Annotated in this window: 131 protein-coding genes, 3 riboswitches and 1 other annotated feature (2 of these 135 running past the window's edge); of the genes, 96 read left to right on the top strand and 35 right to left on the bottom strand. The window is 36.7% G+C overall.

From position 1 onward, the window contains the following. Positions 1-872, bottom strand: the 5' portion of a protein-coding gene (locus tag SJW71_RS23020) for a CynX/NimT family MFS transporter (protein ID WP_322605655.1). Its footprint begins 337 nt before the window's first position; the window shows 872 of its 1,209 coding nt (coding positions 1-872); its start codon is at positions 870-872; its stop codon lies beyond the left edge, outside the window. 177 nt (positions 873-1,049) lie between these two features. Next, positions 1,050-1,226, top strand: a riboswitch (Lysine riboswitch). An 82-nt stretch (positions 1,227-1,308) separates the two neighbouring features. Here SJW71_RS23020 and SJW71_RS23015 point away from each other — a divergent pair. The 5 genes from SJW71_RS23015 to SJW71_RS22995 all read left to right on the top strand — a co-directional run bounded on the left by SJW71_RS23015 (position 1,309) and on the right by SJW71_RS22995 (position 6,309). Continuing rightward, on the top strand, positions 1,309-2,772 hold the full coding sequence (locus tag SJW71_RS23015) for an amino acid permease (RefSeq protein WP_274795277.1): 1,464 nt from the start codon (positions 1,309-1,311) through the stop codon (positions 2,770-2,772). A gap of 163 nt (positions 2,773-2,935) precedes the next feature. After that, positions 2,936-3,628: a response regulator transcription factor gene (locus SJW71_RS23010; protein WP_274795278.1), complete on the top strand. Its 693-nt coding sequence runs from the start codon at positions 2,936-2,938 to the stop codon at positions 3,626-3,628. A 3-nt stretch (positions 3,629-3,631) separates the two neighbouring features. Next, positions 3,632-4,567, top strand: a complete 936-nt coding sequence (locus tag SJW71_RS23005) for a sensor histidine kinase (RefSeq protein ID WP_322605654.1) — start codon at positions 3,632-3,634, stop codon at positions 4,565-4,567. 136 nt (positions 4,568-4,703) lie between these two features. Further along, positions 4,704-5,627, top strand: a complete 924-nt coding sequence (locus SJW71_RS23000) for an ABC transporter ATP-binding protein (protein WP_274795280.1) — start codon at positions 4,704-4,706, stop codon at positions 5,625-5,627. After that, a complete protein-coding gene (locus SJW71_RS22995; RefSeq protein WP_322605653.1) occupies positions 5,620-6,309 on the top strand; it encodes an ABC transporter permease in 690 nt (229 codons plus the stop codon). Before SJW71_RS23000 ends, SJW71_RS22995 begins: the two co-directional genes overlap by 8 nt. A 50-nt stretch (positions 6,310-6,359) precedes the next feature. Here the strand turns inward: SJW71_RS22995 and SJW71_RS22990 are convergent, their stop codons facing one another. Continuing rightward, positions 6,360-7,625, bottom strand: a complete 1,266-nt coding sequence (locus SJW71_RS22990) for an Nramp family divalent metal transporter (RefSeq protein ID WP_274795282.1) — start codon at positions 7,623-7,625, stop codon at positions 6,360-6,362. Positions 7,626-7,837: 212 nt separating this feature from the next. On the opposite strand from SJW71_RS22990, the gene SJW71_RS22985 reads away from it, so the two are divergent. From SJW71_RS22985 to SJW71_RS22955, 7 genes are all read left to right on the top strand, one after another. Next, positions 7,838-8,533, top strand: a complete 696-nt coding sequence (locus SJW71_RS22985) for a response regulator transcription factor (RefSeq protein ID WP_322605651.1) — start codon at positions 7,838-7,840, stop codon at positions 8,531-8,533. After that, positions 8,523-9,818, top strand: a complete 1,296-nt coding sequence (locus tag SJW71_RS22980; protein ID WP_322605650.1) for a sensor histidine kinase — start codon at positions 8,523-8,525, stop codon at positions 9,816-9,818. Before SJW71_RS22985 ends, SJW71_RS22980 begins: the two co-directional genes overlap by 11 nt. Continuing rightward, complete coding sequence (locus SJW71_RS22975; RefSeq protein WP_322605649.1) at positions 9,815-10,486, top strand: PepSY domain-containing protein; 672 nt, start codon at positions 9,815-9,817, stop codon at positions 10,484-10,486. The genes SJW71_RS22980 and SJW71_RS22975 overlap by 4 nt, the downstream gene beginning before the upstream one ends. A 90-nt stretch (positions 10,487-10,576) precedes the next feature. After that, positions 10,577-11,098: a PepSY domain-containing protein gene (locus SJW71_RS22970; protein WP_322605648.1), complete on the top strand. Its 522-nt coding sequence runs from the start codon at positions 10,577-10,579 to the stop codon at positions 11,096-11,098. A gap of 198 nt (positions 11,099-11,296) precedes the next feature. After that, a riboswitch (cyclic di-AMP (ydaO/yuaA leader) is annotated at positions 11,297-11,445 on the top strand. 119 nt (positions 11,446-11,564) lie between these two features. Then, the gene (locus tag SJW71_RS22965; RefSeq protein WP_274795288.1) at positions 11,565-13,388 is read left to right on the top strand and encodes an APC family permease; all 1,824 of its coding nucleotides are present in this window, start codon (positions 11,565-11,567) and stop codon (positions 13,386-13,388) included. 163 nt (positions 13,389-13,551) lie between these two features. Next, a riboswitch (purine riboswitch) is annotated at positions 13,552-13,653 on the top strand. A gap of 134 nt (positions 13,654-13,787) precedes the next feature. Then, positions 13,788-14,372, top strand: coding sequence for a xanthine phosphoribosyltransferase (locus SJW71_RS22960; RefSeq protein WP_274795289.1), 585 nt, complete (start codon positions 13,788-13,790; stop codon positions 14,370-14,372). Then, positions 14,372-15,670: a nucleobase:cation symporter-2 family protein gene (locus tag SJW71_RS22955; protein ID WP_274795290.1), complete on the top strand. Its 1,299-nt coding sequence runs from the start codon at positions 14,372-14,374 to the stop codon at positions 15,668-15,670. Before SJW71_RS22960 ends, SJW71_RS22955 begins: the two co-directional genes overlap by 1 nt. A gap of 124 nt (positions 15,671-15,794) precedes the next feature. Here the strand turns inward: SJW71_RS22955 and SJW71_RS22950 are convergent, their stop codons facing one another. Next, complete coding sequence (locus tag SJW71_RS22950) at positions 15,795-16,175, bottom strand: hypothetical protein (RefSeq protein ID WP_322605647.1); 381 nt, start codon at positions 16,173-16,175, stop codon at positions 15,795-15,797. 206 nt (positions 16,176-16,381) lie between these two features. Between SJW71_RS22950 and SJW71_RS22945 the strand changes: the two genes are divergently transcribed. After that, positions 16,382-16,903 (top strand): DUF2179 domain-containing protein, encoded by a 522-nt coding sequence (locus tag SJW71_RS22945; RefSeq protein WP_274795304.1) that lies wholly within the window; start codon positions 16,382-16,384, stop codon positions 16,901-16,903. 21 nt (positions 16,904-16,924) lie between these two features. Here SJW71_RS22945 and SJW71_RS22940 read toward each other — a convergent pair whose 3' ends face one another. Further along, positions 16,925-18,235 (bottom strand): DUF2252 family protein, encoded by a 1,311-nt coding sequence (locus SJW71_RS22940; RefSeq protein ID WP_431811609.1) that lies wholly within the window; start codon positions 18,233-18,235, stop codon positions 16,925-16,927. Positions 18,236-18,417: 182 nt separating this feature from the next. Here SJW71_RS22940 and SJW71_RS22935 point away from each other — a divergent pair, with 182 nt between their 5' ends. Further along, complete coding sequence (locus SJW71_RS22935; RefSeq protein WP_322605645.1) at positions 18,418-18,987, top strand: YitT family protein; 570 nt, start codon at positions 18,418-18,420, stop codon at positions 18,985-18,987. Positions 18,988-19,014: 27 nt separating this feature from the next. Here SJW71_RS22935 and SJW71_RS22930 read toward each other — a convergent pair whose 3' ends face one another. The 4 genes from SJW71_RS22930 to SJW71_RS22915 all read right to left on the bottom strand — a co-directional run bounded on the left by SJW71_RS22930 (position 19,015) and on the right by SJW71_RS22915 (position 22,930). Further along, the gene (locus SJW71_RS22930) at positions 19,015-19,911 is read right to left on the bottom strand and encodes a DMT family transporter (RefSeq protein ID WP_274795309.1); all 897 of its coding nucleotides are present in this window, start codon (positions 19,909-19,911) and stop codon (positions 19,015-19,017) included. 104 nt (positions 19,912-20,015) lie between these two features. Further along, positions 20,016-21,176: a PucR family transcriptional regulator gene (locus SJW71_RS22925; protein WP_322605644.1), complete on the bottom strand. Its 1,161-nt coding sequence runs from the start codon at positions 21,174-21,176 to the stop codon at positions 20,016-20,018. A 160-nt stretch (positions 21,177-21,336) separates the two neighbouring features. Continuing rightward, positions 21,337-22,755, bottom strand: a complete 1,419-nt coding sequence (locus SJW71_RS22920; RefSeq protein WP_312507483.1) for an amidase — start codon at positions 22,753-22,755, stop codon at positions 21,337-21,339. Next, the gene (locus SJW71_RS22915) at positions 22,745-22,930 is read right to left on the bottom strand and encodes a hypothetical protein (protein ID WP_274795312.1); all 186 of its coding nucleotides are present in this window, start codon (positions 22,928-22,930) and stop codon (positions 22,745-22,747) included. The genes SJW71_RS22920 and SJW71_RS22915 overlap by 11 nt, the downstream gene beginning before the upstream one ends. Before the next feature lie 294 nt (positions 22,931-23,224). Here SJW71_RS22915 and SJW71_RS22910 point away from each other — a divergent pair, with 294 nt between their 5' ends. From SJW71_RS22910 to SJW71_RS22895, 4 genes are all read left to right on the top strand, one after another. Further along, positions 23,225-24,106, top strand: coding sequence for an EAL domain-containing protein (locus SJW71_RS22910; protein WP_274795313.1), 882 nt, complete (start codon positions 23,225-23,227; stop codon positions 24,104-24,106). Further along, positions 24,084-25,034 (top strand): GGDEF domain-containing protein, encoded by a 951-nt coding sequence (locus SJW71_RS22905; protein WP_312507481.1) that lies wholly within the window; start codon positions 24,084-24,086, stop codon positions 25,032-25,034. The genes SJW71_RS22910 and SJW71_RS22905 overlap by 23 nt, the downstream gene beginning before the upstream one ends. A 114-nt stretch (positions 25,035-25,148) precedes the next feature. After that, positions 25,149-25,595 (top strand): hypothetical protein, encoded by a 447-nt coding sequence (locus SJW71_RS22900; protein WP_322605643.1) that lies wholly within the window; start codon positions 25,149-25,151, stop codon positions 25,593-25,595. A 328-nt stretch (positions 25,596-25,923) separates the two neighbouring features. Next, positions 25,924-27,318: an L-cystine transporter gene (locus SJW71_RS22895; RefSeq protein WP_274795316.1), complete on the top strand. Its 1,395-nt coding sequence runs from the start codon at positions 25,924-25,926 to the stop codon at positions 27,316-27,318. A gap of 49 nt (positions 27,319-27,367) precedes the next feature. Here the strand turns inward: SJW71_RS22895 and SJW71_RS22890 are convergent, their stop codons facing one another. From SJW71_RS22890 to SJW71_RS22880, 3 genes are all read right to left on the bottom strand, one after another. After that, positions 27,368-27,682 (bottom strand): hypothetical protein, encoded by a 315-nt coding sequence (locus SJW71_RS22890; RefSeq protein ID WP_274795317.1) that lies wholly within the window; start codon positions 27,680-27,682, stop codon positions 27,368-27,370. A 109-nt stretch (positions 27,683-27,791) separates the two neighbouring features. Continuing rightward, complete coding sequence (locus SJW71_RS22885) at positions 27,792-28,331, bottom strand: DUF1273 domain-containing protein (RefSeq protein WP_396631783.1); 540 nt, start codon at positions 28,329-28,331, stop codon at positions 27,792-27,794. 216 nt (positions 28,332-28,547) lie between these two features. Continuing rightward, complete coding sequence (locus tag SJW71_RS22880) at positions 28,548-29,693, bottom strand: DUF418 domain-containing protein (protein WP_312507478.1); 1,146 nt, start codon at positions 29,691-29,693, stop codon at positions 28,548-28,550. 103 nt (positions 29,694-29,796) lie between these two features. Here SJW71_RS22880 and SJW71_RS22875 point away from each other — a divergent pair, with 103 nt between their 5' ends. Both SJW71_RS22875 and SJW71_RS22870 read left to right on the top strand, forming a co-directional pair. After that, on the top strand, positions 29,797-30,498 hold the full coding sequence (locus SJW71_RS22875) for a response regulator transcription factor (RefSeq protein WP_312507477.1): 702 nt from the start codon (positions 29,797-29,799) through the stop codon (positions 30,496-30,498). Next, on the top strand, positions 30,495-32,144 hold the full coding sequence (locus SJW71_RS22870) for a sensor histidine kinase (RefSeq protein WP_274795322.1): 1,650 nt from the start codon (positions 30,495-30,497) through the stop codon (positions 32,142-32,144). The genes SJW71_RS22875 and SJW71_RS22870 overlap by 4 nt, the downstream gene beginning before the upstream one ends. A gap of 102 nt (positions 32,145-32,246) precedes the next feature. Here SJW71_RS22870 and SJW71_RS22865 read toward each other — a convergent pair whose 3' ends face one another. Next, on the bottom strand, positions 32,247-33,158 hold the full coding sequence (locus SJW71_RS22865; RefSeq protein WP_274795323.1) for a TetR/AcrR family transcriptional regulator: 912 nt from the start codon (positions 33,156-33,158) through the stop codon (positions 32,247-32,249). Positions 33,159-33,315: 157 nt separating this feature from the next. Between SJW71_RS22865 and SJW71_RS22860 the strand changes: the two genes are divergently transcribed. From SJW71_RS22860 to SJW71_RS22825, 8 genes are all read left to right on the top strand, one after another. Beyond that, positions 33,316-34,830, top strand: coding sequence for a DHA2 family efflux MFS transporter permease subunit (locus SJW71_RS22860; RefSeq protein ID WP_274795324.1), 1,515 nt, complete (start codon positions 33,316-33,318; stop codon positions 34,828-34,830). 162 nt (positions 34,831-34,992) lie between these two features. Then, positions 34,993-36,012 carry a serine hydrolase domain-containing protein gene (locus SJW71_RS22855; RefSeq protein WP_274795325.1) on the top strand — a complete coding sequence of 340 codons (1,020 nt, stop codon included), beginning with the start codon at positions 34,993-34,995 and terminating at the stop codon, positions 36,010-36,012. Continuing rightward, positions 36,009-37,319 (top strand): ABC transporter substrate-binding protein, encoded by a 1,311-nt coding sequence (locus SJW71_RS22850; protein ID WP_404809708.1) that lies wholly within the window; start codon positions 36,009-36,011, stop codon positions 37,317-37,319. The genes SJW71_RS22855 and SJW71_RS22850 overlap by 4 nt, the downstream gene beginning before the upstream one ends. Before the next feature lie 88 nt (positions 37,320-37,407). Next, entirely contained in the window at positions 37,408-38,352 is a 945-nt protein-coding gene (locus SJW71_RS22845; RefSeq protein ID WP_274795327.1) for a carbohydrate ABC transporter permease, read from the top strand. Between the two features lie 10 nt (positions 38,353-38,362). Beyond that, complete coding sequence (locus SJW71_RS22840; RefSeq protein WP_274795328.1) at positions 38,363-39,190, top strand: carbohydrate ABC transporter permease; 828 nt, start codon at positions 38,363-38,365, stop codon at positions 39,188-39,190. Next, complete coding sequence (locus tag SJW71_RS22835) at positions 39,177-40,223, top strand: N-acetylglucosamine kinase (RefSeq protein WP_274795329.1); 1,047 nt, start codon at positions 39,177-39,179, stop codon at positions 40,221-40,223. The genes SJW71_RS22840 and SJW71_RS22835 overlap by 14 nt, the downstream gene beginning before the upstream one ends. Next, entirely contained in the window at positions 40,195-41,100 is a 906-nt protein-coding gene (gene murQ, locus SJW71_RS22830) for an N-acetylmuramic acid 6-phosphate etherase (protein WP_274795330.1), read from the top strand. The genes SJW71_RS22835 and murQ overlap by 29 nt, the downstream gene beginning before the upstream one ends. A 51-nt stretch (positions 41,101-41,151) precedes the next feature. Continuing rightward, entirely contained in the window at positions 41,152-42,033 is an 882-nt protein-coding gene (locus SJW71_RS22825; RefSeq protein ID WP_274795331.1) for a MurR/RpiR family transcriptional regulator, read from the top strand. Between the two features lie 51 nt (positions 42,034-42,084). On the opposite strand, the gene SJW71_RS22820 is transcribed toward SJW71_RS22825, so the two are convergent. From SJW71_RS22820 to SJW71_RS22810, 3 genes are all read right to left on the bottom strand, one after another. Beyond that, positions 42,085-43,167, bottom strand: a complete 1,083-nt coding sequence (locus SJW71_RS22820) for an ABC transporter ATP-binding protein (protein ID WP_274795332.1) — start codon at positions 43,165-43,167, stop codon at positions 42,085-42,087. A 106-nt stretch (positions 43,168-43,273) separates the two neighbouring features. Continuing rightward, the gene (locus tag SJW71_RS22815; protein ID WP_322605641.1) at positions 43,274-44,134 is read right to left on the bottom strand and encodes a PucR family transcriptional regulator; all 861 of its coding nucleotides are present in this window, start codon (positions 44,132-44,134) and stop codon (positions 43,274-43,276) included. Between the two features lie 147 nt (positions 44,135-44,281). Then, the gene (locus SJW71_RS22810; protein WP_274795334.1) at positions 44,282-46,468 is read right to left on the bottom strand and encodes an MMPL family transporter; all 2,187 of its coding nucleotides are present in this window, start codon (positions 46,466-46,468) and stop codon (positions 44,282-44,284) included. A gap of 125 nt (positions 46,469-46,593) precedes the next feature. Between SJW71_RS22810 and SJW71_RS22805 the strand changes: the two genes are divergently transcribed. From SJW71_RS22805 to SJW71_RS22790, 4 genes are all read left to right on the top strand, one after another. Then, positions 46,594-47,211, top strand: coding sequence for a TetR/AcrR family transcriptional regulator (locus SJW71_RS22805; RefSeq protein WP_274795335.1), 618 nt, complete (start codon positions 46,594-46,596; stop codon positions 47,209-47,211). A 419-nt stretch (positions 47,212-47,630) separates the two neighbouring features. Then, a complete protein-coding gene (locus SJW71_RS22800) occupies positions 47,631-48,059 on the top strand; it encodes a DUF1641 domain-containing protein (protein ID WP_274795336.1) in 429 nt (142 codons plus the stop codon). A gap of 45 nt (positions 48,060-48,104) precedes the next feature. Then, the gene (locus SJW71_RS22795; protein ID WP_274795337.1) at positions 48,105-49,289 is read left to right on the top strand and encodes an NAD(P)/FAD-dependent oxidoreductase; all 1,185 of its coding nucleotides are present in this window, start codon (positions 48,105-48,107) and stop codon (positions 49,287-49,289) included. 137 nt (positions 49,290-49,426) lie between these two features. Continuing rightward, positions 49,427-50,377 carry a methyl-accepting chemotaxis protein gene (locus SJW71_RS22790; protein WP_274795338.1) on the top strand — a complete coding sequence of 317 codons (951 nt, stop codon included), beginning with the start codon at positions 49,427-49,429 and terminating at the stop codon, positions 50,375-50,377. Between the two features lie 100 nt (positions 50,378-50,477). Here the strand turns inward: SJW71_RS22790 and SJW71_RS22785 are convergent, their stop codons facing one another. After that, positions 50,478-51,974: an alanine/glycine:cation symporter family protein gene (locus SJW71_RS22785; RefSeq protein WP_274795339.1), complete on the bottom strand. Its 1,497-nt coding sequence runs from the start codon at positions 51,972-51,974 to the stop codon at positions 50,478-50,480. Positions 51,975-52,062: 88 nt separating this feature from the next. Next, a complete protein-coding gene (locus tag SJW71_RS22780; protein ID WP_431811608.1) occupies positions 52,063-53,667 on the bottom strand; it encodes a M20/M25/M40 family metallo-hydrolase in 1,605 nt (534 codons plus the stop codon). Between the two features lie 431 nt (positions 53,668-54,098). Here SJW71_RS22780 and SJW71_RS22775 point away from each other — a divergent pair, with 431 nt between their 5' ends. Further along, entirely contained in the window at positions 54,099-54,827 is a 729-nt protein-coding gene (locus SJW71_RS22775; RefSeq protein ID WP_274795341.1) for an IclR family transcriptional regulator, read from the top strand. Positions 54,828-54,927: 100 nt separating this feature from the next. On the opposite strand, the gene SJW71_RS22770 is transcribed toward SJW71_RS22775, so the two are convergent. Further along, complete coding sequence (locus SJW71_RS22770) at positions 54,928-56,169, bottom strand: MFS transporter (protein ID WP_274795343.1); 1,242 nt, start codon at positions 56,167-56,169, stop codon at positions 54,928-54,930. 65 nt (positions 56,170-56,234) lie between these two features. Further along, positions 56,235-56,498 (bottom strand) — a binding site (T-box leader). 52 nt (positions 56,499-56,550) lie between these two features. Beyond that, positions 56,551-57,174 (bottom strand): hypothetical protein, encoded by a 624-nt coding sequence (locus tag SJW71_RS22765; RefSeq protein WP_431811607.1) that lies wholly within the window; start codon positions 57,172-57,174, stop codon positions 56,551-56,553. Positions 57,175-57,237: 63 nt separating this feature from the next. On the opposite strand from SJW71_RS22765, the gene SJW71_RS22760 reads away from it, so the two are divergent. Further along, a complete protein-coding gene (locus SJW71_RS22760) occupies positions 57,238-58,224 on the top strand; it encodes a quinone oxidoreductase family protein (protein ID WP_431811606.1) in 987 nt (328 codons plus the stop codon). A 149-nt stretch (positions 58,225-58,373) separates the two neighbouring features. Here the strand turns inward: SJW71_RS22760 and SJW71_RS22755 are convergent, their stop codons facing one another. Both SJW71_RS22755 and SJW71_RS22750 read right to left on the bottom strand, forming a co-directional pair. Then, entirely contained in the window at positions 58,374-59,180 is an 807-nt protein-coding gene (locus SJW71_RS22755) for an EcsC family protein (RefSeq protein ID WP_431811605.1), read from the bottom strand. Positions 59,181-59,445: 265 nt separating this feature from the next. Beyond that, positions 59,446-60,816, bottom strand: a complete 1,371-nt coding sequence (locus SJW71_RS22750) for a PLP-dependent aminotransferase family protein (RefSeq protein ID WP_274795347.1) — start codon at positions 60,814-60,816, stop codon at positions 59,446-59,448. 97 nt (positions 60,817-60,913) lie between these two features. Here SJW71_RS22750 and SJW71_RS22745 point away from each other — a divergent pair, with 97 nt between their 5' ends. Beyond that, on the top strand, positions 60,914-61,498 hold the full coding sequence (locus tag SJW71_RS22745) for a GNAT family N-acetyltransferase (protein WP_312507658.1): 585 nt from the start codon (positions 60,914-60,916) through the stop codon (positions 61,496-61,498). Between the two features lie 113 nt (positions 61,499-61,611). After that, positions 61,612-62,787, top strand: a complete 1,176-nt coding sequence (ldmS, locus tag SJW71_RS22740; RefSeq protein WP_274795349.1) for an L-aspartate--L-methionine ligase LdmS — start codon at positions 61,612-61,614, stop codon at positions 62,785-62,787. Here the strand turns inward: ldmS and SJW71_RS22735 are convergent. The 5 genes from SJW71_RS22735 to SJW71_RS22715 all read right to left on the bottom strand — a co-directional run bounded on the left by SJW71_RS22735 (position 62,784) and on the right by SJW71_RS22715 (position 68,271). Further along, positions 62,784-63,491, bottom strand: coding sequence for an ABC transporter permease (locus SJW71_RS22735; protein ID WP_274795350.1), 708 nt, complete (start codon positions 63,489-63,491; stop codon positions 62,784-62,786). The genes ldmS and SJW71_RS22735 overlap by 4 nt on opposite strands. Beyond that, entirely contained in the window at positions 63,488-64,336 is an 849-nt protein-coding gene (locus tag SJW71_RS22730) for an ATP-binding cassette domain-containing protein (protein WP_431811604.1), read from the bottom strand. Before SJW71_RS22730 ends, SJW71_RS22735 begins: the two co-directional genes overlap by 4 nt. 145 nt (positions 64,337-64,481) lie before the next feature. Beyond that, a complete protein-coding gene (locus SJW71_RS22725; RefSeq protein ID WP_322606480.1) occupies positions 64,482-65,438 on the bottom strand; it encodes a response regulator transcription factor in 957 nt (318 codons plus the stop codon). A gap of 11 nt (positions 65,439-65,449) precedes the next feature. Continuing rightward, positions 65,450-66,028 carry a dienelactone hydrolase family protein gene (locus tag SJW71_RS22720; protein ID WP_322606481.1) on the bottom strand — a complete coding sequence of 193 codons (579 nt, stop codon included), beginning with the start codon at positions 66,026-66,028 and terminating at the stop codon, positions 65,450-65,452. A gap of 128 nt (positions 66,029-66,156) precedes the next feature. Then, a complete protein-coding gene (locus SJW71_RS22715) occupies positions 66,157-68,271 on the bottom strand; it encodes a choice-of-anchor I family protein (RefSeq protein ID WP_431811603.1) in 2,115 nt (704 codons plus the stop codon). 269 nt (positions 68,272-68,540) lie between these two features. On the opposite strand from SJW71_RS22715, the gene SJW71_RS22710 reads away from it, so the two are divergent. The 3 genes from SJW71_RS22710 (at position 68,541) to SJW71_RS22700 (ending at position 72,072) form a co-directional block, all read left to right on the top strand. Beyond that, positions 68,541-69,590 carry an NAD(P)/FAD-dependent oxidoreductase gene (locus tag SJW71_RS22710; protein WP_431811602.1) on the top strand — a complete coding sequence of 350 codons (1,050 nt, stop codon included), beginning with the start codon at positions 68,541-68,543 and terminating at the stop codon, positions 69,588-69,590. Positions 69,591-69,760: 170 nt separating this feature from the next. Beyond that, positions 69,761-71,275, top strand: coding sequence for a DEAD/DEAH box helicase (locus SJW71_RS22705; protein ID WP_274795361.1), 1,515 nt, complete (start codon positions 69,761-69,763; stop codon positions 71,273-71,275). A gap of 17 nt (positions 71,276-71,292) precedes the next feature. After that, positions 71,293-72,072 (top strand): YqhG family protein, encoded by a 780-nt coding sequence (locus SJW71_RS22700; RefSeq protein ID WP_274795362.1) that lies wholly within the window; start codon positions 71,293-71,295, stop codon positions 72,070-72,072. 37 nt (positions 72,073-72,109) lie between these two features. Here SJW71_RS22700 and SJW71_RS22695 read toward each other — a convergent pair whose 3' ends face one another. Continuing rightward, positions 72,110-72,430 carry an ArsR/SmtB family transcription factor gene (locus SJW71_RS22695; protein ID WP_274795363.1) on the bottom strand — a complete coding sequence of 107 codons (321 nt, stop codon included), beginning with the start codon at positions 72,428-72,430 and terminating at the stop codon, positions 72,110-72,112. Continuing rightward, positions 72,430-72,852: an SRPBCC family protein gene (locus SJW71_RS22690; protein WP_274795364.1), complete on the bottom strand. Its 423-nt coding sequence runs from the start codon at positions 72,850-72,852 to the stop codon at positions 72,430-72,432. The genes SJW71_RS22695 and SJW71_RS22690 overlap by 1 nt, the downstream gene beginning before the upstream one ends. 158 nt (positions 72,853-73,010) lie before the next feature. Between SJW71_RS22690 and SJW71_RS22685 the strand changes: the two genes are divergently transcribed. After that, positions 73,011-73,649 (top strand): LysE family translocator, encoded by a 639-nt coding sequence (locus SJW71_RS22685; RefSeq protein ID WP_312507655.1) that lies wholly within the window; start codon positions 73,011-73,013, stop codon positions 73,647-73,649. 33 nt (positions 73,650-73,682) lie between these two features. Here the strand turns inward: SJW71_RS22685 and SJW71_RS22680 are convergent, their stop codons facing one another. Further along, positions 73,683-74,996, bottom strand: a complete 1,314-nt coding sequence (locus SJW71_RS22680) for a short-chain fatty acid transporter (RefSeq protein ID WP_407132629.1) — start codon at positions 74,994-74,996, stop codon at positions 73,683-73,685. A gap of 306 nt (positions 74,997-75,302) precedes the next feature. Between SJW71_RS22680 and SJW71_RS22675 the strand changes: the two genes are divergently transcribed. From SJW71_RS22675 to SJW71_RS22655, 5 genes are all read left to right on the top strand, one after another. Next, a complete protein-coding gene (locus SJW71_RS22675) occupies positions 75,303-76,187 on the top strand; it encodes a LysR family transcriptional regulator (protein ID WP_274795367.1) in 885 nt (294 codons plus the stop codon). Positions 76,188-76,294: 107 nt separating this feature from the next. Continuing rightward, complete coding sequence (locus SJW71_RS22670; RefSeq protein WP_312507653.1) at positions 76,295-77,002, top strand: CoA transferase subunit A; 708 nt, start codon at positions 76,295-76,297, stop codon at positions 77,000-77,002. Then, complete coding sequence (locus SJW71_RS22665; protein ID WP_274795369.1) at positions 77,002-77,637, top strand: 3-oxoacid CoA-transferase subunit B; 636 nt, start codon at positions 77,002-77,004, stop codon at positions 77,635-77,637. Before SJW71_RS22670 ends, SJW71_RS22665 begins: the two co-directional genes overlap by 1 nt. A gap of 73 nt (positions 77,638-77,710) precedes the next feature. Continuing rightward, positions 77,711-78,124, top strand: coding sequence for a VOC family protein (locus SJW71_RS22660; protein WP_322606486.1), 414 nt, complete (start codon positions 77,711-77,713; stop codon positions 78,122-78,124). A gap of 243 nt (positions 78,125-78,367) precedes the next feature. Beyond that, positions 78,368-79,725 (top strand): IS3 family transposase gene (locus SJW71_RS22655; RefSeq protein WP_274793488.1). Its coding sequence is split into 2 segments (ribosomal slippage): positions 78,368-78,821 and positions 78,821-79,725, totalling 1,359 coding nucleotides; the frame shifts between segments, so codons are not numbered across the junction. A gap of 65 nt (positions 79,726-79,790) precedes the next feature. Here SJW71_RS22655 and SJW71_RS22650 read toward each other — a convergent pair. From SJW71_RS22650 to SJW71_RS22635, 4 genes are all read right to left on the bottom strand, one after another. Beyond that, positions 79,791-80,252, bottom strand: a complete 462-nt coding sequence (locus SJW71_RS22650; protein WP_274795371.1) for a hypothetical protein — start codon at positions 80,250-80,252, stop codon at positions 79,791-79,793. 694 nt (positions 80,253-80,946) lie between these two features. Beyond that, entirely contained in the window at positions 80,947-82,137 is a 1,191-nt protein-coding gene (locus SJW71_RS22645; RefSeq protein ID WP_341385424.1) for a tyrosine-type recombinase/integrase, read from the bottom strand. A 76-nt stretch (positions 82,138-82,213) separates the two neighbouring features. After that, complete coding sequence (locus SJW71_RS22640; protein ID WP_322611461.1) at positions 82,214-82,624, bottom strand: ImmA/IrrE family metallo-endopeptidase; 411 nt, start codon at positions 82,622-82,624, stop codon at positions 82,214-82,216. Between the two features lie 19 nt (positions 82,625-82,643). Next, positions 82,644-83,066, bottom strand: coding sequence for a helix-turn-helix domain-containing protein (locus tag SJW71_RS22635; RefSeq protein WP_322611462.1), 423 nt, complete (start codon positions 83,064-83,066; stop codon positions 82,644-82,646). 353 nt (positions 83,067-83,419) lie between these two features. Between SJW71_RS22635 and SJW71_RS22630 the strand changes: the two genes are divergently transcribed. Then, positions 83,420-83,575 carry a hypothetical protein gene (locus tag SJW71_RS22630; protein ID WP_181574630.1) on the top strand — a complete coding sequence of 52 codons (156 nt, stop codon included), beginning with the start codon at positions 83,420-83,422 and terminating at the stop codon, positions 83,573-83,575. Here the strand turns inward: SJW71_RS22630 and SJW71_RS22625 are convergent. Further along, complete coding sequence (locus SJW71_RS22625) at positions 83,564-83,788, bottom strand: hypothetical protein (RefSeq protein ID WP_112117128.1); 225 nt, start codon at positions 83,786-83,788, stop codon at positions 83,564-83,566. The genes SJW71_RS22630 and SJW71_RS22625 overlap by 12 nt on opposite strands. A gap of 60 nt (positions 83,789-83,848) precedes the next feature. On the opposite strand from SJW71_RS22625, the gene SJW71_RS22620 reads away from it, so the two are divergent. The 50 genes from SJW71_RS22620 to SJW71_RS22375 all read left to right on the top strand — a co-directional run bounded on the left by SJW71_RS22620 (position 83,849) and on the right by SJW71_RS22375 (position 114,095). Beyond that, on the top strand, positions 83,849-84,565 hold the full coding sequence (locus tag SJW71_RS22620; protein WP_112117129.1) for an ORF6C domain-containing protein: 717 nt from the start codon (positions 83,849-83,851) through the stop codon (positions 84,563-84,565). Between the two features lie 16 nt (positions 84,566-84,581). After that, positions 84,582-84,773 (top strand): helix-turn-helix transcriptional regulator, encoded by a 192-nt coding sequence (locus SJW71_RS22615; RefSeq protein ID WP_112117130.1) that lies wholly within the window; start codon positions 84,582-84,584, stop codon positions 84,771-84,773. Between the two features lie 10 nt (positions 84,774-84,783). After that, positions 84,784-84,969, top strand: coding sequence for a helix-turn-helix domain-containing protein (locus SJW71_RS22610; protein WP_112117131.1), 186 nt, complete (start codon positions 84,784-84,786; stop codon positions 84,967-84,969). Next, positions 84,966-85,241, top strand: a complete 276-nt coding sequence (locus SJW71_RS22605) for a hypothetical protein (protein WP_112117132.1) — start codon at positions 84,966-84,968, stop codon at positions 85,239-85,241. Before SJW71_RS22610 ends, SJW71_RS22605 begins: the two co-directional genes overlap by 4 nt. A gap of 14 nt (positions 85,242-85,255) precedes the next feature. Further along, complete coding sequence (locus tag SJW71_RS22600) at positions 85,256-85,480, top strand: hypothetical protein (RefSeq protein WP_146750719.1); 225 nt, start codon at positions 85,256-85,258, stop codon at positions 85,478-85,480. Continuing rightward, positions 85,481-85,639 (top strand): hypothetical protein, encoded by a 159-nt coding sequence (locus tag SJW71_RS22595; protein WP_341385425.1) that lies wholly within the window; start codon positions 85,481-85,483, stop codon positions 85,637-85,639. It begins immediately after the preceding gene. After that, positions 85,636-85,896, top strand: coding sequence for a hypothetical protein (locus SJW71_RS22590; protein ID WP_431811601.1), 261 nt, complete (start codon positions 85,636-85,638; stop codon positions 85,894-85,896). The genes SJW71_RS22595 and SJW71_RS22590 overlap by 4 nt, the downstream gene beginning before the upstream one ends. Positions 85,897-85,908: 12 nt before the next feature. After that, complete coding sequence (locus SJW71_RS22585) at positions 85,909-86,103, top strand: IDEAL domain-containing protein (RefSeq protein WP_431811600.1); 195 nt, start codon at positions 85,909-85,911, stop codon at positions 86,101-86,103. 16 nt (positions 86,104-86,119) lie between these two features. Beyond that, entirely contained in the window at positions 86,120-86,470 is a 351-nt protein-coding gene (locus SJW71_RS22580; RefSeq protein WP_431811599.1) for a hypothetical protein, read from the top strand. Further along, positions 86,470-86,727: an AbrB/MazE/SpoVT family DNA-binding domain-containing protein gene (locus tag SJW71_RS22575; protein ID WP_431811598.1), complete on the top strand. Its 258-nt coding sequence runs from the start codon at positions 86,470-86,472 to the stop codon at positions 86,725-86,727. The genes SJW71_RS22580 and SJW71_RS22575 overlap by 1 nt, the downstream gene beginning before the upstream one ends. 143 nt (positions 86,728-86,870) lie before the next feature. After that, positions 86,871-87,386, top strand: coding sequence for a hypothetical protein (locus SJW71_RS22570; protein WP_431811597.1), 516 nt, complete (start codon positions 86,871-86,873; stop codon positions 87,384-87,386). 49 nt (positions 87,387-87,435) lie between these two features. Beyond that, positions 87,436-88,944, top strand: a complete 1,509-nt coding sequence (locus tag SJW71_RS22565; RefSeq protein WP_431811596.1) for an AAA family ATPase — start codon at positions 87,436-87,438, stop codon at positions 88,942-88,944. Then, positions 88,941-89,138, top strand: a complete 198-nt coding sequence (locus SJW71_RS22560) for a hypothetical protein (protein ID WP_431811595.1) — start codon at positions 88,941-88,943, stop codon at positions 89,136-89,138. Before SJW71_RS22565 ends, SJW71_RS22560 begins: the two co-directional genes overlap by 4 nt. Next, positions 89,138-90,019, top strand: coding sequence for a RecT family recombinase (locus SJW71_RS22555; protein ID WP_431811594.1), 882 nt, complete (start codon positions 89,138-89,140; stop codon positions 90,017-90,019). Before SJW71_RS22560 ends, SJW71_RS22555 begins: the two co-directional genes overlap by 1 nt. Before the next feature lie 145 nt (positions 90,020-90,164). Further along, positions 90,165-90,908, top strand: coding sequence for an MBL fold metallo-hydrolase (locus SJW71_RS22550; protein WP_431811593.1), 744 nt, complete (start codon positions 90,165-90,167; stop codon positions 90,906-90,908). Continuing rightward, positions 90,908-91,132 carry a hypothetical protein gene (locus SJW71_RS22545; protein WP_431811592.1) on the top strand — a complete coding sequence of 75 codons (225 nt, stop codon included), beginning with the start codon at positions 90,908-90,910 and terminating at the stop codon, positions 91,130-91,132. The genes SJW71_RS22550 and SJW71_RS22545 overlap by 1 nt, the downstream gene beginning before the upstream one ends. Positions 91,133-91,147: 15 nt before the next feature. Then, on the top strand, positions 91,148-91,924 hold the full coding sequence (locus SJW71_RS22540; protein ID WP_431811591.1) for a replication protein: 777 nt from the start codon (positions 91,148-91,150) through the stop codon (positions 91,922-91,924). Then, positions 91,893-93,185, top strand: coding sequence for a replicative DNA helicase (locus SJW71_RS22535; protein WP_431811590.1), 1,293 nt, complete (start codon positions 91,893-91,895; stop codon positions 93,183-93,185). The genes SJW71_RS22540 and SJW71_RS22535 overlap by 32 nt, the downstream gene beginning before the upstream one ends. 17 nt (positions 93,186-93,202) lie before the next feature. Further along, positions 93,203-93,397 (top strand): hypothetical protein, encoded by a 195-nt coding sequence (locus tag SJW71_RS22530; RefSeq protein WP_431811589.1) that lies wholly within the window; start codon positions 93,203-93,205, stop codon positions 93,395-93,397. A gap of 21 nt (positions 93,398-93,418) precedes the next feature. After that, on the top strand, positions 93,419-93,997 hold the full coding sequence (locus tag SJW71_RS22525; RefSeq protein ID WP_431811588.1) for a hypothetical protein: 579 nt from the start codon (positions 93,419-93,421) through the stop codon (positions 93,995-93,997). Continuing rightward, positions 93,990-94,433 carry a hypothetical protein gene (locus SJW71_RS22520; protein ID WP_431811587.1) on the top strand — a complete coding sequence of 148 codons (444 nt, stop codon included), beginning with the start codon at positions 93,990-93,992 and terminating at the stop codon, positions 94,431-94,433. Before SJW71_RS22525 ends, SJW71_RS22520 begins: the two co-directional genes overlap by 8 nt. A gap of 57 nt (positions 94,434-94,490) precedes the next feature. Next, positions 94,491-94,931 (top strand): ArpU family phage packaging/lysis transcriptional regulator, encoded by a 441-nt coding sequence (locus tag SJW71_RS22515; protein WP_431811586.1) that lies wholly within the window; start codon positions 94,491-94,493, stop codon positions 94,929-94,931. A 379-nt stretch (positions 94,932-95,310) separates the two neighbouring features. Continuing rightward, positions 95,311-95,643: a hypothetical protein gene (locus tag SJW71_RS22510; RefSeq protein WP_431811585.1), complete on the top strand. Its 333-nt coding sequence runs from the start codon at positions 95,311-95,313 to the stop codon at positions 95,641-95,643. Continuing rightward, positions 95,640-95,987, top strand: coding sequence for an HNH endonuclease (locus tag SJW71_RS22505; protein WP_328004266.1), 348 nt, complete (start codon positions 95,640-95,642; stop codon positions 95,985-95,987). Before SJW71_RS22510 ends, SJW71_RS22505 begins: the two co-directional genes overlap by 4 nt. 121 nt (positions 95,988-96,108) lie before the next feature. Continuing rightward, complete coding sequence (locus SJW71_RS22500; protein WP_431811584.1) at positions 96,109-96,639, top strand: phage terminase small subunit-related protein; 531 nt, start codon at positions 96,109-96,111, stop codon at positions 96,637-96,639. Continuing rightward, the gene (locus SJW71_RS22495; RefSeq protein WP_431811583.1) at positions 96,636-98,354 is read left to right on the top strand and encodes a terminase large subunit; all 1,719 of its coding nucleotides are present in this window, start codon (positions 96,636-96,638) and stop codon (positions 98,352-98,354) included. Before SJW71_RS22500 ends, SJW71_RS22495 begins: the two co-directional genes overlap by 4 nt. Before the next feature lie 14 nt (positions 98,355-98,368). Continuing rightward, on the top strand, positions 98,369-99,583 hold the full coding sequence (locus tag SJW71_RS22490; protein WP_431811582.1) for a phage portal protein: 1,215 nt from the start codon (positions 98,369-98,371) through the stop codon (positions 99,581-99,583). After that, positions 99,549-100,136, top strand: coding sequence for an HK97 family phage prohead protease (locus SJW71_RS22485; protein WP_112117153.1), 588 nt, complete (start codon positions 99,549-99,551; stop codon positions 100,134-100,136). The genes SJW71_RS22490 and SJW71_RS22485 overlap by 35 nt, the downstream gene beginning before the upstream one ends. Further along, entirely contained in the window at positions 100,129-101,466 is a 1,338-nt protein-coding gene (locus SJW71_RS22480) for a phage major capsid protein (RefSeq protein WP_431811581.1), read from the top strand. Before SJW71_RS22485 ends, SJW71_RS22480 begins: the two co-directional genes overlap by 8 nt. 4 nt (positions 101,467-101,470) lie before the next feature. Then, positions 101,471-101,731: a head-tail connector protein gene (locus SJW71_RS22475; protein ID WP_431811580.1), complete on the top strand. Its 261-nt coding sequence runs from the start codon at positions 101,471-101,473 to the stop codon at positions 101,729-101,731. Then, the gene (locus SJW71_RS22470; protein WP_431811579.1) at positions 101,703-102,047 is read left to right on the top strand and encodes a phage head closure protein; all 345 of its coding nucleotides are present in this window, start codon (positions 101,703-101,705) and stop codon (positions 102,045-102,047) included. Before SJW71_RS22475 ends, SJW71_RS22470 begins: the two co-directional genes overlap by 29 nt. Next, complete coding sequence (locus SJW71_RS22465; RefSeq protein WP_431811578.1) at positions 102,044-102,472, top strand: HK97 gp10 family phage protein; 429 nt, start codon at positions 102,044-102,046, stop codon at positions 102,470-102,472. Before SJW71_RS22470 ends, SJW71_RS22465 begins: the two co-directional genes overlap by 4 nt. Continuing rightward, a complete protein-coding gene (locus SJW71_RS22460) occupies positions 102,469-102,960 on the top strand; it encodes a phage tail terminator family protein (RefSeq protein WP_431811577.1) in 492 nt (163 codons plus the stop codon). Before SJW71_RS22465 ends, SJW71_RS22460 begins: the two co-directional genes overlap by 4 nt. 3 nt (positions 102,961-102,963) lie before the next feature. Further along, positions 102,964-104,022 (top strand): phage tail sheath subtilisin-like domain-containing protein, encoded by a 1,059-nt coding sequence (locus SJW71_RS22455; protein WP_431811576.1) that lies wholly within the window; start codon positions 102,964-102,966, stop codon positions 104,020-104,022. 15 nt (positions 104,023-104,037) lie between these two features. Next, a complete protein-coding gene (locus SJW71_RS22450; protein WP_431811575.1) occupies positions 104,038-104,475 on the top strand; it encodes a phage tail tube protein in 438 nt (145 codons plus the stop codon). Positions 104,476-104,499: 24 nt separating this feature from the next. Continuing rightward, positions 104,500-104,892 (top strand): phage tail assembly chaperone, encoded by a 393-nt coding sequence (locus tag SJW71_RS22445; protein WP_431811574.1) that lies wholly within the window; start codon positions 104,500-104,502, stop codon positions 104,890-104,892. Positions 104,893-105,090: 198 nt separating this feature from the next. Further along, positions 105,091-107,124: a phage tail tape measure protein gene (locus tag SJW71_RS22440; protein ID WP_431811573.1), complete on the top strand. Its 2,034-nt coding sequence runs from the start codon at positions 105,091-105,093 to the stop codon at positions 107,122-107,124. A 12-nt stretch (positions 107,125-107,136) separates the two neighbouring features. Continuing rightward, positions 107,137-107,559 (top strand): hypothetical protein, encoded by a 423-nt coding sequence (locus tag SJW71_RS22435; protein ID WP_431811572.1) that lies wholly within the window; start codon positions 107,137-107,139, stop codon positions 107,557-107,559. Next, a complete protein-coding gene (locus tag SJW71_RS22430) occupies positions 107,556-108,536 on the top strand; it encodes an XkdQ/YqbQ family protein (protein ID WP_431811571.1) in 981 nt (326 codons plus the stop codon). Before SJW71_RS22435 ends, SJW71_RS22430 begins: the two co-directional genes overlap by 4 nt. After that, positions 108,537-108,896 (top strand): DUF2577 domain-containing protein, encoded by a 360-nt coding sequence (locus SJW71_RS22425; RefSeq protein ID WP_431811570.1) that lies wholly within the window; start codon positions 108,537-108,539, stop codon positions 108,894-108,896. Next, positions 108,896-109,342 (top strand): DUF2634 domain-containing protein, encoded by a 447-nt coding sequence (locus SJW71_RS22420; RefSeq protein WP_431811569.1) that lies wholly within the window; start codon positions 108,896-108,898, stop codon positions 109,340-109,342. The genes SJW71_RS22425 and SJW71_RS22420 overlap by 1 nt, the downstream gene beginning before the upstream one ends. Then, positions 109,343-110,383: a baseplate J/gp47 family protein gene (locus tag SJW71_RS22415; protein ID WP_431811568.1), complete on the top strand. Its 1,041-nt coding sequence runs from the start codon at positions 109,343-109,345 to the stop codon at positions 110,381-110,383. It abuts the gene before it with no gap. Further along, positions 110,380-110,727 (top strand): phage tail fiber protein, encoded by a 348-nt coding sequence (locus SJW71_RS22410; protein WP_431811567.1) that lies wholly within the window; start codon positions 110,380-110,382, stop codon positions 110,725-110,727. Before SJW71_RS22415 ends, SJW71_RS22410 begins: the two co-directional genes overlap by 4 nt. A gap of 10 nt (positions 110,728-110,737) precedes the next feature. Beyond that, positions 110,738-111,553, top strand: a complete 816-nt coding sequence (locus SJW71_RS22405) for a putative phage tail protein (RefSeq protein ID WP_431811566.1) — start codon at positions 110,738-110,740, stop codon at positions 111,551-111,553. Further along, positions 111,553-111,864: a hypothetical protein gene (locus tag SJW71_RS22400; RefSeq protein ID WP_431811565.1), complete on the top strand. Its 312-nt coding sequence runs from the start codon at positions 111,553-111,555 to the stop codon at positions 111,862-111,864. Before SJW71_RS22405 ends, SJW71_RS22400 begins: the two co-directional genes overlap by 1 nt. Next, the gene (locus SJW71_RS22395; protein ID WP_431811564.1) at positions 111,864-112,637 is read left to right on the top strand and encodes a hypothetical protein; all 774 of its coding nucleotides are present in this window, start codon (positions 111,864-111,866) and stop codon (positions 112,635-112,637) included. The genes SJW71_RS22400 and SJW71_RS22395 overlap by 1 nt, the downstream gene beginning before the upstream one ends. 4 nt (positions 112,638-112,641) lie before the next feature. Then, on the top strand, positions 112,642-112,929 hold the full coding sequence (locus tag SJW71_RS22390; protein WP_431811563.1) for a hypothetical protein: 288 nt from the start codon (positions 112,642-112,644) through the stop codon (positions 112,927-112,929). After that, complete coding sequence (locus SJW71_RS22385; RefSeq protein WP_258860205.1) at positions 112,929-113,090, top strand: hypothetical protein; 162 nt, start codon at positions 112,929-112,931, stop codon at positions 113,088-113,090. The genes SJW71_RS22390 and SJW71_RS22385 overlap by 1 nt, the downstream gene beginning before the upstream one ends. 69 nt (positions 113,091-113,159) lie before the next feature. Next, positions 113,160-113,387, top strand: a complete 228-nt coding sequence (locus tag SJW71_RS22380) for a BhlA/UviB family holin-like peptide (RefSeq protein ID WP_431812227.1) — start codon at positions 113,160-113,162, stop codon at positions 113,385-113,387. A gap of 6 nt (positions 113,388-113,393) precedes the next feature. Beyond that, positions 113,394-114,095 (top strand): peptidoglycan recognition protein family protein, encoded by a 702-nt coding sequence (locus tag SJW71_RS22375; RefSeq protein WP_431811562.1) that lies wholly within the window; start codon positions 113,394-113,396, stop codon positions 114,093-114,095. 57 nt (positions 114,096-114,152) lie between these two features. Here the strand turns inward: SJW71_RS22375 and SJW71_RS22370 are convergent, their stop codons facing one another. Next, positions 114,153-114,593, bottom strand: partial view of a Ger(x)C family spore germination protein gene (locus tag SJW71_RS22370; protein WP_341385464.1) — the end only. The gene runs 723 nt beyond the window's last position; only the last 441 of its 1,164 coding nucleotides appear in the window; its start codon lies off the right edge, out of view — the gene reads right to left on this strand; it ends in the stop codon at positions 114,153-114,155.

The following is a 114,593-nucleotide window of genomic DNA, read 5'->3' as shown; positions in this document are numbered from 1 at the left end:
AACATCAGTACAAGAGGTCGCTGTGAAGTCATTTTACTAGCAATAATAGGCACAGCTAATGCCATTGGAACTTGAGAGAATTGCATGATAGAAAACATCCAGCCAGCCTTGTCAGGAGCTAATCCTTGGGCAATATAGATTTCAGGAATCCAAGCAGCAGTCGTGTAGAATAATAAAGACTGTAAACCCATTGCGCCTGTGACGGCCCACGTAACAGGTGATTTCCATAGTGGTGGACCTGACTTTTTAGATGAGGTAGTTGGTTCAGGTTTATTTGATTTTAATTGAGGTATCCAAATTAAAATCGTAACGACAACAAGTACAAGAGCAATGGCCAAAGCCCCTTGCCAGCCTAATGATGAATTAGCTATTGGATAGCTAATACCTGCGCCAAGGCCAGCAGTTAAATTCATGGACATGGTGAAGAAGGCCATCAGTAAGCCTACATGGTATGGAAATTTCAATTTTAGTAATCCTGGAATTAGTACATTTCCGAAAGATATTGCTACGCCAATTAGCATAGTACCAAATATAAGTAATCCTGTTGTTCCAAGTGAGCGTAGAACTATCCCTAAGGCCAATAGAATAGTGGATAAAAATAAAGTAAGCTCAAGCCCTAGTTTGCGTGCTACGATAGGTGCAAAAGGCGATATGATGGCAAAAGCAAGCAATGGAATAGTTGTTAGAAAGCCTGCTAATACATTAGAGATACCAAGATCATCACGGATAAAGGATATGATTGGACCAACAACAGTTAATGGCATTCGTAATGTAGAGGCAATAAAAATAACCCCAAAGACTAAAAGTAATGTTGTTCCTTTCCAGCTAATTTTTTTACTTGGATAACTAGCGGAATGATCATTTGTAGTCAAAATAACTCCCCCCTGTTATTAACCATTCTAATTGAACTACTATAACACTTTATCACACTATTAAAAATAGTAGAAGATTCATAAAATACAGAACATTTTCCGTGTTGTTGAAATGTCTATGGTCTTATGTTAGTATAATAATCATCATAAATTTAATAATTATATGCCTCATGTTTGTATTGAGGTAGAGGTCGCGATATTTATAAGTATGCTAATTGAAATGACAAGCATTGATGAGATTAGCTGAAAGGAAATATTGCCGAAGTGTGAGGGGACTTGAAAACCTCATGCTGGGGCTGTCTCCGAAAGGAACAGAACTGTCACGTTTGTACAACGTGTTGAGCTATCATTTAGGAAAAACTGAGGATTAACTTAGCCATCACATTGTTCATGTGATGGCATTTTTTTGCCTCATAAATAGGAAGGAAGCTATATCGTGAGTGAAATAAAAGTAAATCAGCTCGGTCATAACGAACCAAAGCTGAAAAAAGAATTAAAAAGCCGTCATATTACAATGATTTCTTTAGGCGGTACAATTGGTACGGGGCTATTTTTAGCTAGTGGTGGTGCCATTGCACAAGCAGGGCCAGGAGGCGCATTGCTTGCCTATGCCTTAATTGGTGTTATGGTGTACTTCCTAATGACGAGCTTAGGAGAGATGGCTGCTTATATGCCATCATCAGGTTCATTTAGTACGTATGCAACAAAATTCGTAGATCCAGCACTAGGCTTCGCTTTAGGTTGGAACTATTGGTATAACTGGGCAATTACGATTGCAGCAGAAATTGCAGCAGTGTCTTTAATAATGAAATATTGGTTCCCAGATAGCTCATCAGCACTTTGGACAGTATTATTTATTGCTGTTGTGCTAACGTTTAATTTACTTTCTGTAAAGAGCTATGGTGAAAGTGAATATTGGTTTGCTATGATTAAAGTAGCAACGGTCATTGTTTTTATTATTATTAGTTTATTAATGATTTTTGGTATTTTAGGTGGTCAGGCACCTGTAGGCTTCACAAATTTCTTTATTAGTGATGGGCCATTCCATGGGGGCTTCCTTGCTACCTTTGGTATTTTCCTGGCTGCAGGGTTTTCATTCCAAGGAACAGAGCTTCTAGGTATAACAGCTGGTGAAACTGATGATCCAGGTAAAAATATTCCGAAAGCTGTAAAATCCGTATTCTGGCGTATTCTTTTATTCTATATTTTAGCAATTGGTGCAATAGGAATGCTGATTCCTTTCACAGATGAGCGCTTATTATCAGAAGATATTGCAGTATCACCATTTACATTAGTGTTTGATCGCTTAGGTATCGCCTTTGCTGCGTCGTTAATGAACGCTATTATTTTAACGGCTATGCTATCAGCAGGTAACTCAGGGCTTTATGCATCATCTCGTATGTTATGGCAATTAGCGGTGGATGGTCATGCGCCTAAAATCTTTACAAAGCTTAGTCGCCGTGGTATTCCAATTTACGCGCTACTAGCAACATTAGCTGTAGGCTGTTTAGCATTTTTAGCGTCATTTTTCGGTGACGGTGTGGTGTATATCTGGCTATTAAATGCCTCTGGAATGTCTGGCTTTATTGCATGGCTAGGCATTGCATTTAGTCATTATCGTTTCCGTCGTGCATTCGACGCACAGGGCTTAGATCCAAAGCTATTACCTTATAAAGCAAAATTGTATCCATTCGGACCACTATTCGCCTTTACAGTTTGTATGATTGTGGTCATTGGACAAAATTACACAGCCTTTACAGGAGACAAAATCGATTGGTACGGTATTCTAGTTTCTTATATTGGAATTCCATTTTTCTTACTATTATGGTTAGGCTATAAAATTAAACATAAAACAAAAATGCTTCCACTTAATGAGTGTGATTTAAAAGTGGAGGATTAAATAGAAAAGCTGTTCTGTATACCGTTGTATGACGGTTGATAGGACGGCTTTTTTATATTTGGGCGTTAAATTTATTTCTTAATCTATATCATATATATGGTAATATACTATAGATGTGGAAAGTCATACTAATGGCTTTTTAGTTAGGAAGAGGTGCATGAAAATGCAAAAACATATTTTACTAGTTGAAGATGATGAGGCTATTCGTGAAATGGTAGAAAACTTTTTACTATTGGAAGGCTTCGGTGTTACAACTGCAAAGAATGGAGAAGAGGCATTACAGTATTGTTTAAACCATTCATTTGATTTAGTTATCTTAGATATTATGATTCCTAAACTTAATGGATTAGAAGTACTAAAAATAATTCGAGAACAAGCAGCGCTTCCTATCATCATTATGTCAGCAAAGGATAGTGATGTAGATAAAGCTTTAGGGTTAGGCTTAGGTGCAGATGATTATATTGCTAAACCATTTTCTATGCTAGAGTTTTCTGCTCGCGTAAAAGCCGTTATTAGACGAGCAACCAAATATTCTAGTCAAGTGGATAACAAACAAGATGTAGTAGTGATCGATAATTTAACGATAAATATGATTAACTTTTCTGTAGATAAAGATGGACAAGAAGTGAAACTAACATCTAAGGAATTTGCCATTTTAAAATTGCTTGTAACAAATCGCCAGCGAGTTTTTACTAAGGAGCAAATTTATCAGACAATATGGAAAGATACTTACTACGGTGATGAAAATATTATTAATGTACATATAAGAAGACTTCGCGAAAAAATTGAAGATGATCCGTCTAATCCTCATTATATAAAAACGCTGTGGGGAATTGGCTATAAGTTTGAGGGATAAAATATGACGTTATGTCTATTATTAATTATTTTGTTGCTGGCGGGTATTATTCTTTATCAAAGAAAAGTAAAAAAAGAACAAGATGATACAATCCAATACATGCATGAAAAAATACAAGCAATTGTTAATAAACCAACTAATGAAAAGGTTTTAGTTGCTACGACAAATCCAGAAATTCAGCAATTACTGATTACAATAAATGCCTTATTGGATGACAAGCAAAAGGTTCTTGCTACACATCGAAAAATGGAAGATTCAATGAAAAAGATGTTGGCAAATATTTCACATGATCTTAAAACACCTTTAACAGTTGTATTAGGCTATATTGAAATACTTCAGCTTCAAAGTTCAATTAGTGAGGAAGAGCGACAGCGATTACTCACTGGTGTTCATGCTAAAACATTAGAAGTATTAAAAATCATTCATACATTTTTTGATCTGGCAAAATTAGAGGCAGGAGATGCAAATTATCCAATCACGAAAATCAATGTTTGTGAAGTATGCCGAAAAAATATTTTATCCTTTTACGATATGGTCACATCGGTGGGATTAAATATCAATATTTCAATCCCCGAACTTCCTATGTATGCCCTTGGTAATGAAGAAGCGTTAGATAGAGTTCTAAACAATCTATTATCAAATGCTATAGCTTATGGAGCGGATGGCAATGTGATTGGCTTAACCGTAAGAAATGATGAGACAAACATTTATATTGATGTGTGGGATCAAGGCAAGGGCATTGATGAATATCATATAGATACTGTTTTTGAAAGAATGTATACACTAGAAGACTCTCGAAATAAATCCTTCCAGGGAAGCGGCCTAGGTCTAACCATTACAAAGCGTCTTGTGGAAATAATGGATGGTTCCATCCAGCTATCAAGTATTCCTTATAAAAAGACCATTTTTACAATTGCTTTAAAACGAATGATGTATTGAATTCACACTGCCTGTAGAGCTTTCAATGCTTTACAGGCTTTTATTTTGCTCTTAAGAAATTTGTAAGAATCAAGTAATTAATTAGAGAGGTTCATTTTTTATAATGAAACTAGCCACAATTGAGGGAGAGATTTACATGACATACATTGTAAAAACAAATCAGCTTACGAAAGTGTACGATGGTAAAGAAGTGGTATCCACTGTCAATATGAACGTCAAAAAGGGAGAGATTTATGGATTTTTAGGTCCAAATGGTGCAGGTAAAACCACTGTCATGAAGATGCTAACAAATCTGACGAAGCCAACAAGCGGGGATGTAGAAATATTTGGCGAAAAGCTGACGGATCGATCCTATGAAGTACTAAAAAGAATGGGAACGATTATTGAGTATCCTATTTTCTATGAAAAATTGACGGCTAAGGAGACCTTAGAACTGCATTGCGAATATATGGGGTATTACGATAAAAAAGAAATTGCTCATGTTCTAAATTTAGTAAAATTATCAAATACAGAAGAGAAACGTGTAAAAGACTTTTCTCTAGGGATGAAACAGAGACTAGGCATTGCACGTGCCATTATAACAAAGCCAGAACTTCTTATTTTAGATGAACCAATTAATGGATTAGATCCTGTAGGGATTAAAGAGTTGAGAGAGCTCTTCAAAATGCTCTGTAAGGAGTATGGTATTACGATTATCATCTCCAGCCATATATTAGGGGAAATTGAACAATTGGCTGATACAATAGGTGTCATTAAGGATGGTAGGCTACTCACGGAAGTTACAATGGAAACAATTAATCGTAATCAAGCAGATTATATTGAAGTCATTGTCAATGATGGCAAGAAGGCAGCTTTTATTTTAGAAAGTGTATTGAAGATTGCTAATTTTAAGCTGATGGACGACAACTCTATTCGAGTTTATGATTCGACAGTATCCCAAAAGAGCCTAACAAAAACATTAATTGAACATGACATCGAAATCGAAGAGATAAGCAAAAAAACAAGCTCACTAGAGGATTATTTCCTAAAATTAATCAATGGAGGAGTTGTCCATGCTTAATTTAATGCGTTTAGAAATGAAAAAGTATCATTTAGGCTCATATGTTAAAGGTGCTATTATTGCTAATTTTATTATTCTTGGATTTCTATTTTTGGTAGTAGGTATTTCCAAAGTGGAGGGGGACCAAGACCTTGAAAATTATCAGGTTGCTTTAAGTGTCATTGAATCAATGATTAGAGTCGTCTTTAGTATTTTTGCTTCTACGTTAATAGCTAAGTTGATTATCGGAGAATATAAATTTAAGACCATCACCTTAGCTTTTATGTATCCTATAAGTAGAAAGAAATTAATCGTCGCGAAGCTTGCCATTGTAATGCTTTTTACGTTTAGTACGATCATCATTTCAAATGCTTTTATTACAACGACTTTCTGTGTTATTAGTGATAAATTTGATTTGATTCCAAATGGACTATCAAGCTCATTAATCTTACAACACATTCCTTCCGTATTGATGAATGCGATTGCTGCCTCGGGTATAGCTTTAATCCCATTGTATTTCGGAATGAGAAAATACTCCATACCAGCAACTATTATTTCATCGATTATAATAGTATCTCTGACTTCGTCTAATACAGGTAACTTTACGTTAAACGATATTATTTTTATTCCTATTACTTTAGCAATTGTAGGTCTAGGCATTGCCTATTTAGCCATTAGAAATATTGAAAAGGTGGATGTTTAATCAAAAAAATACCAGGTACTCATTCTATCTACAGAGTACCTGGCTTTTTATTATCCAAATATTGTTTCCCACAGTAAGTAAATATTCAGCGTAACAACAATGACTACGACAAACCAACCCAAAATTGTTGTAATACGGTGATTAACTAGGCTACCCATGATGTCTCGTTTACTTGTAAACATAACAAGAGGGATAAGTGCAAAGGCAATACCAAATGATAAAACAACCTGACTAAGAACTAGAGCATAGGTTGCATTCACACCAGATGCAATGATTGCAAGTGGAGGTACCATGGTAATTGCTCTACGTAAATAAAGAGGTATTTTTCTTTGAATAAAGCCTTGCATGACTACATCACCGGCTAAAGTCCCTACAGAGGAGCTAGCAAGCCCTGCAATAAGTAAACCAAGACCAAAAGAAATGGCAGCCAATGGGCCAAGAGCCTCTTTTAAGCCGTTATAGGCAACATCTAAATCTTCAACTACAACGCCTTGTGTATGGAATACTGCTGCGGCGATAATAAGCATGCTCATATTAATAGCTCCAGCAATAATCATAGCGATGATAATATCAATAAATTCAAAACGGAAAATGCGTCTTTTTTCTTCTTCATTACGACCAATAATACGGCTTTGAGTTAATGAAGAATGTAAGTAAATAGCATGAGGCATGACGGTTGCACCTAAAATACCTGTTGCTAATAATAGTGAATCTACACCTTCAAAGTGTGGTGTGAACATGCCAATCGCCACATCGCCCCATGCTGGCTGCGCTAAAAATGTTTGGAAGGCAAATGCTAATACGACAATTAAAACCATACCAGAAATCCCCGCTTCAAAGGCTCTGAATCCTCGTCTTTGGAGTTCTAAAATAGCAAATGAGCCAACCGCTGTAATCAATGCTGCTGGTAGCATTGGAATATTAAATAACAAATAAAGCCCTAAGGCTGCACCGATAAATTCAGCAAGGTCTGTGGCAATGATAACTAACTCTGCCTGAATCCAAAGGAATATAGAGGTTTTTTTAGAAAAATGCTCGCGTGCCACTTCAGGTAGGTTTTTTCCTGTCGCGATTCCAAGCTTTGCAGATAAGGATTGAATTAAAACAGCCATTAAATTGGAAAAGGCAATTACCCAAAGTAGCAAGTAGCCATATTGTGAGCCTGCTGTTATATTTGTGGCAAAATTGCCAGGGTCGATATAAGCTACGGCTGCAATGAAAGCGGGCCCTAAAAACGGTAAAAAGCGTCGCCAACCTTTTATATCTCCGTCTAAAACAGCCTCGGCTGGCGATTTTGTGACTCGTTTATAAACCATATTGTTCCCTCGTTTCAAAAAGTATCATCAACGAAATAAAGTTTCCTATAGGAAAATAAGATATTAGTATTCTAACGCTAGGAATAAAAAATGTGAAGTGGTTTGCATTATCTTTTGTTTAATAAGTATGGACAATTCTCATCATTTTCTAATTAGACTTTCACCGCTTGCATCGTTTACGATGAAAAGAAAAGGTGAAGGATGGATTCGACATGACCAATCGAATTTTAATTATAGAAGATGAAGAAAAAATTGCGCGAGTGCTACAGTTAGAGCTTCAATTTGAAGGCTATGAAGCAGTAATGGCTCATACAGGAACAGACGGTTTACTTCAATATCGTGAGCAGCAATGGGATTTAATCCTACTGGATGTCATGCTACCTGAGATGAGTGGTATTGACGTACTAAAGCGAATTCGTGCAACAGAAACCCAAACACCTATTATTATGCTGACTGCCAAAAGTGAGGTGGAGGATAAAGTAAAGGGGCTAGATTTAGGCGCCAATGATTATGTGACAAAACCGTTTGAAATTGAGGAGCTGCTTGCGCGTATTCGCAATGCTTTACGTTTTTCACAAAAGGCTAGTCCAAAGCAAGCTGCTCTCACATTTGGACATTTATCTATAAACGAGCAAACAAGAGAAGTTGTATATTTTGATAAGGAGATTCAACTGACACCCCGAGAATATGATTTGTTGTTCTATTTACTGAAGCATCCAAAACAGGTACTGACTAGAGAGCAAATTCTAGAGGCTGTATGGGGCTATGATTATTATGGAGATACAAATATTGTAGATGTTTATATTCGTTATGTCCGACAAAAGCTTGAAGCTGCTAATGCAAAGCCCATTATTCAAACGGTTCGTGGAGTTGGGTATGTGCTAAAGGAACATAGCTATGAGACTTAAAACAAAAATTCATTTACTAACAACGATGCTCATGCTTGTCATTTTAGTGGCAACTACTAGTGGCATTTATTTTTTGTATGAGAAATTTGCCTATGATACGGAATACAATCAGCTCCAGTCACGGGCAAATGATTTAAGCTCTACACTGAGTCAGTTAAAAGCACAAACCAACCTCCAGCAAGTATTAAGGGCATATATGCCAACGGACGGTGCTGTCTATATTTATGATGGAGAGCGTTTGAAAACAAAGGTTCAGGCTACACTTGAAATGCCAGAGGTCCCTTCCATTACCTACACGATGCCTACCATTTGGATAGACGGAACAGTTGTAGACATAACATTACAGCAATCCATGGAAGAGGTAGAGCAGACATTAGACTTACTAAAGGTGATCTTAGTCGTTGTATCTATTATGGCAACGCTCCCCATTTTCTTAGCAAGCTTAGTACTTGGGCGCTTAATTTTATTACCACTAGAGCGTTTAAACATTACTATGCGTAAAAGTGCAGCGACAGGGAAATATGAAAAAATAGATATTCCTGAAAAGGGTGGAGACGAGTTAACAAACATTAATCGTACCTTTAATATGATGATGGAGAAGCTTGAACAGCATTATCAAAAGCAACAAGAGTTTGTTTCAAATGCTTCCCATGAGCTAAAAACGCCGATTACCGTTATTGAAAGCTATGCAAAATTACTCCTTCGAAGAGGCTTTGATAATCGTGAAGTTGCGCAAGAATCATTACAAGCGATCGCTAATGAATCGACTCGCATGCATGAGATGGTACTACAATTGCTAGAACTAGCTAAAAATAATGAGCATCTGGCTATTCATTTGGAACAGCTAGAGCTTGAACCATTCTTGCAGAAAGTTGCCTCACAAATGCAGCAGGCCTATCATCGAACATTTATAGTCGATGCGAAGCTTCCAAGATTTATTTATAGTGATGAAAAAATCTTGAAGCAACTACTTTTTATTTTGCTCGATAATGCTAGAAAGTATAGTGAGGATGAGGTGCGTATTCTTACAGCAGAAACAACCAATCATGCCTGCATTACCATCCAAGATTTTGGTATAGGTATTCCAGAGGAGCACTTACCTCATTTGTTTGAGCGTTTTTATCGGGTAACAGAGGATCGAAATCGTAAGACAGGTGGCTCTGGATTAGGGCTTGCGATAGCCCATGAGCTTGCAGAACAACTGGGCATAACCATTGATGTGAAAAGTACACTTGGAGAAGGAACAAGCTTTACCCTATGTATACCAAAGGAGGAGGAGCAATGAAAAAATGGGTTCTGATAATAATTGTTATTCTCCTTCTTTGTAGTGGAACGCTGTGGTTTATTCAGTATCGCTATTTTCATGTTGAACCACTTAGCAAGTCAGAGGCTATAAACCATATTGAAGCCATCTATAAAGCCCATGTTACGCAGGTGAAGAAACAAGGAGACATCTATGAAATGTTTTTTACACGTGACAATGTCAAGTATATAGCTATGCTAGATGCTAAAACACAACAGGTAACTGATTTAACAATAAAAGAAGGACAAACGAAGTTATTGTTAACTGAAAAGCAAATAAGACAAATGGTAAAACAGAAATATGGTGATGTTGAAAGTATCAAGTTAACAGATACCACTTATACGGTACGTGTTGAGAAAGAAAACCAACAAAAAGATTTAACTGTCAATGCCTACTCGGGTGAAATAGTATCGGTGGAAAATGTTGAGCCGCATAAACCACCTGTAGAAGAACCTATAATTACTGAACAACAGGCTATTCAAATAGCGCTAGGACAATTGACGGGGGAAGTGGACTCAGTTGATTTTGAAGAAACGGCAGAAGGTGGTTATTATTTAGTTGAAATTGAAACACAGGATGACGAAGCCACTTTTCAAATCCATGCTGTTTCAGGGGAAGTTCTGTCCATTACATGGGATGATGATCAATAATTCATTCTCATGAAATTCTAATGTTTCTCTTATAGTTCTATCATCTTTGCTTGGTAAGCTAAGAATAGATAAAACAAAGGAGAGATAGATATGAAAAAAATGATTATGATTCCAGCATTAGTAGTTACACTTGGGGTTGGTGCAGCGATTGGCTCGACAACATTATTATCTGGAGATGCTCAAGAAAAAAAGGTGTTAACAATGCAAGAGATTGAGAAGAAGGCCCTTGCAGTAGTTGATGGTACAGTAGCGGATATCGAGTTTGACAAAAATCAGTATCGTTCTATTTATGAAGTAGAGGTCTATACTGATACAGAAGAATATGATTTAAAATTTGATGCTTATACTGGGAAATTACTCAAGCAGAAAAAAGAACGTCGAGATAACGATGATATGGACGACAATAAACTAGCAACTACAGTAACTACTAACATTACTAAAGAGCAGGCTATCGAAACAGCCTTAAAGAAAGCAAAAGGTACTGTAACAAAAATTAAGCTCGATGATGGCATCTATGAAATTGAATTGAAAGATGGTCAATATGAATATGAAGTAGATGTGGATTCTATGACGGGGAATATTGTTGATTTTGAACAGGATTATAATGACTAATATAGAGAGCTACTGTAAAAGTAGAGCATACTTTTACAGTAGCCTTTTGCTGTTCTGAGAGTATTTGCTTGGCATTCGTAGGTAAATTCCAAACGATTTCGGAAAAAAGTCTATGTTTTTCTCTCATAAAAGTGAAAAATTTTCTTCTTTACTTTTTTAATTGACAGGCGTAATATGACATCATTATAAAAGTTTCAAATTTCTAAATCGCTGAAGCAACTAAACGCGGGGGACCCATTTTTGACGGATAGCATCAGCCATCCTTGGGGTGAATCTCTTAATTTGAAGAGTAGGGCTACTCAGGCCCGAATCCGACAGCTAACCTCGTAAGCGTTAAGAGCAGAAAAGTTGGAGCTTGGCAGACGGATGAGCGTCTACAAGTCTTATTTAGTGATGACTTGTAGGCGTTTTTTGATCTTATTTAGAAAGGCGAAACACACTCTATAAAACTAGAAGGTGTTTAACAATGAAATCCTCATTCAAACGTTATGTAATCGGTAAACCATTAAGATCCGATGCGTTAGGGGAACAAAAGCTTAGTAAAACAAAGGCATTAGCCATATTATCATCAGATGCCTTGTCTTCAGTAGCCTATGGACCAGAACAAATTTTAATTGTCCTGATGACAGTGGGTACACTTGCCCTTTGGTACTCTCTACCAATTGCTGCTGGAGTCGTTATCTTGCTTGTGGCACTAATTCTCTCCTATCGTCAAGTTATTTTCGCCTATCCACATGGGGGAGGGGCCTATGTAGTATCACGGGAGAATTTAGGGGTAAATGCAGGTCTTGTGGCTGGAGGGTCCTTACTTGTTGATTATATTTTAACAGTAGCGGTAAGTGTATCAGCAGGTACAGATGCCATTACTTCGGCATTTCCAAGCCTCCACCCCTACAATGTACCCATTGCTATATTCTTTGTGGTTTTTTTAACAATCTTAAACTTACGTGGTGTAACAGAATCTGCTTCTATTTTGGCATACCCAGTCTATCTGTTTGTAGGTGTTATGCTCTTGTTAATTGGAATGGGGCTCTATCATGTCGCAACTGGTCAGGTGCCAGCAGAGCTACATCCAAAGGTCGGTACACCGGTTGCAGGAATTAGTTTATTTATTTTATTAAAGGCATTTGCATCAGGGAGCTCAGCTTTAACAGGGGTAGAGGCTATTTCAAATGCCATCCCTAATTTTAAAAATCCTGCTCCTAATAACGCAGCTAAAACGCTTTTAGCAATGGGTGCTATTTTAGCCGTTTTATTTATAGGCATTGTTAGTTTGGCTTATTTTTATGGGATTGCGCCAACAGCGGAAGCTACAGTTGTTTCTCAACTTGCAGAAGCGAGCGTAGGTAGAAATCTATTTTATTACATTGTCCAGGGTACAACGGCAATGATTTTAGTTCTTGCTGCAAATACAGGTTACTCAGCATTTCCTTTGTTAGCAGTAAATTTATCAAAGGATGGCTTTATCCCAAGAATATTCCAAATTCGTGGAGACCGTCTTGGTTATTCAAATGGCATCCTGATGCTAGGTGCAGCGGCTATTGTCTTAATCATTTTATTTGATGGAGCAACTGAGCATTTAATTCCACTATATGCTGTAGGGGTATTTATTCCGTTTACATTAGCGCAAACAGGAATGATGCGAAAATGGTGGCGTGATAAACCTAAAGGATGGATTGCAAAATTTACGATCAACACAATTGGTGCTGCTATTTCTTTCATCGTAGCGATGATGTTTTTTGTAACAAAAATGCCTCAAGTATGGCCAGTGTTTATCTTTTTACCAATTATTATTTTTCTATTCCATCGGATTAAGCTCCATTATCAGGCCGTTGGAGAACAATTAAGATTAAATCATGAGGAACTAGCTGCTATTGAGGGGAATGTTTTTATTGTACCAGTAGCAGGTATAACGAAAGTTGTTGAAAATTCCCTTCATTATGCGAAATCATTACATGTTGAGAAGGTAATTGCATTTTACGTAGCCTTCGACCAAGCGGATGCAAAGGCTTTTGAAGAGAAATGGAAGGCCTGGCAACCAGATGTACGACTAGTAACTTATTATTCACCATATCGCAGTATCACACAGCCATTGATTAAATTTATTGATAAGGTAGAACATCAATGTACGAAGACAGGTCATAAAGTAACAGTTGTCATCCCACAATTTTTACCGAAAAAAGGGTGGCACCATATGCTACACAATCAATCTAGCTTATTAATTCGTACGACACTGTTATTTCACAGAAATGTCGTCATTATGACAGTACCTTTCCATTTATCAAAATAATGCTAGCAAGCTAGAAAATAGTCTGTTATAATCAGTACGTTGATTGAAAACACGAACGTTTACAATTGAAAAGTTGCAGAATACCATTAAATTCCGAAAAATTAAACTTTTTTCAATATGAGATATAAGCTCTTACCGAATAAAGTGATAAATTGGTTATTCTGATAGTTTCATACAATCCACTCATATAATAGCGAGAATAGGGCTCGCAAGTTTCTACCGATTTACCGTAAATAAATCGACTATGGGTAGCAATGCTTTTAGAGAACTTCAATTTAATGATGTTTTCTATTCGTTTCGACGTTTTTACGCTGAATGCCTTGCTCCACTCGTAGCTGAATGGAAACAAGACATCCAGCGTTTTTTTATTATTATTAACGAAAGAAGGATATGAAAGAAATGAAGTTATTACACGACAAAATTATGCAAGAAGGTAAGGTTTTATCTTCATCAGTATTAAAGGTAGATTCATTTTTAAATCATCAAATTGATCCGATGTTAATGAAGGAAATTGGTCACGAATTCGCAAATCGTTTCTCTGATCAAGTTATTACTAAGATTTTAACAATTGAATCTTCAGGCATTGCGCCATCTGTCATGCTAGGCTTAGAAATTGGTGCACCTGTAGTATTTGCTCGTAAACGTAAATCTTTAACACTTTCAGATAACCTTTACTCATCAAAGGTACATTCATTCACAAAGAATGAAACAAATGATATCTCTGTATCACGTAATTTCTTAAATGAAGATGACAATATTTTAATCATTGACGATTTCTTAGCAAATGGTGAAGCTGTCAAAGGCTTACTTGATATTGCTGCACAAGCTGGTGCGAATGTTGTGGGTGTGGGCATCGTTATTGAAAAGGGCTTCCAAGATGGAGGGAAATTATTGCGTGAACAAGGTGTTCGCGTTGAGTCATTAGCGATTGTAGACTCTCTTGAAGATGGCAAAGTAACATTTGCTGCGGAGGCTCGCGCGTAATGAATACCTTTAAATCAACGACGCTAGCGATTCAACATTTACTTGCGATGTATGCTGGAGCCATCTTAGTGCCACTAATTATTGGTGGGGCAATTGGCTTTGATTCAACACAAATGACGTATTTAGTGGCGATTGATATTATGATGTGCGGGATCGCAACACTTTTACAGGTTTATTCAGGTAAATTTATCGGTATTGGCTTACCAGTAGTACTAGGCTGTACATTCACAGCAGTAAGTCCAATTATTGCTATCGGTACAAACCCGGAGCAAGGTATCACAGATATTTATGGTTCTATTATTGCATCTGGTGTAATTGTGATGATTATTGCTGGCTTCTTCGGTAAGCTTGTGAAATTCTTCCCACCAGTAGTTACGGGATCGGTAGTTTCTATTATTGGTATTTCCTTATTACCTGTGGCTTTAAACAATATGGCTGGTGGACAAGGTGCTGAGGATTTTGCCTCTGCTTCTAATGTTGCTTTAGCGTTCATTACATTAGTCATTATTTTAATTGTTTATCGTTTTTCTACAGGGTTTGTCCGTGCAATCTCGATTCTTATTGGATTAGTAGTCGGTACTATTTTAGGTGCATTCATGGGTAAAGTAGATTTTACGCCAGTAGCAGATGCTGATGTATTCCATATGGTTCAGCCTTTCTATTTTGGAATGCCAACTTTTGATGTGACTGCAATTATTACCATGACACTCGTAGCAATGGTATCTTTAGTAGAGTCATCTGGTGTCTATTTTGCACTAAGTGATATTTGTAATAAAAAATTAGATTCAAAGGATTTAGCTCGTGGCTATCGTTCTGAAGGTCTTGCTTCAGTAATCGGCGGGATTTTCAATGCTTTTCCATATACAACATTCTCACAAAACGTGGGGCTAACTCGTATGTCAGGTGTAAAAGATCGTAAAGTTATTTACATCACAGGTGGCTTACTTGTAGCACTTGGCTTCCTACCAAAAATCGCAGCGTTAACAACGATTATTCCAACATCTGTACTAGGTGCGGCGATGCTTGCGATGTTCGGTATGGTGATTACACAAGGTATGGGCATGCTTGTACCTGTAATGAATGAATCAGCAGAAAACGCGATGATTGCTGCGATATCAGTAAGCTTAGGTGTTGGTGTATCTGTAGTTCCTGGCATTTTTGATGCACTACCAACAAGCGTTTCAATTCTTACATCTAATGGTATTGTCTGTGGTTCTGTCACAGCAATTATCCTTAATATTTTATTCAACATGATTGGGCCTAAGCATAAGGAAGACCCAATGCATGGGGAAATATAGGCAAAACTAAACAACATTCATCTAAATACCTCACTTATTTTGATGAAAAGGCAGTTGTCACCTACTTTTATCTATTGATATAGATTTAAGGAGGTGACATTTTAGTATGTAAAAAAACTATTGTTCATTTTTTAAATGGTAGTCGCGGCTGTTCGTCTTGATAGCTAGAATAAGTCCAACCGCTATTCTCCATCTCTGAACATTGCTTATCTTTACAATAAAAAATATATGTCTGTTTATCTGTACGAACATTTACTTCAAAATAATAAGGGAATACGCCGCCTTTATTCTTATCGATACTTGTATCAATAGCGATAACTTTCTCTTGCGAAGCTATTTCTTTATATTTTTCACTTGCCACTGTTTTTTGAACCATTTCGCTTAATATAACACGTTCCTCAGCATTAGCTTCATACCATTGATCAAGCAAAAACCATTTTCCCAATATATATAAATTTGTGCTTAAGCTAATGATAAGAAAAATAATTATCATTTTCTTCTTCAATATTTTACATCCTCCTTCTTTAAATATTCTTGAATAATACCATATCACACATTAAGTGTAAAATTACACTTATACCTCATAAATTTTTATACAGTTGTTTAAAATGTTTAACATTGCTGCTTGAAGGGAATTTAAAATTAATAGAATGTAACTTTCTATTTCAACATACACTTATATATAATTACTCTCAGAAAGGTCTAGAATAAATGCAAAGTATCGTGTTAATTTTAATCCTTCAACTAGTTTATGTACCTTTTTTAACATTACGTACAATATTTTTAGTAAAGAATATTACTTTCCTTGCTGCGATATTTGGTATGTTGGAGATGTTAGTGTATGTATTTGGCCTTTCGCTCGTTTTTAGTGGAAAACAAAGTATGTTAGCTATGGGCGTTTATGCGGTTGGATTTGGATTAGGAATATTTTTAGGGGCCAAAATTGAACGTAAGCTAGCAATAGGCTATGTCTATACGACCATCAATACGCAAAATAAGAATGAGGAGCTTGTGAGATTTCTTCGTAATGAAGGGTTTGCGGTTACGATTTATATTGGGGAAGGGCGAGATAGTAATCGCTATAAATATGAAATATTAACGAAGAGGAATCGTGAGGGTGAACTCTTTCAAATAGTAGAACAGTTTGAGCCTAATGCATTTATTATCTCGTACGAACCAAAGTCATTTAAAGGTGGGTTTTTGCTTGCTCGTATGAAGGCCAAGCACAAATAAATGTGAATAGAGGGACCTCTGCTAATAGCCGAGGTCCTTTTTAAAATTGAATTTTGTTTCAACAAAGCTTTTAAATATGTCAAAGTCTGTGTAGACCATTTCCTTGTAGCTCATGGCTTGTAAAATTGTCTGCTCAATAAATATAGTACGATCTTTACCGATAGCCTTTAAAATCTCTTCCTCGCTGTGATAGGTAAAAACATGAGAATAATCGATATCAGCGCGAGCATGTATTTTGGCAGCTATTTTTCCCATAAGTGATGTTGTTGTAAAATAATCCTCTAAATCCTTATAGTTTTTAGGCTTAATCTTCTTTTTATAAGGAGAGCGTTCTCGAATATAAAATTCTTGGTTATTCATCGTGATATAGGCTAAATGAGGGTCCTCTAAATGATGCATAGCTTTTTGTGTACCCACAACACGTGCTCCTTGGTGCTCATAATGATCCCAAAATTGCTCTTGATAGGGGAGGAAATAGGCAGGAATCGCTGTACGTACTTCTTTCATTTCTAGCACTAAATCATTTTCTTCAGATGTAATTTTTTTATCTTCCACTAAAATATAGTAACGTTTTAGACCGATAGAAGCTGTGCCAGAGCCATGCTTATAAGCAATATCCTTAATTTTATAAGTTGGAAGTGCGTTTGCTATGGCACTGTATTCCTCTGAAGAGACTGGTTGAATTTCATCATTCCATAAAAAAGCTCGTTGGCCATCTTCACTCTTATATGAAATATCCTCTAAAAAAAGAGAGTGTGGACGTTTTTCAAGCTTTTTCAAAAGTTTTTTAGCAGGTCCTTTAGTATTATCCTTTGTAAACATCAGTGTTAGTGGATCATCTTTTTTGCGCTGAAACCGTTTTAGTTGATCGATATAGCTATTGAGAAAATATTGAATAGCCGTTTCTTGGGTTGCCTTATGTAAGTCTTGTTCTTCTAAATAGAGTGCAATACTGACGCTCATTCGAATAATATCGTATAAATAAGAGCCGACATAGCCCTCATCGAAATCATTGACATCAAAGACAATGGTGCCTGCTTCATTTTGAAAGGCCCCAAAGTTGTCCATATGCATATCACCTTGAATCCAAGTTGGCCTACTGTTAGGAGTATGGAAGATAGAGGTAGTCTTTGCCATATCAAAGTAAAATAGATAGGCACTTCCACGGAAAAAGCGGAATGGACTTTCTAGCATTTTGCGATATTTTTCTAGGCGCTGTGCCTCTGTTAATCTTATTCGCTGCACATCAAATTCCTCAAAGATTGTTTCTAATTGCCCTTTTCTTAAATGTATTCTAGTATGTTTAACCTGTTCTAATAAAGCATGCTCCATAAGGAACCCCCTTTTTTAAAAATCAAATTTTACTTGTATTTACGGGAAATAATAGAATAAGTTTCGAAGAAATTTAGCAAATATACTCGATAAAAATGATCATTCATCTAAGGTTATTTCATAACATGTTCGATTACCTATTTTCATACTATAAGACATGCGTAATTACGGAGGGGGGTTGTATGTATTTCTTTACAAAAAGTCTTGTCATTATAATAGGAAGTATTTCTTTGTCGTTAGGAATTAATTTATTTTTAACGCCTTATGAAATATTAGATGGAGGAGTAGTTGGATTTGCGCTAATTTTACATTATTTATATAAGCTAAAAATCGGTTTAATGATTATTGTCATTAGTATTCCCATTTTTATTATCGCTTGGTTTAAATATAGAGCCTATTTTTTCAATAGTATACATGGCTTAATAATGTCTTCCTTCATTATTGATTTATTAAAGCCTGCCCGTAATCTTGTTCAAATTGATGCGCTTTACAGTGCGATTCTTGGAGGCATTCTTGTAGGGTTTGGAATTGGTCTGATGTTGCGATTTCAGACAAGCACTGGAGGGACAGACTTAATCGCTCAATTTATCTGTGATAAAACAGGTATTAATGTGGGGATATTAATATTTTTTATCGATTCCATCGTTATTGTTATAGGCGGCTTCCTATTATCCACTTCAACCTTTCTATTATCCATTATTACCGTTTTAGTAGTAGGTATTACAACAAGCATCATTACTAGTCGAGCTTAAAAAAATAGTTCCAGTTTTAAACTGAAACTATTTTGGCGTTTGATTTTCTAGTGTTTTCATAAGCTTCTTTTTAGGATGTGCTGGTTTGACTTCGGCAATTAGTATAGCCAATAAAATGAGCACTGCGCCTACGACCATACGGCTTGTTAAAATTTCATGCAAGAAGATGACGGATAGTACCATACCGAAGAAAGATTCAGTCGATAGGATAATCGCAGCTTTAGTGGCCGTTGTGTATTGATTGGCCACATTTTGGAATAGATAAGCAATCGTCGTAGAAAAAATTCCTAGATAAATAAGAGAATAGATTGCTTCTTTTTCAAATGATGTTGGGATTTCGCCTTGGCTAATGACGACTAGAACACCTATAAGGGAGGCCGTGAGAAACTGAATAATAGTAAGAGCAATGGCATCTTCCTTTTGAACAAAAAGGTTTGTACAAAAAATGTCAAATGCAAAAGCAACGGCACAAGCTAAAGAAAGTGCATCACCCACATTCATTGTCAATGAGCCCTGTAATGATAAAAAGCCAATTCCAACGATTGCCATTATCGAACCAATGATTTCATAGCCATCAATGCGGCGCTTATAAACCGCATAGGCAATTAAAGGAACAATAATAACATTTACGGCAGTTAAAAAGGCATTTTTAGAAGGTGTTGTATACTGAAGTCCGACTGTTTGAAGGGCGAATGCTATATATAGAATGGTCCCTAATAAAGCTCCTTTCCAAATAACCGATTTTGAAGCTTTTTTTAATCGAGAGCCAAATAGAACGGTTAATATAATCGAAGCTAATAAAAATCTACCAGCCATTACTTGATAAGCTGTTAAATATTCTAAGGCAATGGCTGTAATAACAAATCCACTGCCCCACACGATTGCAGTAATCAATAGCATGCCATCTGCTATGTAAGTTTTCATATGTTTCTTCCTCCTGACTTCAATAGAATAGCATAAGAGTGAAGAAAAGGTTTTGATTTTATTTCTAAATATTCAGGCGTTTTTTTGTACTTATTCCAAAGTAATTATTCGACAGTCAATTTACTATGTAATAAGTACAATTTAACGGCTGCAGCTAGGTGTTCATAAAAAACATAATCATTATCTTCTAGTGCTACTAATTGACGTATTTTAGCCATACGATAGCGAATTGTATTGGGGTGACAGAACTGTGCCACTGCGACTTCCTTAATATTTCCTTTCTTAATGATATAGGTTTTGGCAGTTTCCATTAAATCTGAATCAGCCTTATCATCAAGTAATGGGGCTAAAAAGGAATTTACGTAGTCCATTGCAAATGTTCGATCTTTACGATACAACTCAATTAATAAGCGTTCAGATGCGAGATTGTTATAATGACAGCTAGGTAGTCTATCAATTTCAGCTAAAATACTGGCAAAGAAAGCTTCGCGTAAGGCGCTGGGTAATCCTGTTTCGGTATCGTAGCTACTACTATAGCCAAAGGTGATTGTATCAGTTGGTATGGCGTATAGAGCTAACCATTCATCTAAAACTTTTTCAAATTGAAACTGCTGAGATGCATGTGTCATGATAATGAAAAGGCTTTGTTTATAGGAACAAATTAGACCCGATTTTAATAATGGTTCTAATGAAAAAATAGATTGCATCGAGCTATGATGGAGTGGGTCACTTGTACGCAAATTTGCTGCAAATACATATTTTTCAAAGGGCTTATTAAGTTGCTGTAAAATGGATTTGATTTGCTCTTGCGTAACATCTTCTTCCATTAATCTTCGTAAAATAGTTTCTAAAAAGAATGAGTAATCCTGTGTCTTGGCATAGGCCATCGTTTCTAAAATAATTTTTTCAAAAAATTCATCTCCACCGAATCTAAGTATAGGGAAATTTTGCTCTTCAGCGTAAGTCAAAACTTCTTCAGGCAAGTCCTTGAAAATGACAGGCTTATAAGCTAAGGCACTCGCCCCTAGCTCAATCAAATTTTTGACAGCATTTACTAAATACTCTGGTTTTTGTTTTGCAAACAATAAACTACTTAAAACAACACTATGGGGCGTGAAAATCGTATCTCGAACATGGGGTATGTCCGGTGAAAATTCAAAGTCTAAAATTTCCACATTTTGAACAGCTTTATGCAAACCGTTGTGCCCAGCTACAACGGTGAAATCCTTAGTAATCGGTAATTGTAAAAAATTCTCTACATTCATGAGTACATCATTGCCTTTCCTATAGTAAGCTTCTAGCTTCTATTATAGAATTACTTGTTTATAAAAAACCATTAGTATTCACACTTGCTTGTATCCACCAAAAAAATCTGCTCATTCAGGGTATCCCGTGAAGTGAGCAGATTTTTTTCAAAACTATCTTTTAAATATTAATAAAAATATTCGGCTTTCTATTTCGTAATGGGTTAGTTTGTTCAACTGCATATCCTACATTTAATATACGTCCTTCTTTAAAGGCAGGCCCTATAATTTGTAAGCCAATTGGTAAGTTCCCTTTGAAGCCGCAAGGAACGGAAAGTGCAGGTAATCCTGTTAAGTTGCTAGGGCCAGTAAAGCGAATAATATTATCAATTAAATCCACTTTTTGACCATTCAACTCTGCGAAATCATCGCCAATCGTACTTGCCACAACTGGTAGGGTAGGGGTAATGAGTACATCTACCTCATTAAAAATTTCAGTAAACTCTTGCTTAATTTGACGTCGTACCTGTTGAGCTTGTAGGTAATCAACTGCAGAAGGTAATTCACCAAGCTCAAATAGTAGACGTATATCATCCCCAAAATCTTGTGGTCGCTTTTGTAAATCTGAATGGTGTATAGCTGCTGCCTCTGAAAGGGACGTAACAAGCTCCGCCCATTCTGCATATTGTAAAGAAGGAATTCGGACCACTTCTACTTTTGCACCTTGATCCACTAAGCTTTGAATGCTTGCTCGTACAGCTTTTTCCACTTCAGCATCCACATTTTTAAAGAAGTATTCTTCATTAATTCCAATCACTAAATCCTTAATATCTCCAGATAATTGCTGCACATAGTCGTCCGTTGGGACATCAATGCAAGTAGGGTCTCGATGGTCAAAGCCAGCAATGACTTCAAGCAAGCCTGCTGCATCCTTTACGGTCTTTGTCATTGGACCAATATGATCTAAGCTCCATGCTAAAGGATAACAGCCATATTTACTTACACGACCGTGTGTAGGTTTTAACCCAACTATGCCACAAGCAGAAGAAGGAATTCGAATGGAGCCTGCTGTATCCGTCCCTAGTGAAGCTACGCTTGCCCCAGCCGCAACAGCTGCTCCAGAGCCTCCGCTTGAACCACCAGGAATTTTATCTAAATCCCATGGGTTGCGAACAGGTCCGTAATGAGGGTTGTTATTGGTAATGCCCCATGCGTATTCATGCATGCTTAATTTTCCGGTGAATATAACGCCAGCGTCTCGAAGCTTTTCAACAACTGTTGCATCATAATGAGAAACGAAGTCCTTATGAATTTTTGAGGACATCGTTGTTATTTTATCTTTAAAATACAAGTTATCCTTTAAGGCCATAGGAATTCCATGATACATACCTTTATAGTGGCCTTGGAGAATCTCCTGTTCAATTTCTTTTGCCTTTGCTAATGCTTCTTCCCGATAAAATGCCATATAGGAATTAATTTTCGGCTGACTTTCCTCAGCAAAGTCTAAAATAGCTTTTGTTAATTCCACGGGGGAGAGCGTCTTCGATGCAAGTAAAGGTGCCAGCTCTTCAACGGATTTTAAATGTAAATCAGTTGTCAATATGATCACCTCCAGGAATATTACGTACAGCGATATCTGCATCATCAATCGCAATACCTTCTAAATTGCTACGAAGTGACTGCATACCTTCCCAGCGTGTTTTTAATAGTTCAAGGTGTTCAGATTTCGGTGTAATTCCTTTGTTCTCCAATAATTGTTGAATAGACAAGCTCATTAACAGGATCCTCCCTTGAATAATTTTTTATCTAAATAGGTTTCCCTATAAAGATCGATCAGGTAAAAGCACAAAAAAATATAATAGGTAATATAAACCTATTATTACAATCATACACTAATAATGGTTTATATCAATAAATCATTTGTAATATATTGAATATTATGAAAAATGTATTATGAGAAAATATCTCAAAGTATAGTACGGGGGCTTACACTTTTTACATACCATTCACAGTCTGTTTACAATAAAAGGGTACAATGAACCATAATAACCAATTGAAGAGGTGCAAGAATGGAGTCTACAATGGGACAAAGTATAAAAACAAGGAGTATATTTTCCTTTTTAAAATATTTATATGGGCAACATCAAAGAAATTCATTATATATGAAACGTTTAAAAGCGTTGAAACATATTATTCAGCATAATGATTTACATACATATTTCCAACCTATTGTAGATTTACAGTCAAAGCAAACGATGGGATTTGAAGCATTAAATCGCCCAGTTCCATCAGTATTATTTAATAGTGTGGATCAGTTCTATGAGTTTGTTGGGCAAACAGATTGTGTTTTTTTATTTGAGTGTTTTTGTAGGAATCTTTCCTTACAGCGTTTCAAGGAGCGTATGCATAAAGATGTGAAGGATACGAACTTCTTAGTATTTCTTAATATACATCCGAATGTGTTAGTAGATAAAAAATATCACAGTGGAGAAACGCTACAATTACTTAAGGAGCTGGGCATTAAACCTCAGCAGGTAGTATTTGAATTAACAGAGCGCAGTGCTGTAATAGATTTTGAGGAATTCGAACGGGTGTTGTCACATTATCGATCACAAGGTTATCGCATTGCAGTAGACGATGTAGGCTCAGGTTATAATAGCTTGAAAACTCTTATTTATTTAAAGCCAGAATTTATTAAACTTGATCGTTCGTTAATTCAATTTATCGATCAAAATAGCGAGCAGCAACAGCTCGTTACCTTATTGATGAAATATGCTGAACAGGTGAAAACAAAAATTATCGCTGAGGGGATTGAACGACAAGAAGAGCTTGATTATCTGCATCGTATAGGCATTCATTATGCACAAGGTTATGCGATAGGAAAGCCATCAAAGGAAATACATTTGGGAAAAATAAGGGTGGGTGACCATGAAGATAGGGGAAGTCATTGAAAAGGTTCCGTGTATTGATGAATTTGTGAAAAATAACGAAGTAGATGTACTTTTTATGAGTAATCCTTCATTGCGAAGCATTGTAGTAGTTCGTGATGAAAAACCAATTGGACATATTACACGTACACATTTCTATCAAAAAATTGGTACTCGCTATGGCTATCATTTATTTATGGGACGCCAAAATCAACTTATCATGAAAGAAAACCCTTTAATTGTAGATCGTAATACACCAATTACTGAAGTGAGTACACTAGCTATGTCTAGACCTCCTGAAGATTTATATGATGATGTCGTTGTCACAAAAAATAACTTATATGATGGTTTAGTTAGTATTCGAGAGTTACTATTAAAGCTTGTTGATACACAAGTAGCCATTGCAAGCTTCTTAAATCCTTTAAGTAGCCTTCCCGGGAATAAATTAATTGATGAAAAGCTAGAGGAAGCATTACAGCTATCACAATATAGCTTAATCTATTTTGATTTAGATCATTTTAAATCCTATAATGACACATATGGTTTTAATAAAGGTGATAAAATTTTAATGTATTTAACAGATATACTAAAAAGACATATCTGTGGGATGGAAGATTTTTTAGGGCATATCGGTGGCGACGATTTTGTTGCCATTCTACCTCATTATGAAGTAGAAAAGATTTGTCAAAAGATTATAGATGACTTTGATGCCAATATTGTAAGTTTTTATGATATTGAGGATTTAGTATGTATTCAAGTGGCCAATAGAGCAGGTGAACTAGAACCTTTAACATGTACGACCTTATCTATCGCCGTTATTACAAACGAATATCAGTATTTTAATTCCGTTGAACAATTGTCCAATGCGGTCACACATATCAAAAAGCAGTGTAAAAAAATCGCAGGAAGCTGTTACCTCATTAATAAACAACAAACCTACTTCGTCCATTAACTTAGTGCATTTCGCTAGGTTTATTGCTGGAGCTTTACTATGAATTTTTAAAAGCTTAGATGTAAAATATATGAATTTTTGAATAAAGTTTCTATATAAAAGGGGGGTTTTTAGATGGACTTAAGAAGACTGCATATTTGGCAGCCTATTACTTGCTTGGAGAGGGCTCAAGTCGTTAATGCTTCATTAAATTATACAGATTTAGGGTTATCCTTAACATTAATAGATCGAAACAATACGGAAGTTGATATTATTTATGATAAGATTTCCCCAATTCAAGATTACGTTTGGTCATTCCGCTACACTGGAGAAATCCCTCGATCTGATTTAGTGCCCTTAGTCGATGAAGCATTGCAACAAGAAAATGCTATAAATTTTTCAGCAGAATGGTTTTATAAAATGAGCCATTCAGATTATATAGCATGGTTTGACCAACTTCCCTGGATTGGGAGCAAAGAAATTCCTCACGTTGAACATCATATTTATTGTTTTAATGATGGTGTTTTTGACATAATTAGCGACTATGAACCGAGATTTGTCATTAGAAATGAAGCGATATAAGTAAACCTATAATGCTGCCTCTAGACTGTTAGTTTTTATAACAATCTAGGGGCCATTTATCATTTGTCACCAAATGTAGTACCAGTGACTAAACTATCTATACAATCGCCTGCACATATGCTGATGATCTTGGTTTGTTAAATGTCTTTTATAATAAAGCGTCAGGAGCAAAAGGATGATTGTGATTCATTTTTTGAGGGTATAATCATAGGCAAAGAACCATTTCCTTTAGGAATTTATTAATCTTAATAAAACATACTTGAATTATAGGGATTATGGGTATATAATTCGATTACATTAATAATAAAACATCTTAGGAGGCATTCCATTGTCGAATTTACAAATCATTCTTAACGTAGCAGTGTTGCTTGTGTTCGTTGGAATTTTATTTATTATGAATAAAAAACACGTCAAATTTTCAAATCGTGTTTTTGCAGGCTTAGGTTTAGGGATTGTACTTGGCCTTGGACTTCATTTTATCTATGGTATAGATTCTGAAGTACTAGCCAAAACAACTTCTTGGTACAATATTATAGGTACTGGGTATGTTAAACTGCTACAAATGGTTGCAATGCCTTTAGTATTCATCTCCATTTTAATTGCCTTTACAAAAATGAAAATTGGCAAAAACTTTGGGAAAATGGCAGCTCTTATTTTAGCCATTTTAATTGGTACAACAGCCGTTTCGGCAGCAGTAGGTATTCTTTCTGCAACGGTATTTGATTTAGATGCAACACATATTTTACAAGGTGAAGCAGAAACAGCTCGAGGACAATATCTTGAGGAAAAAACAACTGGCTTAGCAGCACCGGATTTACCAACTCAAATTGTTGAGCTATTCCCAGCAAATCCCTTCCTTGATTTAACTGGAGCTCGTTCAACATCAACAATTGCTGTAGTAATTTTCTCAGCATTCCTTGGTTTTGCTTACTTACGTGTGGCACGTAAAGATGAAGGGACAGCAGCTACAATTAAAAAAGGCTTAGATGCTATTTATGCACTAGTAATGGGTGTTGTAACAATCATTTTACGTTTAACACCATATGGAATTTTAGCTATTATGGCTCGTACGGTTGCAACATCAGATTTCGGTGCCATTTATAATTTAGGTAAGTTTGTGATTGCTTCTTATGCGGCGCTAATAATTGTTTTCTTAGTACATTTATTAATCCTAACATTAAGTGGATTAAACCCAGTTACGTACGTGAAAAAATCAGCGGAAACATTGTTATTTGCCTTTACATCACGTTCAAGTGCTGGTACTTTACCAATGAACATTAAAACGCAAACAGGCCGTCTTGGGGTATCTGAAGGTATCGCAAACTTCTCAGGTTCATTTGGTTTATCAATCGGCCAAAATGGCTGTGCTGGAGTATACCCTGCTATGTTAGCGATTATGATCGCACCTACAGTAGGTATTAATCCTCTTGATCCTGTGTTCATTATTACAGTCATCGCAGTAGTAGCCGTTAGCTCCTTTGGTGTAGCAGGTGTTGGTGGTGGTGCAACATTTGCAGCGATCCTTGTACTTTCAGCTCTTGACTTACCAGTTGCACTTGCAGGTGTATTAATCTCTGTTGAGCCTTTAATCGATATGGGACGTACAGCTTTAAATGTAAGTGGTTCAATGACTGCTGGTGTTACAACAGCACGTATTACAAAAGAGCTTGATACAGAAATGTATAATAATAAAGAATTAGGTGCGCAAGTAGCAGACCTATAACATAAAAAAAAAGCCCCTTTAAAAGAAAAATTTTAAAGGGGCTTATGTTTTATATTATTTTTACATAAAAATCTTTACCATTAATTATCTCAGCTATCTCAATATTATAATGTTGTTTATAGTATTCATAAATATTGTAGGCTAAACCGGAGTGTCCATTTAAATAGGTTCCCTTTTTAATCTCTTTACGCGGATTATGGAAATCGAAATATAAGCGTGAATCATTGCTCATCGTATTTAAAATAGCTGAAAATTCCTGTTCCTCAATATGAATTCCACGTGTATACCGACATTCTCTACGATACGTATCGTGAGTGACATTAACAGGAGAAGCTTCAAGAACCATTTCAATATGTTTATTCAAATGATACAGCTCCTTTCAATTTATTGGTAGCATTCATGAAAATAGTAGGCTACAAAAAGGAATAACTAATTATAGTATATAATTGTCAGAAAATTATAGCAATATTTTTCTACCAGTCTTGCTGTTGTATTTCTTCAGCTATCACCTGTAAATCATAGGCGTTTATTGTTAAAAGAGAATAGTCATGAGATTCCATATATTTTTCTGCAAGACGTTTAATGTACTTTGGAGAACCTTCATTTTCTTCATCGTAAATTAATAAAAGACCGTCAGTATTTTGAATAATAAATTTATCCTTCTCAATAAATTGCCAAGGTGCTTCGTACGGTTTTTTGGTCACGCTTGTAACAAAATCGGCTTGGGCAATTAATGCTTGATACTTTTCCTTTTTAGGGTCTTGCCAATTCTTCTCCTGCTCTAAAAAGGGCGTTATAACGGCATATTTTAAATTTGGATATTCCTTTTTTAGCATTAAAACAACTTCAGCACTCCAAGATTCGACGCCCTGCTGTCCACTAATAATAACCCATTCCAGTCCTTCATCCAGTAGTGTACGTAAACGAGCTTCTAGAGCCTTTTTTATAATGACAATGCCAGGGTGTTTATCATTAAAAATACCAAGTTCATGTGGCTTATAGCCAGTAATCATCATACGCTGTAACAACAAAATGCCCCCTAAGCTGTATAGTTGTAGTACTTACTAGTATACAGTAGGGGGCAAATGAAAATGAAATCTAATGTGTAATTTATTTGAATGCAAATAGTGTTAAAATTACTGCTACAGTCGCACAAATACCCAAAAACCACCATGAGTCTGTAAAGTCTTCTTTAGAGTCACTATTCATAAAAATAATTCCTTTCTATTTTAGTCTTGTTTTACCTGCCCAGACCAAGACCAATTTGTCCATATCCGTAAAATTGTTTCAAATGGACCACGTTTAAATTTCTTTAAATAGGCTAGGCTGAAAACACATTGCAAGCTATACACAACGATTCCAAATAGGATACCGCCAAAAACGCCTAGTTTGCCGTATAATCCAAGGCCATAGCCATAAAAAACAGTTGTACAAATAATGGTTTGTAGTAAATAATTGGTTAATGACAGTTTGCCTACGCTCTCGAATGCAGGAGCAAGCAGTTGAACAGGGCGTGTTTTATAAATCAATGCTGCAAGGCAGACATAGCCAATCGCTAATAATTGCGAGCCACCCATTAATAAAATGGAAGAAAAAGCATTTTCTATAAAACTAACACTTTTACATACAAGTCCAATAGGAACGAGGAGAGCACCTAGTTTATACCATTTCATTTCCTTATCCATCTCCACAAAGGCTTGCTTCTTAGCAAGTGCCATGCCGAAAAGGAATAGTGGTGCGTAGAACATTGGTGTAAAAATTAATAAAATAAAGATGAACGCCGGATCTTCCATTCCTGGTGGTTCTACATTTGCACGGAAATCAAAAATCTCTAAATAGTTTCCATTAGCGTAGATAGCATCTGCTTGTTCAATGTAAGTATCTAGCTCCTTTTGTTCCTTTTTAGATACTTCCATAGAGCCGTATGTTAACGCTGTTGTTAGTACTAAAAGGATACCAGCCCATATTAATAGAGTTTTTGGCTTACGATTAATAAAAGGAATCAAGAATAAAGTCATACAGCCATAAGAAAACAGAATATCGCCTTCCCATAAGAAGATGGAATGAAGTAAGCCAAGAGAAATTAAGCCTGTTGCACGGCGTAAAATAGACCAGCGGCTTTTATTCTTTTTTCTGCGGATGGATTCAATTAATTTAATAAGCGAGAAGCCAAATAAAATGGTGAAAATGGGCATAAACGAGCCTTCAATTACAATTTTCACAAAATATAAAGCTCCGTTATCTAAGGTAGAAAGATTTTTTAATTCATCTTTGCCATACATCCCAAACTGGAAAATCAGCAAATTTGCCATTAAGATGCCAAATAAACTAAATCCACGCATTGTATCAATGAAGGTAACACGATTAGTTGTCATTGCGTTTTATCTCCTTAATTGGTTATCTTATACATATAATAGTTGAGGAAGCTTATGGTGAAATAATGACTACCTTAAAGTAATCTTAAAAGTAGGTGGAAAAATGCAGGAAGCATCAATTTTAGTGTTAGAGGACGAACGTGCAATTGCCGAAATGATTGAAATTATTTTAAGAAAAGAAGGAATTGCCAATATAACATTATGCAACACGATAGAAGAGGCAAAAAACGAGATTAATACTAAACCATTTGATTTCTATCTATTAGATATCATGCTACCAGATGGTAGTGGGTTGGATATCGCACATATCATTCGAGAGAAAAGTGATGCCCCTATTTTTTATTTAACAGCAAAAAGCAGTGACGCCGATAAGCTCCGAGGTTTTATGAATGGTGCAGATGATTATATTACAAAACCATTTAACCCATTAGAACTTGTGGCAAGAGTGAAGGTACAGCTAGTACGTTATATGAAGAAAAAGAATGTTCAAGAAAATCACATTTTTACTTGTAGCCGTTTTACATTCGATATTGACGCAGCAGAGATTCAGGTAGATGGCGTAAAGGAAATGATTAGTGGCCGCTTATTTCATTTATTAAAATATTTATGTGATAATGCAGGGCAAGTGTTATCAAAGGAACAAATATACGAGAGTGTGTGGGGAGATTGCTTGTTTGATGATAATACAGTAATGGTACATATACGCAAACTACGTGAAAAAATCGAAAAAAATCCTGGAAAGCCAACATGCATTATAACGGTCCGAGGCATTGGTTATAAACTTGTTGGGGATGTTTCTTCATGAAGCCTGCTGGAAAATTAACACTCCGTTTTGTTTCATATTTCATCATATTTTATCTCTTAATTATTTCAGGCTTTATTATGAGCTTGGTATTTTTCGCCATCTTTATTAATGATCGTGTTGGTGACAATATTCATGTTATGAGCTCCTTTGAAATTGAAGATGATGCTGTTGTTGAAAAAGGACAAACGGTTAAAATAGCGGATTACTTAGTGAAGCGAGCAGAGGAAAACGTAGGACAGCTATACTTATTTGATCAATCCATGACCATTGTTGATTACACAGGAGATAGTTGTGAATTATGTGGAAAGTCCGATAGCGAAATATTAGCATTGAAGCAACCGGGTATGCATACATGGGAACTCCCGAATTACTACTTATTATTTATTCCGACTTCGCCTGTTCAACCTTTGTTTGAAGAGGCCTTCGAAAATTGGGTTTCAACAGGGGACATTTCTGCCGTAACCTTGCAACGTTTAAAAGAAAATAAGGCGAGTGTTGAAATCTATGACGAACAATGGAATCGGACGGATGTCATAGGAAAGCGTTATGATAAGCTGAAGAAGCCGCAATTACTCGAGGAAAAATATGATATTTTCGAGCATGAGGAGCTTACACAAAGCGTAGCCCTAGCTGATGATGCCACTTTTGTTGTGCGAATGCCTAACCCATCCTATAAGCCATTTGAAGAGCCCTTTAATAAGGCGATGGTATTGTTTGTTTCTATATTCTTCGGTGGGCATATTATTTTGATACTCGGCGTGATCTTTTTATCCATTAGTATTTCACGGCAATTTGTGCGACCACTCGTTTATGTTATTTCGCGTATTGAGCGACTGACACAATTTGATTACAGAGAAATAAGTGATAAAAAAATTCATCATAACAAAACGGGGAAGCTCAAGCGGAAATTTAAACTGTTCCAGCCTGTAGAGGAATCACTCAATCATTTATCTGAACGACTTAATTCAAATGAAAGACAGATCAAGCACGCAGAGCAATTACGTGAAGAGTGGATAACGGGCTTATCACATGATTTAAAGACGCCGTTAAGTTCAATTTATGGCTATTCCACAATGCTGGCATCGGAAGATTATGAGTGGACCAAGGATGAGATGCGTATTTTTGCACAAACGATGCAAGAAAAGGCGACCTATATGGATGCGCTCATTCAAGATTTAACCTATACGTATCAATTAAAAAATAAGGCCATACAGCTGGATGAAGTATTACTGCCGTTAGCAGCATGGTTACCACAGTTTGCAGATGAGCAGGTAAGTGTGAAAGTTTATGGGGATGTATTGCTGCAAGCAGATGAGCTTTTACTCAAGCGAATTATGGATAATTTAATTACCAATGCGAAAAAGTATACGCCCGAAGGCACAAAAGTAATTGTAGAGGCACAACATACTGGTAAAGAAGTGATGCTAACCATTGCTGATCGAGGTCCTGGCATTCCTCAGGAGGAGCTTGATAATTTATTCGAGCGTTATTATCGTGGTACTAATACGACTGACGATATAACGGGAACAGGACTAGGACTAGCCATTACAAAACAGCTCATTGATTTGCATAATGGCACCATTAGTGTTCGTTCTGGCCAAGGTGGAACTATTTTCGTTCTGAAATTTCAATGCCACGAAGGCTGATTTTCATGCAATCCAAAGACATAAAAACCATGAAGTTGAATCTTAGAGTATATTTCATCATAGTAAAGAGGTATCAAGAATTTTTGATACCTCTTTTTGTATTTATTTATTTTTCGTACAGCGCTCAGCTGGTTGTTCAATTTTTACATAGCGCCACAAGTTATTGGCGATGTCGCGGGCTTCTGCGATATGTTCTGTGCCGACAAAAGCCTTACGGAAAGGTGTAAGAAGTGATTCAATAATAAAAAGTTTTGGCTTTTCGCTCTGTAGTTCCTCTAATAAGAATTGAGCATATTCTAAACCTTCCATTGTTTCGTTTTTCGATAATCCCTTCGTAAACCCCCGTAATTGTTCAATAACCATTTCCTTTGTAACCGTTTTATAGTTCACCACATTTTGAATGGTATTGATCATTTCAACACTTACGATGATTTCTTTCGATTCAAGCATAGTGGGTATAATTACGCTTATATTGCGCAATGCTACACGTACAATGGCTTCTCGATTGATATATTTATAATCGGCAATAAAGACGGCACGCAGTGTAAGGTTAATCATTCCAAGCGTTTGTACAGCACACTCATAGCTAATAGGGCTAATCTCTTCGCCAAAGACTTGTACTAGCCGATTGGCAAGCCATTCCAATTCTTGTAAATGGTAGTTGATAATGATTTTTTTTAGTTCTTTATCTCTTGATTGGAAAATGGATTCAAAAATTTGTATTAAATTATGTTCCCGATTGACATACATGAGTACAGCAACTTGCTGTGTCAATACTTCTAAATCTGTTGGATCCTTACCATATATAAGTTCATGGCGGCGATTACTTGCTTCCTCTCGTCCTTCGTCTAAAATGGCGATTAAGCATTCGTTCTTTGAAGTAAAGTGATTATAAAATGTACCTTTCGAAATCTTGGCCGCATTGATGATGTCGTTAATCGATGTATCTAGAAAACCTTTTTCAATAAAAAGTTCACGGGCTGCTGTAATAATCTGTCTTTTTCTTTTGTTCATGACCTCACCTTTTTTATAGTATTATACTCTTATTCTACACTTAAAAAGCCCATATATCAACGTTTGTAAAAAATATAAACTTATTTGTTGAAAAAAGTAGACTACGAGTATAAAATAAGTTTTATCGTAAAACACAAGAAAGAATTGAGGGATATAAATGAATAGTGAGCAAACAATGAAGAAGCCCCCTTATGGCATGATAGCTATTCTATTTGTGGGTGCTTTTGTTGCTTTTCTAAACAACACATTGCTGAATGTGGCATTACCAACAATCATGAAAGATTTTGGAATAACATATTCAAAGGTACAATGGCTAGCAACAGGTTATATGCTAGTAAGCGGTATTTTAGTTCCTGCTTCAGCATTTTTTGTGACACGCTTTAAAAATAGACATCTATTTATAGTAGCGATGTCCGTCTTTACAATAGGTACAATTATGGCAGGCTTCGCACCAAACTTTGGTGTGCTTCTAGCAGGTCGTATGGTGCAGGCAGCCGGTGCATCAAGTATGTCACCACTTTTAATGAACGTTATGTTAACAAGCTTCCCGAAAGAAAAACGTGGGGCTGCGATGGGTATATTTGGTCTAGTTATGATTATGGCGCCAGCAATCGGTCCTACATTATCAGGGTACATTGTTGAGCATCATGATTGGCGTATGCTTTTCCAAATGATTATTCCTTTTGCTTTAATTAGTTTATTATTTGGTGTTTGGAAATTAAGAAACGTGATGGAGACACGTGAAGTTCACTTAGATTTCCTTTCAGTACTTTTATCAACAGTTGCCTTCGGTGGTATTTTATACGGCTTTAGTACAGCAGGGGATAAAGGCTGGTCAAGTCCATGGGTATATGGCACAATTACAGTTGGTTTCATCGCATTAATTATTTTCGTTGTTAAACAGCTGAAAATGGATGAACCATTGTTAGAATTACGTATTTATAAATATCCAATGTTTGCATTAGGGTCTGTCATCTCCGTCATTGTCTCTATGGCGATGTTCTCAGGGATGATTTTAACACCAGCTTATGTGCAATCTATTCGTGGTATTGAACCATTTGAAGCAGGCTTGATGATGCTTCCAGGGGCACTTGTAATGGGGATTATGTCACCAATCACAGGTAAGCTTTTCGATAAATTTGGTCCACGAGTGCTGGCTATTACTGGTTTAGTCATTACGACGATTGCAACATTTGGTTTAACAAAATTAGAAATTGATTCAAGTTACACATATATCGTATCGATGTATACAATTCGTATGTTCGGTATGTCAATGGTTATGATGCCAATTATGACAAACGGGTTAAATCAACTACCACAAATTATGAATCCTCATGGTACAGCTATTAACAATACATTACAGCAAGTATCAGGAGCAATCGGTAGTGCGATCCTAGTTACATTTATGAATAATCGTACAAAAGTAAAAGCTGAAGAATTAGTTGCAGAAGCAAAAGCTAATGCTGCACAATCAGGTGCGGCACCAACACCAGAGCAAATGCAACAAATGCAAGATCAAATTATGCAAAATGCGCTATTAGATGGAATCACGCACTCCTTCTTAATTGCAGCAGGCATAACAGTAATTGCGGTAATTCTTGCGTTCTTCTTAAAGCGTGTAAAAGTTGAAAGCGCAGCATCTTCAATGGATTTAAAAAAATCAACTAAATAATTCATAGAATTCCCATTAAGTAATCATTTACTTGGTGGGGATTTTTTATTGCTCAATTTTAAAAAAAAATTTTAGGATTTTTGTTATTTTTCATCATTTAATTTTATATGATGATAATAAAATTTACTGAAAATTTAGATATTTACACAATGAGGTGTTTGCTTGATAGATGCATATATCAATGAATTAGTGCAAGAAAAGAAAATTCCAGGTGCCGTATTAATCGTTCAAAAGAAGCAAAGAAGGATGTTAACAAGCAGTTATGGAGCTTATACAGGTGAAGATGATAGAGAGCTAGCCATTGAAACCGATACGTTGTTTGATTTGGCTTCCCTAACAAAGATTGTTGCAACTTTACCAGCAATATTATTGTTGATGAGCCAAAATCAATTAATGTTAAATAGGCCAATTCAATTTTTCCTACCAGAGTTTAAATTCTCTACTATTACAATCCAACACTTGCTACAGCATTGCTCCGGTCTGCCGGCAGACTTAACCCCGGTAGTGGAAAGACATCATAAGCGCGACATCATGAAGGAGATATTTGCAAGTGAAGTTGTATGTCAGCCAAATGAACAAGTGTTATACAGCGATTTAGGAATGATTTTATTAGGAAAGGTAATTGAAAAAGTAACTGGAAAGTCTCTAAAAGGTTTTGTAGAGCAAGAAATTTTTATACCATGGGGCATGCATCGAACTTGTTTTCAACTACCGAAGCATAATAGAGGACTTGCAGCAGCAACAGAAAGAGTATCCGGTAAATTTGTACAGGGGATTGTACACGATGAAAAAGCGCTGTTACTAGATGGAATTGCTGGTAGTGCAGGTTTATTTTCTTGTGCAGAGGATTTAGCAAAGTATGCGGAAATTTGGGTAGGAACCAGGCAACAAAATGTAATACCGTATCAATGGCTCAAGCTGGCCTATACAGAAGTGTTTAGAAATAGAGGATTAGGATTTGAAGTATGGATGGGGGAAGATTCAACATTTTGTTTTGGCAGGAGGTGGAGCAAGGGCTCATTTGGTCATACAGGATTTACAGGCACAAGTATTTGGATGGACCCTGTTCACCAGGGATTTGCTATTTTTCTAACGAATGCGGTGCATTATGGGAGGAAAACAAACATGAGAAGCATTCGGGAGAGGCTTCATACGATGATTTATGAAAAATTACTGATATGAAGGGTGGAACGGACATGAGACAAAAGAGTAAATGGTTATTACCGTTTCTTTTATTATTCGTTGTAGCTTTAGTAGGCTGTAACTCTGATGAGGAATCAACGAGCTCCACAACACCTAACAAGGAGGAGGAACCGAAAACAGAAGAAGTTTCGCTAACTATAGGGAGTTGGCGGACAGAGGATGTTGCTAAATATGAAAAAGTCATTGCTTTATTTAATGAACAACATCCTGATATACACATTTCATTTAACCCAACTAAAAATACAGAATATAACACAGTCCTCAATACAGCTTTACAGGCTGGTGAAGGGCCGGATATTTTTCACTTACGGCCATATGCAGCTGGATTAAAGCTTGCTGAAGCAGGTTATGTTGAGAAAATTAATGATTTAAATGGATTAAGTGCATTCCCTGAAGAAGCATTAATGGCTTCTCGTGATGAACAAGGGAATCAATATGGTGTACCGATTAATTTAAGCTCAACTCAATTTTTCTATAATAAAAAGATCTTTGAAGATAACAATCTTGTAGTTCCATCTACATGGGAAGAATTCATAGCATTAAATGATCAATTATTAGAAAAGGGTATTACACCAATAGCAATGGGTACAAAGGAAGGTTGGTTATTGTCGTTGCTACACGGTATTATAGGTCCAGCAATTTATGAAGGAAATGACTTCTATCAAGCTGTACTTGCGGGAGAAAAAGATTTTACGGATGCGAAATTTATCGAATCGCTTCAAGTAATGAATGACTTGAAAAAGTATTTCCCAGCCAATTCTGAAGGATTAGGAATGGATGATATTCGGACATTGTTTGCTTTAGAAGATGCAGCAATGTTTCCGCTAGGTAGTTGGGAAATTCCTGTTGTGTTAGAAATGAATCCAGATTTAGAGTTAGGCTATTTCCCAATTCCTTCAAAAGAGGGCAATAAAACAGTAACAACTTGGGTAGACGGCTCATTTGCAATTAATGCAAATTCAAAAAATAAAGAAGCAGCGAAGCTATTCCTAGAGTTTTTAACATCGAAGGAATTTGGTGAGTTATTTGTGAAGGAATTTTCTATGATTAGTGCTATTCCGGGCATTACCTCTGATGATGCATTACTAAATGACATTAGTAATTCGACTACAAATGAAGCAACACCATATATGTGGGTAACTAATTTCACGGGTGGGGACCCAACAACGAAGAGCTTACTGGAAAGTGAGCTTCAAGGTATGTATTTAGGCCAAGTAACGCCAGAAGAGGTAGCTACAAAGGTGCAGGAAAACGCTAAAACTTGGTTTGCACCATTTCAAAAATAATTCAACCATGAAGCAAGACCCTGAAGCGCCAACTAAGGAGTGTAGGGGTCTTCTTGGCACAATATTATTAAAAGGGCGGCTGTTCATTATGAGAGAATCTACAGCTTCACCGTTAAGAAAAAGGAAATCTTGGGCGAGATGGACTATCCATCTATTCCCTATTCCTGCGTTAATACTGTATGGAATGTTTGTACTTTATCCGATTTTAGCAGCATTATCCTATAGTTTTTTTGAGTGGAAAGGGATGGCTCGCGGAAATTTTATCGGATTCAAAAATTTTGTGACGCTTTTTACGACAGAACCATATGGCTCCCTGTTTTGGAACGCCTTCAAACATAATGTCCTATATTTTATCCTGCAAATGATTGTCATGAATGGATTAGCATTTTTTCTTGCGTTTATTATTTATCAAAAAATTAAGGGAGCTGAGTTTTTTAAGGCAGCTTTCTTTTTACCCAGATTATTATCGGTTATTGTAGTAGGTTTCCTATGGAAGCTCATTCTGAATCCTAATTTCGGTACGTTAAATGTGATTTTAGAGAAACTCGGTTTGGAAACCCTACAAAAAGCATGGCTTGGTGATCCTAAAACAGCTTTAATTGCCATTATTTTAGTTAATTGTTGGTTTGGCTTAGGTTTTGGCGTTTTAATTTTTCTTGCAGGTTTTCAGGGGATACCAAGTGAGTTAGTTGAAGCAGCAAAGTTAGACGGCGCCAAAGGATTTACCTTATTACGCACCATTTATTTACCTTTAATGGTGCCATCGATTATGATCATGGGCATTTTAACATTTATTCAATCCTTTGAGGCATTTGAACTTGTTTATGCAATGCAAGGCTCCATGGGAGAGCCGTATTACTCAACAGATACATTAGCTGTATTTTTCTATCGCTTGGCATTTGGTAGCTCTACAGCTTCTGGGGCGACAGCTATAGGTCTAGGGTCCGCTTTAGCGACCGTATTATTCCTCTTTATATTAATTTGTACCACACTATTTTTACGTTTTGCTAATAAAAAGGATGTTCAAATGTAGGGGGGAGTATATGAAGCAAAGTGCCATTTGGGTTCGACCGCTTTACTACCTTGTTGTATTTACGGTGGCGACCATCAGTTTATACCCTATTTTGTTAATGATTTTGTCTTCCTTTAAGAAAAGTGTGGACATTTACAAAGATCCATTGGGCTTACCGACTAGCTTTAGCTTAGATACTTACCGCACATTATTATCTAAAATTCCATTTACTACGTATTTTATGAATAGTATGTTTGTGAGCATTTTATCCGTTGTATTAATTGTTGTTGTTTGTTCATTGGCTTCTTTCTATATTGCTCGCTTTAAATTTTCTTGGAATCATGCATTATTCTTTATTTTCTTATTAGGTATGATGATTCCTATTAAGTTAGGGATTGTGCCGCTCTTCATTTTAATGCGTGATTTAGGACTGATTAACTCTTTATGGTCCTTAGTTTTAATGAATACAGCGACAGGAATTCCATTATCAATGCTAATATTAACAGGATTTTTTAAAACGATGCCATATGAACTTGAGGAGGCTGCTCGTATTGATGGAGCAGGGAATTTAAAAATCCTTTGGCATGTCGTATTACCGTTAATGAGACCAGCACTTGGTACAGTCGTTATTATAAACTTTATCGCCGCATGGAATGATTTTTTCTTCCCACTTATTTTTATTACGGAGAAGATGAAACGAACTATACCAGTAGGCATGATGTCGCTCTTTGGAGAGCATTCAGCAGATTGGGGCTCGCTCTTTGCAGGTCTAACATTAGCATCGTTACCTATGATTCTACTATTCTTTATTGCTTCAAAGCAATTTATGGAGGGGTTGACGGCTGGTGCCATTAAATAGGCCATACATTATTGGGGTAGATGGTGGTGGTACGGGAACTCGGGCAGTGATCGGTACACAAAAAGGAGAAGTGCTAGCCATTGTTGAAGGAGCAGGAACAAATATGAAGTCAAAGCCACCAGATGAGGTAAGGCAACAGATTGTGCAGCTACTAGAGCAGCTATTACAAAAAGTTAGTGCCACAAAGAATGATATTTCTACAGTCTTTCTATGTGTGGCGGGAGGGGATCGACAAGTAGATAAAGATCGATGGGAACGATGGCTGGGCTTTTTATTCCCTGCTAGCACCTGTCAGATAACGATTACCAATGATGCAGTAGCTGCGCTTACTAGTGGCACTTTTACAAAGCAAGGGGTTGTTGTAATAGCAGGAACGGGTTCCATCGTATATGCTATCGCAAAAAAACTTCAAGTTAGTCGTGTCGGAGGATGGGGTTACTTATTAGGTGATGAAGGCAGTGGCTACTATATTGGGCAAGAGGCATTGCGTGCTATTGCACAACATTATGATGTTTTTGGTATGAATGGTGATGTGTTTACAGCGACTATTTTAAATCAGCTATCATTAACCAATCCTGCTGACATCATTACGCAAGTTTATGAGCATCCTCAGCCTCGTGTACTTATAGCCTCCCTAGCTCGGACGGTGTTACGTTTAGCTGAACAACAGAATGCTAAGGCGGAGAATATCATCAAACAGGCAGTTCACCATCTAGTTCAATTCATCCAAACGATGTTAATAAAAGAACCACAGGTAAAAAACCTGCCCATTGTCCTATGCGGAGGCTTATTTGAAAATCTTTACTTTGTTCAGTGTTTTCAAATGAAGCTGAAACAAGCTTCAATCCATAATCGATTAATTCAACCTGAAGTACCACCTGTTATAGGGGCATTTATTAATGGGCTTTTCAATGAGGGAATTCAAATGACAGAGGCTTTACAACGAACGATAAAGAAAACTTGGATGAGCATTCACGAAAATAGTATGGGGGGATTTGATCATAATGGAACGAATGACAAAACTGACGACTGAAGGCTATCATCCAGATACGGCAAATTTAGATTTAATGAGCACTGCTGAAATTGTAAAGCTGATGAATGAAGAGGATAAAAAAATACCGCAAGCAATAGCTAAGGTCTTGCCTGCAATTGAACAAGCTATAATAGCCGTTGTTCAGGCACTTAAGAACGGTGGGAGATTATTTTATGTAGGTGCAGGGACAAGTGGACGTATTGGGTTGCTTGATGCGGTGGAATGTCCACCTACATTTAGTACGTCCCCGAAGCTTGTGCAGGCTATATTGGCTGGAGGATCAGAGGCGGTAATGATAGCTATAGAAGGCGCCGAAGATGATCTATCTTTAGGAGAAGCAGAACTAAAGAAACAGCAGCTAACAAACCGCGATGTAGTGATCGGTATTGCGGCAAGTGGTCGAACTCCTTTTGTGAAGGGGGCATTAATTTATGCTCAGCAACAAGGGGCTAAAACAATTAGTTTAGTTAGTAATGCTCATGCGGTTATTAGTCAGTACGCTGATATTAAAATTGAGGTGATTACGGGACCAGAAATTTTAACAGGTTCTACAAGATTGAAGGCTGCAACCGCTCATAAACAAATATTGAATATGATTACAACGGCTTCGATGATTAAACTCGGAAAAGTTTATAAAAATTTAATGGTGGATGTCCATGCTAGTAACTTTAAATTACGAGAGCGTGCCAAACATATTGTCTGTGAAGTGACGGGTGTTACTTATAGTCAGGCTGAAAGAGTTCTGGAGCAAACCAATTTCCAAGTAAAGCTTGCGATTGTGATGCTCTTGACGAATACAACTATTGAAGAAGCAACAGAATTACTCGCTCAATCCGAAGGGCACGTGCGTAGAGCGGTGGCGCTAAAGAAGTATTGATGAAGAAGGTGCATGGATAACCTCCTTTTATCTAGAGATGGGGCTGGAAAAATGGAAAAAATAAATGCTGGTTTAATTATGCTTGCTGAAATGCACGAAAAGCTTCCCCCCTCCGAAAAGAAGGTGGCAAGCTATATATTAGCACATCCAACACAGGCAATAAAAATGACTGCGGTTGAACTAGGAGAAGCTAGTCAAACAAGTAGTGCGGCTGTTATTCGGCTGTGTAAATCTCTAAATATTAGCGGTGTTCAAGAGCTGAAATTACGTATTGCTGGTGATTTACAACATACGATAACTGTAGATCGAGATATTGAGGCAAATGAAGCATTACCATCGATTGTAGAAAAGGTAACGATACAAAGTAGTGAAATTTTAACACAAACAGCTAATTTAATAGATATAGCTGAATTAGAACGTGCGGTATCTGCTTTATCGCAAGCACGCAAAATTATTTTTTTTGGTGTAGGTGCTTCAGGTATAACAGCAATGGATGCAGATCAAAAGTTTTTAAGAATTAATAAAAATAGTAGGGCATTTATGGATTTACACTTAGGAGCTACTGCGGTTGTTAATGCGCAGAAGGGGGATGTAATAGTAGGGATTTCCTTTTCTGGGGAAACACATGAAGTGGCAAAAATCCTGGAGATAGCTAGTGAAACACCTGCAACTACAATTAGTTTAACACGCTATGGAAGTTCATTAGTTTCTAGTTTAGCGGATATTTCTTTATATGTATCTCCAAATGTTGAAGCAACCTTTAGAAGCGGTGCTACATCATCACGTCTTGCCCAGTTGCTTGTCATTGATATTTTATTCATGGGGGTAGTGACAAGTGCCTATGAACAAACAATAGACTATTTAGACGAAACACGTACCATCATTCAAGGATTGCAAAAAAAAGTGGCTAAACGAAAAAATAGAATAAAATAAAACGAAGACGATCAAGATTCATAGCATCGTCTTCGTTTTTTATAGTTTTGTTTATATCCGTTCTTCTGTTTCGGGGTCGAAGAAATGAATCTTTTCTTCTTTCATAACGAGCGTTACGACCTCAGTTGGTTGAAAATTACTATCAGCTTGAACACGCGCAATAAATGGCTGAGTTACTAAAGAAGAATATAAGAAGGTTTCTGCACCGAGCAATTCAGCAACATCAACAGTTGCTTTGAAAGCAAAAGGGGAAATGATATCAGTGATTTGTAAATCCTCTGGTCGTATTCCCATAACAATTTCTTTCCCTAAATAATTTTTTCTCTGTAATAATGGCAAGTACTTGGGAGGGATAGGGAAGCTTTGACCATCTAAAAGAATCTCCGTTTCTGTAAGTCGACAATGGAATAGGTTCATAGATGGTGAACCGATAAAGCCTGCCACAAACATGTTATGTGGTGTATTATATACTTCTTTTGGTGTCCCAATTTGTTGAATAAGCCCATCTTTCATCACCACGAGACGTGTAGCCATTGTCATAGCCTCGGTTTGATCATGAGTAACATAGATCGTTGTTGTTTGAATTCGTTGATGGAGCTTTTGAATTTCCGCACGCATTTGCACACGTAATTTAGCATCCAAATTAGAAAGAGGTTCATCCATTAAAAATACCTTCGCTTCTCTAACAATAGCACGGCCAAGAGCCACACGTTGACGTTGTCCACCTGATAAAGCTTTTGGCTTTCTTTTTAAATAATCCTCTAATCCTAAGATTTTAGCAGCCTCTTTGACACGGCGATCAATCTCTTTTTTATCGACCTTCCGGAGCTTTAAGCTAAACGCCATATTATCATAGACGGTCATATGCGGATATAAAGCATAGCTTTGGAATACCATTGCGATACTTCTATCTTTCGATTCCACATCATTCATTAAGATATCATCAATAAAAAGTTCCCCTTTGGATATATCCTCTAAACCAGCAATCATACGTAATGTTGTAGTCTTTCCACAGCCCGATGGACCTACAAACACAATGAATTCTTTATCATGAATATGCAAATTAAAATCAGTTACAGCCTGGACATTTTTATCGTATATTTTATAGATGTGCTCTAGCCGTAGTTCCGCCATACACGCTACACCCCTTTGCAAGTCATACTATCATTGTAAATGACTTCTTAATTGAACGATAGGGCAATGGTGCACAGTGGTGGGGGTATAAATTGTGCAGTTGACCTTAATGTGACTCCAAGAAAATAATGGCGAGATAAACCTCTAGTCGATGAGAAAATTGCCTAATGTCCTTTTGTGTTAGTTGCTGGAATTTTTCTAAGCGATTTTGTAGTGTATTACGGTGCATATACAACTTTTTTGAGGCTAATGTGATATTACCTTCGTATTCTATTAATTGTTTTATTGTATGAAGTAAATCAGGCTGAGAGGTAGCATTTTTTAAGATAGAGGAGATAAAAATACCTTTCGCTTGAGGCTCTGTATGCTGAGCTACGTATGGCACTAAAAGCTCTTGCTGTGTGAGCACATGCTTATTTGTGTAAGTCCAAATCGATTGTTGTAGCTGGACATACCAGTTAAATCGCTCCTTTGTCGTGCTAATGTCTTGTATTACATCAGAAACGAAGATTTTAAAATGAACCTCAATGTTCTCTATTAAAGGGTCGAGATAATGAGCAAGGTTTAATATTTCATTGCCCTCGATACATTCTATAATGGTGAATAATTGGGGATGAAGTGATATCAATAGAATATCCTTTCCCAATAAAGCTTCGAAGACTTTTCGTAGTAAAGATGGTGCTGTAAATGCTTTGTCAAAGTGGAGAAATATTAAACGGTGCATAGGAAGGACTGTAGGAGCAACATCCGACTTATCTGTTAGATATTCTAACCAGACAAGGTCATAGTCATTTGGCAAAGCAATAGGGCCTGAGAAAATTTGCAATAGCTCTAATTCACTTTGTGTTATCGTGTGTTTTGGAATTTCATAGAGCTGATTATTAAAATTAAATACATAGTTTTCATCCGTTTTATTGGAAAAGGGGCTTAATGAAGGGAAGCGTTGCTGTAATTTTTGATAGTCCATACATACAACTCCTTTTAAATTGAAAGAAAAATAGGTCGAATTCGTATAGTTATATATATGAAGAAATATTTATAGTAATCATACAAAAACACGAATATTAGCTAGTATGATAGTTTACATACCTAATGCTAATATCCGTGTTATCCTTTAAGCGTCTTTTTTAAATAACTTACCTGGCCAGAATGCATATTTACCAAGTACTGTTGTGATTGCTGGAACTAGCAATGGTCTTACAATGAATGTATCGAGAAGCACACCAATCGCTGTTACAACACCAAATTGTACAAGTACCTGAATCGGTAATGTGGCAAGAACAGCAAATGTACCTGCTAAAATGAGGCCAGCAGATGTAATAACACTTCCCGTCCGAACTACACCTTCTTCTACAGCTGTTAAATGATTGACTGTTTTACGTTTTTTCCAAATTTCCGAAATCATAAAGATATTATAATCTTCTCCGAGTGCGACTAAGAACACGAAGGAATACAGTGGGATAGCTCCAGAAATGGCCTCTGCCCCCATGATGTGGTGTAAGATTAACCATCCAGCGCCTAATGCACCGAAGTAAGAAATAATAACGGTTGCTAATAAATAAATAGTAGCTGTAATGGAACGCAAATAGACAAACAATAGTAATGCGATTAATGCAATCATCGTTGGCATGATCACCGTTTCATCACGCTTAGTTATTTGTTTTGTATCATATTGGCTAGCAGTTTCTCCACCAATCCATACATGCTTCTCCGCATTAGTAAGTCCTTGATCCTCCAAAATTTTAATAACCTTAGTTTTAAGATCAGGAATACGGGCTAATGATTCCTTTGCGTATGGGTTGGCATTTAAAGTGAGTTCGTATAATTGAATGTCATTATTTTTTTCGCCTGTTCGTACATCTTCAACTCCATCAATATAGGAGATTGCTGTAAGTTGCTGCTGTAAATTAACATTAGCCCCTTCAGTATCAATAACTAATTGCACAGGTGCTAATTCTCCAGGCGAAAAATTTTCTTCTATTAATGTAAAACCTTCTCGAGACGGCATATCTTTCGGGAAGGATGACAGTAAATCAAAGGTATATTGAATACGTGGAACAAATGCTGCTAATCCTCCCAGTAATATTACCGTTATGGTGATAACAATCCATGGCTTATGCGTAACAAAATGTCCGATTTTATGGCTAACCTTATGGGAAGGCTTATGTTGTTTCTTACCTTTTTTAGTGGCCATTTGCTCTGTACGGGGGATGAATGGAAAGAAAGCGACGCGCCCTATTAGTACAAGAATAGCCGGTAGGACAACAAGAGCAGCAATTCCCATCACCAGCACGCCAAAGCTAAATGGGACAGCAAAACGCTGAAATGCACCATAATGAGCAAGACTGAGTGTAGCTAGACCAATAACAACTGTTAAGGCACTCATTAAAATAGCACCGCCTGATTCTTTGACAGCCAGCTTCATAGCGGCAGTCTTATCCTCCACATCAAAGAGAATTTCTCTATATTTAGATATTAAAAATAAACAATAGTCAGTCCCCGCACCAAAAAGTAAAACAGTCATAATAGAAACTGCTTGTGAATCCTTATCAATCCATCCATGGTCAGCAAAGAAACCTAAGGTCGGACTGATAACACCATAGGCAAGCCCAACAACAAGTAAAGGAATAATAGCTAGCAATGGTGAACGGTAAATAATAATAAGTAATACTAAAACAAGTAATACTGTTGCTATTAATAGTTTTACATCTGCTTGAGAAAATAAACTAACAGCATCTGTAGCAATCCCAACTGGTCCAGAATAACGCACATGAAGTCCATCACTGGAAAGTTCTTTATCTTGTTGGACTTGGTAGCGCTCCATAATCTTTGTTAGATTATCCAAACTATCCTGTAGCAAATCTGTCGCGACTCCTTTTTCAAAAAACACAGGTGTTACTATTGTGGTGCCATTTTCGGAAGTAGAAGCCATTAAAGCTTGAGTTGGCATTTGGTCAAATGGTGGGACAAGAGTTTGATGAGCTAATGGCTTTGCCGAAAGCTCGCTGTAAACACGCTGGATTGCTGAAAAATCATCGGATGTTAGACCACTGTCACGATGCCATACTAGCAATAAGGGTGTTCCAGCATCATTAGGAAATTGCTCTGCAATAATCGCTGCCGCTTGTTCAGACATTTCAGTGTCAGGTAAATTTTTGCCCGACTCGCTTTCTATGCTATTGATTTGTGGCCAAGCAAATGACAGCACAACTACTAATAACACCCAAAAAGCTAGTGCTACTAATCGCCCCTTTTTACTTGCAACCATTGAGCCCCATTGCTCAAGTGGATGTTTTTTCATCAAAAGACCTCCATTTCATGTAAGTGACTTAATTATATATACTAGAAGGTTAATTGATCAATCAAGAAATATTAATATGTTATAATATGTGTTAAAACAATGCTTTATTTAAGGAGGCGAACTTGATGAAACAATCACCGCGTGTTCTCGGGAGACCTCGCCATGATGAAAATGCGAAACCAACAAAAGATATTGTTCTTGAAACGGCCACAAGGCTTTTTATTAAAGAGGGCTACAAAAATGTGTCGATGGATGATGTAGCAAAAGCTTGTAACGTAACAAAGGCGACTATCTATTACTACTACCCAACTAAAGGCGAGTTATATACATCTGCATTAATCGCAATGATGGATCGTATCAAGCTATCTATCCTACAAATTTTAGAGCAGTCGAAACCATTTAAAGAACGGCTTGAACAGCTTGTTGAGATTCATTTATCAGCAACAATCGATATTGATATGAAAAATTTTATGAAAGAGGCGGCCATTAATTTATCAGAAGACCAGTTAAGTCAAGTTCATGCTTCTGAAAACAGAATGTACCAAACGATTGAGCGAGCCATGGAAATGGAAATGGATAAGGGTACTATTAGAAAAGGAAATTCAACATTTTTTGCCCATACCTTCATGGCACTGATGTCTGTAGGATATTTTAAAGATGGGGATGGAAATAGATTATTTCAAACAGAGGCAATTGCTGCAAAAGAAATAGTGGAATTTTTCTGGCTTTCTGTCCAAGTTTAAGACTAAATTTTAGGTGAAAACAAATGGAATCTTCGTAGAAATAGCTTGCGCAAAATTCCTAATAGTATTTTTTTACATCTAGGACAAAATACAAACGTAAATACAATAAATAGTTGACGAAATCAATGAATTTTGAAAAGATTGTCGAAATTGTGATTTAGCTCATTGAAATAATGTACAAACAGCCTTATAATGAAGGTTGTAATGTCACCAAGACAAGATAAGGATGGTATTATGATGCGCTTTTTGCGGTTTAAAGTAAACATTGTAATAACAAGTCATACGAAACGCTATCCAGCCCTTGTGACTGGTGAATGTGTAAGATATACGCTGTAACGACTGTTAAGTTTTACCTTAATGGTCTTTTTTACATGTAGGCAATAAAAAATAGTACTAGTGATGGCAAAGGAGAGTTCAAAATGTCAGAAACGAATAACCAAACACAGGCTGAGCAAGTAACTGTGAGCAAAGAACAATTAGATGTGCTAGATCAATTATTAAAGCCTGAAGTTCAAGAATCTCTTACAACTTTAGTTGAGCAATTACCAAAGTTAACTGAAATGATGACATTATTAACGAAATCATACGAGTTTGCTCAAGCTGTTGCAACAGACGAAGTGCTTAAAAATGATACTGTTGGAGCAGTAACAGAAATCGCTGGACCTGTAGTGGGCTCTGCGAAAAACCTTGCAGCAACTGCAATTGAAGCTAAAGACCGTGCAGCTGAAAGCCATGAAGTAATTGGTTTATTCGGTCTTGTGAAAATGTTAAAAGACCCTCAAGTTCAAAATGTTTTCCGTTTTGTTAATGCTTTCTTACAAGTAAATGCAGAGCGTAAAGCTAAATAAGACTCAAGGTAAATTCAATTCGTAAGGACGGAGGATTAATTAATCATGTCAAAAGAAATCGTCATCTTAGGTGCAGGTTATGCTGGCGTTTTAACTGCATTAACAGCACGTAAGTATCTATCAGCTGATGAAGCTAAAATTACTGTAGTAAACCAATTTCCAACACACCAAATCATCACTGAGCTTCACCGTTTAGCTGGTGGTACAATTGCAGAAGGTGCTGTTGCTCTACCACTTAAAAAAATCTTTAAAGGTTTAGATATCGATCTACACATTGCGAAAGTAACAAAATTCAATGTAGATACTAAAAAAGTTGATTTAGATAATGGCTATACATTAACTTACGATACACTTGTTGTATCTTTAGGAAGCCAAACTGGATTCTTCGGTATCCCAGGATTAGAAGAAAACTCAATGGTACTTAAATCAGTAAATGATGCCAACAAAATTAACAAGCATATTGAAGACCGCATTAAAGCATATGCTCAGTCTAAAGATGAAGCAGACGCAACAATCGTTATCGGTGGTGGCGGTTTAACAGGTGTTGAGCTTGTTGGTGAAATCGTGGACAACTTCCCGAAAATCGCTGCAAAACACGGTGTTAATTTTGCTGATCTTAAAATTAAGCTTGTTGAAGCTGGTCCAAAAATCTTACCAGTACTTCCAGATACACTTATCCAACGCGCTACTGAAAGCTTAACAAAACGTGGCGTAGAATTTATTACTGGTACGCCTGTAACTGGTGTGGATGGTAATGTTATTTCTCTTAAAGATCGTGAACCAATTGTTGCCAATACACTTGTTTGGACAGGTGGAGTTGCTCCACTTCCAATCGTAGGCGAATCAGGTCTAGCAGCTGATCGTGGTAAAGCAACAATCAACGAATTCTTACAATCTACATCTCATGAAGACGTATTTGTTATTGGTGACGCGTCTGTTGCATTACCAGCAGATGGTGGTCGTCCGCTTTACGCTCCAACTGCACAAGTTGCTTGGCAAATGGGTGAATGCGCTGGTTATAATGTATTTGCACAATATAAAAACCAAGAAATGAAACCATTCTCAGCAGTTAACTCTGGTACACTTGCAAGCTTAGGTCGTAAAGATGCTGTTGCTACAATCGGAGCTAGCAACACAGAGCTTAAAGGTCTTCCTGCAACATTAATGAAAGAAGCTTCTAACATTCGTTATTTAACACATATTAAAGCTTTATTCGGTTTAGCATATTAAAATAGTGAATTCCCTTAAATGCAATTTTGCGTTTAAGGGGATTTTTTTTGTGTAAAAACCTGGGATATTATTGATTAATCGTAAGGTAATGGATAAAATTAATTGGATAGGAAAAATTTACTTGGGGTGATAGGACGATGTTCACGATATTTCGATCAAAAGAAGAGGATGTTGAGCAATTTAAAAAGAAAATTGATGAGCTAAATGCGACATTAGATAAAAAAGACCATGAATTTCAATTATTTTTAAATCTGTTACATAAGGAAATCATTGAAACTATTGAACAACATAACAAGGTAAATAATCAGCATGCAATTTTAGGAGAAATGGTTGCTGATATTGTGGGAGAGTTTAATAAAGTAGAGGCAAGCACAATTCAATCTAAGGAGATTTCTGAAAACGCACTAGATAAAGGCAATGTATTAATTTCTTCATCCGATCAAATGATGACATTATCAGTAGAAAGCAAGCAAGCTGTCCATGAAGTTGAACAGCTTATTGATGCATTAGGAGAGCAATCTCAGAAAACCTCTTTAAGCATGAGCCATTTAAGTGAACGATCCAAGCAAATTGCAGAAATAGTAAATGTTATTGGGGAAATTTCAAATCAAACAAATTTACTAGCTTTGAATGCATCAATTGAAGCAGCAAGAGCAGGGGAGCATGGTAAAGGTTTTTCAGTTGTTGCTGAGGAAGTTCGGAAATTAGCTGAAAACACGAAAACTAGCACAGAGGATATTGCAAATTTAACAAAGAAAATTGAGGAACAAATTGCACATGCTTACGAAGATAATAAAAATAATATGCAGCTAGTAACGGAAGGTATTGATAAAAGTGCTAAAACCTCAGTGAAAATTGATCAATTACTACAAATTATGACCAATGTTCAAAGAGGAATTAATGAGCTATTAGATTCCATTAAAGATCAAAAACTATCAAACGAAGATGTGATGCATAAATTTAAAACGACAACAGCCTTATTCGATGAAACTAATCATGTCCTAACAAGCCATATTGATGAATCCGAAATTGTGACGAAAAAACTTTTAGCAGCAGTAGAGCAAGTAAAATATTTCCCAACTGAATAAATAAATAGGTTACACTATTGAAACCATTCTAAAATTTTAAGGTTTAATAAAGAAAACCCTGTATAGACCTCCTAAAGTGTCTATTACAGGGTTCATTTGTTTATTTAAAATCGCCAACTTTTTCTTTTAAAGCGGCTAATTGATCTGGATAGTTCTTTTCAGTAATGTCATTCCATAATTCTGCATCTTTTATACCGCATCTCTCTGGAATAAATACTGGATCAAGCCCCATTTTCTTTTGCTCCTCATAATCTCTCAACGTAGCAATACCTGGCTTTGTTAATAGGATAATAGCTATTAGGTTTAACCAAGCAAGGGTTCCTACACCAATATCCGCAAGATTCCAAGCCGTCGAGGATGAACGAATAGTACCGAAAAAGATGGAGATAACCAATAGTACCTTTACAACAACTGAAATAGTCCCAAAGTTTTTACTGTTTTTAAATAAGTAAGCAACATTACTCTCTGTATATACTCCAAAAGCAAGCATTGTAGTAATGGCAAAGAAGAATACAGCGATTGCTACAAACGGGCTTCCTAAGCCAGGAATAAATGAGTTAATAGCCTCTTGAGCGAAAGCTGTACCCGCTTCAACTCCAGGAAGATTCTCGACTATAAATCCACCGTTAGGATGGGCGATATTGTAACTACCTGTAGAGATAATCATAATGGCTGTAGCTGTACAAACAAGTAATGTATCTACATAGACAGAGAATGCTTGTACAAGCCCTTGTTTGGCAGGGTGAGATACTTCTGCGGTACCAGCTGCTTGTGCTCCTGTACCTTGACCTGCTTCATTTGAATAAGCACCTCTTTTTACTCCCCACATAATGGCATTCCCAAAAACAGCTCCGAATGCAGCATTTAAATTAAAGGCAGAGCTAAAAATTAATGCAAATATAGCAGGCACTTCTTTTATATTGATAAATAAGATAACGAACGCAAGAAGTATGTAAGCTGTTGCCATAAACGGTACAGCATACTCAGCAACTTTACCAACCCTTTTGATTCCGCCGAAAATAGCAAATCCAAATATTGCCGAAACAATGATACCTGTGATTATTGGTGAAATCCCGAATGCACTTTTTGTAGAATCTGCAATGTTAAAGGCTTGGACACCAGAGCCAGTGAAACCAGTTGCTAAAATAGTAGCAATGGCAAACAGTATAGCAAATGGCTTATTCTTCAGCCCTTTTTCGATGTAGTAGGCTGGTCCTCCACGATACTCGCCTGCAATTTCTTGTTTCCAAACTTGTGCTAGAGCGGATTCAATATAGGCAGCACCAGCACCTAAAAAGGCGATGACCCACATCCAAAATATAGCTCCTGGTCCTCCGAAATAAATTGCTGTCGCTACACCGGCGATATTACCAATACCAACACGGCCACCTAATGCCATAGCAAAACTTTGAAAAGATGAAACACCATTTGCTGATTTTTTCCTATTAAACAATTGTTTAATCATATCTTTGAAAAGACGTAGCTGTGGAAACTTCATGAGAAGTGAAAAATAAATTCCTGCTCCTAAACAAAGATAAACTAAAGCATTACTCCAAATAATCCCTGCTATTTTCCCTGTTAAAGCGGCAAAATCCATATAACAACCTCATTTCTATATTCATCCTAGATACATTGGTGACAATTCAAATTAGAGATAGTGAAAACCATTTTGAATGAAGTTTTTCTTACAATAAGCTTTTAATTAACGTATCAATCATCATAGGCATTTCTTTAAAAGCACTATCTACATGTAATCGTTCTGTTTTTTGGTGTGCATCTTTGCCAAATGGACCGACATTTAAGACAGGGCCTTGGAGGGCTGTCATTTCTTTAAATGGAATGCTATACGTTTCGCCCCAGACAGGTGTATTTCGTTCAAAGGCTAGCCACTCATTGGATGCATCTGAATAGTTTACATAGCTTAAATCACAAATCCCGTTAAAATAATGAATTTGTTCTACTTCAACGCCAAATGTTTGGGCTGTCTTTTTCATCAATTCAATCGACTGTTTTACTAGTGGATGATTGGATGAATTAATGGCAGGGTAGTATGGTGGTGCATATAACACAACCGTCGCTGGTGCTAATTCCTGACAGCGAATCATGAGCTGGTCTACGATGCGAATGGATTTTTCACGATCATCCCATTCACTATGCTGTAGAACTTGCTGTTTAATTGCTTGTACTTCTTCAGCACCTAATTTTTCGATGGCATGTTCCAATAGAGCTTCGTAACGTAAAACCTTTACCTTGCCTACGCCCTGTACATTTTCTCGTGTACAAATTTGCTCATAGTGGTCATTACAAGCAGCCATAGCTTCTAATGCAACCTGTTCAAAAATAGCCATCACTTCTGCAGCTGTACGTTTTAGCAAAAAGACATTGTAAAGGGCTGCCGCACGGTAGGGCGTTTGTGTAGAATATTCCATTTTTAAATCTTTTAATTGTAACGAGACGGGTAGTGGTGTACTTTCACCTAAATCGCTTTCGCGGAAAAGTGGATTCCACTCCATATGCTGTGTCATATAGGAAGCAATAAAGTTAGCAGTCATGCCTTTTAATGGCTCACCAACATGGGTTTCCTTCCCATAAAACAGGGCAGCGGGCATGATCTTACCAATGGTCCCTGAATAAATATATTCATTCGTATCAGATGGTCCTTGTGAGAAGGACGGTTCACTATTTAAAAATAATTTATACGTTAAACCATGTTGTTCTCGTAGTCTTACAAGCTCTACTACCGCTGCTCGCATACCTGCAGAGTTCACTTCCTCATCCGGCACAGCTGTCAATAATAGATTGATCGGCCATTGCTCAAAGCTAGCTTTTTCAATCAACTGCATATGTAACGCCAGACCCATTTTCATATCCATTGTGCCGCGGCCAAATAAATAATTACCAGACTCCAAATCAATTCGAGCTGCCTCTGGCAAATCTTTTTTATATTTCGGTTCCATTAACTTTTTAGTTAATTCCTCTGGATAAAAAGCTAATGGCTCTAGCTCTCCATATTCCTCCGTATGCACAGTATCAAAGTGGCTAATTAACACGACTGTTTCCGTTGCCGCTGGATGCTTATATAAGGCTGTTACAGCATTTCTTCCTAAACCGGCATCATGTAATTCAATATACTCAGGATGATTTTTATAATATGGAAGCGTTAACAATTTATCTTTTAATTTATAGGCAAATTCATTTTCGCCCTTTGTTAGTGTTCGACTTTCCCAGCTAACAATTTCACAAAGTAGGGCACGTAGTTTTTCAGGTGTATTCCACATAAAAGTATTCATAAAATTTCTCCTTTTATAGTAAATTGTAATTTTTTGAAAATTATATAAATCATAAAGTGTGTTATTTGGATTACCTTTAATTTATAAATTCCACTATACGAAATTTAATCTGCATAATGGAATATAAATTATCGTAAAGGGAAAATATAAAATTGTCAATTTTAATTTTTAAGAATACTTGTAATTTTCCGTACTAATAGTGATTTCCTCTAGACATATTTCATCTAGCATCTATTTAAATATTTAAAAATTAGTTAAAATAAAATGAAACTACATTCAAAAGCAGGGGCTACATGTTAAATTTAAAAAGCACATGAAAGATTTGATAATTTGCATGAATTGTAATTTCTAAATTATTCCCCTAACAGCTATTTTAGATCTGTAAAGCTTTAGAGTAGAGGTCATATAGGATAATGGAAGGGAGAAATGGAATGATACAATCAATAGAAAGAGCAATGGTAGTTATAAATATGCTAGCAAGACATCCAAAACGGTTTTTTTCTGTGCAGGAAATTTTTAATGAAACAGACCTACCAACTAGCACAATTTACAGAATATTGTATACATTAGAAAACTTTGATTTAGTAGAGAGAAATGATAATAAAAAGGAATTTCGACTGGGCTATACATGGTTGCAACTTGGTATGAAAATGTATCATGAAACAGATATCAGGGAAAAAGCGCATCCTCTCTTAGAAAACCTTGCCTATAATGTTCGTGAAACGATCTACTTAAGTATTGCAAAACAGTTTGCATCCATTATTATTGATCGAATTGATAGTCCTAAAAATGTACGTATTATTGATATGATTGGTGAGAAAATCCCGTATCCTATCGGAGCTCCTAATAAAGTGTTGCTTGCATTTTCTAGAAGTGAGCTACAGCAGCAATTTTTAAAACAACTTGAAGAGCAAGAGAAAGAAGAATTGATTGAGAAGCTCAATGGTGTGAGAGAAAAAGGATTTGCCATAAGCTTTGGGGAAAAAACAAAGGGAACAGTATCAATAGCAGCACCTATTTTTGATTCAAATAAACAACCAATTGCAGCAATCAGCGCTGAATGCTTTGAATATGATACAGATGCTGAAAAATTGGAGAGTATAACAAAAGAAGTAATTAAAACAGCACAGCAGCTTTCATTTGAATTAGGATATATCTAAAACATTCTCCATTTTAATAACCATCTAATGTCAATGTATAGTAGACGTTAGATGGTTAAATTTTTTTAAAACACAAATGCTTCAGTTTTAGAAAGAATGGTTATTTCCTGCTACTCTCAATGCCTTGGTAATAGCGTCTTTTCGAAGGTCGTGTAGTTAACAGTAGTAGAATAATAGCGGTTAACAACATGAAAAAGGAAGCACTAACGACAACTGCACGGATTGTCATCCATTCAGCAACTAACCCAAATACAGCGGTGAATATAATGATAAAAAGAGCTTCAAAGAATCCGTAAATACTTCCAATTCGCCCCATGCTCTTAGTGGGAATGTTATTTTGATAAAATGTATAAAACCCTGTATTCGCAAAAGCAGTTGCAAATGACAATAGAAAGCATCCTAAAGCAGCAATAAGAAAAGTAAAGGATGAAGTAAAAACCAAATAACCTACTGCTGTTAAAAGAGAACCCATACCGATGAGCCATGCTGTAGGAATTTTTTCGACAAATGCTGAATTGGTTATAGAGCCAATTAACACACCTGCTCCTGCGAGACTGACTAAAATTCCATATTGTCCTTCTGACAATGCAAGAACTTGTGTTGCAAAAGCTGCCTCTAAAGAATCGGTTGCTGTCATCAAAACGACGGTAGTACTAAACAACAAATAGATCATCATGACGTAGCGATTTTTTAAGCTAAAACGTATGACCATTTGCCAATCATATAGTAAGACTCGGTAAAGCGATGCTTTTTCTGTTACATTATCAAATTTTTCATTAGCTTCAACATTAGGCATCTTAAAGGTTATACAGGCTGATAGACATAAAGCAATTGCATTTAAGTATATGGCCATATTGGGTGTTCCAAGTGTAAATAGTAAACCAGCAATAGCAGGACCAGTTAAAAATGCCCCAGAATCGAGAAGGCTACGCAGGGAATTAAAACGTTTCCGTTGTGCATTAGGGATCAATTTAGTGATATAAGTCATAGATGTTGGATGATACATAGTGCTAGCTACTGTAATGATAAAGACTAAGATATAAATTGATACTAAGCTAGAAAAGAAAGGGAGTAAAACGATTAGTATAGATTGAAAAAGATTTAAAATAATCATTAAATTTTTTTTATTAAAACGATCGATTAGGCTTCCTGACCAAAAATTAGTGAGCAAGGATGAGCATGCTCTTACAATATATAAGCCAGAAACAGCAAGAGCTGATTCTGTAAGCTTCAAGACAATCAGATTTAAGGCAATAAAATAGATCCATTCACCAATACTAGAGATACCAATACTACACAATAGGATAGCAGGATAGCGCCAGGCCTCTAAAGATTTTTTCATATAAATTCCTCCTTCAGCAAAGTCGTGATTTGCAAATAAAAAATCCCACCCCCAAGACGTATAGTCTTAGGGACGAGATTGTGGAATTTATACTCACGTGGTGCCACCCTAGTTCACTATTATGTCACCATAATAGCCTTTTCAGTACGACATAGTGCCTATGCTTATACTGTAACTCTATAACGGGAGTTCCCGTCGCACCATCAGTCAAATAGAAATCCAATGCGCTACTCCGAGGCTTGTTTCAATAATTCGTTCTTGCTCGTTTTCAGCAACTCGAGCTCTCTGGGAAGAACAGCCTTATTTACTCTTCTCTTCTCTGTATTTTTGATAGTGTAGCATAGATAGATATTTCTGGTAAATAACCCGTTGGAAATTTAGTTAATTAATTTGCAGAAATGCCTTTAATTGTTTCATTAGCGACTGACAGTACTGAATAGTGAGCGCTATATTAGAAGGGATTTCAAGTGAATGATCAAGATTTTCGAAAACAGAAAGTTTATGTGAAGTTAATTGTGCTATTTTTTCCTGTGAATAATGGGGGTCAGCTGTGCCAATTGCCAAAAAGGCATGTTTGTCTAATAGATTTGTCAATGTATGTTCCAGTGACAACAGGGGTGTAAAGAGCACATAATTAGCAGGGATCAAGGAAGGTCGCTGCATATAAAAATCGATAATAGGCATGGTACCTAAAGATTTCCCTATGTAAATAACATGTGTATAAGGTTTTGTTTGTAAAAAGTCTTCTACAATAGGATTGACAACGCTATAAACCATATTCGAAATAGCTTGAGGCTCCTGCTCGAATTGCTGTTGTGCAAATGTATAATTAATTTGAATGACATCATAGCCGAGTTCTAGCACAAGTAACCTTGAATAGTAAAGAATAGGTTTGTCATAGCTATAGCCAGTCCCAGAGAACATAAAACATATTTTATCGCTATTGTTATCAAAAAAGTTGTAGGATATACCGTTGTACATATCTTGCTTCGGTTTGATTTTCATGTAGGTTCCTCCATTATTTCTATATTTAGTTTATAATTTACTATAACAAGGAGGGGGAAATAAATGAAAGCAATTGTTATGAATGAGTTTGGTGGATCTGATGTTTTAAGATATATAGATTGTCCTAAGCCTACTATCTCTGAAGGAGAGGTTTTAATACGCACTTCTTTCACTAGTGTCAATTATGCAGATATTAAAAACCGTTCGGGTAATAAAGCGAAGGCAAATTTCCCGATGATTCTAGGCTTAGATGTTGCTGGTGTTATTGAAGAGGTTTTCGGAAATAACAGTGCTTTTCAAGAGGGTGACCAAGTCATTGCATTCCCCAAAAGTGGCGCTTACGCAGAATATGTGATAGCAAAGGAGCAATTAGTTTTTAAAGTTCCAAGTAATGTACCTTTTGAAAAGGTTGCAGCTGTACCGACTGTTTCTTTTTTATCGTATATCTTAACACATCAGATAGCACCCATTAGTCAACATGATGCTGTATTAATTCATGCTGCTTCAGGTGGAGTAGGGACAATGCTCATCCAAATGGCAAGAAAGCTTGGTGCAAAACAAATTATTGGTACGGTAAGTAATTTAGAGAAGGCTACAATTGTTGAACAACTAGGTGCAGATCATGTCCTCATATACGATCAATTTAGTAATCATGTCAATAAATTAACAGATGGCCGTGGTGTTGATATTGTATTCGATTCTATTGCAGGAGCTATAACCGAAGAAAGTTTGGCTTGTTTAGCACCTTATGGGACACTGGTGCAATTTGGCAATAGTGGAGGCCGTGCAGGAAATATTAAAACATCAGATTTACATAGTAGCTGCCGTAATATAAAAGGGTTTAGCTTAGGCACAACTAGAGCTTCAAAACCAGAGATGTTACAACAAGTTGCGCAGGATATTTTTACTTTATTAAAAGAAGACAGCTTCCAAGTGCCAATTGCTAAAGTGTTTAGTTTAGAGGAAATGCAAAAGGCGCATGATTTTATGGAAAGCCGTCAGCATCAAGGGAAAATACTAATTAAATATAAAAAAGTAAGGAAAAGATGACACTCTTATAGCAAAGAGTATCATCTTTTTTAGTGCTGAAAAACAAATCAATCAACCAATAGCGATTTTACGCGCAAAGGGTTTATCGTCCCACATAAATCTTTTTAAAGGGCTATTTTGCTCCAACACTTTTGCACCATCTTTTTTCATCAACATTCTAATTCATTTAATTTTTCATAAATACGTCTTTTTCGATAGAGCATAATGCCGGTTTCTGCAACATCCTGTATCATCCCTTTATTGGCATAAGCTCCAAAAACCATCCCTGCAATAGGAATCATCTGAAACAGCTTTTTCCAGCCAAGTTGATCGCGATATGTGTAAAAAACCTCCTGCCAACCCTGAAGCTGAGAAATCATGTTGTCCGAAGCTTTTTTTGTGCTATTCATTGTAGAAAGCTCCTGTAAAATCGCTTCTTTACCAACAATATCAGCAGAAGTAAACTGAAGGCACTTCACAATAAAAATACGCTCCATTTTATCATTCGGATCATAGCCATGAATCATGGCAATTTCCTGCAATGTTTTTAATGCTGTTCCTAAAATAACAGGAATATCAATAGCCAACGTAAAGATTCCACCAAAGCCAGTAGAAGCTCCCTGAACAGTAGCAAACTTTACACGCTCATTTTGCAATTGATCGCTAAGAGTGATCATGTCTTCTAATGGGATTTGACCGATATCAGCAATGGTCAATATGTGTTGAGTGGAAGAGTGGTTACGGATTTTTTGCATCATTGCTTGCTCACTAATTAAATACTTTCCTCCTGATTGAATATAATTTCCCAATTCATCAACCAATAAAGCGATTTTATTTTGAATAAAGGTTGGTGTCATTTTATCTAAAAGCTTAAAAGGTATTCGTCCTAACTTTTCCCAAAACCATAAATCTTTTTGATCTTTTTCCCATACTTTAATTTCCTGTAAATGCTGTTCTAATTGCTCACGGTTCTCCATCTCGTTTAATCCCCTTATGTGTCCATTTAATTTTAATGATTTAGCATATGTTATTTATTTAAGGTCTGCCGAATCTAGATCTAGCCTCCAACGGATGTCTCAGATTTTGAAGAGGAGATTTTTAAGCCTTGCTCGATAAAATCTGAACGCTTTGTTTAGCTGTACCAAAGTGATCTATGCAGAATCTGAGGCTTAATTGATATACGAAAAAATGTTTTAAAGGTTTCGCTTTATTTAATGAGTATTTCGACAAATAAAGAATAAGTCAGCGTTGCCAAACAGAAGCAAGCAGCGCAATGCCATCATTAATTTGCCCAAGTGTCAGTCCACCGTAACCAATAATGACCATTGCCTCATTGGTTCCATTTTGATAGGCAGTAGAGCAAGGGTAGACACGAATGCCTACTTCTTGTGCAAGCTGGATCGCTTTTTTCTCAGTAAGATAATGAGGTAACTTCAAAACAATATGGAGCCCTGATTTTTCACCGATTACCTGAAAGTCATTTGAAAAATGCTGAGAGATAGATGTCAGTAATGCTTGCTGTTTTTTACGATAAATTGTCCGCATTTTAGCCAAATGTTTATCGAATTGTCCTTGTGCGAGAAAATCTGCTAAGACAAGCTGGTCTACTTTGGAGACAACCGATTTTTGCTCTTGGTGGAAGGTCATAAATGGTGCGACTAAAGATTTTGGTAGAATCATATAACTTATGCGTAATGATGGGAGCAATGTTTTCGAGAATGTTCCGAAATAGATAACGTGTTGAAGCTGGTCCATCTTAGCTAATGAAGGGATTGGAAGTCCCTTAAACCGAAACTCCGAATCGTAATCATCTTCTATAATAAGAGTCTCGTTCGAGATAGCCCATTGTAACAATGCAGCTCTTCTTTCCATTGTCATAATCATGCCCAAGGGGAATTGGTGAGCCGGTGTTGTGTATAACATGTGAATTGTTTTTAAGGGAAGTGTTATTCCCGAATTATCCACAGGAATTGCCTCTGTTGATAATCCACACTGCTGTATGATTGCACGTACTCGTTTAAAGCCTGGTTCTTCTAAACCAACCCGAGTTGTTGAACCAAGAAAAAGACAGAGGGCTAAAAGCTGGCTTTGCGTACCACTATAAATAAACACCTGTGAAGCGTCACACACGACCCCTCGGGAGCGTTCTACATAGCGGGCAATCTCCATACGTAAAACAGTTTCTCCTTCCCAAGGGCTTGTTGATAAGTTGTCGCAATTAAAATGCTTTTTCATGAGCTTGTGCCAAACAGCGTAAGGAAACGCTTCGTTATCCACATGGCCATTAGTAAAATCGAATTGTATGTTATCTTGGGGGTTGGTTGTGCTTGGAGCAGCAATTTGTTGTTCGACATGCTGCTGCAGCCAATCAAATTCAAATGGAGCAATGTAATAACCGGATCGTTCTTTGCTATAAATATAGCCTTCTGCAAGTAATTGTTCATAGGCTTCCTTTATAGTATGCACACTGACATCCAGCATTTGAGCAAGAGCACGTTTTGAGGGCAATTGCTCATGAGCGAGTAATCTTTTAGTTAAAATAGAGTGCTTTATTTCTTCATAGATTTGTATGTACTTAGCTGAATTTCCTGTAAATGAAATAGAGAGCTCCACATTCAAAACCTCCTTTGGTATGGTCGTTTTTTTAATAATTGGATATATCCATCATATCAATTTTGCCGTTAAATAAGTAGAAAAGGAGTGAAGTGTAGTGGAATTCATTACATTAGAAAATGAAGTAGTCAAACTAAAGCCTTTAGAGTTAAGCGATATTCAAGGACTTCTAGAGGCAGGTAGTTATCCAGAGATTTGGTCACATATGTCCACAACTATAGAAAAAAGGGAGGATGTGAATAACTTTGTGGAAAACGCACTACTTACAAGAAGCGGTAAAACTGAGTTTCCTTTTGTGATTGTGGATAAACAATCGGGGAATATTATTGGCTCTACTCGTTATATGGATATTGATGACAAGCATCAACGACTAGAGATAGGGTATACATGGCTGACACCCGCATACTGGCGCACAGCTATTAATACCCATTGTAAATATTTATTATTACAATATTGTTTTGAATACCTTCATTTACAACGAGTTCAAATCAAAACAGATCATGAAAATATCCGTTCTCAAAGAGCTATTGAACGTATAGGTGCCACAAAGGAAGGGATATTGCGTAATCACATGATTCGCAAAGATGGGACAATTCGGCATACAGTGATGTATAGTATTACGATTGAAGAATGGCCACAGGTGAAAAAACATGTAGAAGATTTATTAGTGCAAAGTAAATAAATAAAGGTATAAAATGGAATTTAATTAATCTTTAAATCCGTTTTTTCTTATAAAAAGTGTCAAAAAATAATAGGAAGGGTAGAGTACCTAAAACTTGAAAGAGGGTAATCTACTTGAAACCAAAATATACTTTAAGACAAATTTATGGTGATAATGCTGTGTATACACCAAGAACACCGTATAGTGATAATCCTTGGATGATGGATGATCCTCATAAGCTAGATGCTTTAACCTCAAGAGAAGTAGCTATTGCTGATATCCCCGTATTAGTACACCGAGCCACACAAACAGAAAAAGCTCAAGAGCTACATGAAGTGGCAGGGTTACCTTGGGTTGAACAGCCCTATAGTTATGAAACCAAAGAGGAATATTTGGCACAAATTCAATCTTGGTGTGAGGAAGGAAAGACAATTGTTTGTCAATATATCCATGACTTGGAGCACATGGATCGTCAATGCTATTGGATGGATGCCGAGAAATTTAATGAGCTGAATACAAAAGCATATATCGATCATCTAATCGACAGTAAATTCGTGCCGAGCCGTTTAAATGTTGAGACATATAGACTTTCGGATGCCATTAAAAATTGGCAGCCACCAGTTGTACTAAAGCCCGGAGATGATTCTCCAACATCTGGGGGGTATGGTGTCATCATCTGTCATAATAAAGAAGAGCTAACAGAAGGCTTACGGCAATTTCGAATGACCGGTACGGAGAGCATAATTATTGAGGAACTTTTACAGACAAAGGACAATTATAGCTGTCAATTTGTTTATTCAGAGGAGCTAGGTATTCAATACTTGGGAGCCTCTCAACAAATTACCGATGATAATGGCATTTATGAAGGGAATATTATAGTAGAAAAAGTCCCTGAAAAAGTTATTGAAGTGGGAAGACATATTATGGAACGTGGTGTTGAAGAAGGTTTTGTTGGAGTGGCTGGCTTTGATTTAATCGTCACGGAGGCGGGAGATGTTCAAGCCATAGACTTAAATTTTCGTCAAAATGGTTCTACCTCTATGCTGATGTTTCATGAAGCTTTAGGGAAGCCCATTAATAAATTTGCTTCTTATGCAGCACCAAGCCCGGAAAAGAATAAGCACTTTTTTCAAACAATCAAGACATTGATTGAACAAGGGACGTTGTTTCCGCTATCTTTCTATGATGGCGATTACTTTGAAGAGCCTATAGCATCTAGATTCGTTGGCATATGGTATGCTGATACACTAGATGAAATTGAAAAGCTAGAGCAGAAGTTAGTGTATGAAGAAGAAAAGAATGGTCATTAATCGACCATTCTTTTTTTATAGATAATTGCCGCTAAAATCCAAGAAAGAAGAGACCATACAATAATCGTAATCATAGGAATAATCACATCTGTCATAGTGTACTTACCTTCTAATGCTTCCGCTAAAAGTAATAACTGTGAGCTTGGGAGCCATTCCGCTAATTTTAAGATTGGGTAAGTCGAAGATAGAGCTAAGGCCATAGGACCGAATGAGAAGATCAACATTATAGGCAGCACAATGATAGATGCTTCCATGATTGATTTAGCAAATAATCCACAAATTGTACCTAGAGCAATATAAAACACAGCAGAAAGTAATAATGCAATTGCTAAGATAAAAAGGTTCGCAGGTTCGTAGCCAACTAGAAAAATAGCCAGTGCTACAGAAACAATTGTAATAATTAGAACAAACAAGCTTTTACCAATCAAAATATCTCCAAGTGAGGCTGGGGAGAGCATGAGACTGCGAAGAGTGTTTTTTTCTTTTTCTTCTGCAATTAAACTACATTGTACGTAGGTGGTCACTATGGAGAACGTTAAATTAATTGGTAAGAAATATATGTTAATGGTATTTGCACCTGTTTGATTATATAAAAATGCCATTACAAGTGGTAATAACACCATAGATGATACAGCATAGTTACGTGAGAATTCCTTATAATCCTTCATCAATATAGCTTGAATACGTGTCATCGAAATATTCATACTAAATCACTCCCTGTTATTTGCATAAAAATGTCACCAAGTGTTGGCTCGTTTGTATAGATACATCTAACTTGCTCTGATTGCATCCATTGATATAATTTTTCTGCATCCTGAGCACCATTTTCTATAATTTCCTGAGCACCATTTTTAAGCTCTACTGTAATAGTGTCAGTACCAAATTCTTTTTTTAGGTCTTTTGGAGCTCCTATTGCTCGGATTTTCCCTTTATGGAGGAAAGCAACACGGTCACAAAGTATTTCTGCCTCGCTCATATCGTGGGTTGTTAAAAAAATAGTTGTCCCCATATCATTTAATCTTCTTAAGCCATGATAAATATGCTGCGTATTGACAGGATCAAGTGCAGAAGTAGGCTCATCTAAAAACAATAATTCGGGCTTATGCATGATGGCACGTGCAAGTGTAACACGTTGAATCATTCCTTTTGAGAGCTGACTAATCTTCTTTTTTCGGTCTGCATATAAATTGACAAAGTCTAAAGCTTCTTTGACAGCAGAATTAGGTATCTCATATAAATTACTGTAGAGTAATAAATTTTCCTCAATAGATAGTCTTGTGTACAGTCCACTATTATCTGTTAAAATACCAAAACGTTTTCGATTTTGACTTTGCTTCATGTCAGTTGCTGGCTGACCAAATAATAGAACATTGCCAGCAGATTTATCTGTTTGTGCGGTTAATATTTTAATAGTAGTAGTTTTACCTGAACCACTCGGTCCAAGAAAGCCAAATATTTCGCCTTTCTGAATAGTAAAGGAAACATCTTGTAATGCTGTCTCTTTATTAAAAGTTTTTTTCAAATGTTGCACATCAATCACTGCGTTCATGTGTAACCTCCTGTTTGTTGTTGATGTCTATACTATAATCAACAACAGTAAGGCTCACAGTAAAAATTGCGTGAAAGGCAGAAAAATGACCTTCAGTGGAACCTTATTAAAGGTGACAGGAGTCGTTTATTTCCTGGGAAATCTACTAAATTCCGAGTATTTCCTTTAAATCTGCCAGTTTATTTTTCGACAGGGGAACTACTGTCTTTTCTGTACTGTTGAGTGCTAGGCTATAGCTATTGCGTGTCCATGTAATGATCTCTCGAACCTTTTGTAGGTTAACGATATAAGAACGATGACTTCTAAAAAAGCCGAAAGGTGTCAATTTTTGCTCTAGCTCATTAAGGGATAAAGAACATGGGTATGCTTCACCAGCAACAAAGACAGAAACAACCCCATCAACACTTTCAATATAATCAATTTCAGGTGGATTAAATAAAATAATCTTGTCATTTTTCTTTGTAGGAATCTTATCAAGCCGAATTGGTGCGCTCTCAAATGGCTGTGGAGTATGTTCTAGCTCCTCCTCCTTAACATCCAATGTATGTAAACCAGTTCCATCTAGCCTATGTATAACCGTACTTGTAATCATTAAGTCTTCCAAATTATTCGAGAGTAAAATAATGCTTTTTTGTTGCTCGACTAAGCGTTTTAATAATTTTTGGATATTTTGTTTAGAAAAATCATCAATGTTTTGAAAGGGCTCTTCTAAAACTTGCATAGGCGATTGGTGGAGATATGTAGTCAAAAGCTTTAATCGCTGTTTTTCACCAGTAGAAAGTTTATGGATTTTAGTGTTTTTTTGTTCCATAAGGCTAAGTAATTTTAATAAATTCTCTTTTTCCCTAGTTGAATGATGAAAAAGCTTTAAAAAAAACTGTAAATGCTCGAGGACAGTTAGGCGCTCATACAAGGCACTCTCACGAAAGTATGTAAAAGTATTCTTTTGCTTCATAAACCATTGCATCAATGTATGTATTTTAGAAACATCAGTGTAGATCCCAATGATTGTACCAGGTTGTAAGGACAGGTGAAAACTTGGATAAATAACATTACCTCCTTCAATATAGGGATCAACGTCAATATTAATGTTACGTTCCATCTTTGTTCCTCCTAAATTTTGTTCTCTTGTAAAAAGCTTTTAATGTCAGTTTGTGCTTGTAGGAAGCTACTGTAGCAATAATTAGAGTTGGACGCATTCATAAAACCATGAAGCCCCTGATATTGTTTCAGATGGACATTTGGTATGCTCACAAGTGCTTGTTTTAAGGTTTTAACATCAAAGCTACTTTCCTGACTAGGTAAAATAACCAAGGTTGGACAGGAAGGTCTAACATCTATATATTGACGTATACGTGAACCATAAACACAAACGATTCGGTGGAGGGGAAGTGCTGATAATCTCCAAGCTAAAGTGGCCCCTACACTATATCCAATTAATACTACTTCTTCGTAGTCTTCACATGCTTTTAGCAGTTTTTGTGAAAGTAATTCAATAGGAGTATCGAATCCAACTGTCTGTACGAAAAAGTCATAAGCTTGTTTTTCCTGTTCATATGGAAAGGAAAGTCCCTCTGGATAGAGCGAAATACAGGTAGTAGTTGTGTTGTCATCACAGTAAGCTCTCTCCTGTTCTTTAATAAAATGATTTACCCCATATATTTCGTGTAATATAAATAGTATCCTTTTCATGATTACCTCTTTAACTTTTTCCAATAGTTTATCAAAAAGTAACGTTAACGTATATTTTGGAAATTTATGAATGTTCCTTTTTGAAATGAAAAAAAGCTGTCCGACTACTCGAACAGCCTTTTTCAATATTAGTATGATTGAACAAATAAACGATAAAGAATGGACGCGATAGTAGCGCGAGATAATGTGCTTTGTGGTTCGAAAAGTTGTTGTTTATCTCCTGTTAAAATTCCAGCTTGTTGTAAGCTATAAATGGCCTCTTTAGTATGAGCGGAAATAGCAGCATCATCCTTGAATAATAGCTTTGGCTGATGCTTTGATAATGGTTTTTCTATTAGCTTTGTAAAATTATACAAAATTACGGCAGCTTCCTCTCGGCTAATAGGTTCATGAGGCCTAAACTTTCCATCTGTTGAATCAACTAGCTTATGTTCATGAGCCCAAGCAACAGCTTCAGCAAAATAATCATCTGGTTTTACATCTGAAAAAGGGGCTTTTGTTGTAGTGCTAATCCCCTGTGCTCGACTGAGAACAGTAATAAATTGTGCTCTTGTCAGTTGTGCGTTTGGATAAAACTGATTTTTTGTGATGCCATTAAATATCTGAGTGCTTGCTAAGTATTCAATAGCTGTTTGAGCCCAGTGTCCTTGTATATCTGAAAATGTACTGTTATTCGAGTTGCCAAATGTAAAAGCAGTAACAGTGCCACTAACCTCGTGGGCAGCAAGTAAAGTTGGAAGTCCAGTAATACTTGTGGATGCAGGAATAAAGGTTAAACCTTCTGGTGAAACATCTCCCTTTATGTTTTCACTAAAATCTCGTTCATTGAAATATTGAACAAACTCTGGAGCATCCGGCTTTGTAATATCATACATCATAATGCCACCAACTCGTTCTATACCGATAAAGGCATACGTACGATCACCAATTTGCCCGATTTTTACATCCTCTGGTTCAGGTCCTTTTTTACCGCTGCGATTATCAAGCTTAGTATTATTATTGGAAGCATTGAAGTATTCAGGCAATGAATCAGCAATGACTTTTTCAAAATCACTACCGCTATCATAGATCTGTGTCATTGTATCGGCTTCATAGATTGAGAAAGACCGTGCACCGAAGCTATATAACTTTCCTTGTTGTAAACCATCATAATCAGATGAATCAAAAAGAACAACATCATTTCCTTTTAATTCCGTTTCTTTTTCATTTATGTAACCATTCCAATCACGTGAATCGCCTTCATTTGCTGTGACTAAATACGTTTTACCATTTACCTCGTAGGATGCAATTCCATCAGGCATATAGATTCCAAAAAGATTCTCTGTAGTAATATTGATTTTGTTATCTTTCATAAAATCCAGAGCATTTTTTTCCTTACTATGATCCTTAAAACCTAATGGTTGTATATTTATCCATTCACCCATTGTAAGATCTAGAGTAGCAATAGCATTTGCTTCTTGTAAGGTAATATAGGCTTTATCACTCATACGATTGACAGCTATATATTCTGGTTCAAAATCAACGGACGGATTCGTTTTCTTCTTTAGAATTATTCCTTTAGCCACAAGATCCTCACGTTGAGCGTCCATAGCCTTAAAAGTTATGTTTTTAGCAGTGGCTTTTGTCATATCAGTTGAGAGCTCAATTATACTGACGCTGCCTTCGGGATCTGTGGCCATCTCATAACCTTCTCGGGGTTCACCTTCATTTGCTACAAGTATCTTCTTTCCATCCGGGGTAAAGGTGATCATATCAGGCTGTTTACCAGCTTCCACAACATGAAGGATTGTACCACTGTAATCTAACAATACAGCTAATCCATTATCATTGTAGTCTGCTGCTTGTACTGCGGCTGCGATGATATCCGATTCCGTGCTAATACTAATACTTGTCACGTCCCCATATGAGAAGTTTGGTTTTACTTCTTTTAATGCCTTTTCAAGATTTATGAATTTCTCTGCTTTTAGGGTAGTAAAGGGCGTATTTTTTTGTAAAGGGACAACCTCAATTTGCTTAGTCGTCCCGTTGATCACATAATATTTGTGATTGTCAGCATTGTAAGCAACGATTTCGGTTGCGCCGCCATCCTCATTTTTTACACCAGAATCATACCGAGAGGAGACATTTAAGGTTAATTCAGACGGTATTTTTTCTACCGCATAGGATTGATTTTCTCCCACTAAAAAGGAAGCTAAAGCTATAGAACAACCTGCTGCCATTGCGGCTAATTTTTTATACTTCATACATATTAAACCTCCAATTAAAGTTAGTTTAAGCGTACATGTCCAATGTAAAGGCCGTATAAAGATTAATTAAAGAATAGTAAGATTTAGCAAAATATAAGGTTTTCATTATCATTTTAGTTGATAATGATTATCATTATCGTATAATGAGGTAAGGAGGAAATATAAAGTAATTTTTGTATATGAAAAGTAAACAGTTAGAGCTGTAAGTAGGTAAGCCAATGCTATGGCCTTGGGATAGGAATAACAAATGAAAGGTGTGTTAAATATTGTTAGAACAAGAATTGTATGATGTAACAATCATTGGTGGGGGACCTGCAGGTTTGTATGCTAGTTTTTACTGTGGTTTACGTGAAATGAAGACAAAGTTAATTGAATCACAGCCACAGCTTGGTGGTAAAATCCATGTTTACCCAGAGAAAATGATTTGGGATATTGGAGGAGTTACGCCCATTTCAGGTGGGCAACTTATTAAACAATTAGTCGAGCAAGCCTTAACGTTTAATCCTTCCATTTATACAAATGAAAAAGTGCTGTCAATTGCCAAAAATAAAGAAGGAATTTTTGTCGTTACAGCTGAATCTGGAAATATTCATTATTCTAAAACGGTTATTGTTGCTATTGGTGGTGGCATTCTGAATCCTCAAAAAATCGAAATTGAGGGAGCTGAACGCTTTGAAGTATCGAATTTAAACTATACAATCAAATCCTATGAAAAATTTAAAGATAAGACAGTAATAATATCTGGTGGTGGTAATACCGCTGTAGATTGGGCATTAGAGTTAATGGAGGTAGCTTCCAAGGTATACTTAACTTATCGAAAAGATAAATTGTCTGCACATGAGGCTCAAATAACAGAGCTTACGAATAGTGCCATTGAGTGTCATTATAATTCTGAAATTACCAAGCTCATTGCAGACGATCAAGCAGGAATGATTAAAGCGATTGCTTTAACGAATCATGAAACAGGCACTGTAACAGAAATTCCTGTCGATGAAGTGGTTATCTGTCATGGCTATATACGTGATAAGGAGTTATTAGATAATAGCCCGCTAGCCATTGAACGTAAAAATGACTATTTTATTGCTGGTTCAATAAATAGTGAATCTTCCATTCCGGGTCTGTATGCTGCAGGTGATATTCTGCATCATGCTGGTAAAATCCATTTAATTGCTGCAGCATTTCATGATGCATTACATGCAGTCAATAGTGCGAAGAAGTATATTCAACCTGATGCTTCAGAGGGTGGTATTGTTTCCTCACATAACGATATATTTAAACAACGTAATCGCAAGCTATTGCAGGAAAGTTTAAAATGATAATTCCTAGGAACACTAATAAACTGTTGGTGTTCCTTTCTTTCTGTTTTCACATGCTTGATGAGGAAAATGATGTTCTATAAAATTGCCCCACTTAGTTGTTTTTTATCGGAAGGAACATAGATTTCCCTTTTTTGGACAACCTAAGCTAGAAATAATGACATGAGGTGATGATCATGAAAATAGAAAGGTCGTCCGAGTGGGAAGAAGGATTTGTTAATCGATTAAATCATCTTGAGAAATGGCATAGCTGGACATTGTATAAGATGAATTATGATATTGTGAAAATGAAATTGATTCCTGACTTTACAGGATTACAAGCTACGAAGTATTTACCTAATTTAAAGCCGCTGACACATCAGCTAGAAGCAGCTGAAACTGTAATTGAACGCATGAATGGAAAGGCTATCTTAGCTGATGAAGTAGGTCTTGGTAAAACGATTGAAGCTGGTTTAATTTTAAAGGAGTATCTCATTCGAGGTCTTGTCAAAAGGGCATTAATTTTGGCCCCTGCCTCTCTAATTAATCAGTGGATAGAAGAGTTAAATGTTAAATTTCATATACCTGCCATCGCCTATAAAAAAAATTGTCCGATAGAGCGCTACGATGTCTTAATTATGAGTATGGATACAGCAAAAAAAAGTCCTCATAGAGAGCGTATTTATGAGCAAGATTATGACATGATTATTATTGACGAGGCACATAAATTAAAAAATAATAAAACACAAATTTATGAATTCGTTCAAGGTTTAAAGAAAAAATTCTGCTTATTATTAACAGCCACACCTATACAAAATGATGTGTTCGAATTGTTTTATTTAATCTCATTATTAAAACCGGGTCATTTAGGGAACTATGATACCTTCCAATCGGCATTTTCAGCTAGTAAGCATCATTTAGAACATGATGATTATTTGAAAGAATTAGTCAATCAGGTTATGGTGAGGAACCGAAGAGAAGATACGGGTATAGAATGGACGAATCGTTGTGTTCAAATTGTACCGATTACTTTTACGGACGAAGAAAGAGAAGTTTATGATATGCTTGGAAACCTTGAAAACACAGGATCATTTTCATTAATTACATTGCAAAAGGAAATGTGTAGTAGTAAGGAAGCGACAGCATTAACATTAACAAATATGCTGGAAGAGCATGCACAGTCACAAGATATTGAAGCAATTATAGCAAAGGTAATGGCTTTAAAAGTAAATTCAAAAGCAGAAAAAACGCTAGAAATTGTGAAGCAAGCAAATGACAAGGTTATCATTTTTACTGAATATCGGGCTACACAAATTTATCTACAGTGGTATTTACACTCTAATGGTATAACGAGTGTGTTGTTTAATGGTAAATTTAATAAAAGTAAACGAGATTATATGAAGCATCTTTTTAAAGAAAGAGCACAAGTACTTATTGCTACAGAGGCAGGTGGAGAGGGGATAAACCTTCAATTTTGTCATCATGTTATCAATTATGACTTACCATGGAATCCAATGAAGCTAGAGCAAAGGATTGGTCGTGTCCACCGTTTAGGTCAGGAGCATGACGTCCATATTTATAACCTTGCTATCGAAAATACCATTGAAGAAAAAATCTTGGAATTACTTCATACAAAAATAGATGTGTTCGAGAAAGTGGTTGGTGATTTAGATGCCATTTTAACTAACTTTAAAGAATCCGTATGAGGTAAGGAGGAGCAGCCATGTATCCGCAACAAGTCCATCACTATTTAAAGGAATTTTTTTCTGAGAATGACTGTGCCATTTTGGTAGAAGAAAATCATTATTTAACGGTGCAACTAACAGTAGATATTGATAAAAGAATTATGAATAGGCCGTTTTACTGGCAGTATATAGAAGCGACGAATAGTGAGCCAAACCCAGCTCAAGTAACCTTTATTACAGATCAGTCAGCACTATCAGGCAATGTATTTGGAGAGGCAATTCATTACGGTTCGCCACGTCTAAATCAGCTATTTTTAGCGACAAGGGAGCTTGGTGCATATGTACAATTGTTTGAAAAGGTTGATCGAGATATGGGACAGGTCATTTTAACGCCCTGGCTAGGCGTTAATTTTAAAGTTTCCTATTGCTGTGATCGTACGAAAGAAATGCTTTATTCATTTGGTATCAATTTATTAACGGGTGTTATCAAGGAGGATTTTCATGAAACGATTTGTTCTTCGGATTTTGACACAGAACCCGCAGACAATGTATTTCATGTGCAATATATTATAAAGCCAACGCGAGCGCTTGAAAGATTAAAGGCTACAATAGAGTCAATTATTGAGCAGGACGATCATTCATGGGCAAATGAAGCACAAAAACGATGGCAACGAGATCAACGAGTTTTAGATTATTTTTATGAAGATGTAGAGGAAAAACCAGAATGTTATGAAATTGAAAGAAAAGCATTAGAGGAGCAATATGAATCTAAAATTAAAATTGACATAGTGAATGGCGGATTATTTTATCTCTTTTAAGAAGGAGCTGTCTGAAATAAGGACAGCTCCTTTTCTTTTATGAATCTTCAACCAAGCTCTGTAGCTGAGCCAATTTATTGTCCCAAAATAAATGGAAATATTGCAGCCAATCTTCAATTTCTTTTAAACGCTCGCTATGCAGCGTATAGATTTTCTCTCTACCCTTTTTTTGGGCAGAAATAAGCTCTGCCTGTTCTAATATTTTTAAATGCTTCACGACAGCAGTTCGACTTATGTCAAAATGCTCGGAAATATTAGAAATGGGTCTATCAGTTGCTGCAAGGAGCTGTAAGACATTTCTTCTTGTAGGATCAGCAATTGCTTGAAAAACATCATACTTTACTGCTGATTGAGACATTAGGATTCGGCAATCTCTTTTAATTTTTGATGAATAATCATTGTCCACCCGCCATCCATTTTTGTACGGATAGCTTCAGCAGCTGTGTTGGCTTTAGGGATAATATGTGAAGCTTCCTTCCAGCCTCCATGTGTTAAGGTAAATTCAGTTTGCTGTCCTACTTCTTTTAGCTCAAAAGTTACAAACCAGCCATCCTCATCCCAGGCAAATCGCAGAAAATGTGGGGCATCTACACGTTCTACCTTACAAGGTGAAGGTCCAAAAGGTGATTGAATAGTGAATTCGTGGCCTTCGATAGGTTGAAAATCATTTGGCATAAACCAAGTAGCAATCTTTTCAGCCGTTGCTACTGTTTCCCACACTTTTTCAATAGGGGCGTTTAGTGTAATTGTTTTGACAATATCCTGTAATTGTTCAGTCATGTTGAGTTACTCCTTTGTTGATGATATATAACCATAAGGTGTTATGAATATATAACACCTTATGGTTATATGTCAATAAAAATAATTTCTATCTTTTTGTAGGGCGATGCTTGTGCTACAATTAATTAAAATTTTCTGACAGATGGTGAGGGGATTTTATGGTCAACATATCTGTGTTCTTAGTTATGTGCATTTTGCTCATTATTTTACCTGGTCCTGATACAGCCATTGCCACAAAAAATACGTTAACTGTAAGTAGAAGGGGAGGGTTGCAGACAATAATAGGTTCTTGTTGTGGTTTATTGATTCATACATGTGCAGCAGTTATCGGACTTTCAGCTATTATTGTGAAATCTGCCTATATATTTGCCGTATTAAAGTATGTTGGAGCGGTTTATTTATGTTATTTAGGTATAAAAACCTTGTGGACACTTCGAACAATACGCACACAACCGCCTGTTGTAGAAGATGTGGAAAGCATGGATCACAAATATTCTCAGCAATCTTGCTTTAAGCAAGGGTTTCTAACAAATGTGACAAATCCAAAGGTCGCTGTATTTTTCCTAACATTTCTTCCGCAGTTTGTGGACGGTACAAGCGGGACATTTTTTCCTTTTTTAATAATGGGTTTAATTTATACAGCATTAACCATGTTATGGTTTGTCTTTTATGTCTATCTTTTAGATCGAATTAGCGCATTTATGAAAAGGCCATCGACGAAGGCTATTATCGAAGGGGTAACTGGCGCTGTGTTAATAGGCTTTGGAATTAAATTAGCATTAGAAAAAGCCCACTAATTTTGTTGGGCTTTTCTAATGTAATATAAAATGTTAGAAGAAAAGGAATCCTATGCTAATAATGATTCCGGTATAAATTAAAATAAACAAACAGAAGCCCATAATATCTTTTGCCTTTAACCCAGCAATAGCAAGAGCAGGCAAAGCCCAAAATGGCTGAATCATATTCGTCCATGCGTCTCCCCATGCAATTGCCATAGCTGTTTTCGCATAATCTGCCCCTAATGCCGTCGCAGCATCTAACATAATAGGCGCTTGCACAGACCATTGTCCACCACCTGATGGAACGAAGAAATTGACTAATCCTCCTGAGAAGAATGTAAATAGATAGAAAGTATGTTCATTGGAAATACTCACAAACCATTGAGAGAACACTGCAGCTAAACCTGAATCTGTCATCATTCCCATAATGCCCGCATAGAAAGGAAATTGAATAACGATACCTGTAGTTGTTTTAATGGCATCCTGTGCTGCCGCAAGGAAACGCTGAGGAGTACCATGAAAAATAATGCCCAAAACAATAAAGATTGTATTGACTACATTTAAATCTAGGGCAAAGCCTTTTGTAATAAAATGATGAAATAAAAAGACAAGTCCAATTAAACCGATTAATATCGTTAAAATATAGCTACGCTCCGAACGACTTGCGAAGTTATTTTCTGGCTTAGGTAGTGCGACTTTTTCTTCCTCTAATAATGAGGGCTCAACTTCAATTGTATCTTCGTCCTTTGGCATCATCCAGCGATTAAACAAAGGTAAAGTTAAAGCTATTACAATAACAATAAATAAGTTATACGTTGAAAATAGTGTAACATTTGTTGGTATAACACCAATTAAATTTGCAAAAGGATGTCCCTCAGTTGCAATGGACAGGGGAATAGAGCCTGCCAATCCTCCATGCCAAATGATAAAACCCGAATAAGCACTAGCAATTAATAAGCGGTAATCTACTTTCTTTACATGACGAGCAATTTCCTTTGCAAATAAAGCCCCAATGACAAGACCAAATCCCCAGTTAATCCAACATGCTATAAGTGATATGAATGTTACAATAATAATGGCCATGCTTGGTGTCTTTATTTTACTAGCTACAGCTGACAACCCTTTTTTGAAAATTGGGCTATTTGCCAGTATATGTCCAGCTGCTAACACAATGACCATTTGCATCGTAAATTCTAATAATTTCCAAAAATTACCTCCCCAATAAGTTACCATTTCGAGAGGTGACGAATCAGTAAGAGAGACCCCTAATAACAGTACTAAAACTGTGAGTATAGTGACAAATATGTATGGGTCGGGTAAATACTTTTCCATAATAGTATTTGAAATCTTTGTTAATGTTTTCATTCATGAATCCCCTTTCTTTTTTTCTGCATCCCCTACACTTAATATTACATAGAGATTATTGCGAATAAAGAGAAAATTTGTATAAGGTACGATAAATAAAACGTGAAATAGAAATAGATGTTTTGGGATTTTAATAAACGTGACCTAAATTAATGTTATTGTAATCATATGAAAGCCTTACAGCTATAGTATTCGGATACAAATTTTTTTAGAAGAAGGACTAGCAATATCAGAGAAGAATTTATTACTATATAGGAGTTTTTTAAAATAATTCATAACAAATTAGAATAAATGAGGAAGATGTTTATGGAATTACGAGATTTAAAAGCTTTTATGGCTGTGGTTGAACATGGAAGTTTTACGAAGGCAGCGAATGAATCGTTTGTATCGCAGCCTTCATTAAGTAAAAGCATTAAAAAATTAGAAGATACATTGCACGTTGAATTGTTAAACAGATCTACACGTAATGTAGAGTTAACAGATGCTGGAGATATAGTCTATAAACAGGGGCAAAAAATAATGCGCTCTGTACATGATTTGCATATTTTACTGGATGATTTATTACATATTAAAACTGGCTCAATCAAGTTAGGAATTCCACCTTTAATTGGTACATTATTTTTCCCGAAAATAGCTAGGGACTTTCATCAACAATATCCAGAAGTCCATTTAGAGCTGGTAGAACGAGGAGCAAAAATGGTAGGTACGTTAGTAGAAAATGGCGAGGTGGACATGGGAATAGTTGTGCTGCCCACTGATGAAAGGAAATTTTCAGTTCAGCCATTTGTAGAGGATCAATTTTTCGTATTTATTAATGAATTACACCCATTAGCTCAACAACAACATATACAATTACAAGATTTAAAAAATGAAACTTTTATTATTTTTGCTGAGGAATTTGCATTACATGATTATGTTATTAAATCATGTAAAAATGTTGGGTTTACACCCTATGTGGGCTATAAAAGTTCGCAATGGGACTTAATAGTTGAACTAGTTTCCTCCAATTTAGGTGTGACACTACTGCCATACTCCATTGCTGCCAAACAAACAAATACTAATGTCAAAATTCTTCCTCTATATAATTTTGACATGCCATGGCGTCTGGGAATTATTACAAAGAAAAATACATATCAATCCTATGCATTAAAACAGCTACTCAAAACGGTTCGTATGCAAGAAGATAAGTGATTTATTCTATTTAGGAATAAATAGTATTCAAATTAATTCCTTTACTTGTAAAATAGCAATGATGTAGAATTTTCCTTAATAAACGAGCAAATTTGGGAGGTTTCGAGATGGGGAATGGGAAGGTATGGAGTTCGTTCGAAGATGCTGTTGCAGATATTAAGGATGGAGATACATTAGCTGTAGGAGGCTTCGGGCTATGTGGTATACCTGAAAAGTCAATTGCAGCATTAGTCCAACAAGGAACGAAGGATTTAACGGTTGTTAGTAATAATTGCGGTGTGGATGATTGGGGACTTGGCTTACTGTTAGCAAATAAGCAGATTAAAAAAATGGTTGCTTCCTACGTAGGGGAAAATAAAATTTTTGAACAGCAATTTTTAAGTGGTGAACTAGAAGTAGAATTAACGCCACAAGGTACACTTGCTGAACGACTACGTGCAGGGGGGGCAGGAATTCCGGGGTTTTATACAGCTACTGGGGTGGGAACGCCAATTGCTGAAGGAAAAGAAGTAAAGGTTTTTGATGGAAAAGAATATATTTTAGAAGAAGGAATTGTTGCTGATTTTGCCCTTGTCAAAGCGTGGAAGGCTGATAAGCTAGGAAACTTAGTATACAGAAAAACTTCGAGAAATTTTAATCCTTTAGCTGCTATGTCTGGGAAAATTACGATTGCCGAGGTAGAAGAGATTGTTGAGGTAGGCGAATTAGACCCAGACCATATTCATACACCAGGGGTTTTCGTTCAACGTGTGTTAGTAGGCGAAAATTACGATAAGCGTATTGAGCGTTTGACGGTGAAAAAGGGGGAAGCATAATGGATACAAGACAAAAAATCGTCAACAGAGCAGTGAAAGAAATAGCAAATGGTATGAATGTCAATTTAGGTATAGGTATCCCAACACTTGTTGCAAATGCAATCCCTGCCGATTACGATGTGCTGTTACAATCAGAAAATGGTCTTCTTGGTATTGGCCCTTACCCAGCTGAAGATGCGGTAGACCCTGACTTAATTAACGCTGGGAAAGAAACTGTCACCGCAGTTCCAGGAGCATCCTTCTTTGACAGTGCAGAATCATTTGCCATGATACGAGGTGGCCACATCGATCTTGCTATTTTAGGTGGTATGGAGGTATCTGAAACAGGAGACCTTGCTAACTGGATGATTCCAGGAAAAATGGTGAAGGGTATGGGCGGTGCTATGGACCTTGTTGTCGGAGCCAAAAGAGTAATCGTTGTAATGGAGCATGTGAATAAAAATGGAGAATCAAAGATTAAAAAGCAATGTGAGCTACCACTAACAGGTAAAGGGGTAGTGCATCGATTAATTACAGACTTAGCTGTATTTGATTTTACACAAGAGGGTATGAAGCTTATAGAATTAGCTGAAGGTGTTACTTTAGAGGAAGTAAAAGAAAAGACTGCTGCATCGTTTAGTGTAGCTTTAGCCTAATAATTTCAGACCTAGGACTGTTCCCTGAATGATTGTAGACATCCTACAATAAACTAAAAAGGGAGCCATAACGATGAAACAACAATGGACAAATGAATTAGCAGTTGCACAGGTTAGAATAGCAAGACCCACAGATCGAATCAAAGAAATCGAACGTTTTTACTGTGAAGGTGTCGGATTAAAGAAAATTGGTTCTTTTACAGGACACAGAGGCTATGAAGGTATAATGATTGGCCTACCAAATGCAAGCTATCATCTAGAATTTACTGAGCATGTGGAGGGAAGTCCGTGCCCAGCACCAAGTAAGGACAATCTTCTAGTGCTTTATATTCCAAACAGCGAAATGATTCGGCACATTTCAGATAGACTAGCACTCATGGGATATCCTGAAGTAGAGCCTGAAAATCCTTATTGGGCAGAGAAAGGGGTAACGATTGAAGACCCTGATGGTTGGCGATTAGTATTAATGAATACTGAAGGAATTTAAATAAAAAATAAGAGCACGAGCTATCTGATATAGTCTCGTGTTTTTTTATGATGTAAAATACCCTAGATAGTATATACGAAAAGCATGGCAAAGGAATTTGGTATCCAACTCACTCCAAGATAAAACGGCCTTTTATATTAGAAGGTATAAAGCGGTATGTAAAATAACATGAAAGATACCCCTGCATGTATGAACTGCCCCGTAAAAGTTAGACACCAATCTAACTTTTACGGGGGTTTTTTTATGGCAAAAGTAAAGGCTGAACAACGTATTCAAGCAGTCCAGCGATACTTAAATGGAGATGAATCTATGATTGAAATCGCAGAAGACATCGGAGTGACAAAAAGGGTTGTAAGTGAATGGGTTCGCCGATATCAAAAAAATGGTGTAGAGACTTTCTTAAAGTCCTATACAAACTATTCAGCTGACTATAAAATGAATGTACTAAATTATATGAACGAGACAGGTACATCTTCAGTTGATACAGCTGCTCTCTTTAATATTTCATCTTCTGGCTTAATTCGGGGTTGGAAATTAAAGTTTGAAGTTGGTGGTTATGATGCTCTTGTTTCCAAGAAAAAGGGGCGTCCATCCATGAAAAAAGACACAAAAAGAACAACGAAATCAATACCAGCTGAAGGGTCTGTTGAGGCGTTAACAGCACGTATTAAACAATTAGAAATGGAGAATGCCTACTTAAAAAAGTTGAATACTTTAGTTCAAATGAAAGAAAAATTACCAACCAAATCAAAGCGCAAGTAATTTACGAACTAAAGGAAATCTATGAAGTGGTGGAATTAATCAAAGTCGCTGATATTCCACGTAGTACGTATTATTACTGGGAAAAGCGTTTGAATCGTACTGATAAATACGCTGATGTGAAAGTCGCAATTCAGTCCATTTATCATGAACATAAGGGACGTTATGGCTATCGTCGGATTGCTAAAGAACTTAAAAAATACGGCATTGTTCATGATCCCAAAACGATTAACGGTTTGATGAATGCCATTGGCATAAAATGTGAAGTCCGCATGAGGAAATATCGTTCGTATAAAGGAAAAGTCGGAAAAATTGCCCCAAACATATTACAACGTGATTTTACAGCGAAAAAAATGAACGAGAAATGGGTAACAGACGTGACAGAGTTCCATCTATTTGGTGAGAAACGCTATTTATCACCAGTCCTTGATTTATGTAATGGCGAAATTATTGCATACACGGTAATGAATCGTCCAGTGTATAACCTCGTCCATGATATGCTAGAACAAGCATTGGAGCGCATTCAATCAGGTGATCAAGTCGTTCTTCATTCGGATCAAGGTTGGCACTATCAAATGAAAAAGTATCAACGAACCTTAAAACAACATGGGATTACGCAAAGTATGTCCCGTAAGGGCAATTGTTTAGATAACGCAGTCATAGAAAATTTCTTTGGCTTATTAAAATCTGAACTCCTGTATCTACAAGAATTTGAATCCATGGCACATTTCGAACAGGAACTTCATGACTATATTCACTATTACAATCACAAACGAATGAAGGCAAAATTAAAAGACCTAAGCCCGGTGGAGTACCGAACTCAGGTCTTAGAAGTAGCTTAACTAAATATGTCTAACTTTTTTGGGTCAGATCAGTATTGCGTGGGTATCTTTATTTTGATAGCACCTTAATCCTCTAAAGCTTCATCCTCGTGATAGTGAGTAGCTGCGGATTCAATATCAACCTGTAGATAGTTGGCCCAATCCACTTCGTTAAAATCCTCTTCACTAAAATAAATATTCAAGAGCTCTGTCATCGTTTTGTCCCCGTCAGGCTCAGTAAGAGGAGCAAACCAAGTAATAGCTGGTGTTTTCACGCTTTTTAGTTTGGATAATTCAGCAAAAATCTTAGTGGAATCCTTCAACATCTGACTTTTTGAGCCCTCTGTTACATCTGTATCTTGAATGGAAATCGTCACAACACCTTTGGATTCTTCTACAGAGAACTCATTTTTAACGATTGCACCCACAATATCTTCCACAGTAGTATTTTGATCAACTGCCACTTCCTTTGGTTCTGAACTTTTGCCGCAAGCCGTTACTAATAGTGAAGCAAATACTAGAAGAAAAATTAATTTTTTCAATATCATAACCTCCCTTGTTACTCCATATATGCGCAAAATGAGAGGGAATTATACTTTATTAGAGAATGTTACAAATACTTTTTATTTGTAAAATATAGTTTAGTTTGGGCGAAATCATTTTTGTTCTATTGGGGCCCACAATTACTTTACACATATTGGGTTGATTGTTAATATAATGGCTCAATAATATTGAATGAGTTACTATGCTTGCTGCATCCAAAAAATGTCGATCAATTCGACAAAAGGCGGATTGCACAGGCATACATAAGAATGGTCAAAAGGGGAGTACTAAAAGTAAAAGCTCTTTTAATAAGGGAATGATTTATGCTTTTCTCACCGTTGCTAATGAGATTGTTGCTTTGCCTAATAGTGAAAATGTAAACTTAGGGGTATCAGTGGGAATTATAAGTTACATTAATAAAAAACTCACCCTCCATTGAGAAGGGTGAGTTATTAGAAGCCTTGTGGCTGTAAGATCAAATTAAAAAGCCGCGAATGCCGTAGTTATTATAGAAAGTTTTAAACCACCACTCCTCAAATGAGTTGTTACACGAAAATTATTTATAAATAATAGCAATAAATGCCGTTAATAAAAGCTTTTTAAAAAGTATTTATCATTAATTATCGTTGATTACAATTATTTATAAACAATTTTAACACCAGTTTAACACCAATATAGCACCAGTTATTTTAACTGGTATTAAGATTGTTTTTTTACTTTAAAGAAGTTATCTAATTTGTCAGCAGCTGCACGATCGGCAGATTTAAAAGCATGTCCATAAGTGTTCATTGTCACTGAAATATCAGCGTGTCCCAAACGTTCACTAATAATTTTAGCATGCACACCTTGTGCGATTAATAATGATGCTGAAGTATGTCTCAAATCATGTAACCTAATGTACTTAAAGTTATGCCCATCGATAAAATTTTTCCAATGTTTAGAAGGGCTTGTTGGATATAAATGAGTACCATCAAATGAATGGAATAGCCATTCTCTATCTTGTTCTATCCATTTACCACCTTTTTTCAATTTTTCTTTTGCCCAATGTATACGATATGCTTTTAATTCTTCCATAACTGACTCAGGTAATGTCACATAACGTTTAGATTTTTTGGTTTTAGTAGCTTTGATATGTGGACCTTGTTTAGTCAAAACAATAGATTGGTGAATGTATATCTGTTGATTCTCAAAATCTACGTCTTTCCACTCTAAACCTAACAATTCTCCTTTCCGTAATCCGGCAGCTAGTGCTAAAGTGAACATCATTTTCCATAGTTCAGGTTCACTTTGTAACATATACATTAATGTTTCAATCTCATCTTCTTCATAAATTTGCATTTCTTTATCAACATCATCAGTATCGCTTGGACGAGGCTTTTCAACTCCATCCATAGGGTTGTTAGATAAAACATTCCACTTCACAGCATACTTAAATATGCTTTTTAATGTTCTATACACATCTTGTTTACTATGATAGGTTACTGGCTCATCTTTGCCATCATATCTTTTCATATCTCTCACAACGGACATAAGATGGAATGCGTTGATTTGATCCATTGGCATATGGCCAATAATAGGATTTATATGAAGTTCTAATTTCCGCTGATGATTCCCATAAGTGGTTAAAGCAAGAGTTGAGGCAAAATCCTTTTCCCATTGTTCTGCAAAATCTTTAAAAAGGATTTTTTCTACCTTTACATAATTTCCTGACAAAACTTCATTTTTGAATTTTAGATACTCTCGATCTAAAAATTCCTTTAACTGCTTTGGAGTCATTTTTTCTTCTATAGTAATAGTTTTTGTCTCACGTGGATACCTACCTTTTGCATCTTTAGGTAAATAAACAGTGAAACGATATGAATTTTCTCCACGTTTTACGATACTTGCCATTTAAAATTTCTCCTTTCGATTTAACTTTCAGATATGCTCTAACTAATCACCACCTTTAATAGAATGCATGTTCTGTTTAGGGTAAAAAATTTTTAAGAAATTGTTCTGGTATTCCGTATGTATTTATTGCTTCTTCATAAGTAATAGGATTGTCATTATCAGAAAATAGTAATTCAACAGCAAATAGATTGGCTTCCGTTTCATATTTATCTGTTGAAAAAAATGTGTTTGCTTTTAAAAAAGCCATGTTGTGCTCAGGATGTTGGATAACGTGACCGAGTTCATGAGCACAAGTTAGCATTTGTTTTTCATAGGATAAATTCTTATTTATATGGATAATAAAGGTTCTGTATAAATTACTGAAATAACCCCACGAACTCCCTAAATCTTCATATACAATCGTTATATCCATAGCCTTGGCAATTTTAAAAGGATTAGATGTGCCGTACTTTTTTATTAATTGTTTAATCAATTTATTTGTATCCATAACATCACGCCTTATCTACTTATCGATACTTTTTAGGAGTGAATTTTTTCTTGGCAAGTCTCTTATGCAATCTCAAAGCATTTCTCAATGAGGTAATGTATAGTTCCCTGTCCTCTTGATCCATTTCATCTAATACTCGACCATCGAATGATGCAAGACCGAGTTCACTTTCCGCACTGTTAAGGATTCGCTCCAGATCTCTTTCGATATCACGTTCATCTTTTTCTGTTAAATCGTAGTAACGTTTTTTATCTGTGCGACCAAGTAAGTAGTCAACAGATACATCAAAATAATCTGCCACCATTTCTAACTTATCTGTACCAGGGGTAGATGTATTCCATCTTCTGATTTGACCATTAGAAATGCCAATATTTCTTTCAACCTCAGCAAAATTAGTTTTTTTCTCGTCACATAAAAGTTTTATTCTTTCAACTAAACCCATTAGTATCAGCCTTTCATGAGCTTATGAAGAAAATATAATAACTTTTAAGTCATTTTAGTTTGACAAATAACTTTTGTGCTATTATACTGTGTTCATAAGCTAAGTTATTCGCTTTAAGACAATAGAAAAGACAACCTATATAAAATCATTTTATCGTTGGGGAACGGTTCAAAATGTTGATTTAACAGGCTTTTTAAAGTCTTATTTAGCTATGCACAAATAATAGCATATAAGTTATTTTAGGTCAATGTCTATAGTCAATTTAGCTAATAATTTAGCTTATATAATAATCAAAGCGCTGTGATACCGAGCCGACGACGGTATGAATTTTTAATAAAGTGAGGTGAGAAGGATTGAGTAAGAAAAAAGAAACCCCTGCATTAGCAGAGGTTAAAGAATTAAGAAAGTTCATCAATGTGAACGATGTAAACGAACACCTAAAGCAAGGATGGAAACTACTTGCAGTCCATCCTCATGGTAACAACTTTTACTATTTACTATTCAAGTGATTCTCTTTCTTTTCTTTGCTGCTCAATTTCACTGTTGATGTAGTCAGCTTCAACGGCGGATTGAGGATAACCTAGAGAATAAACGAATGCAGGGCTGTTATCTTTGATTCCTGGAAGAACCGATAACAAAACCCAGTTTTTATTAAGTAATTCATTTACTTCATGGAAATCAGTTACTTCAATTGTTTTTGTTATTTCAGTAAATGTAGTCATGATATCACCTACCTTTCAGAAATAGTTTAACAGAAAGGTAATCGTAGGGAGGGAAACAATTTGAATTTAACAGTCATTCAACTACGTGGTAAACGTGTTTTAACAACAGCACAGCTTGCAGAAAATTATGAAGCTGAAGAAAAATTAGTTCAGCAAAATTTCAACAATAATAAGGAACGGTATAAAGAAGGTAAACATTTCATTTTGCTACAAGGTGAAGAATTGAAAGCCTTCAAACACGACTTCGAAAATTTAGGGGTGGTTAAAAAGAACACATCCTCGCTCTACCTATGGACAGAAAAAGGTGCGTGGCTTCACGCTAAGTCATTAAATACAGATAGAGCGTGGGAGGCTTATGAATTGCTTGTGGACGAGTATTACAAAGTGATTGAGCAACCGCAATACAATAGTTTAGAACTCGCATTAAAAGCAGCACTTGAACATGAACAGGCTATCAAAGAAATCAAAACAGATGTGGACTACCTAAAAGGCAATATGCGGATAGATGGTCTACAACAACAAGAAATCCAACAAGCTGCCAAACAATCTATTGTACAAGCTTTAGGCGGTAAAGATTCAATAGCTTACCAAGAAATTAGCAAAAAAGTGTTCTCTGCATTTTGGAATGAGTTCAAGCAATATTTTAAAGTTCCAAGGTACGGAGATATACCAAAAGTGAAGCATGAGGAAGCGTTAAGATTTATCAGCCTATGGCGTCCATCCACATCATTACAGATGGAGATTGACAGTTGCAATAGCCAAATGGCTTTTGAGTGAGAAAGGAAGTGTAAGTATGCCAGAAACAATGGAAGCACGCAGAAGAATCCTTGAATACAAGGAAAGTAAAAACATGACCTATGAACAACTAGGGTTAATGGTCAACAAAACACCTGTGTATGTACAGGAAGTTTTAACAGGTAAGAAAACAGGTCCGCGTGCTAATGAGTTGGTACTTAAAATCATACAAGTTTTTGGGATTAGGTGAGGTGAAGCATGTGGAAAAACTCACTATGTCGGTAGATGAAGTTGCAAGTGAATTGGGCGTTAGTAAAACAACTATTTATACTATGGCGCGCGAAAAAGAAATTCCTCATACAAAAGTGAGAGGAAGAATTTTGTTTCACAGACCTACAATTGAGCATTGGTTAATCACTAATACAGAAGGCGGTGAACCCAAATGAACACAACCAACCTACAGTGGCTAGCAATGTCTGCAGAGGAAAAGCAATCAACGCTTAGAAAAGTAGCGAACCTATTGCGATTTAGCAAAAAGCGCTTTAAACAACATGCATCACTAAGTGTAAAAAAGGCACTAAATAGTCATTTAGAAGTATTAGATGGTATGAAAGTGATATTTCCAGTCGTAGGTTCGAGATTTGGAGAAATACCTTTTTATATGGTAAATGGTAAAGGATATTTCTTAGACACAGTAGATAAGGAATGGTGTGAATAGAGGTGACAGAAACAATGAACGCAATTGAAGCAGTTAATCATTATGCCCGACGTGGTGAGCGTGTGGATGGGGTATTACAGCATATCGTCACAAGTGAGATTAATAGATTACGTCAGGCACTTTCATATTACGCTGATAAAAAACATTATGAGCTTTATTGCATAGGTGAACCTATTCCATGTGACATAACAGAGGATCATGGACATATTGCTCGTCAAGCATTGGAAGGCGGTGATTGATTGCGTATAGGCAACACTCATGCTGATGTTTATGACCGTGAAATTGATTACTGGCGAGACATTGAGGATGCACAGAATGCCCAAATAGAGGCACAGAAAAACGTGTCAAAGGCTCAAACCCATGACAATGCAGTATACAAGGAAGGTGAAAAGGGATGAAGCTACAACCTGCAGCTGAAATGAAAAAAGTAAGTGTCAGCAACTTTGACAAATTAAGGGCTGACGCATTGCAAAGTGATGATTTCAAAAACCTCGTTAAAGGCATTGAAAATCAAGCTGAAAAAGGTCTTTGTGAGTACACATATTACAACAATGCCAATCATCAAGTTATTGCCATCTTCCAACAGGTACTACTAGAGAACGGCTATAAAGTTGGGAAACATATTTCGGGTTTAGGTCTAAATATTAAATGGTAGGCGGTGAATTAGGTGTTTGATTCTATATTGAAGGCTGTTACAGCACTTGCAATACAAGAGGGGCTTTTAGTAGAAGAAGACGGTGTTTTATTAAGTCAAAATACTATCAATCTTGTAAATGAAATTGAAGAAATGAACCGTCAACATCTGATTGATAAGGCCTTAGCTAATAATGATCGTGCGTTGTTCATGCGATTAACTAGTTGAAAGGTTGGTGTCTTTAATGGACAAAGTACAAGTTACGCAGGAAATCGTAGATGCTGTTAAGGAGTGTGAAGTACTTAACAAAGCATTCTTAATACGAGAAATAGGAAATGTATTTTATGGAACATCTGCATCAAGTGTTCATGCAGGTAATCTAGCCGATTTACTAAAAGCTCATTATAGCCTAGAGGAAGCAGTTCAAATTTGTTTTGGTGAGTATGTAGTTGTAAAGTCTCCAGAAGAATTAATTGCTGATTTATATAACGCTAAGGTGAGTAACTTTTGGGCAGTTCACCAAGAAGGTGTAAAGCAGGGCATTAGGTATGTAGCTGCAGCATTAAACTTAAAAATCAAAGGAGTGAATTGTTAATGAAATCAACAGGTATTGTTCGTAAAATTGATGATTTAGGTCGTGTGGTTATACCAAAGGAAACACGTAGAACTTTAGGTATTGAAGAAGGAGATTCATTAGAAATTTATACTAATGGAAATCAAGTTATCCTTCAAAAATACCAACCTGAAACAGAGAAAGAAGATGTAATTGCTTCTCTTAAAAAGTTGTCTAAAGGTGCTAAAAGTGGTTTTGCATTAGAAACTATTGATCGTGCAATTAAATTAATTCGGTAGGTGATAAAAGTGAATGATTGTCTTTTAGAGGTTTTAGGTGATTATTTCGTAAAACACAATATGGCCAATAAAGGTTGGAAGTTTCATGAATTTGTTGCGGAATGGCAACGAGGAACAATTGAAATGGTAAAGAGGTGATAGACATGTCTAGAAATCCTTATGACTACTACATTACTGAAGAAGATTATGCATTAGCAATTAGTAATGGAATTAGTAATAGCACTTTAGAATATCGGATTAGAAGTCTTGGCTGGTCGAAACAAAAAGCACTCACAACAGCAGTTCAGAAACATAAAAAATATCCATTATGGGCACTTGAATTAGCACAAGTGAATGGGATTCCATACAAGACATTTAAAAATCGAATTTTTAGTGGTTGGGATTTTGAAACGGCAGCAACACGAAAAATTGGGGAGTCCAATCAAAGTAAAAAAAGGAAGTATCCAATTGAAATTATTGAATTGGCTGAGAAAAACGGAATATCCTATAGCACTTTTTCAAAAAGAGTAAACCGTTTTAAATGGGATGTCATGAAAGCAGCGACAACTCCCATCATGTCTAAAGAACAGAGTTTAGCTAATGCACGTAAGAAAAGCACCTTTAGATTGGGAATAGAATCCTTCTGGAATGAAAAAAGACCACTTAGCAAAGTGACCTAGAACCAACAATTTATTAATTTAATATATCACGAAATGAGGAAAATACCCTGTGGAAATTAAATTCAATCAATTAAACTTGCAAAATTTTAAAAGCCACAAGGATCTCGTAGTTAAGTTTGGCGACATGACTAAGATCCTCGCGGATAATGCAAAAGGTAAAAGCTCCATTGGTGAAGCAATTACATTCTTATTATACGGTACTGACTTGGTTGGGAGCAAACTAGATCCAACACCAATAACATATCAGGCTGACAATACGCTTGTAACACTACATTTAAGTGTTGAAGATGGAGAATTGCTTTTAGGCCGTGAAATTGTGAATGGGCGTAATAAGTTCTATGTAAATGAGGTACCTTCCAAAGCAACTGAATTTAATGAGGTAGTAGAGCAGCTATTTGATAAGGATTTATTCTTATCACTGTTTAATCCGAGTTACTTCTTCACGTTACATTGGGAAAAGCAGCGTCAAATGATTTTAAAATATACAACTGCACCTGCAAATAAAGAGGTATTAAAAGAGCTAACCAAGCCACAAGCGGACAAGTTGGCCACATTAGTCAAAAAACATTCTTTAGAAGATTTAGATAAGATTCATCGATCCAATAAAACCAAACTGGAAAAGCAGTATATAGCTGCACAAAGTCGGACAAAAACATTGAAAGAGCAATTAGAACAACAAGCTCCAACTGTGCCTTTGGATTCGTTAAACGTGGAATTGAATCAACTTGTTAAAGAACGAAATGCTATAGAAGCCGTGACAGATAAAGCGCAGGATACAAACGGCCGAATTAACAGGCTTCATACCGAAATTCAATTATTAACAACAGAACGTGATCGTATCAAAGAAACCTTTAATCAGCTCAAAAGTGAACGGATACAAGATACTTGCCGTGTTTGTCACCAACCTTTACAAGATGAAGCTATCAATGCTGTAGAGGAAGAAAAAGAGCAACGTATTCAACAAATAAAGTCGAAATTCCAAAAAGTTGTAGATGAACGAAAAGCATTGGAAGAAGAACTTAAAACACTAGAATATGTCGATGTATCAGAGCAAATGGAAAAAGCTCGCTTACTTCAAGAAAAGATAAATCCAATAGAATATGAGATTTCAAAGCATAAGCAGTATGAAGCATTAAAAGAGCAGGTTGTTGCTGCAGAAACTAATGAAAAAGATACGCTTGAATCCCTTAATGAGTCTATTTTTTTCCTGGATGCCATTAAGGATTTCAAGGCAAAAGAGGCGGAATTACAAGTTAAGAAGGTTCAAGACTTGTTCGAAAATTTATCAATAAAACTGTTTGAAGAAGTGAAGACGACAGGTGAAGATAAACCAACTTTCATTGTCCAAATGGATGGTAAAGACTATATGAAACTTTCATTTAGTGAACAAACTAGGGCGGGCCTTGAAATTCGTGATGTGTTGTCAGAGCAAAGTGATCTTATCGTTCCTTGTTTTGTAGATAATGCTGAAACAATTACTAAATTCAAAGAGCCGAATGGACAATTAATCATTAGCCGTGTTGTTGAAGGTAAAGAATTGGAGGTCATGTCTGAATGAATGCTAAAGAAATCACAGTCGGCTACACATACACCAAAAATCTAGGAAACTTTGAAAATGTGAAAGTAGATGCAGCTGTAACAATTTCGGTAGAGCCTGGACAAGATATAGATGCACTTTATGACAAAGCATATGAAAGTATGAAAAAACAGGTCAAAAACGGCCTTAATAAATTTACGGAGGTACGCTATTAATGAACAGAAACTTACCAACTTTAACACCTGAAATTACGGAGGCTTTCGCCCCTGCAGTATTAGAAGTCATTCGCAATTCGATTGCACCTACAGCTAATGATCAGGAATTTCTATTATTTGCTCATAAAGCTGCATCATACGGCTTAGACCCATTTAAAAATGAAATTTTCTTTATCAAATATGGTAATCAAGCACGTATTCAATTTGCAGCAGAGGCTTATCTTTCAAAAGCGCGAGAACAAGAGGGCTTTATTCCACCTGATACACAAATGGTGCATGAAAATGACGAATTTAAAATTGCTATGAATAAAGAAACAAAGCAAATGGAAGTGGTACAACACGAAATAGGGTTTCCGCGTGGAAAGATTATTGGAGCCTATTCAGTTGCTTATCGTGAGGGCTATCCACCTGTAACGGTCATTATGGACATTGACGAAGTTGCTCATATGTTCACAGGCCAAAATAAAGATAACTGGAATAAGTGGACAAGTGACATGTTTGGCAAACATGTTCAGCAACGTGCATTGAAAAAACAATATGGATTGTCATTTGAAGATGTAACGATTACACCAAATGATACACCGCAACCTGTTAAACAAGTACGTAAAGATATTACACCTAATCAGGAACAGTTAGAGCCACCAGTTGAACAGCCTGTACTAACTCGCGCTGACGAATTACGCAAGGAAATTAATGCAAGATTGAAGAAGCTTGGCATTACAACGAAAAAGGCTGTACAAGAATACCTGGATAAAAATGCTCCAAATATTGATCCTGCAACAGCAACAGAGGCTGAAATGGTTGGCTTGATTGAATTGCTAGATTTAAATATCGAAATGCTCGATTCACAACCTAACAATGATGACGATTTACTCGAGTAAAAACTATGAAACTACCACAAACAATAGTTTATGAGAGAAATAAGGATTGTAAGCTGTGTGGGCAAGAAATGAATGAAAATGAATACAACCTATACCGTGGGCTAGAAATCTGCTCACGGTGCCATAAAGAGCTGGAGGGTAGGAAATGAAAGTTGACATCTTAGCAAGTGGTTCAAGTGGAAACTGTATAGCTTTAACAACTAATGAAACTACCATTCTTATCGATGCAGGCATTGCTAAAACGAAAATAGAGAAACGGCTATTGGAAGTTGGTATATCGCCAAGTAGTGTCAAAGCAATCTTTGTTACACATGCACATAGCGATCATATTAAAGGGCTGCCATTGGCCAATAAATATAAAATTCCTGTTTATGCTGGCGAGCGTGAATGGAAAAACATCACTACTGTTGAGGATGATTTAATTAGACCGATTGGAGTTGGAGGTGTTTTCGGTTGCGGCCACTTTATAGTAAGCCATTTTAATGTTCATCACGATGCAATCGATCCGAGGGGATATGTTGTATGGACTTTAGATAATTTTAAAGTATCTATTTGCTTAGACACTGGCCTGGTTGATAAAAGCATGTTGAACGCCATGAGGCATAGTGACATTTACATCATCGAAGCTAACCATGATCCAAGAATGGTTGAAGCTTCTGATTACCCTAACAGCGTTAAAGCGAGGATATTGAGTCACGTTGGCCATTTATCAAATGAACAAACGGCACAAGCCCTTAGAGAGCTTGTAGTAGGCAAAGGTGAACGAATCTATCTTACACACTTAAGTAGCAAGAACAACCTCCCTACGCTTGCGGAAATGACCGTAAATAGGGAGTTATCGAAAATAGGATACAAAGCAGGCAATCACTACGAATTGGAGGTCATTTAATGCATCCTTATGAATTAATTTTAACTGCTATGTTGAGATTACAAATTGAAAACATAGAGCTAAAAAGGCAATTAGAGTCCATTCAATCTAAAAGTGTTACTGGATCAGTTGCGGATCGCATTGATGAGTGGTTAAACAGACCATATACAGGTAGTAGTCGCAAAGATATTGAGGAATTTTCAGAGGAACTCATTGAATACATGAGCAGCCAATTGAAAGCATGAATAGGGTGAGTGATCATGGCAAGTCCACAACTCAAAAATGGGCATACACGGATTGCCAATGAAATCTTCGATCATATCATGAAGACCAATCTCAATGGCACACAATTCCGTTTGGTGTTGGCCATTTGGAGATATACTTATGGTTTTCAGCGAAAGACCAATGAAATGTCCACAAGCTTTTTAACAAAAGCAATTAATGCCAATAGAACACAAGTAAATAGAGAACTAGCAGCATTGATTGATAGAAACATAATTTCAGTTATTGGAATTGGTTCAAAAGGAGCGAGAATCATGGGATTTAATAAAAATTACAAAGAGTGGGATGAACAGATGCCATCTAAAGAGGTAGATCCTGAAATCCCTGAACAAACTAAGCAAGTTAAAAAATTAAAATACGATGAAGAAAATTCCTATTACAAAATGGCAGTCTATTTTCATGAAAAAGTTGCTGCAGTTGCAAATGAGGCTGGCATATCTCATTTAATTAAAAAATCCAATATGCAAACTTGGGCCGATGATATGCGAAAGCTAATTGAAATAGATCAAGTTGATAAGCACTTGGCAAAACAAGTTATGGATTGGGTAACGCAAGATTCATTTTGGCGTACCAATGTTTTATCCGCAAAAAAACTAAGAGATAAGTTTATGGAACTAGCAATAAAAATGAATGCTGAAAAGAAACCTGTTCAACCAAAGCAAAAGTCTCAATATGATCCGAGAGATAAAGAAATAGAGTTCCAACGTTGGATGCAAGATGGGAATGATCCGAATGACTTTGATTGGAGCAACTGATTATGAACTTGATGCAGAAATATCAGTGTTGGGAGCTATATTTCTTGAACCTGATGTAATCAATGACATCGTTTTTTTAGAAGCAAGAGATTTCATAAGCGCACGTCACCAACAAATTTTCAGAGTAATGAAATGGTTGGATGATAGAAACCAACCTATAGACATTACAACAGTTACCGAATTGTACATGCAACACAATAAAATGGACGAAGTAAGCATTTCTTATTTAGCAGAACTAGCCGTTTCCTGTCCTACTGCATCGAATGTTGTATCTTATGCCAATATTGTTCGTTCAAGGGCTATAAGAAGACGTGGAACAGAAATAGGGCAAAAAATTATGAATCTTGTCCATGAAGATTTTGAAACAGACGATGATTATTTTGCTGAAATTGAAAAACTAGCTTCGGAAGTAAGGCCCGAAGATGATGGGAAAATGCAAAGTTTAAAGGATACACGACAAGGGTACTTTGAACATCTTTTAAAACGAGCTGAATTTATTCCTACTGGATTTAAACAATATGACAAGTGGGCGCATGGTCTTTGGAGAGGATGGTTGTTTGTTAGCGCTGGACGTCCTAGTGTTGGCAAAACAGCTATGCTACTTCAAAGAATTATGGGGGTTGCAAAAAGTGGGCCAGTGATTGTTTTTAGTCAGGAAATGGACAAATACCAGTTGTATGATCGCATGATAGCAAATTCAACAGGGATTGCATATGGCCGCATAAAAAACAAAGAGCTTAAGGTAGAAGAATTGGGCATGATTGAGTATGCGTATAAAGAGCTGGAGAAGTTGCCGATTTTCGTACAAGATTCAAGTGGTGTCACAATCGAGGAAGTGAGAGCAACAGCAAGGCGGTTTAAAAAGCGATACGGACAAATAGCTATGATTGCTGTTGACTATTTGCAAATTATGAAAATTCCACAGAGAAAAAATGAAACTAGGGCGCAAGCAATAGGAAATGTAACGACTACTGCCAAGCAGATAGCGCGTGATATGAATTGTTGCTTTATGATGTTATCTCAAATGACCAGGGAAAGCGACAATGTAAAAAAGCCGCAGCTATCACACTTGAAAGAATCATCATCTATTGAACAAGACGCTGATATTGTTGAATTTTTATGGCATGATCCAGCTGACAAAATGCCACAAGGGAAAGTCATACAACAGTTTTTTGCAAAAGGTCGAGATGTAGGGATGAATGAATTTAAGTTGCTATTTATGGGGTGGAAACAAAAGTTTATCGAATTGGATAAGCAATAGAAAGAAGGTTGATAACATTGCATACAGCAAAAGTTTTATTCCAAATTCTATGTATTATGTATTGGATTGTCTTAGGATTATTGGTTCTTTTTAATATCTATACACCTTCAAGATACATTTTAGCAGCAGCATTTATTATGTCAGGTGTATTAATGGCCATATTAGTATTCGCTAGTGTTCCAATAACAAAGGTGTATATCCACCAACTTTGAAATAAAAAATGGAGGATCGTTATGAGATTCATTGGTTTAGATCCATCGACTAAAACAGGATTTGTTGCACTTGATGAAAATGGCCAGGTACTAAGAGCCAAAGAATTAACAGGCATAGGTGATAAAGATCCTTATCGAATGATTACCCTTATTGACGAAGTTATGGCCCACATGCAAAAGGGTGACATCATTACAATTGAGGGATTTGGATTTGCAACACAGCAAGGCATACAACTTGGTGGGATTGGTTGGGGTATGCGAATGTCTCTAACTAGACGAGGCTTTACATACTATGAAGTTGCTCCTAATGCTGTTAAGAAATTTGTAGGTGTAACAGGCTTCACAGGCGAAGTTGGGGATAAAAAACGCCTTACTGGTCCAGAAAAGAAAAAAGTCGTTATGAAAGCTGTAACAGATCATTTTGGCTTCTCACATAAAAGCGACAATGTTGTAGATGCATATATTTTAGCTCAAATTGCAAGAATCATGTACCAGTTTAATAGACCTGATTTTATTGGTTGTCCTGTCTATCAAGCAGAGGTAGTTAAATCGATATTAGGAAATAAAACAATTGAAATGGAGAGTGTGAAGAATGGCTAAAGTTGAAATAGATGTCCTTTTTAAAAAGATACAAAAGGATGATAAAAAAGAAGTTATAGAGTTCCATGTATTAGGTGATGAAACACCTCATAACTCTGAATTAATTGGTATGGCAGGTAGCATTGTAATAATTGGAATTGGTGATGTTAAATTATCTGCAGAGTGTAAATCTGTTCAGCGCGATAGCAAGAAAGTCGTGCTGAAATTTGAAGCCAAAGGCGATAGTGAGGAAAAGACTATCAAACTATATCCAAAAGCAGGCTTTAATGTGAAGCTTTCTCTTGAACAAAGCCAAATGAGCATTGAAGAATTTGAGGAAGAGCATGAGGGTATTGAATATAAGGTTGATGGAGATGGAAGTGTGTCGGTACCAACTGATCAATTGACCATTGAAGATGTCAATGAGACAGAAAATGATGATGATTTACTAGATTGATACTAATTGCCCTGGTAGATGCCAGGGTATCTTTCTTGTAGAAGGGGGAAATCTGTTTTGGATTTTGAATTGCCTGAATTAGATAGAAAAGCAACGCAAGCAGCTGTCGAGCGAGAATTAGAAAAATACCGCATTTTTAAACATCTAACATTTGAAGAAAAAGAAGCAGCTACCACATCACATATTAATGACATTGGTGGAGGTAAAGGCAATTTAACAAGTGATCAAACAGGCTCAGTAGCTATTTACAACGTTGACGAAAAGAGTGCAAGACGTAAATATTGTGAGCGTGTAGAACGTGCTGTAAAAAGGCTGCCACCGATGGAAAGATTCTTGATTGAAACAAGATACATGGCTGATGATGCCGAGTACTTAACTGATATGAAAGTCTATTGTTTTAAATTCCAACCACCTATTTCTGCCACTACTTATGACAAAATACGTTGGAAAGCTTTTTACAAATTAGCCTTGGATCTAAACATTGCTCGTACGGTGTAGAAAAAATGTAGAAAAATAATAGAAAAAAACTAGAAAAATAAAATGAAAATATTAGCAATTAAAAATGAAGCATTTGGTTTTATTCATGTTAAATTAATATCATCGGGAATTGATTAAGGGAGACCTTAGTTGATTCCTTTTTCATTTTCATAGTGTTGACTGTCGCTAATTAGCGTCACCTTTTATGTCGCGGATTAGCGTCTAGTAGTGTCGCGGATTAGCGTCTAGTAATGTCGCTAATTAGCGTCTAGTGAAACGAGTTTCTTCTATATATGCAAAATCTCTAAAGAAAACAATAAAGAAAACAATAAAGAAAACTAACTAGCAAATACATTTTGCTAGGAAGAATTCTATTTAAAATTGAAAGGAGCTATTAATAATGAAAGTACCAATTCGCACAACAGCTAATGGAACTGAATACTGGGATAGTGAAGCTAAAAAGATATTGTTTGTACCTGCAGGTGAAAAGCCAGCATTTGAAGTTACTGAAAGTCCAGAGTCTATGATTATAGGAATAGACTTATCAAATGGCAAAGATACCACTGTCATTAATGGTCAAGTAGTTGAACCACTATTTAATTTAGATGGCATGACTGCTACACAGTTGAGAGAGTATGCAGAAGAAAACAATATCGAAGTACCAGGTAATCTAAAGAAGCCTGATACTATTCGTGAGTATATCGAAGAACAGTTAGCAGTTGATGAAGATTGAAGTATTGTAGTGAGCAAGGATGCCGACAGCTAATCAGCAAAGGTCGGTACTGTGATAAGCATAGAAGGAAGAAAAGGAATGTAGGTGCCAGTAATAAGCCGTTCTATAGCACAGAGGCATGGAGGGATTTAAAGGCTGAATGTTATCAGCGAGATAAAGGAAGATGTACACGATGTAATAAGTTTGTGTTTGGTAAGACAGCACAACATCATCACATCATACCGATCAATGAACGTCCAGACTTGAAGCTTGATCCTAACAACGTCACGACACTGTGTCCTACATGTCACATGATCGTTGAACATGAGACAAAACCGAAGCCAAAACATAATTTTAAATGGTGATAGCCCCCCTACCAATTTAATTTTTTGGCCATTTTGCTGTAGACCGTATGAGCATGTAATTGCGCGCCTCAAAAAGATTTTTTGAAAAAAATTAAGTGTGACAAAGGCAGGTGAATAGGTATTGACCAAAAAACATGAACAGGCATTTGAGCTTTTTAAAGAGAGTGAAGGAAGTCTTTCAAATGCAGAAATAGCAACGGCTGTTGGTGCTGCAGAGTCTACGGTTAGAAAATGGAAAAGTCGCTATAATTGGCTTGAACAATTGGGCTTAGTTCAGAATGTCACAGTAGAGGAAAATGAAAGTGTGACAAAAAGTAAACCTTCTAGTCGTGAACTGCAGCACAAACGGATAATAGACTCATTGGTTGAGGCTGGAACCTATTCACCTGCTTTGGATTTGTTAATTGAAGTGTACCTGGATTGTTTCGAAGAATATGAAAAGGCAAAAGACGTTGGTGAAAATACTGAAAAGCTTAGAAAAGAATTAGCCCGATTACTTGGCCAACTTGGATTAGATGGCAAAAATAAAGATCTCATTAAAAAATCAGGAACATTACTTGCGAAAGGTGACGAGGAAAAGAAAAAAGATCCTGAGCCTGAAAGTGAAAGTAGTAAACTTGTACAGTTTAGACAAAGGAAAATGAGATCATGATAGATTTTGAAGTAAATTATGCTGATGAATTTGTAAAAGAGTTTGATTCTAATCCAAAAGCTTATCCACACAGCATTAAATTAATGGTGAAGCGCTATAAACGGTGGAAGAAGCGAAAAGATATTTGGTTTGATAATGATAAAGCCAATGACATGCTTTATTTCACTGAAACTTTTTTGAAACATGCTAAAGGGCGATGGGCTGGCCAACCTTTGATTTTGGAATCCTGGCAGAAGTTTTATTTCGCTAACATTTACGGATGGCAGCGAGAAAATGAATTTGGAAAAGCTGTGCGAGTAATAAGAAATGCATATCTGCAAGTGCCAAAGAAAAACGGCAAAACAATTATGGGGGGCAGTCCTGTAATTTATGGGATGTACGGCGAGGGTGTTAAAGGCGCTGACTTCTACATATCTGCAAATACATTTGAACAATGTCAAAATGCTGCTATTCCTATTGCGCTTACGATAGAAAACAGTCCTGACCTCAGACCAGGTACTCGAATATACAAGGGTAAGGAAGATACTATTCGATCTGTTAAATACACCTTTGTTGAGGATGGAATTAAGTACGCAAATACTTTGAAGGTACTCACTAAAGATAACGCAGGGAACGAGGGTAAAAATCCATACATCAACTATTTTGATGAAGTACATGCTCAAATGGATCGTGAACAATATGATAATTTACGTTCAGCACAGATTGCCCAGGATGAACCTTTGAACATCATCACAACAACGGCTGGAAAACAAACAGGGGCATTAGGTGCTCAGATTCATGCTTATGCAAAAGAAGCTATGAAGAACGATAATGATGATACATGGTTTGTAATGATATACGAACCGAACAAGGGCTATGATTGGGAAGATCGCGAAGTGTGGCGCATGGTAAATCCGAATATTGGTGTTTCTGTAAACATGACATTTTTAGAAGGTGCATTTAAAGAAGCGCAAAACAACAGTTTTAACCGTGCTGAATTTTTATCTAAACACTTAAATGTATTCGTCAATTATGCCGAAACCTATTTCGATCTTGACCAATTGGAAAAAATGCTTGTTGATGATCTTGGAGAGGTTGAAGGATTAACATGTGTTGTTGGTGTCGATCTATCAAGGCGTACCGATTTAACGTGTGTGGATATTAACGTACCGACATTTGATGATGATGGCGAACCAATCTTAAAAGTAAAACAAATGTATTTTATTCCTGAGTTTGGGATTGAAGAAAAGGAACTGCAGCGAAATGTTCCATACAGAGAGCTTGCAGAAAAAGGATTTGTGACGTTATGTCCTGGTAAAACAGTAAGTGAAGATATGGTAAATGAATATGTCGAGTGGGTGTTTGATAATTTTGATTTAAGACAAATAAATTATGATCCTGCATTGGCGGAAAAGCTTGTTGAACAGTGGGAAATGTTAGGTATACCATGTGTAGAAGTGCCACAGTATCCAGCTGTAATGAATGAACCATTTGATGATTTTGAAATACTTCTTTTACAGGATAAAGTCATAACAGATAATCCATTACTTATTTTCTGTGCATCCAATGCCAAAGTTATAACGAATATAAATAATTTAAAAGCGCCATCCAAGCGAAAAAGCCCAGAACATGTCGACGGCTTTGTCGCTTTTTTAATTGCTCATAAAGAGACATTAAACATGATGGCAGAAAGTATGGACGGTTTAGACGAATATGTGAAATCAATTTATCGATAAAGTGAGGTGAGATAGTGGGAATACGTGATAGGTTTTCAAGGTATTTAGTACGACAAGTTGAAAAGCGAGGCTTAATTGAGGATTCATTAGGTGGAAGTGTTCGTGTAAATGGTTGGGTTGCTAATGATGAAAATATTTTACATTCCAGTGATGTGTATGAATTGATGCAAGACATAAGTAATCAAATAGCATTGGCCCAGGTAGTAGTAGAAGACCAGGAAACAGGCAAGGACATCACGAACCATCATATTTTAAAACTGCTACGTAATCCGAACAAATATTTAACAGGCACAGAATTTATGAAGTTGATGGTAAACACCTATTTAGTAGAGGGTGAGGTTTATCCTTTTTACACAGGTAAGGAGATTCATATTGTATCGAATGTAGACAGTGAATTGGACAGTAATTTAGAGGAACATTTCAAAATAAACGGTACTGAAATACCTTCAACAATGATTCGGCATATTAAAAATGTCGGCCTCAATCATTTAACAGGTGTCGGCCTAAAACAACTAGGTAAAGACACCTTAGAAGGTGTTATGAGCGCTGAGAAGGTGCTAACAGATAAATACAAAAAGGGCGGCATTCTAGCATTCTTATTAAAACTAGATGCTCATATCAATCCGAAAAATGGCGCACAATCGATTTTGATTAATTCGATCCTGGATCAACTAGAAGGAATTGATGATAGCCGCACTATTAAGCTCATCCCTTTAGGGAAAGGTTATTTAATCGATGAATTAAAAAGCCCAATCGATGATGCCAAAATACTTTCTTACTTAAATGTCTATAAAAAGGATCTTGGAAAGTTCTTAAATATCGATGTTGAGACTTACAGAGCCATGTTAAAGACAGATTTAGAGAAAGCCATGATGTACTTACACAACAAGTCAGTTAAATCCATAATGCAAAACTTTGAAGACCATTTGAGTCTTCTTTTTTTCGGCCCAAATTCGAATTTACGGCTGAAATTCAAGATTAATATTTTGGACTTTGTACCATACAGCACGAAAACAAATATTGCTTACAACCTGGTTAGAACAATGGTCGCAACACCTGATGATGCTCGCGATAATTTATTAGGCTTTGATCGCTTATTCACTGAGGAATCGATGAAGCTTTATATCTCGAAGGATTTAATTGCAGGTGAAGACATTAATAAAGCGACAGACGACAGCTTGAAGGGGGGTGACGATGGTGGCCAAGCAAAAGGAGATTCGGACGCTTGATATACAGGGGCTTCAAACGAGAAGCCAGGGCGATAGTGAGTCAAATGTGATTGAAGGTTATGCAGCTGTATTTAATTCACCAACAGATATATGGGGCATGTTTACAGAAATTATAGCGCCAGGCGCTTTTGCTGATGCAATTGCTTCAAATGACGACATACGCGCTTTATTTAACCACGATTGGAACAATGTCTTAGGAAGAACCAAGAGCGGAACATTGCGCTTGTCAGAGGATGCTAGAGGGCTTAAATTCGAAGTTGATTTGCCAAATACAACGTTGGCTAGGGATTTATCAGAGAGTTTAAGACGTGGTGATATTTCGCAATGCTCGTTCGGTTTTGTTCCTACAAGTGAAACATGGGATTATGAACCTGAAATACCTGTTCGAACAATTAACACCGTAGAGTTACATGAAATTAGTGTCGTAAGTATTCCAGCGTATGAGGATACAGAAGTATCATTGCGCTCCAAAGAAGCCAATAAGTCGATTGAATTGCGATTGAAGTTAATACAAAAAATAAACTCAGTTTTGGAGGAAAACAAACATGAATAAAAAACTATTAAAGGCATTACAGAAACGTTTAAAAGGACGTTTAACAGAACTACGCTCACAATTAGAAGCTGGTGATATGGCAGAGGATGCAATCGAAGGTGTTACCGCTGAGATCGAGGAAATTTCTGCAGAGCTTACAGAAACAGAACAAGCGCTTGCTGATTTAGAAGACGATCCAGGTAATGAAGATCCTGAGAATCGAAGCGCTAATGATCCTGACGAGGAAGAAGAGGAAGAAGAGGAGGAAGATAAGGAAAAAACTGATCCTGAAAAACGAAGTGGCATTTCGCAATCGGCACAAACTGCAATTAACGCTATCGGAAATGCTTTATCAACACGTAACGCTAAATCTACTAAGAAACGCGAAGCTGAAATTCGTTCAGCGTTTGCTAACTTTGTAGTCGGTAACATTTCGGAGTCAGAGGCTCGTTCACTTGGTATTGAGGTGGGGAATGGTTCTGTAACAGTACCACAGGTTATCTCAAAAGAAGTCATTACCTATGCACAAGAAGCCAATTTACTAAGAAAATATGGCACTTATGTTCCGACAGATGCCGATATTAAATATCCTGTACTAGTTAAAAAGGCTGCAGCTAACGTAAACAAGAAAGAGCGCACAGCTGAAATTACAGAAACAGACATCGAATTTGATTCTATCGATCTTGATCCAGCTGAATTTGATGCACTTGCCACAATCACGAAAAAATTATTAAAACGTACTGGTGTAAATATCGAACAAATTGTTATTGATGAATTGAAAAAGGCGTATGTCCGTAAAGAAATCAATTACATGTTTAATGGTGATGATGTAGGAAACGAAAACCCAGGGGCTTTAGCAAAGAAAGCAGTTGCTTACTATGAGTCTGATGCGGTGTCACTTAATACAGATGGGTGGTCACAACGTTTATATGCTCAATTAGTTAAAATGAAGGGTCAACCTGTTACAGAAGTGCTAAAAAAATCAATGTGGATGGTAAACCGTGCTGCATTAACGGTATTAGAAGGTATGACAGATACAACAGGTCGCCCATTACTTTATGAAGCACCAAATGGAGCAGGCTACAAATTGCTAGGGCATCCTTTAGACTTCACGGATGCAGTTGATGGCGAAGATCCAACAAAGCCAGTGTTCTATTTTGGTGACTTCTCTGCATTCTACATTCAAGAAATTAAAGGCGGAATGGAATTACAAAAATTAATTGAGAAGTTTAGCGGAACAAATAAAATTGGCTTCCAAATTTACAATCTTATTGATGGTCAATTAATCTATTCGCCATTTGAGCCAGCGGTTTACCGTTATGAAGTAGGAGCCACTAAACCAGGGAGCTGATTAGATGGACGAACTATTAGAACAATTTAAGGAACATATTCATGAGGATGGTGAGGGAGATACTTTACTGTCCTTTTATTTAAAAAATGCCAGGCGGTATGTGAAAAAAGCAACAGGTTCCGAACAAGAATATTTGGTATTAATGGTTGCGGGAATTATGTACGAATACCGCGTTGCAGAAGATGAATTAAAAAAGGCGCTTGATGCAATTACACCTTTTATAGTTTTGGAGGCGTATGATGATGCCGAAACAACAAGTCAATAAACTGAAAAAAAGAATTAGTATTTTGGGTAATGTTGAGGTTGAGGATAGGTTAGGAGAAACAACTTATAAATTTGGACCTATCAAAACAATATGGGCTGAAATAGTACCTCAAACAGGATCACTTCATAAACAAGTTGCTGATACCATCCTTACTAATGTTACTCATAAAATTAAGGTACGTTACACAGCTGGGAAAGACATTACAAAAGAAATGCAGATTCAATATAAGGAACATATATTTGAGATTAAATATATTTTAAATCCTTATTTTGAAAACAAATGGCTAGAGATCTTTGTCCAGGAGGTGTTGCAATGAGTATTCAAATGAACGGCTTAACAGACTTTCAAAGAGATTTATTTGACGTTGCCACTAGGGAACTACCTAAAGAAGCTCCAAAATTAATGCGTAAAATTGGCTCGAAAGCAAGAACTAAAGTTGCTAAAAAAGGACGTTCATTAGTGAAGAAAAAATCAGGCACCTATCATAAAAAGTGGAAACGAGGCAAAGTTTTTGTTGGTTATCAAGGTGAATTAGTTGTACGTGTTATTAATTCAGCACCTCACGCTCATTTAATTGAGAATGGCCATAGAATGGTAGATCACGAAGGAAACGAAACAGGTGATTTTGTGCCAGGTAAGAAGGTACTTGATAAAGGTATGCGCGAATTTGAAAGTTCAGGTGACGTTGAAAAAGAGACAGTAAAATGGCTAGATGAATTATTGAGGAAGAAAAAGCTATGATTACATTTGAAAATATTAGGGCAACAGTGACCAAAAATTTAAAAGCAAATTTCAACGGATTGAAGGTATCAAGTAAATCTGTAAAGGATGGCTTTACAAGACCATCTTTTAAAGTGGAATTAGATAATGTGAAGCGTGAGGGCTATTTAACACAAGTTGAAAAGTCTTGCACGGTTCGCATTTTTTATTTTCCTTCAACAATCGATGATAACGCAATTGAATTGTTAGATGTTCAAGAAGCTTTAGGGAATTTATTTGATCTTAAATTTACTGTAGAAGATCGCCATTTGGATATAGTCGAACCTAATTTTGATGAAATAGATGGTGTGCTGCAGTTTGAATTTGATATTCAATTCTTTGATGGCCGTGAATATGGTGAGGGCAGTTCAGGCGGAAATATTGAAGATGAAATTAAAAATGGCAAAGACTTTTATGAAAAATATCCAATTGAGCTTATGGGTGAATTGGATGATGAGGAAGGGGATTAAAGAATGGGCCTACCACAAATTAATATTGAGTTTATAGGTAAAGCCGTTACAGCAATCAAGCGAAGCCAACTAGGTATTGTTGCTTTGGTTCTAAAAGACGATGTACAAACTGCTGATACTGTGACTTACAAAAGCATTGAAGAAGTACCAACAGATGGATGGTCGCCTGGAAGTTTAGATTACATTCATCTAGCGTTTATGGGTACACCAAGCAAAATTATTATTGAACGTTTGCCAACAACAGCAACGGATTATAACGCAGCATTAACACGCTTGAATAACAAGCGATTCAATTACTTGGCCGTACCAGGCATCGAAGACAAGGATACAACAAATATTGCAACTTGGATTAAAACAAAGCGTGACATTAATAAGAAAACGTTCAAGGCAGTATTGCCAAACAGTGAGGCAGATCATGAAGGAATCATTAATTTCACAACAACTGGAATCAAAGTCGGTGAAAAAGATTATACGACTGCAGAGTATACAGCACGAATTGCTGGCATCTTAGCAGGTTTACCATTTACCCGATCATCTACCTATTACGAATTGAATGAGATCGATGCTATCACAGAAATTGAAGATCCTGACGCGGCTGTTGATAATGGTGAACTTATTCTTATTAACGATGGCGAAAACATTAAAATCGGACGAGGGATTAACAGCCTGACAACAACAACAGGCAAAAAGACAGAAGACTTTAAATCGATTCGTGTCATGGAAGTACAAGATTTAATTAAAGATGATATTCGCACCACATTTGATAAACATTACATCGGTAAACACAACAATATTTATGATAATCAAGTGTTGTTTATTCGATCTATCAACGCTTATTATGACGGCTTGGAAGGTGAGGAAATACTTGATCCGAACTTTGATAATAAAGCTGAAATAAACGTACAAAAGCAACGTTTAGCATGGGAAGGTATCGGCCAAGACACGACAGATTGGGACGATCAAAAAGTAAAAGAAATGTCCTTTAAAAAGAATGTATTCTTAGCAAGCAATATAAAAATTGTTGATGCTATTGAGGACTTAGATATGGATATTGCTATTTAAAGGAGGGATTGACACGTGAGTAAAAAAATTAAATCTAATCGCGTTATTAATGGATCATTTGGCAGCGTATGGATCAACAACGAAAAATGGCTTGATGTTGAAGAATTTGAAGCTAAAGTGACAATCGATTATGAAGATGTCAACATGGCCGAAGATTTGGCGACACGTAAAAAAATGACAGGTTGGACAGGCGAAGGGAATTTAAAAGTAAAGAAAGTGTATAGCCGAGGGGCTAATTTGCTAGCAGAGGCAGTTAAAAAAGGTATTATTCCTGATATTAATATAGTGGGTAAATTAGCTGATCCTGATGCTTTTGGTTCGGAGCGAGTTGCTATTAATGAAGTTACGTTTAGTGAATTTATGCTTATGCAATTCGCTCAAAAAACAATTGGCACAGAAGAATTACCATTTAGTTTTGCAGACTATGATCTTATTGATTCAATTACAGCCTAAAACATATATCGGAGGGAAATTGGAATGAGTGAATTAACTAAAAAACGATTAACACTTACAGATTTGATGAAAGAGAAAGAAAAATACCAGGTGAAGGATGATGTTACAGAGATTGTGTTTGTAGAACGTTTAGGCGTTGAAGTAGTCTTGCGTAAACCTGAAAAATCTTTATGCGTAGATACCATGAAAATGGCAAGAGATGAAAACAATGATACGGACGCTGACGAGTATATGGTTTTTAACACAATGATAGAGCCAAATTTAAAAGATCCTGAATTAAAAAAGGCATATGGCTGTACATTACCGACTGACATTGTATCTAAGATTTTTGAACCAGGTGAAATCTCTTTACTGTCTGAAATTGGTTTCGAACTTGCGGGATATAAAAAAGGCGGAGTTAAAGCTATAAAAAACTAATTGATAGTGATGATGATTTTTATTTTCTTCATCACTATGTACAAAAAGGGCGTAAACTTGACGAGTTATTGAATTTACCTTATGACGAAAAGTTATTCATGATGGCAAGTATTGAAAAGTATTTAGAAGAAAAAGAAATGGAAATGAAAGCTAGAGCGCAAATGCTTTAGCTTTTTTCTTATGTAAGGCGGTGAGGAATTGGGAAGACGGGTTATATCTGCAGTCCTGTCACTACAAGATCGTGACTTTTCTAGCAACTTAAGACGCGCCAGTGATCGAGCCGATGATTTTGGCCGAGGTATTGTACAAGTAGGTAATAAAATAGAACGATTCGGCAAAGGTGCTGTCAATGTATTTAAAACGGTTGGAGCTGGTGCGGCTGCTTTAGGTGGTGCAGGGGTTGCGGCATTAGGGGCAGGGGTAGCCAAGTCCATCTTTGACATGGATGAAGCTTTTTCAACTTTACAAGCTCAAACTGGGGCAACTGCAGAACAAATGGAAGTGTACGGAAGTGCTGCAAAAGATGTGTTCAAAAAAGGGTACGGTGAAAACATTGATGAAGTAACAAATGCTTTAGCGCGAGTAAAACAAAATATGCACAATATCGATGATGGGGAACTTAGTAATGTTACTTCTAAAGCAATGTTATTAGGTAAAACTTTTGATTCTGATGTAAACGAAGTCACTCGCGGTACGAACAATATGATGGAAGCGTTCGGCATATCTGCAGATAAAGCATTTGACTTATTTACTGCGGGTGGACAACGAGGGCTTAATTTCAGTAATGAAATGTTTGATAATGTTGCAGAGTATTCATCCTTATTTGGAGCTATGGGGTATTCGGCAGAAGAATATTTCGGGATCATGGAGCGAGGCGCAAAAGCTGGCGTATACAACTTAGATTATGTAAACGATGTTATGAAAGAGTTTCAGATCCGCATTAAAGATGGCTCGAAATCAACAGACGAAACCTTTTCAGCCATGAGTAAATCAACTTTTGATTTATGGGAGGCTTTCAATAGAGGTGAGGCTACCGTTGCTGATGTTGCTGGGGCTGTCACAAAAGAGCTTGAAGGAATGGACGACAAGGTTGAGGCTAATCAATTAGCAGTAGCGTTATTTGGTACAAAATTTGAAGATCTCGAAGCAAAAGGCGTTTATGCAATGCTTGGAGCAAAAGACGCTATGACAGGCTTTGAAGGTGCAACAGATAACGCAGCCGCAAAAGTGGAAGGGAGTCTTAAAAATAGGTTAGTTTCATCCTGGCGAGAGCTGCAGGTAGGAATAGCCGATGTTGTATATGGTGCAGGAGCGCAGGAGTTTTTAGGAGCAGTTGCACAGAAAGCCGATGAATTGGTGCCTAAAATTCAAGGCATCGTAGAAAAAGCATTTGAATTTGGTAATACAGTTCGTGAAAATTGGGGGCCAATTAAAGAGACACTTATTGGCGTTGGTACAGCTGTTGGGGTTGTAGCTGCAGGAATGGGTACTTTAAAAGTCATTCAAACAGTAACAACTATGGTTCAAGGGTTTAGAACAGCTATGGGTCTAGCAACAGCTGGACAATGGGCCATGAATACGGCCATGCTTGCCAGTCCTTTGACATGGGTAGTCGTTGGAATAGCTGCAATAGTTGCGGCAGGTGTTTTGTTATACCGTAATTGGGATCTCGTAAAACAAAAAGCGAGTGAATTGTGGCAAAAATTACTTGATAATCCATTGCTGGCCCTTGTAGCTGGCCCATTCGGAGCGATCATTGCTGCAGGTATAACGTTATATAAACATTTTGACGATGTGAAAAGAGTTTTTAATAGTTTTAAAGATGCAATTATGAGCTTTAAGGTACCAGGATGGGTTTCGAAAATTGGAGGGGCTATTAGTGGTGCAGCAAGCAAGGTGGGTAATTTCATTTCAGGATCACATGCTAGTGGTTTAAATCGTGTGCCATACGATGGATACATTGCAGAATTACACAAAGATGAAATGGTTATTCCAGCTAGACAATCTGAAAGGATTCGAGCAGCTGGCGGATCAATCGATAATGTAGATCAAATGGTACAATCAACGCCTGTTGCTGTAACAACGCCTGCAGGAAGTACACCACAGCCAACAGCTTCAAATAATGGCGGTGTACAGGTAATTATTCAAAACTTAAATGCTAAAGGCGTTACAGCAATGGAAGTAGCCAATGAGCTTGTGCCATTATTACAATTACGATTAGCTAATTTATAGGAGGTTGGATAAATGGACATTTTTCTAAGTACGATGGATCGCAAACAAATTATTCAACTTCCTATAGTGCCTGCAGAATTTAAAATACCTAGCCCTGTAAGTAATGAAGTCTTTACAACAATTAATCAAGGCGACATTAAACTGCTTGGTCGTAGAGGATTGAAATCACTTACTATTGATTCTTTTTTCCCTTCTAAGGTGTATCCATTTTCCCGAAACAATAAATATTTTGGGTGGGAATATTACGAGATCATTGAGGGTTGGATTGACAAGCGAATGCCAATTCGATTAATCATGTCGAACACACCAATTAATATGCTCATGACAATCGAAAGCTTTGAGGCAGGACTTCAAGACGGATCTGGTGATGTTTATTATTCCCTGGCACTTTCAGAGTTTAAAGAGATTATTTTAGAAACAAAGAAGGTGAAATGATGGCGCATGAATTATGGCTAATTAAAGGTGAAACCATGACCAATATTACGCCTATGCTTGGCACATTAACCTGGCGCAGCAACATGGAGGAATTAGGGGAGGAAATTAATTTCAGTATTGCTTTTACTGATACGAATTACTTTCCAGTGAATCCATGTGATATTGGTGATATGGTGGCCCTTTACAACAACGGCAAAGAAATTACACGGGCTATTATTGTGGACGAGCTGAAAAACGGCAGATCACCTATTGCTTATGTTGCCTTTGATTATGCCTTTTATCTAAATAAATCCACAGCTGTATATCAGTTTAATAAACTATCTGCAGATGCTTGTATCAAGAAAATCGCTAAAGATTTCAATATCCAAATAGGTAAGATCGTATCAATTCCTAAACCTATTGAGAAAATATTTAATGATAAAAAGGTAAGTGAAATTATCAAAGAAATTCTTACTACTGCAGAACAATCATTAGGCGTGAAATACCTCATGGAAATGCGACAGGGTAAACTATATATCGAAAAACAAGGTGATGTAGTGGTAACAGGTACATTTCGATTGTTTGAAGGTGGCCCAAAGTACGATATTCATTCAGCTCTTATGAATCCTTCTAAAAGGCGTAGCATTACAGAAATGGCTAATACAATTCAGGTTGTTGGAAACAATGACAAAGTGGTTTTAACCAAGTCTGATAACAAAATGGCAGAGAAATACGGCCGTATTACTAAAGTGGTGAAGCTAGATCAGAATGAAAAGAAAAGCGCTAAACAGATTGCAGAAAACGAATTAAAACAGTTTTCAAAAGTGATAGAGGAAAATAGCGTTGATTTGATGGGCCATGATGATTTTAGAGCAGGCCGTCTATTTGCACTAGAAGAACCAACCACAGGTATTAAAGGTACATTTTTAATTAAAGATGTGTTGCACACGATTAGTAAAGGCATTCACACCATGAAGCCTACATTAGAGGTGAAGTAAATGGATCCTATTACAACTTTAGCAAAGATGCTAAAAGATAATGAAAATCCTAAACCTGTGTCAATGTCTACAGGTATTGTTATTTCAGCACCGCCAAATGCTCAAATACGGTTAAATGATACAGTCATTCTTGGTAACAGCCAATTAGTTTATGCTGCTCATGTTCTTGAAGATTATGAACGTGAAATTGAGCTAGAGGGTGATATTCGATTTACAGATAGTCAATTTCAATCATTTGAAGCGAAAGAAGTAAAATCTAAAACAAAGGACACGCTCAAAGAAGGTGACGAAGTAATTCTGTTACCAACTGCAGATGAACAGCTGTATTTTGTTGTAGGTAAGGCGGTGAGGTTCGAATAATGTTACCTAAAATAACGCAACTAGAATTTGATAAACAGGAGATTAAAACGGACTTGCCGCCACTTGGTAAGTCTTTTTTATATGACTTTGGTAAAGGCGATTTTGTATTTAAGAATGGGAAAATGGTTGAAGTTCACGGCTTGGAAACCTTAAAACAGTGGATCTTAAAAGTGTTAAAAACAGAGCGCTTTCGCTTTAGGATTTACAAAGACATTCCGTATGGTGTGACATTAGAAGATTTAATAGGTTCTAGCCTACCACGCGCCTTTATTGAAGCAGAAATAAAACGAGAAGTCACAGCGTCCTTATTGGAGCATACACACATTCAAGAGATCCAGGAATGGCAATTCAGCCATGATGGAAAATGGATGCGGATAAAATTTAGAGTCGTCACGGTAGAGGGAGCATTTGAAATTGACGAGCCAGTAAAGAAGGTGACAGCGTAGATGGAAGATGAAAAAGTCATACATGACCGTATGATGGTCAATATCAGCAATGAATATGACAAGTCAAAAGGTAATTTTGTTTATGACGTAACAAAGCCAGTTGCCGTTGAATTTGCTGAACAACAAAAGAAGATTGCTACAGTACAAGAAAAGCTAGACATTGAAAAACTAACAGGTGACGAACTAACTAGAACAGTTTATCAGCGCACAGGTATTAGCCGTAAACCTGCTACACAAGCCACAACAACGGTTATTGTTTCGGGTACAGCTGGCACGGCGGTTAAAGTTGGCGAGCTGGTAGGTACAGACACGCTTTTATACACTGTCATTGAAGAAGCAGTTCTTAATGAAAGTGGGTTTGCTCATGTTCGTGTTCAATGTAATGAGTTCGGCCAAATAGGAAACGTGCCAGCAAACACCATTGTAAATTTCCCTGCATCTATTAATGGCCTTGTGAACGTGTACAATCCTGATCCTGTCGTTGATGGCTACGATGAAGAAACAGATAATGATTTACGCGAGCGCTATTATGATAAGCTGCAGCGTCCAGGTAAAGCAGGAAACAAATATCATTATCGTGAGTGGGCGTTAGAAGTAACAGGCGTGGGGGATGCAAAAGTATTTCCGCGATATAATGGCCCACTATCGATGAAAGTGGTTGTGATCGATGCGAACAAATTACCTGCAACGAGTGAATTAATCGAAGCTGTAAGGGAGCATATCGAAGTAGAAATGCCTTTTGGAGTGGATGATCTGAATGTAATACCTGCAGAAGCATTGTTAATTAATCTTTCAGTAGTTTTAACATTGATGCCTGGATATACAGAGGAAGTAGTCAAAACAAATATTAAAAAGAATATTACAAAGCATTTAAAAGAAATAGCCTTTAAGACTTCATTTGTGAGTTATGCAAAGATTGGGGCGCTCATTATCGAAAGTGAGGGGGTTTTAGATTATCAGGATCTATTAATCAATGGATCGACTGCTAATGTAGTTATTCCTGATGATGGGGTGCCAATAATGGGAGGTGTAAATGAATGAATCACATGACCGTGTATTTAAAAAATAAAGTGCTTACGGACAATTTAAGAACTACGCCAGTCTTTGTTGCCTTGTTCAATGGCGACATTGAAGTAACTGCAGCTAGCTATTCGCGTCAATCTGCAAGCTTTACAACGCCCACAGATGGGCAAACATCGAACAGCGCTGATATTCTGTTTCCTATAGCTGCAGAGTCTTGGGGAGATATTACACACATTGGGATTCTTGATGCAAAAACAGGTGGCAATTTGCTGTTTAAATCACAAGCGGAATTTACAAAAAATATCGATGTATCAAGCCAGTACAAGATTCCTAAAAACTATTTAATTGTCCGTTTAAGGTAGGTGAGGACAAATGCATGCAATACCGCAATCCGAGTGGGGTCAAGTATCAGTCTTCACCTGGGGAGAGCTATCAGCGCACCAATGGGAATGCTTTAGACTTGCCTTGATGATTACCGAAACAGAGCTGCAGACGCAAGGTGTTTCCATTGCTTCAACAGGTGCAACGAATGAGGTAATCACAGAACAACTATCGCAAGGCGTAAAGGTGGTTCAATCGCCTATTATCATGCAGACAAGAGCTGAAATGATTACAAGCATTGTTGTTTCTACAAAAGATTATCTATCGGACATGATGAAGTATTTACCCTTGTATGAGCGTAAATCAAATGTCTTTAGAACAGTACTTACAGCTGATGATCGAGAGTTACGAAACACAGAGCAACAGCTTGAAATTGTGAACCGTAACATTTTTATTGATACGGCTATAGAAGCATTGCCTATTTATGAACGTGATCTTGGAATTAAACCAAATAGCACATTACGCTATGACCAACGCAGAGAGCAAATTTCATCACGAAATCGCGCAAGTTTTGACCAAACAACCGAAGAAACCATTAAAGCTGTAGCAGCTGCATATAGCAACGGTGAAGTAGAAATTAATACAACTAATACACCTGGCGTATATGAGATCAAATTCACAGGTACGAAGGGCATTCCTGATAACTTGGATGGCCTGATGCAAGCAATAGAAATCATTGTGCCAGCTCATTTAGAGTTTGGCTATGTGTACACCTTTAACGTTTGGGACTTTGTGAAAAATCGTAGCTGGGGAAGTGTAAGCAATTTAACTTGGGATGATATAAGAGTATGGGATGGGGTGAGCTAATGAAATATACACCGACTTTAAATTTAAAGAAACCAGAGGGTACTGAAAATGTCTTAATATCAGATATTAATGAAAATATGGATGTCTTGGATGCTGCAGTAAGTGAATTGCAACAAGGTACAAAAGAAATTCCTGATTTAGAGACAGAAGATAAAACAATGTCAGGCGCTATTAATGAGGTGAAAAATGAAGTGAAAAGTCATGTCATCGATCCAATGCCTCACATGTTTGTTGACAATGGAAAAAAATATAGATGGGGGTTTAGGACAGTAAACGGTGAACCTCAAATTATTAGCGAGGAAGTGATTTAATGAACATTATTGATTTAGCTACAAAGACTATGCAAACAGCTATTAAAACTGTTGTAGATGGTATTAAAACAACTACTGACACAACAAAAAATGGTGTAGACGAGATTAAACAAGGCGTAGGAAACATTAGTAATCAAATAGCAAATAAAAATGCAGGTAAAGTAAAACGTTCCGTAACATTTTTAGCAAGTGGAAGATTTGCCGTTCCCGCTGGTGTTACAGAGGTATATATAACAGGCGGTGGCGCAGGTGGCGGAGGTGCATGTGGATTAAGGGATAGTCAAGGCGGTGCTGGTGGTGCTGGTGGCGTAACTTCTTTTGGAACGGCACTGACTTTAGCGGGCGGTGGTGGCGCACAACCTGGTGATATAGTAAGACAATTTCCAGGTGTTGCTGGAGGACAAGGGGGTCAAAGTGGTGGTATAACACAGTCTGAAGACCAAGCTATTGGTATAGGAGGTTTTGGAGGTAATTCTGGACCGTTTTTTGGCGGAATCGGTCGTCAATATTCTGCACCATTAGTACCGTATGAATCACCGAATTGCCACGGTGGTTATTGTTCTGGGGGTGGCGGAACGGTCATTACCTATTATGCCCCTGGCGGCGGCGGTGGTGACTTTGTTTACCAGCGACCGATTGCTGTTACTCCTCTTTCATGGGTAGATGTGACAATAGGAATTGGTGGAGCTGCTGGTTCAACGATTTATAATGGATTTCCTATATATGCTGGTCGCGGTGGAAACGGAATTTTAATTGTGGAATGGTGGGAGTGATTAGATGAAATTTGCACAAATTTTGTATGATAAAGCACATTGGATTTTTGAAGCTGATGAAAAGCCCGAATTTGCACCAAATATTATTTTGGTTGATATTACAGAACGTGATGATATTCAAGAAGGATGGGATTATAACAGTGAAACAGGCGAATTTACAGCGCCAGTTATACCCGATCCAACACCTGTTGAACCTGCGCCAACAGTTGAAGAAATGCAGGCGCAAACGCTAATCAATACAGAATACTTAATTGCCATGAATAAAATGGGCATCGAGGGAGGAAAAATGTAATGAAGGTATATGACTTATGTAAATTTTTAATTGATCGCCAACGATACAGCTATGATGACATGCTAAAGAAAGTGAATGTATTCTATGCTAACAATCAGCTGGCTGATGAAGAGTATACACAACTATTAACAGATATGGACTCACAGCAAACGCAAGCATAGGCTTAGCGTTATTTTTATGCCTTTCACAGCTTTGTGAAGGGCTTTTATTAAGCCTAGGGGGTATTTATGATGGATGAACAAATCTTCAACATTTTTTTAAAGGAAGGTGGATATGCACTCCTTTTTGTGTGGATGCTTTTCTCAACAATGAAAAATAACAAAGAAAGAGAAAAAGAGTATCAAGATGTTATTAAACAAAATCAAGAGGTCATTTCAGAACAAGCAAAAGCATTTTCTTCATTGTCTAAAGATGTTTCAGAAATCAAACAAATCATTGTAGATGAAAAGAAAGGATGATATTAAATGACTTATCCAATTGAAAAACGTTTAATGTCTGGATTACCAAACGCTCGATTAGAAGCTATTAAATATGTAATCGCTCATGAATCAGGAAACCCAAACAATTGTGGTCCAAACGCTTTAGAAAACGAAATTGCATATATGAACCGAAATAAAGCCAATGCATTTACCTCTCATTGGGTAGGTGGCGGTGGGCGTATCGTTCAAATTGCACCTGTTAATCGTGTACAGTACGGTTGTGGTCCAAAAGGTAATCCACTTAGCTATGCCCAGGTGGAATTGGCTCGTACTTCTGATAAAGAGCAATTCAAGAAGGACTATGCTGCTTACATCTGGTTGTTACGTCAACTTGCTAAAGAGGCTGGAATACCTGTTGTGTTGGATGGGGCAGGTAACGGTATTAAGTCACATCGATGGATTACAGATAATCTTAAAGGTACAACACATAGAGATCCGTATTCGTATTTAGCGAGTATGGGAATCTCCGAGGCACAATTCAAGCTAGACATATTAAATGGCTTAGAGGACGTAAAAGAGTCACAGATTACAGAAGCAAAAGTAATGCTTAATGATGGTAAAAGCATTCCTGCTGTGATTATAGATGGTAGGACACACGTTCAAGTACGTGAGCTAGCCGATCTTTTAGGATTAAAACTTGTTTATAACAATGAAAGTAAAATAACAAAATTATACGAAGTAAAATGATAATATCAGCTCTCTTGTAATTCAAAGGCCCATTACCAATTAAGGTAACGGGCTTTTTTATTCTTCAATTGTCTCATCAAAAGTTTTTCTTCCTGGATTTATTTTATTAACATGAACATTAATTTTACTTATTGAATCTTCCGTTAAAGGTATTTTTCCATTATGCTCGATTTTTTTCCACACCTTCACATTACTTCTGTATAGATATTCTGATAAACGATATACATCAGCATCTAATTTTAGACCTTCTTGATAAGTTTCTTTAACTTCTTTTTCTATTTGTTGTGCGATATTTTTTCTCACTTCATCCGTAGTAATCTTTCCTTTGAATCCATTGAGTGTTCCTTGTATTTTGATATCAATTTCAAATTCAACTTGATCGTTTTTTTTAACAATGGGCTTAACTTCGAGATTTAATTTATCTAAATCAACGGTTAGATAATCTCTTTCATCACCTACTAATTTAAAAGTGACTTCTCCCCGAATCGTATCTTCATT

The organism is Lysinibacillus sp. FW12 (assembly GCF_050817245.1).
In the GTDB taxonomy this organism is placed as follows: Bacteria; Bacillota; Bacilli; order Bacillales_A; family Planococcaceae; genus Lysinibacillus; species Lysinibacillus irui.
The sequence above is the reverse complement of the archived record's forward strand: the minus strand, read 5'-3'. Positions and strand labels throughout refer to the sequence as shown.

Excerpts from the sequence above, each read along its gene's own strand:
- SJW71_RS23010 (WP_274795278.1), top strand. The coding sequence starts at position 2,936 with ATGCAAAAACATATTTTACTAGTTGAAGATGATGAGGCTATTCGTGAA.
- SJW71_RS23005 (WP_322605654.1), top strand. The coding sequence starts at position 3,632 with ATGACGTTATGTCTATTATTAATTATTTTGTTGCTGGCGGGTATTATT.
- SJW71_RS23000 (WP_274795280.1), top strand. The coding sequence starts at position 4,704 with ATGACATACATTGTAAAAACAAATCAGCTTACGAAAGTGTACGATGGT.
- SJW71_RS22995 (WP_322605653.1), top strand. The coding sequence starts at position 5,620 with ATGCTTAATTTAATGCGTTTAGAAATGAAAAAGTATCATTTAGGCTCA.
- SJW71_RS22990 (WP_274795282.1), bottom strand. The coding sequence starts at position 7,625 with ATGGTTTATAAACGAGTCACAAAATCGCCAGCCGAGGCTGTTTTAGAC.
- SJW71_RS22985 (WP_322605651.1), top strand. The coding sequence starts at position 7,838 with ATGACCAATCGAATTTTAATTATAGAAGATGAAGAAAAAATTGCGCGA.
- SJW71_RS22980 (WP_322605650.1), top strand. The coding sequence starts at position 8,523 with ATGAGACTTAAAACAAAAATTCATTTACTAACAACGATGCTCATGCTT.
- SJW71_RS22975 (WP_322605649.1), top strand. The coding sequence starts at position 9,815 with ATGAAAAAATGGGTTCTGATAATAATTGTTATTCTCCTTCTTTGTAGT.
- SJW71_RS22970 (WP_322605648.1), top strand. The coding sequence starts at position 10,577 with ATGAAAAAAATGATTATGATTCCAGCATTAGTAGTTACACTTGGGGTT.
- SJW71_RS22965 (WP_274795288.1), top strand. The coding sequence starts at position 11,565 with ATGAAATCCTCATTCAAACGTTATGTAATCGGTAAACCATTAAGATCC.
- SJW71_RS22960 (WP_274795289.1), top strand. The coding sequence starts at position 13,788 with ATGAAGTTATTACACGACAAAATTATGCAAGAAGGTAAGGTTTTATCT.
- SJW71_RS22955 (WP_274795290.1), top strand. The coding sequence starts at position 14,372 with ATGAATACCTTTAAATCAACGACGCTAGCGATTCAACATTTACTTGCG.
- SJW71_RS22945 (WP_274795304.1), top strand. The coding sequence starts at position 16,382 with ATGCAAAGTATCGTGTTAATTTTAATCCTTCAACTAGTTTATGTACCT.
- SJW71_RS22940 (WP_431811609.1), bottom strand. The coding sequence starts at position 18,235 with ATGGAGCATGCTTTATTAGAACAGGTTAAACATACTAGAATACATTTA.
- SJW71_RS22935 (WP_322605645.1), top strand. The coding sequence starts at position 18,418 with ATGTATTTCTTTACAAAAAGTCTTGTCATTATAATAGGAAGTATTTCT.
- SJW71_RS22930 (WP_274795309.1), bottom strand. The coding sequence starts at position 19,911 with ATGAAAACTTACATAGCAGATGGCATGCTATTGATTACTGCAATCGTG.
- SJW71_RS22925 (WP_322605644.1), bottom strand. The coding sequence starts at position 21,176 with ATGAATGTAGAGAATTTTTTACAATTACCGATTACTAAGGATTTCACC.
- SJW71_RS22915 (WP_274795312.1), bottom strand. The coding sequence starts at position 22,930 with ATGAGCTTGTCTATTCAACAATTATTGGAGAACAAAGGAATTACACCG.
- SJW71_RS22910 (WP_274795313.1), top strand. The coding sequence starts at position 23,225 with ATGGAGTCTACAATGGGACAAAGTATAAAAACAAGGAGTATATTTTCC.
- SJW71_RS22905 (WP_312507481.1), top strand. The coding sequence starts at position 24,084 with ATGAAGATAGGGGAAGTCATTGAAAAGGTTCCGTGTATTGATGAATTT.
- SJW71_RS22900 (WP_322605643.1), top strand. The coding sequence starts at position 25,149 with ATGGACTTAAGAAGACTGCATATTTGGCAGCCTATTACTTGCTTGGAG.
- SJW71_RS22885 (WP_396631783.1), bottom strand. The coding sequence starts at position 28,331 with ATGATTACTGGCTATAAGCCACATGAACTTGGTATTTTTAATGATAAA.
- SJW71_RS22880 (WP_312507478.1), bottom strand. The coding sequence starts at position 29,693 with ATGACAACTAATCGTGTTACCTTCATTGATACAATGCGTGGATTTAGT.
- SJW71_RS22875 (WP_312507477.1), top strand. The coding sequence starts at position 29,797 with ATGCAGGAAGCATCAATTTTAGTGTTAGAGGACGAACGTGCAATTGCC.
- SJW71_RS22870 (WP_274795322.1), top strand. The coding sequence starts at position 30,495 with ATGAAGCCTGCTGGAAAATTAACACTCCGTTTTGTTTCATATTTCATC.
- SJW71_RS22865 (WP_274795323.1), bottom strand. The coding sequence starts at position 33,158 with ATGAACAAAAGAAAAAGACAGATTATTACAGCAGCCCGTGAACTTTTT.
- SJW71_RS22860 (WP_274795324.1), top strand. The coding sequence starts at position 33,316 with ATGAATAGTGAGCAAACAATGAAGAAGCCCCCTTATGGCATGATAGCT.
- SJW71_RS22850 (WP_404809708.1), top strand. The coding sequence starts at position 36,009 with ATGAAGGGTGGAACGGACATGAGACAAAAGAGTAAATGGTTATTACCG.
- SJW71_RS22845 (WP_274795327.1), top strand. The coding sequence starts at position 37,408 with ATGAGAGAATCTACAGCTTCACCGTTAAGAAAAAGGAAATCTTGGGCG.
- SJW71_RS22840 (WP_274795328.1), top strand. The coding sequence starts at position 38,363 with ATGAAGCAAAGTGCCATTTGGGTTCGACCGCTTTACTACCTTGTTGTA.
- murQ (WP_274795330.1), top strand. The coding sequence starts at position 40,195 with ATGGAACGAATGACAAAACTGACGACTGAAGGCTATCATCCAGATACG.
- SJW71_RS22825 (WP_274795331.1), top strand. The coding sequence starts at position 41,152 with ATGGAAAAAATAAATGCTGGTTTAATTATGCTTGCTGAAATGCACGAA.
- SJW71_RS22820 (WP_274795332.1), bottom strand. The coding sequence starts at position 43,167 with ATGGCGGAACTACGGCTAGAGCACATCTATAAAATATACGATAAAAAT.
- SJW71_RS22815 (WP_322605641.1), bottom strand. The coding sequence starts at position 44,134 with ATGGACTATCAAAAATTACAGCAACGCTTCCCTTCATTAAGCCCCTTT.
- SJW71_RS22810 (WP_274795334.1), bottom strand. The coding sequence starts at position 46,468 with ATGAAAAAACATCCACTTGAGCAATGGGGCTCAATGGTTGCAAGTAAA.
- SJW71_RS22805 (WP_274795335.1), top strand. The coding sequence starts at position 46,594 with ATGAAACAATCACCGCGTGTTCTCGGGAGACCTCGCCATGATGAAAAT.
- SJW71_RS22800 (WP_274795336.1), top strand. The coding sequence starts at position 47,631 with ATGTCAGAAACGAATAACCAAACACAGGCTGAGCAAGTAACTGTGAGC.
- SJW71_RS22795 (WP_274795337.1), top strand. The coding sequence starts at position 48,105 with ATGTCAAAAGAAATCGTCATCTTAGGTGCAGGTTATGCTGGCGTTTTA.
- SJW71_RS22790 (WP_274795338.1), top strand. The coding sequence starts at position 49,427 with ATGTTCACGATATTTCGATCAAAAGAAGAGGATGTTGAGCAATTTAAA.
- SJW71_RS22785 (WP_274795339.1), bottom strand. The coding sequence starts at position 51,974 with ATGGATTTTGCCGCTTTAACAGGGAAAATAGCAGGGATTATTTGGAGT.
- SJW71_RS22780 (WP_431811608.1), bottom strand. The coding sequence starts at position 53,667 with ATGAATACTTTTATGTGGAATACACCTGAAAAACTACGTGCCCTACTT.
- SJW71_RS22775 (WP_274795341.1), top strand. The coding sequence starts at position 54,099 with ATGATACAATCAATAGAAAGAGCAATGGTAGTTATAAATATGCTAGCA.
- SJW71_RS22770 (WP_274795343.1), bottom strand. The coding sequence starts at position 56,169 with ATGAAAAAATCTTTAGAGGCCTGGCGCTATCCTGCTATCCTATTGTGT.
- SJW71_RS22765 (WP_431811607.1), bottom strand. The coding sequence starts at position 57,174 with ATGAAAATCAAACCGAAGCAAGATATGTACAACGGTATATCCTACAAC.
- SJW71_RS22760 (WP_431811606.1), top strand. The coding sequence starts at position 57,238 with ATGAAAGCAATTGTTATGAATGAGTTTGGTGGATCTGATGTTTTAAGA.
- SJW71_RS22755 (WP_431811605.1), bottom strand. The coding sequence starts at position 59,180 with ATGGAGAACCGTGAGCAATTAGAACAGCATTTACAGGAAATTAAAGTA.
- SJW71_RS22735 (WP_274795350.1), bottom strand. The coding sequence starts at position 63,491 with ATGAATATTTCGATGACACGTATTCAAGCTATATTGATGAAGGATTAT.
- SJW71_RS22730 (WP_431811604.1), bottom strand. The coding sequence starts at position 64,336 with ATGAACGCAGTGATTGATGTGCAACATTTGAAAAAAACTTTTAATAAA.
- SJW71_RS22725 (WP_322606480.1), bottom strand. The coding sequence starts at position 65,438 with ATGGAACGTAACATTAATATTGACGTTGATCCCTATATTGAAGGAGGT.
- SJW71_RS22720 (WP_322606481.1), bottom strand. The coding sequence starts at position 66,028 with ATGAAAAGGATACTATTTATATTACACGAAATATATGGGGTAAATCAT.
- SJW71_RS22715 (WP_431811603.1), bottom strand. The coding sequence starts at position 68,271 with ATGAAGTATAAAAAATTAGCCGCAATGGCAGCAGGTTGTTCTATAGCT.
- SJW71_RS22705 (WP_274795361.1), top strand. The coding sequence starts at position 69,761 with ATGATCATGAAAATAGAAAGGTCGTCCGAGTGGGAAGAAGGATTTGTT.
- SJW71_RS22700 (WP_274795362.1), top strand. The coding sequence starts at position 71,293 with ATGTATCCGCAACAAGTCCATCACTATTTAAAGGAATTTTTTTCTGAG.
- SJW71_RS22695 (WP_274795363.1), bottom strand. The coding sequence starts at position 72,430 with ATGTCTCAATCAGCAGTAAAGTATGATGTTTTTCAAGCAATTGCTGAT.
- SJW71_RS22690 (WP_274795364.1), bottom strand. The coding sequence starts at position 72,852 with ATGACTGAACAATTACAGGATATTGTCAAAACAATTACACTAAACGCC.
- SJW71_RS22685 (WP_312507655.1), top strand. The coding sequence starts at position 73,011 with ATGGTCAACATATCTGTGTTCTTAGTTATGTGCATTTTGCTCATTATT.
- SJW71_RS22680 (WP_407132629.1), bottom strand. The coding sequence starts at position 74,996 with ATGAAAACATTAACAAAGATTTCAAATACTATTATGGAAAAGTATTTA.
- SJW71_RS22675 (WP_274795367.1), top strand. The coding sequence starts at position 75,303 with ATGGAATTACGAGATTTAAAAGCTTTTATGGCTGTGGTTGAACATGGA.
- SJW71_RS22670 (WP_312507653.1), top strand. The coding sequence starts at position 76,295 with ATGGGGAATGGGAAGGTATGGAGTTCGTTCGAAGATGCTGTTGCAGAT.
- SJW71_RS22665 (WP_274795369.1), top strand. The coding sequence starts at position 77,002 with ATGGATACAAGACAAAAAATCGTCAACAGAGCAGTGAAAGAAATAGCA.
- SJW71_RS22660 (WP_322606486.1), top strand. The coding sequence starts at position 77,711 with ATGAAACAACAATGGACAAATGAATTAGCAGTTGCACAGGTTAGAATA.
- SJW71_RS22650 (WP_274795371.1), bottom strand. The coding sequence starts at position 80,252 with ATGATATTGAAAAAATTAATTTTTCTTCTAGTATTTGCTTCACTATTA.
- SJW71_RS22645 (WP_341385424.1), bottom strand. The coding sequence starts at position 82,137 with ATGGCAAGTATCGTAAAACGTGGAGAAAATTCATATCGTTTCACTGTT.
- SJW71_RS22640 (WP_322611461.1), bottom strand. The coding sequence starts at position 82,624 with ATGGATACAAATAAATTGATTAAACAATTAATAAAAAAGTACGGCACA.
- SJW71_RS22635 (WP_322611462.1), bottom strand. The coding sequence starts at position 83,066 with ATGGGTTTAGTTGAAAGAATAAAACTTTTATGTGACGAGAAAAAAACT.
- SJW71_RS22625 (WP_112117128.1), bottom strand. The coding sequence starts at position 83,788 with ATGACTACATTTACTGAAATAACAAAAACAATTGAAGTAACTGATTTC.
- SJW71_RS22615 (WP_112117130.1), top strand. The coding sequence starts at position 84,582 with ATGCCAGAAACAATGGAAGCACGCAGAAGAATCCTTGAATACAAGGAA.
- SJW71_RS22605 (WP_112117132.1), top strand. The coding sequence starts at position 84,966 with ATGAACACAACCAACCTACAGTGGCTAGCAATGTCTGCAGAGGAAAAG.
- SJW71_RS22600 (WP_146750719.1), top strand. The coding sequence starts at position 85,256 with ATGAACGCAATTGAAGCAGTTAATCATTATGCCCGACGTGGTGAGCGT.
- SJW71_RS22590 (WP_431811601.1), top strand. The coding sequence starts at position 85,636 with ATGAAGCTACAACCTGCAGCTGAAATGAAAAAAGTAAGTGTCAGCAAC.
- SJW71_RS22580 (WP_431811599.1), top strand. The coding sequence starts at position 86,120 with ATGGACAAAGTACAAGTTACGCAGGAAATCGTAGATGCTGTTAAGGAG.
- SJW71_RS22575 (WP_431811598.1), top strand. The coding sequence starts at position 86,470 with ATGAAATCAACAGGTATTGTTCGTAAAATTGATGATTTAGGTCGTGTG.
- SJW71_RS22570 (WP_431811597.1), top strand. The coding sequence starts at position 86,871 with ATGTCTAGAAATCCTTATGACTACTACATTACTGAAGAAGATTATGCA.
- SJW71_RS22560 (WP_431811595.1), top strand. The coding sequence starts at position 88,941 with ATGAATGCTAAAGAAATCACAGTCGGCTACACATACACCAAAAATCTA.
- SJW71_RS22555 (WP_431811594.1), top strand. The coding sequence starts at position 89,138 with ATGAACAGAAACTTACCAACTTTAACACCTGAAATTACGGAGGCTTTC.
- SJW71_RS22550 (WP_431811593.1), top strand. The coding sequence starts at position 90,165 with ATGAAAGTTGACATCTTAGCAAGTGGTTCAAGTGGAAACTGTATAGCT.
- SJW71_RS22545 (WP_431811592.1), top strand. The coding sequence starts at position 90,908 with ATGCATCCTTATGAATTAATTTTAACTGCTATGTTGAGATTACAAATT.
- SJW71_RS22540 (WP_431811591.1), top strand. The coding sequence starts at position 91,148 with ATGGCAAGTCCACAACTCAAAAATGGGCATACACGGATTGCCAATGAA.
- SJW71_RS22535 (WP_431811590.1), top strand. The coding sequence starts at position 91,893 with ATGATCCGAATGACTTTGATTGGAGCAACTGATTATGAACTTGATGCA.
- SJW71_RS22525 (WP_431811588.1), top strand. The coding sequence starts at position 93,419 with ATGAGATTCATTGGTTTAGATCCATCGACTAAAACAGGATTTGTTGCA.
- SJW71_RS22520 (WP_431811587.1), top strand. The coding sequence starts at position 93,990 with ATGGCTAAAGTTGAAATAGATGTCCTTTTTAAAAAGATACAAAAGGAT.
- SJW71_RS22510 (WP_431811585.1), top strand. The coding sequence starts at position 95,311 with ATGAAAGTACCAATTCGCACAACAGCTAATGGAACTGAATACTGGGAT.
- SJW71_RS22495 (WP_431811583.1), top strand. The coding sequence starts at position 96,636 with ATGATAGATTTTGAAGTAAATTATGCTGATGAATTTGTAAAAGAGTTT.
- SJW71_RS22485 (WP_112117153.1), top strand. The coding sequence starts at position 99,549 with ATGGTGGCCAAGCAAAAGGAGATTCGGACGCTTGATATACAGGGGCTT.
- SJW71_RS22480 (WP_431811581.1), top strand. The coding sequence starts at position 100,129 with ATGAATAAAAAACTATTAAAGGCATTACAGAAACGTTTAAAAGGACGT.
- SJW71_RS22475 (WP_431811580.1), top strand. The coding sequence starts at position 101,471 with ATGGACGAACTATTAGAACAATTTAAGGAACATATTCATGAGGATGGT.
- SJW71_RS22470 (WP_431811579.1), top strand. The coding sequence starts at position 101,703 with ATGATGATGCCGAAACAACAAGTCAATAAACTGAAAAAAAGAATTAGT.
- SJW71_RS22465 (WP_431811578.1), top strand. The coding sequence starts at position 102,044 with ATGAGTATTCAAATGAACGGCTTAACAGACTTTCAAAGAGATTTATTT.
- SJW71_RS22460 (WP_431811577.1), top strand. The coding sequence starts at position 102,469 with ATGATTACATTTGAAAATATTAGGGCAACAGTGACCAAAAATTTAAAA.
- SJW71_RS22455 (WP_431811576.1), top strand. The coding sequence starts at position 102,964 with ATGGGCCTACCACAAATTAATATTGAGTTTATAGGTAAAGCCGTTACA.
- SJW71_RS22445 (WP_431811574.1), top strand. The coding sequence starts at position 104,500 with ATGAGTGAATTAACTAAAAAACGATTAACACTTACAGATTTGATGAAA.
- SJW71_RS22435 (WP_431811572.1), top strand. The coding sequence starts at position 107,137 with ATGGACATTTTTCTAAGTACGATGGATCGCAAACAAATTATTCAACTT.
- SJW71_RS22430 (WP_431811571.1), top strand. The coding sequence starts at position 107,556 with ATGATGGCGCATGAATTATGGCTAATTAAAGGTGAAACCATGACCAAT.
- SJW71_RS22425 (WP_431811570.1), top strand. The coding sequence starts at position 108,537 with ATGGATCCTATTACAACTTTAGCAAAGATGCTAAAAGATAATGAAAAT.
- SJW71_RS22420 (WP_431811569.1), top strand. The coding sequence starts at position 108,896 with ATGTTACCTAAAATAACGCAACTAGAATTTGATAAACAGGAGATTAAA.
- SJW71_RS22415 (WP_431811568.1), top strand. The coding sequence starts at position 109,343 with ATGGAAGATGAAAAAGTCATACATGACCGTATGATGGTCAATATCAGC.
- SJW71_RS22410 (WP_431811567.1), top strand. The coding sequence starts at position 110,380 with ATGAATCACATGACCGTGTATTTAAAAAATAAAGTGCTTACGGACAAT.
- SJW71_RS22405 (WP_431811566.1), top strand. The coding sequence starts at position 110,738 with ATGCATGCAATACCGCAATCCGAGTGGGGTCAAGTATCAGTCTTCACC.
- SJW71_RS22400 (WP_431811565.1), top strand. The coding sequence starts at position 111,553 with ATGAAATATACACCGACTTTAAATTTAAAGAAACCAGAGGGTACTGAA.
- SJW71_RS22395 (WP_431811564.1), top strand. The coding sequence starts at position 111,864 with ATGAACATTATTGATTTAGCTACAAAGACTATGCAAACAGCTATTAAA.
- SJW71_RS22390 (WP_431811563.1), top strand. The coding sequence starts at position 112,642 with ATGAAATTTGCACAAATTTTGTATGATAAAGCACATTGGATTTTTGAA.
- SJW71_RS22385 (WP_258860205.1), top strand. The coding sequence starts at position 112,929 with ATGAAGGTATATGACTTATGTAAATTTTTAATTGATCGCCAACGATAC.
- SJW71_RS22380 (WP_431812227.1), top strand. The coding sequence starts at position 113,160 with ATGGATGAACAAATCTTCAACATTTTTTTAAAGGAAGGTGGATATGCA.
- SJW71_RS22375 (WP_431811562.1), top strand. The coding sequence starts at position 113,394 with ATGACTTATCCAATTGAAAAACGTTTAATGTCTGGATTACCAAACGCT.